Origin of the sequence: Alicyclobacillus hesperidum subsp. aegles (assembly GCF_027923525.1) — a bacterium.
GTDB lineage: Bacteria > Bacillota > Bacilli > Alicyclobacillales > Alicyclobacillaceae > Alicyclobacillus > Alicyclobacillus aegles.
The window spans coordinates 1-115,343 of sequence record NZ_BSBJ01000001.1 but is presented as its reverse complement, the minus strand read 5'-3'; the positions used below and the strand labels follow the sequence as shown (position 1 = coordinate 115,343).

Here is a 115,343-nt window from a genome sequence, read left to right as displayed (position 1 = left end):
CTTTTTTCGATACCAGACAAGCGTACCATGTCTCACGTATAGTATAATCCACAGTGATGTTGAAAGCGGTGCCTAGACCATCTCGGCCCGCATAAGAAAGGACGATCCGCCTCATGCTCGCCATCTGGGTAGGCAAGCTGGTCGCTTGGCTTTTGCGCCTACGTGGTCATGACGCCACCAGTTTCCCGGGAAAAATTGCGTTGCGCTTCTCCCCCAACCTATTGCGGCGTTTTGGACGCCAGTTAGAGCGAGTCATCATCGTGACCGGAACAAACGGGAAGACGACAACCACATCGCTACTTGCGGCCATGATCAGCCAACAAGAGAACATTATCACCAATCACAAGGGAGCCAACCTCATCCAGGGCATTGTGAGCGCGTGTTTACGCGAATCGTCGTGGACAGGGCGTATACGCGCCAAAACAGCCGTCCTGGAAGTGGATGAAGCCACATTTCCGTTGATTGCGGATAGCTTGCCAATCGTCGTGATCGTCGTCACCAACGTGTTCCGTGACCAGCTCGATCGGTACGGTGAGCTTGATACGACTGTCGAAAAACTGTTTTCCGCCATTCGCAAGACTCAAGCATGCCTCGTTCTCAACGGGGATGATCCGCTTTGCCGTCACCTTGGCCTGCGTGCCAGCCGCAAAACGTTCTATTATGGCATGGATCGCGCAACTGCGAAGGTATCGGCGCGTAAACAGATGCGCGACGGTCAATTTTGCTTGCAGTGTGGGCATGAGCTGAGCTATGAAGGATTCTGGTATGGCCAACTCGGTCTGTACCGGTGTCCTGCCTGCGATTTTGTTCGACCACATCCTGAGTTTTTGGGGACGTACCGAGGACATACCCTGACACTTGCGGAAGATCTTGTGCCTGAACTCGAACTGACGTTGCCTGTTCAGGGCCTGTACAATGCATATAACGTGCTTGCGGCGGCAAGCGCGGCCCGCGTTCTCGGGCTTTGGGCCGATCCGATTCATGCGGGTCTTGCATCGTACTCGCCTCCAGCCGGACGCATGCAGTCATTTGACGTAGGTGCACCTGTGACACTGAACTTGATCAAGAACCCAACAGGTTGTGACAGCGTGATCGAAACAGTGACAAGCGATCCGCGGCGCAAATGGGTCGTCATCGGCATTAACGATCTCGCCGCTGACGGGCGCGATGTTTCGTGGCTGTGGGACGCTGACTTTGAACAACTGGCAGAGGATGAACACGTGGAGCGAATTATTACAAGCGGTCTGCGAGCACACGACATGGCGCTGCGTTTGAAATATGCGGGTATTGACACAAATAAAATTGGCGTGATTGAGCAGATGGACGATGCCATGGATAAAGCCGTTGCGGAGGCAGCTGCGGCACAGGCGGCTGTCTATGTCCTATCGACGTATACGTTATTGCACCCGGCGGTGCACACGTTAAGTGAGAAGGTGAGAAACGATGAGTCACAGACCCTTGCGTATCGGACATCTGTTTCCTGATTTGTTGAATTTATATGCGGATCGGGGTAATATCCTCACGCTCACACAGCGATTGCAGTGGCGTGGCCACGACGTGATCGTCGATGAAATCACGCATGCGGACACACCTCGCTTCGGGGCATATGATCTCGTTTTGCTCGGGGGCGGATCGGATAGAGAACAGATGCTGGTCGCAGGCTACTTGGCAAACCATCGTACAGAGTTGCGCCATGCTGTCGAGGATGGCCTTCCTTTACTCGCCATTTGTGGAGGGTATCAATTGCTGGGTGCCTACTACCAGGTCCCCAGTGGTGAAAAGATACCTGGGCTTGAATTGATTGATATGGTGACCAATTACAGCGCGGGCCAGCCCCGCTTAATCGGCAATGTTGCAATCCTCACGGAGGAAGCAGGCGTCGTGATGGGCTTTGAAAATCACGGTGGCCGGACCATTCACCAAGGTTCCCCTCTTGGCAAGGTTATTCACGGCCACGGCAACGACGGCGTGAGTGGCCTCGAGGGAATCCGTTACCGCAACGTATGGGGTACGTATATCCACGGTCCATTGCTGCCCAAGAACCCGCGTCTGGCGGATGCCATTTTACGGACCATGCTCCAATACGCTGGCATTGACGATACACTCGATCCCCTCGATGACCGTATGGAGGAAGAAGCAAGGCGTTCATTTGTGAAACTTCGCATGCCGGAGGTGGAGGCCGCGTTGGGATAACGATTATGCGTGTGCGGCCTCCCCTTGTGTTGCCAAAGCCTGTGCCCGTACAGCCAATTCCGCGGCCTTCAGTGCATGTTCCTGTGTCATGGCGTACTCTGTGCGATTTAGACAATCAAGGATGAGTTCACCGAAGAACGGATAGCCCACTTTGCCGTGAGTAGCAATGTGATACTCACCGCTATGATTGACAAGATAGACGTGATCTCCCTCATGGTCACGGGCAACATCCGTATACTTGCGCATCTCGATGTAGCCATCGGTGCCAAGGATAAACATGCGACCATCGCCCCAGGTTCCTAAGCCATCAGGTGTGAACCAGTCGACGCGAAAGTAGCCACACGCCCCATTATCCCCGACGACATTCACATCTCCAAAGTCTTCGAAATCGGGATACTCTGTATGCGCGTAATTCGCCACCCTGCTTGCGGTAATCGTCGCATCGTTCGCGCCAGTGTAATATAAAAACTGTTCTAGCTGATGGCTGCCAATATCGCAAAGAATACCTCCATAGAGATTTCGATGAAAGAACCATTCCGGCCTGGAAGGAGCATTTAATCGATGCGGCCCCATCCCCATCACTTGAACTACCTTGCCAATTTCACCTGCCTGAATCAACCTACCCGCGTATACGGCGCTTTCCACGTGAAGGCGTTCACTGTAATACACGGCATATTTTTGTCCAGTTTGTTCAACTGCCTTGCGAACCTGTTCCAGTTGCTCAAGTGTCGTGAGCGGAGCCTTATCCACAAAATAATCTTTTTGATGTTGCATGACCTGAATGCCAAATGCCGCACGTTCCGCTGGAATCCGTGAACTTACAATGAGCTGGATGTTCGGATCGTTTAACACCTGTTCCTCAGACGAAGCAGGACGGGAACCCGGAAACGCATCGAGAAGGCTTTTCATTTTCGCGGGATCCGGATCATACACCCATGTAAGCTCTGCGCCGGCCTCAACGAGGCCTCGACACATGCCAAATATATGTCCGTGATCGAGCCCGACGGCTGCGATGCGAAAGTCTCCTGGTTTGCATACGGGTTCTGGACGCCCCTCTGGTGCGTAGTTACTTCCATCCGCTCGATTTGTCATTCGTAATCACCTCATGATTGTCCTGTCGTAATGTCGTTGCTGGCAAATCGCTCGACAAACGTGGTTTTTTTGTTAAATCGGGGAACACCCTGCAAGAGGGACTCCTTGTTATAAAAGGAATCGACTGCGTCTAACGGCAGTTTCACTGTCTGCCCAGTACTCGCAGACTTGTAGATGGCCATTATGAGTTCTAAGGTACGTCTACCATCGTAGCCGTTGACGAGAACTGGGGTGCCTAACTCAATGGCTCTCAATACATCGTCAATTTGCCCTACATGTTCCTGATACCTTAAGTCTGGAAGTTGGTCATAAAGGCGTTGAATTGCCTCTTCGCGCTCTACATCACGTTCAGGAAAACCATTCAACATCGATCGAGAAGCGTACAAACTCCAGGGAGCGGACAACCTGGCATGTTCACATTGGAAGATAAGTTGCTGTTCTTGCCCATGATGGACGACAGAGCTGGTAATTTGACCGACACCACCAGAAGGGAACCTCAGTATAGCCATTGAAATGTCTTCAACTTCGGCGTTATCGTGCGCAACATTACTCATTAACGCATGTACCTCCGACGGCATACCCATCATCCACTGCAATGCATCGATATGATGAACGGCGTGATTTAATGTACAACCGCCGCCCTCACTCTCCCATGTCCCTCTCCAAGACAAATCGTAATAACAATGCCCTCGCCACCAATACGAATTGATTTGAGTGTGAAGAATTTCTCCTGCCACCTTCATGTCCAGCAGCGCCTTTAGTTTCATCCAGGGTGTGCGGAATCGGTTCTGGGCAACGACCGAGAGAATTTTCCCACTCTTGTGCGCTGCTTCGAGCATCGCATCGCACTCGGTTAAAGAAGATGCCATTGGCTTTTCAACGAGGACATGTTTACCATGTGTAAGAAAGTCTATTGCGATCTGAGCATGTGTGGAAGGCGGAGTGCATATAGACACCAAATCAATGTCTGATTTAGTTAAAAGCTCATGATAATCTCTAACCACTTCTGCACGTAACTTGAATCGATTTGCTAGCGATGATGCCTTGTCCAGAGCACCGTCGCATACATAAGTAATTTTGCATCGATTGGCAAACTCCAAATAAGCTTCAACGTGTTTGGGAGCGATAGCCCCAGCGCCAACAATTGCAATTCGATTCATTTGCACCCTCCTCAAGTATTAACAGTCACATCCACTTGATGACGTATGGAGCACGGGCACCTCAATTCTTTAGTCCTTGTGTAGCAATACCCTCTACGAGGTACCGCTGAAAAATTACAAAGATGATGACTACCGGTATGATCGATACAATGGACATAGCAAATAGATCACCCCATTGCGAGTTACCCATGTTGTCCATGAACATATTGAGACCAATTGGTACTGTAAAGAGATTCGGGTTATTGAGGTAAATTGCTTGACCAAAAAAGTCGTTCCACGTCCAATAAAATGAAAATATGGATATTGTTATTAAAGCCGGGCGAGTAAGTGGGAGAATTACGTATAAAAACAATCTAAAAGGATTACACCCATCAATTTCAGCGGCTTCGTCCAGGTCTTTGGGTATTCCCCTGACGAACTGCACCATCAGGTAGATAAAAAACGGTGTTGTCCCCAGAAAACTAGGAAGCATCAGTGGCACGAATGTATTGATTAAATTTAGCTTATGAAAGATGATATACTGAGGAATGAGCACAACTTGTGCGGGTAGCATCATCGTTGCAAGCATAAAGCCGAATAGAAAACGCCTTGCGGTAAACTCTAGTCTCCCAAACGCGAATCCAGTAATGGTAGAACTAAACAAAGATCCAATAACGACAACACACGCGATTTCAAATGAATGCACGAACATTGGCCCGAAATTTGTGCCTGACCTGCCGGTTAATCCATCAATGTAGTGCTGAAAAGTCCATTTATCGGGAATTAGGCTACTTGTCGAAAATATCTGATCGTCAGGTTTAAAGGAAGCAAAGAACATCCAAAGAATTGGGTAAATCATAAGAAAAGAAACGATAATTAGCGCTGCGTGGCGTATGAACGTTTTCCATCTTGCTCGCCAAGTTCTGGTCACTCTCATTTCCCCCTAGACGTCATAGCTAACCCAGAATTTTGATGTCAAGAATAGAAACCCTGTACATATTGCTACAATGATCAGCAGAACTACCGCCATGGCAGCCGCATAGCCCATGTGGAAATACTGGAATCCTTGTTGATATAGATATAAAACATAAAACAGTGTCGAATTCATGGGACCGCCGTCGGTAATCACATATACTTGAGTGAATACCATAAAAGACGAAATTGTACCCATTAATAGATTAAAAAATATAATTGGCGATAACATGGGAAGAGTGATTCGCCTATACCTTTGCCACAGAGTTGCTCCATCAATGGTTGCAGCTTCATACAAATACGTCGGTATTTGCTTAAGTCCAGCCAAAAAAATCACCATCTCTGACCCAAACTGCCAGGCACTCAGCAAAACCAACACAATCAAGGCTGTCGCAGGGTTACCGAGCCAAACTGGGCCTTGAATACCGAAAATACGAAGCACAGCATTGATTGGGCCATTTTGATCGAACAAGACTCTCCACCCTATGGATGCACCTACACTTCCCCCAACTAGAGACGGCAGGTAGATGAGGGCACGGTAAATTCCCATTCCACGGACATGTTTATTGACAAGTGTAGCCACAAAGAGCGCCGCCACTAACCGAACTGGTACTGAAACAAGAACATAAATCAAGGTAACACGTATCGAGGTCCAAAAATTAGGATCCGATATAAGTTGTCTGAAATTTTGTAACCCCCCCCATCTTGGTTGGCTCAGAAGATCATAGTTCGTAAAGGCAAGGTAAATCGTGAATAGCATCGAACCTGCGGTCAAAAGAATCATGCCTAAAAGCCAAGGTGTCATAAAAACGTAGGCTGGTCCGTTATGTTTTCTCTCCAGTCGAATTAATTTCTGGCCAGAGGTTCTGGCCGTTCTGACCGCATCTCCGACGGACAATCCCATTCAATTCCCTCCCGAAGGGCGGAAACTCACTCCGCCCTCGTTTTCCTACCAACAAGCAAATCCTTTAGCCCTGTTGTAGTATGGCATTTGCCTGTTGGATGAACTCTTGAGCTGCTTGATCCGGGGTAAGTTTCTTAAACGTTACCTCTTGACCTATGTTCTCTAACAGATTTCCTAGTTGACTAGCGTTAGGTGGATCAAGCGGCACAACACTTGAGACCTTTTGAACCTTATCCATGAAATCGTCCTGTGTCTTAACCAACCCTCCGAACGCCTTTTCATCGGCAGCTCGGTTCTTTTGATTTGCCGTTACGCCACGATCGTTCTTGAAAATCTTTGAAACCTGTGGATCGTTCTCCAAGAAGTTAACCAATTTTTCAGCTGCAGCCGGATACTTTGTCTTCGACCAAATTGTCCAGTACATCGAAGGATGAAGAATGTTTGGCTTACTGGGTTGATTCCAATCAGGGAATATTGCTCGTTCAATCGGTTTCCCTAACAACTGCTCCATGTTGCCGTCTTGCCCAATGGATGCGTAAGTGAAGGCAACCTGTCCTTTTACAAACGGATTTGCTGTTGGATCGGTATGGTCCCACGCAGCATTGGCTTGCGCCGGTTCAACCCCACCTTTGTTCTGTAGATTAAGCCAATATGCAAACCAACCTGCGAGCGTTTTCTCAGACATTCCAATAGACTTGCCGTTTGAACTGTACATTGACTGACCGTGGGATCGTGCCCAATAGGCCAGCGGAGCACCTTGCCAAATGTCGTCCGTGGACCCGTATACATTGGGTAATTTCTTGTGTACCTCGATCAAAATATTTGCAAACTGATCCCACGTATAACTCTTATTTGGATCAAAACTGATACCAGCCTTCTTTAAAATCGCCGGATTCACAATTTCGCAAAAAGTGTTCACCCCAACCGGTATTGCGTACAGCTTTCCTCCAACCTTACCCATATTTACGGTTTCTGTGGACAATTGGGAAGTGTCTATCCCTGCCTTTGTTAAATTCATCAATGAACCGTTTGATACATACTGGTTCAAATACGACGCGTCCATCTGCATGACGTCTGGTAACGTTCCACTTGCGGCCTGTGTCGCAAGTTTTGTCCAGTAGCTACTCCACGGTTCGTACTCGAGTGTCACATGGATATAGGGATACTTTTTTTCAAACAACTGTATGGCTTGTTCAGTTAGTTGTGTTCTGAGTGGAGTAGTCCACCATGCAAAGGTGATATCCTCCTGTTGTACAGAAGCGGCGGATGGCGAAGTCTTCGATGAGGCATACGTATCTTGGGAACCATGATTGGACTTTGCAGCGGAAGCAACACCACAACCAGATAAGGCTGCGGTGGAGACCAAGCTCACGCTTGCAATTAAAGTAAACGCCTTCATTTTCCCTCTCACAATAATCCCCCCTACATACTGTGCAAGACAATAATGGCTTTCCTCAGATATCTTGTATACTAGCATTCAAATATACAAGTTGCAATAGCGCATTTACTTGATGAACGTGCCCCGCATTCCTTCAAAACAAAAAAACACCCTGCACTTCAAACCATGGTTTACCCCAAGGCCGAAGACAGGGACGCTTTTTGAACAAAAAACTTGGTCCTTCGTTCAAAATCCGAAAATCGTCATGCCACCGTCCACAAATAACGTCTGCCCTGTGACATAAGTCGATGCATCGGATGCAAAGAACACGACAGGGCCGACCAATTCGTGCAGTTCTCCGACCCTGCCTAAGGGCGTGCGCGCCAAAATGTCAGCCAAGTATTCGGGCTGATCGAGCAACTTGGCGGTTAGCGGCGTGCGAAAATACCAAGGACCGACGGCATTGACACGCACCTGATACTTTCCCCATTCCATTGCGAGCACCTTGGTCATTTGCTGCAATCCGGCCTTCGCCGCAGCGTATACGACACCGGTACGCAAAGCCACGTGTCCCCCAACCGAGGAGATATTGACGATACTTCCGATGCGCCGCTCGACCATGTGTTTACCAAACGCCTGGGCAGTAAAAAATGCACCTCGTAGGTCCGTGTCAATGATGGTTTGCCAGGACTCCGGTGTCACGTCAAACGCGGACTCGCGAATGTTGACACCAGCGTTGTTGATTAGCACATCCACCGCCCCATCGGCAAGAACAGCCTCTGTCATGGCCCCAATGCTATCCACGTTGCGCAGATCGCACGCATAGGACGCCACACGCCCATCGGAGAACCGCGCAATGACCTCCTGCACTTCCGCCAACGCTTGTCGATCTCGTCCGACCAAAGCCACATCGGCGCCGCAAGCCGCAAGACCGATAGCCAAGGCACGCCCGATGCCACGGCTCGCTCCTGTTACAACTACGCGCTTGCCACCGAGTGCAAACTGTGCTGTTCCCTGTAACAAACGCTGATCCTCTTGTAAGATGCCAGCAAGATGCCCGTCCATGAATGAAGCCTCCCAATCAGTCCTTGCCACTTACTCCTGCGGCTTCCCGTCTTCCTGTCGTAAACGATTCTGCACAACCGCAACCGTGCAGCGAGAAATACAGACAAGCCGATTCCGCTCATCGACGATCCGCACGTCCCACACCATCGATGTGGCACCACGATGCAAAGGTGTTGCAGTTGCCGTGACTGTCCCTTCACGAACGGAACGGATATGATTCGCATTGATTTCCATACCGACAGCTGCCTTGTCTGGGGAGTTCAGATTCAACGCAGCAGCAAGACTTGCAGCAGACTCCGCCAGTGCTACACTGGCACCGCCGTGCAATAGACCCATCGGCTGATGCGTGCGTGCGTCCACAGGCATCGTCATAACAACGCGATCCGGCGATGCCTCCACAACCTCCATTCCCAGATGCGCCATTAATGTGTTTGGCAATGCGTCGCGTATATCCATACTTACACCTCATTCACTGGGATTGCATCATTTTCTTCCATACCCCACTGCGGCAATGTTTCTCCATACACGGGTTTCAAGACCAATGCGCGGCACGGTATTCCGACATTCCGCCAAGCCAAAGTCATCTCGTCTGCAACCGCTGTTGCGACTTCAGGTTTGCACCAAGCCAACAAGGTAGGACCTGCGCCACTGAGTGTCACGGCATAGGCCCCCGCGGCAACCGCCGCCCGTTCGACTTCGTCGGCTCCCGGTACTAGCCGTTTGCGGTACGGCTCGTGAAACGTATCGACAATGCCTCCTCGCAACAAGTCGAGATCCGGCTTGGCGAGTGCAAGCATGAGCCGCGCACACTGTGCGACATTTTCGATCGCGTCGGCACGCCGATACGCGTCTGGCAAGACGCGCCTTGCCATCTCAGTGCTCAGTGCAAAGTCGGGCGTCGCCGCGACGAAACGTAGATTGTCTGGAATCGGCACCGCCGTCGTCCGTAGCCCAGCGCGATCGTGGAACGCAAGCACACCACCGCCACACAGCGCCGGAGCCACGTTATCTGGGTGGCCTTCCATTTCCGTCGCCAACTCGAGAAGCCGTTCCCGCGTCAAAACGCTCTTCGGCACAAACCGAGCAAGTAATCCGTTGGCTAGTACAAGTCCACCCACGATGGCCGACGCGCTTGATCCTAAGCCAGACGACACGGGAATCTGATTATCGAGATGAAGTGCAAATGACGGCAGGTCATCAAGCGCGACACCGGCAGCCGCCAGGGCGCCACGCAAGGATCGCATCACGACGTTGTCCGCCGTTTTGGGAAGCGAATCGGCAGACTCTCCGGTCACATGGATGGCAAAGGGACGGTCAAGTGCGATCGTAAACGAATTATACAGCTGTAAAGCAAGCCCAAGGCAATCAAACCCCGGACCGAGGTTTGCCGAGGTCGCGGGTACGCGCACAGATAGCGTCAGGCTCATGGATGACGAGCTCATCGTGTGCCTCCGAGAGCTGCCATGACAGACTGGAGATCGCCATCCACCACTTCTGCCGTGTCACCGGCCAAGCGGATTGCGCTATCGGGATCTTTAAGGCCATTTCCGGTCAGCACGCAGACGATGGTTTCTCCTGGCGTGAGTGCACCTTGCCGATGCCGCTTCATCAGTCCAGCGACACTGGCGGCCGACGCCGGCTCAGCGAAGACGCCTTCCCTCGCGATCAGGCGATACGCACTCGCGATTTCGTCATCTGTGACAAAGTCGATCGCGCCACCTGACGTGTCGGCCGCATGCACCGCCTTGTCCCAGGAGGCTGGATTGCCAATGCGAATGGCCGTCGCGAACGTCTCAGGGCTGGTAATTGGCTCGCCGCGAACAATGGCTGCCGCACCTTCCGCCTCAAAACCGAACATGCGCGGCTTCGATTGCACGTGACCAGCGTTGTAATAGGCCTCAAAGCCCATCCAGTAGGCGCTGATGTTGCCCGCATTGCCAACGGGAATGTACAACGCATCTGGAGCGCGTCCAAGCACGTCGCATATTTCAAAAGCAGCCGTTTGTTGGCCCAGCAAGCGATAGGGGTTGATGGAGTTCACAATTTCCATGCCGAGCGGTTCTGCCACCTCGCGGACGATTTCGAGAGCGCGATCAAAATTGCCGCGAATCGCCACAATCCTCGCACCATACTGCACCGCCTGCGCCAATTTGCCGAGCGCCACATAACCGTGTGGAATGAGGATGACAGCCTGCATGCCTGCGCGAGCAGCATAGGCAGCCGCAGAAGCCGATGTATTGCCTGTGCTAGCGCAGATCACCGTCTGCTTACCGGCTTCTTTTGCCTTTGCTACAGCCATCACCATTCCCCTATCTTTAAACGATCCGGTTGGGTTGGCCCCTTCAAATTTCAAATAGACATGGCAGTCGAGCTGCTCGCTCAAAACCTCGGCGTAAATCAAGGGTGTATTGCCTTCGTGCAAAGTTAAACGCGGCGTCGACTCAGTCACCGGTAGAAACGACCGATACTGTGCCAGTAACCCTGGCCACCCGCGATATGTTTGTCCATCCATGATCAATGTTCTCCTTTAGCAAAACAAATTCCTATTCCAGCCATCGACGTGATTGGTTGAGTCCTACGCACGGTTCAACCGAATTTTCATAGAAAACAGACTTCCCGTCAATTGATTGTTTGATTTTCTTGAATATCGATAGGCCGTCGTGCATAATAGGTCGTCCCATGCGGGCCATCCCATACCTGTTCGCGCGAAGATGCGATGGCCAACAGCCGCCGCATGGGCTCGTCCACCGGCTCCTGCGATAGGACAAACGTGTCATGGTGAATCGGCAGCAACCGTTGCGCTTGCGTCTCGACGAACATGTCCCACGCTTGCTCCGGTGTACAATGAGCATTTTCAAACGGATACGGCGCATATGCGCCGATTGGAATGAGCGCCAATTGCGGTTCGAACTTGCGAACACTCGTGAAGTCGGTGCGCGCCGTATCGCCAGCAAAAAATACCGACCACGCATGGCGCCGAATCACGTAGCCTTGATATCCCATGTGCTGATTCCAAGGATAACGACTTCCCCAGTGTCTCACCGCTTGCGCTGTGATCTCAAGGCCACACTCGAGCGTCACCGACTCCGATGGAGCCAATTCGTGAATGCGCAACGGATGGTGGCGACGAACCAACCACCCAGTCCCCTCGGCCGTAACAACGACCGTCTTCGGCGATATAACTTTCCGCAAACTCGGGTGATCCAAATGATCCATATGCGCATGGGAGAGTAGCACCACGTCAACAGGTGTACAGGCGCTCGGCTCAAGAGCCGGATCGACATGGCGTTTCGGACCGAAGGTCAGCCCGAGGATACGCACGCCAACTCGTCGGGAAAACACCGGATCGGTCAAAATGCGGATGCCGTCAATTTGCATCAACACCGTGGAATGGCCAATCCAAGTTACGTACAGCCCTTCTGCTCCCCAATGCTCTGGCTGTGGACGCCTTCCTGCCGGACGTCTTTCTGGTTTTGGCCATGAGGACGTCGTTCGCCGATAGAGTATATAGAACACACATGCTATGAACAAAATAAAACAAACGATCCCGATGATGATCCACACGATGTCCGTTCCTCCGACCTCCTACGGCACCTCCAACCAGGCGACTTAACCCGCCGCCTGGTTGGGGAGAATGAGGCTTACGACGCGACTTTCCTCACGCAAATGTTCGTCGAGCCGCCGGTTGGCGTCGGCTAAGGACAAACTCGTCAATGCGTCTACCGTATCTAAAAATGAAGCGCCGCGCAGGCGATAGGTGAGGTACGTCTTTGCCAAGTACGCGTTTTGATCAAGACTCATAATAAATCGACCAATCGCCTTTTTGCGTGCGCGTTCAAAAGCATCCGCGTCGATGCCCCTGTTGCGGGTATCAGCCACGTAGCGAGCGATCCGATCCGCCAAAGCATACGGATCGGGTGAATTCCCTCCCACCACCGTATAGCCGTAATGCTCGGTCAGTTCATATTCCCACGAAAACCCTTTGTCGATGAGCCCTGCATCCAGTAGCTCTGTGTAAATGGAACTCGTCTTCCCAAATAAAACATCGAGCAACACACCCGTCAACATCTCTTGATGCAGCAAATCTCGCCCGTTGGAAGTCCCATGTGGCTCTTTCCAGCCGATCAGGCAACGGGGCTGCGTGACGCTTAGATGAACTTCTTGTCGAGGCGACCCTGGCTTTTCCGGCTCCGATGGATAAACCCGTTCGATGACTGGTGCCTTACCAAACGTCTTCCGCGATTGATTCTGCTCGATCCACTCCAGCATTTCCTTCGCATCGAAGCCACCGACAACGACGAGAACCATGTTCGACGGATGATAAAACGTGCTATAGCAATCGAGCAAATCAGACTTTGTAATTTCATAAATCGACTCTACGCTGCCTGCGATGTCAATCCTGACGGGATGTTTCTGATACATGGCGGCCAATAATTCCATAAACGCACGCCGATCCGGGTTATCATCCCCCATACGGATTTCCTGCGCGATAATGCCTTTTTCTTTTTCGACGTTCTCGTCCGTTAGATAAATTCGCTGAACAAAATCAAGCAGGATGTTCAGATTGTCCTTGACGTCGGAGGTACAGGAGAAGTAATACGCCGTCTCATCAAACGTCGTAAACGCATTGACGGAGGCGCCATGCGCGGCGAACTGGGCAAAGACGTCGACATGCTCGTCCTCAAACATCTTGTGTTCCAGAAAATGAGCGATACCGTCCGGCACCCGGCGCCTTTTGCCATCTATGACAAACTCATTGTCTATGGAGCCGTATTTGGTCGCAAACATGGCAAACGTCTGGTGAAAGTTTGGCTTTGGCATGAGGCAGACCTCAAGGCCGTTGGCGAGCTTGTGTTCTGTAACCGTAAGCTTAAGGAGATCGGCCTGCTTGCTCATCATGCCTCATCCTTTCGCGTGAGGAAGTACAACGTACTCATTTCAATAGCCTGTGCTACTTTTGTAATATCATCGCGTGTGACGCGTTCGAGATCGGTCAAAAGCTCATCGATGTCACGCTGGCGTCCACACATAATCCCCTGATGATGCCAATTCGCAAGTGCCGCTGGTTGATCCAACAAGACGGTATATTGATTGCGCAGACTTCGGTATGTGTATTCCAACTCCTCGTCGGCAATTTTCCCGTCGCGCAGATCGTTCAGCTGTTGTTCGATGATGGTCAACGCCTGTTCACGCTTTTCTGGGCTAATGCCTGTCATCACGGCGAGCATTCCTGTTGCCTGATCTACGTGCGACCAGACAGTGTAGGCTAAAGAATGACGCTCGCGAACATGAATGAACAGTTTGGAGTGTGCAAAACCGCCGAACACACCATTCATCATCAATAGCGCTGGATACTCTGGGTCTGCGTAGCCAACACCGGTTATATATGCGAGATCGAGTTGACTTTGATGGATGTCATCATACTCGGTGACCTCGCGAACAGAACGGCTCTCCGGTCGTGGAAGCACTTCCCGTTCGACAGGAACTGCCGATCCACCTATCATCTTTTCGGTCAACCGTTGTAACAGTGCCGCTCCAACCGACTGAAGGTCGTCGAACGGACCCACAATATAAGCATGCGCTTCGGCATTTTGTAAGAGTTCTTCATAGGCTCTGAACAATTGACTGGCGTTTAGTTTTGGTAAATCCTCCACAAAGCCGAGGCGCGGCAATGCCGCCGGTGTACCTTCACAGGCGATGGCAAAGCATCGTTGCAAGGCGAAGCTCATTTTTTCATCGCGCGCCGCCTCGATTCGCCGACGGTGCAAGTCGAGTTCCCGACGTACGAGAGCATCATCAAAGCAGCCATGTCCCTCAGTGTGATCAAAGAGCACATCGCAAAGCAGGTCGAGCGCTCGTTCGACCAACGAGTCTTCCGCGACAAACGAAACGTCCGGAATACTTGCACTAACCTCAAGGATATGATAACCTCCACGTTTGCCTAGCGAGGTTCGTACGCTGGCTCCGTAAAGATTATCGCATGCAGTCGTCAAGCTGCGGGTCGAAGGCAACTTATCGGTGCCATTCATCCACATATGTGGCAATAAAGCATAAGGGGTCACGTGCTGTCTATCCATGCGAACATGTAGACGTATGCTTACTTCTTTGGTACGAAATCCGGCATGAGGCAGTATGTGTACGTGGCAACGCCCAGCGGATAGCGTTTGAAACGACTCCACACAATCACTCCCATCGCCCGCTCATCTTCCGTATTATACCCCACTGGAACGTCTTGCATGACGAAAACAGCGGACGTCTATGCCTATAAGCAACTAGGAAGTCGGCCGCGCCCGTCGTTTCGCCAGCGATTCACTCTGTTCATCTTCGCCAAGCGAGGCCGCAAACGTGCCAGAACGCCGCCGGAACACGCGTCGTTCTACCTGCCAGACCAGGGCCACCGTCGCCAATTGAACCAAGCCAAGACCAAACGATAAGATGCTTAACCCTCGAACAGCCTGTGGTGATGAATGGCGGCAAATGGCAATAAACAAAATGGTCCCAACGATCCGTCCGGCATTTTCAAACCACTCGCGTACAACGATGTGCGTCGTGCTTGGCACATCGTGTCCCGCGATATCATCCATCGCATCATAAACGTATCCCTGCAGCGGCACGAGGAAAAACGGCAACGTTGCCGAAGTGACGCAACCGTACAAAATGATGGTCCAAGGGCGGATCGGCAATAAAAACAGACAAGCGGCACAAGCCATACCAATGGCACCGGAAACAAGCAATCGCCAACGAAAACGCCCCGAGAAGCGACCAGCAAAGAAAAATGCGGCAAACGATAAAGCCCCCTGTAACAGCAAAAACTCACCTAACTTCATTTCACTGCCTGTCGCAACATAGACAAGCAGTCCAATCAAGAACATAAACACGCCTTCACGGATACCATACAGCGACGAGGCAATTAAAATTCTGCGCCAAGGCCGCCGTTGTAAAGCGCGAAAACCTGACAACAATCGCAGGTTTGGAAGGGCCTGGCTATGTAGGCGGAAGCTTAGCAAAGTTGCCGCGATGAATAAGACGAACGAAATGCCAAACACCACGTGATATCCCGTAAGACCGCCAAAAAATGCGTCCTCACGGCTGATTAAAAGGCCGGCAACAGGCGGCGCAACGACGTTGGCAACCGACGTCAGCACGCCGAAAATCCCAAAAAACGGTTCGTGCCCCTTTTTATCGGTATACTCAATACTCAAAACGTCAAAGGCGAGCCAGTAGAAACCCTCCGCGACACCTGTCAAAAGACCAAGCAATTCGGGCACATGCGCGGCTTGCTCACCAACCATCAAGGTAACGGCGTAAAAGACGGCATGTAGAATGATACCGATCCGCAATGCCATCGCCGTCGAGGTCTTGCGCGACATCCATGCAGCGAGCACAAATGTAAATGGCAAAGATATGAAAACCAATAAGTTATACCATGCAATGGCGGAAAACGAGTGGTCGACCTTAAAGAGAAAGATGTTGACGAAAGTGTTGGACAAGCCGATGGACAAATGAAAGAAGCCGCTGACGACGAGCAGCCACCAAGCCATGGTCGGCAGTGTAAACGGCTGGCGATGCATGGCAATCCCCCTTGCTGCGGCACATCTGCGTCTTCCGGACGCCCGCGACACGGACTTGGCACGAGTTGTGGTCTACGCGAATTTGTTAACGACAGCAACACGCTGCCTGCGGAGTTGTAGTATGAGTCAAACCCAGTGGAATGATGTGAGGCACCTCGCATGGAGATGAGCGATCGCCTGTGTTACGATGGATGCGACACAGGCACAATGCGGAGGGACACAGGATCAGATGAACTACGACGATATCCTGCTCGGTGCGAACGTATCCATCGCAAAAACAGGATTACTGGCTGCGGTCGAGGAGACCATTTCGTACGGGGCGAATACATTTATGATTTACACGCGTAGCAACCGCGGTGGAAAAGCCCGTCCAATCGAACAGTTTCATCGCGATGAAGCCGTTCTGCTGATGCAACAACATGGTATTGTCGATCCGGTCGTACACCTGTCGTATTTGGTAAATCTCGCAAGTCCAAAAGCTGAAACACGAAGCTACGGCATCGACGTACTGCGCGAGGAAATCCAACGCGTTGAATATCTGAGCCTGCGCTACATCGTCATGCACCCCGGTTCACATGTGGGAGAAGGAAAAGATTTTGCGATTCAACAGATTGCCGACGCTCTTAATGAAATTCTCACGGGGAATGAAAAACTGTGGATCTGCCTTGAAACGATGGCGGGCGACGGATCGAAAGTCGGGAACAGCCTCGAGGAGATTGCTTCCATCATCGATCGCGTTCAACACCAGGACAAACTCGCCGTCTGTATCGATACCTGTCACAACTATTCCTACGGTTATGATGTGGTGAATGACTTCGACGGCTTTCTTGAGGCATTTGACCGCGTGATCGGACTCGACCGTTTAAAAGTGGTCCACATTAACGACTCGAAGAATCCATTTGGTTCCCGTAAGGACCGGCATGCCAATGTGGGTGAAGGAACACTAGGCGCAGAAGCCATTAAGCGCATTGTCCACCACCCACAACTGCGCGGCATCCCGCAAATTCTGGAGACCCCAAACGGAAAATACAAAGAAGAAATTGATTTTTTACTAGACCGGATCTGAGCACCAAAGGCCGCTTGAAAGCCGCCGAGCGGCCTTTACCTACAAATAGCCTTTCTGCTTCAGCTTCTCGATGTGTTTTTCCATCTCAGCTTCCATGTCAATTCCGTATAAGTCCTCGATCACGAACATCATGGAAGTTGCCGTCTGTGCAACATCCAGCAGTTCGCTGACTATGGCTCGTACGACTTCTTCGTTCGGCTTAATATCCTGCTCACCTGACAGGCCCCGAAACTTACCGATGGCCTGGGCAAGCTCCCCGACCTCTTCTGTGATTTTCAACATTGTCGATTCGAGTGTCGGGGTTAACCTACCCAATCTTGGCAGTGAAATAGTCTTTCGTTCCAAACAACTCGTCTCCCAGTCCGTCACACATCTCATTTTGAAAATGTCGCAATGGCATCGGCAAAAGCAGATTGCAAACGCCCGACGAGCGAAAGATCACGTGCCTCCCACGCCACTTGACACATATCAGCAGCAAGCGGCTCTGATCCCTTGACTGCCGGTAATGACGCATAAGGCAAGTTAGGGTGCGTGACCACGCGCTGAATCGGAAACACTTCGGTCAGCGTACCAGTAATAAATATAGCGTCGACCGCAGACAATTCTTCGACAGGCAATTTGCTCTCGTGCACAGCAATTCCCAACTGGTTGGCAAGCTGCATCACAAAACGGCGGGTGATACCATTCAAGATGTAGCGATCTGCAGGTGCCGTTATCAGCTGGTTGTCACGAACAAACCAAAGGTTAGAACTTGCCGACTCGATCATGGCTCCGTCGCGTACCAGCAAAGCTTCATCTGCACCCATATCGTGTGCCGTCTGCTTCGCCAAGATATTGGGCAACAAGTTAATGGTCTTGATCCAAGCGTTCGCCCACCGTTCATCGGCCATCATCAGGAGGGTTCCCGGTGCCTTGGATGTTTGCGGTGTAACCGGTCGTACCGTGGCACTCACGTTAGCCTTGACTGTCGGTTCCGGAAACAGGTGGTTGCGAACAGCCGAACCGCGCGTAACCTGAAGGTAAATGGAGGACTCTGGCTCCCTGCTCTCGGCGATAAGTCTTTCAATCAATGACGCGCATTCGTTTTTTGTAAACGGAGGGACAATGCGAATGGCTTGCAGGCTCATCCAGAGGCGATCCAGATGCCAATCAAGCAAGAACGGACGACCGTTATAGCAGCGAATGACTTCATACACGCCATCGCCAAACTGATGTCCACGTTCGTCCAATGGTACGATCCCGCTGTCCGGTGTCACAAACTCGCCGTTGTAGTAGCCAACAATAGGCACGCAACATCCCTCTTCCAACGCAGATTTTCATCATTATACCATCGCATGATCGTGATGACGAAAGATTCGATGTATAATTCATATGTGACGATGATGAAAGGGGGTGGCCATTTTGGAGAAGTGCTTGTTTTGCCAGATTGTCGCCGGGGAAATTCCATCCCAAAAAGTGTATGAGGACGATTTCGTCTACGCATTTCAGGACATTCGTCCACAGGCGCCGATACATATTTTAATTATCCCTAAGCGCCATATTTCGTCCGCACAATCTGTGACGGACTCGGATACGGAAATCCTTGGTCATCTACATGCCGTCATTCCTCAAATCGCTGCCGACGCAGGGATTGCAGAAGCAGGATACCGCGTTGTAACGAATGTCGGCCGTCACGGTCAACAAACTGTACCGCACCTACATTACCATGTTCTGGGCGGACGACAATTGGGATGGCCGCCAGGTTAATCTGGCTGGCCGTCCGCCTGTCCAATCACATCAAGAGGTGGAATATCTGAATCGTTCAACACGAGATGGGGAATCACTTCAGCGCGTACGGATGCAATCGCGGAGCAGTACTTCTCTTCACTGAGGCGAATGGCTCGCCAAGCCTTAGCTGCAGGCACTTCTCCTGTCATGCGATATGTTAGATGAATGCGCGTAAAGGCCTGAGGATATTCTTCGCGCCGTTCGCCCACAGCCTCAATTTCCAGCCCTTCGAGGGGGACGCGCATCCGCTCTAAAATCATTGCAATATCGATACCTGTGCACCCCACCAATCCCATCAACAATAGTTCCATGGGTCGATTGCCCTGGCCCGTACCGCCTTCTTCCTTGCGAGCGTCCATATAAATGGTGTTGCCGGATGGCCCATCAGCTTGAAAGTGGCGTTGCCCAAGCCACTTGCTTGTGACCTTCATCTCCATGCTTTCGTCCCCTCCCTCACCCTATTGTAACAGCGGTACAGTTGCCTCGTCACGGTTCTCCATCGACAGTCATCGTGCCTTGCATGCCTGGTTCCGGTATGCCTTGACGATCTGAGTAATATCGGAAATGTCCTGTTTTGTCGGGAACAAATGATACGTCGACAGATTCACCAGGATTGAGGTTCTGTGTGAAGATGTAGAAATCAGGTATGACAAAATTGTGAACCTGTGTTCCTTCATTCCGAACCGTAATTTGTACGGTGGTTCCCTTATCGACATCAATTTCATTCGGTACGATTTGTCCATCGCGCAAGGTGACGTGAATGGGACTCGCTGACATGACATTTAGCCAACCCATAAGCCCTAATGTAGCCGCCGTCATAAGTATGGTTCGATAAAATACCTGCATCGTCTTCCTCCAACTTTTGATATGTCAAAAGTAGGTTGACGAATCACAGACCAAATTATTCCCTTTTATGCGAATTGCGGATGGGTTCTCGACAGGCCTCCTCTGCTTCGATATCAACAACCGATGATTGTGCTGTTTCAGACGAACTCTCGGCGTAAATGTGATACTCGTTGAGGTGGCTTGGAGTTACTGGTGGCTTGGAGTTACGGTAAGTGAAATAATGCGCATTGCAGATATGCACATGCGATTCCTGCCGTGGATCCACCAACTGCCCCGACGACAACATCACTGATATGGTGCAATCCGCAATAAACTCGGGCGAAAGCCAACCAAATTGCCAAACCGAGCAATAGTGGAAAATAGGGACCAAGGTGATACGCGCCAATGGCAAGTGCGAAACCTCCGGCCGCATGATTGCTAGGAAACGAATCACCCGGTTCATGCCATAACAATGGCTGCCATGGTTCCTTGTCGAAAGGTCGTGGGCGACTAACAAGTCGACTCACTGGCTCATGCAAGGCTCGCACCGTGACGGCAGCTACAATCGCACTAGCGACACTCAATACAGCGGTGATTCGCAGACCAGGAAAAGCGAAACCCGTGGAAGCAACGACAAGAATCATAAGAATAATTAACGGTGTGTATTTGGCACTTGCCATCATCGTGGAGTCAAACGCATGAGAACGGCCCCATTTGGCTTCGATCCACACCATGACCTTCGTGTCAATTTGCTCAATGTACCCCCATAAGGTCATGACTCGTCCCATTGTCTCTCCTTCTCTGCCATCGGATAGTCAGTTCCTCGAGCAAGCTGGACATGCAGATCCTCTGTAAGCGCGTGTGAAAACGTTGGCACGTTCGTCAACCAAAGATCTGCTTCATGGTTGTACGTGTAAGCCTGATGACTAAAGTTGGCACTCCCAATCATAAAAATTCGCCCACTGTCGATGTCGAGGATCTTCGCGTGCATCAATTCTCCCTGGTAGGGACGGTAATATCGTATCAAAGCGCCGGCGCTCTGCAACTCCGATACGGCTTTGCGGTTATAAGTTTGGGAAGGATCGACAAGCACCGACACCTGTACTCCGCGCGCAAGGGCACTATGTAAAGCGGAAATAACGTCGGTATCCGATAAATCGAATGCTTCGAGATCAATTTCGCTATGCGCTTGCCCAATAGCATCGACCACCGCCTCGCCGATACGGCTATCGACGAGTAGGGGCTGTGGAAAACTCGGCGTCTCTACGACCTGACCGCCTGCACGTGCGAAGTCCCACGCGAAAAGCTCCTCAAATTTTTGACTCTGGCCTGGAAGGTATACGGATGCGTCATTGTTATTCCAACTGTCCTTTCCGTAGTTCATACCACCGATCAGCACATCTTGATCCGCAATTAACATTTTGACGTGATCAATCCCCTGCTTGATCTGGATCTGCTCGACCGGAATGCCGGCCTTTTGAAGCGTGGGTACGGCTATAGTGGTTGAATGCGATTCGGTGCTGTCGACGACAGCACGGACGTCTACACCTCGGCGATGCGCATCTGCGAGAGCTTGTAGAATATCTGGATCTGATAACTCGTAGATGTCGAGATGAACCTCACGTCGACTGGCCCGAATCATCTGCAGAGCTTTCTGCTTGATGTCCGGCCCCCACAGTAGTTCCATTCCGTTGCGAGCGTATGCAGGCTTCGGAAGCGTTTCTTGTAAGATTTGGTTGTTTCCGAACGGTAGGATGCCACAGCCACTTAAGCCGAGGCTGATGAAAGTCAAACCTAGTGCCAACCAATGTCGTTTTGTCGGGATACGTCGAGTATGCCAAGTTTCTGAGCGACATCCTTCACTAAGTTCGCAATATGCGGGCTGTAGAAATTCATTCATGGACAATCCCTCCATCCAAAACGGATGGATGATGAATTCCCCTGAAAAAGGCCAACACCTGTTTTCGATAGGATATACATACAAAATAAGAAATCCACTATCATGTAGTGAATATTACGCCAAATGGACTCTCGCAGGACCTGGCCCTTGACTCCATTACGAGAGTCCCCAGATGTGGTCAACTAAAAGTTGTCCTCGTGCTCCCCCTCGCCGTTGCATAACACCTGAAGCGCCAAGCAACCGCCCATATGGCGTGAATACTACCGCACCCTCCGTACGATAGACAGATTCAAACATTGTCGCATCCAACATACCGGTTTCGTCTTCCAACGTAAAAAAGACAACCGTGCGCCCGCTTTTGGTCGGCGGGCGATGAGGGCGGATCGCCAAACCAGCGACTGTCACACGCTCACCATCTGGCATGGAAAGTGCTTCTGCTATGGTGTTGTAATGAAGCTGCTGCAAATCACAGCGATATAAATCGAGCCAATGCCCGCTCATGCCAACGCCGACAAGTGCGTATTCATCGGCAAGGCGTTGCGCGAGCGAAGCTGGCCGCATAGCCGTACGTGGCTGTTTCGCTGGATGCGCGGACGAATGGATCAAGGGTAGCGATCCCGACTGACGTTGAGCAAACCATTGTGGCAGCTGCCAAATCAATTCGTTTCGATCCGCCTCCTCGACGCGATCCAACGCACCGACGCGCACCAGATGTTCAATATGCAATCGATCCGCCTGCGGCACACGGAGAATCAAATCGACGGCGGATCGAAAAGGTCCCCCGCGGGTTCGCTCCTCGTTGACAGCGGTTGCCACTGTTTCAGGAAATCTTGAGATTAAGCGCATCCCGAGCCGAATTTCGGACTCTGAGGGCACCGTGCAATCCCACGTACTTTCATTGATGTCGATGGGCAAAATGCGGATACCACGCCGCTTCGCTTCAGCACAGATGACGTGCACTGGATAATACCCCATGGGCAATTGGTTTAAGATGGATGCATAAAACAGTGCCGGATAATGCTGGACAAGATACGCTGTCTTGTACGCAGTGGTCGCAAATGCAGCCGCATGCGCTTCACAAAAACCATAACTAGCGTAACTTTGGATGTAAGAGAAAATCGTGGCGGCCACCGATTCCGCAATACCATTTTGCAGCGCCTTTTCCATAAACAATTCGCCGATTTTTTTCATCTCAGTATAATTGCGCGCATGACTCATAACACGCCGTAACTCATCTGCTTCCCCTGGCGTAAATCCGGCAATTGCGGTGGCAATCTCAATCACCTGCTCTTGAAACAGCACGACGCCGTACGTCTTGCCCAAAATGGGCTCCAGTTTTGGATGAAGATAAGTCACGGGTTCACGTCCCTGGCGTCGTGCAATGAACGGATCGACCATATTGCCGAGAATGGGGCCGGGACGAATCAACGCGACGCTCGCCACGATGTCCTCGAGCCCCGTTGCACCTAAGCGGGCCTGTAGCGCGCGCTGTGCCGGACTTTCGAGTTGGAACACACCAATGGTATCCCCGCGTTGAATCATTGAAAAGGTGGCTTCATCTTCGAGTGGAATGGCGTCATAATCGATCCGCCCGAATTTAGAACTCTCGCGAATGGCCCCTTCTATAGCGGACATGGTGCGCAGCGATAGCAAATCCAGTTTCACAAGACCTACATCTTCCAACATCCGCTTATCGTATGGTGTAATCCAATGGCCTGAAGCCGAGGGTTGTAAACTCGTTACTTCGAATAAAGGACTGCTACTGATGGCAATTCCACCACTGTGCATGCCAAAATGGCGAGGAAATCCGGCAATGTGACGGGCAATCGCAAACAACCAGGAGAGCCTCTCACGATATTCTTGAAACATCCGTAGCTCCGGGACGCGCCCCAATGCGTCTTCTAATTGATCGGCATGTGTCGACCAAGGAACGCGCTTGGCCAATGCGTCAAGCAGATCCTCTGGCAACGCGAGTGCAGCCCCAATTTCCCGCACTGCCGACCTCCCACGAAACGTCTGATACGTTGCAACGCGAGCCACTCGCTCCCGCCCATACTTGTGGTATACATAGTCGATTACCTCATCGCGCCGATCGCTGGCAAAGTCGATATCGATATCTGGGCGCTCCGCCCGCTCAAGCGACATAAATCGTTCGAACAACAACCCCCTGCCCACCGCGTCAACATCTGTAATATACAAGCAATACGCGACGGCAGAGTCGGCCGCGGAACCGCGTCCAGCACAGCGAATCCCACGGCTTCTCGCGAAGCGAACAATATCCCAGACAACAAGAAAGTAATCGACATAACCCAGTTCGCGAATGATCTCTAACTCATGCTGCAATCGCGCCGTCGTGGCACCATCGAGACATCCATAACGTTCTCTCGCCCCCGCAAATACGAGTTGTTCTAAGAATGGATACCCGCCACGCCCATCTTCCGTTCTATATGTTGGAAAAAGCGTTTTGTCTATGGGAAAAACAGCCGTGCAGCGATCCGCAATTTCTATCGTCCGTGCAATCGCCTCTGGAAACTCGGCAAATCGCAAGATGGCTTCGTCGACGTCATGCAACCATCCCATTCGGTTGAGGGGGCGCCCTGGATGCGGTGTATAAACATCACAGCCGAGTGCCATGCAACACAGCACATCGTAAACAGGGAATAATTGTTTATTAGCAGCATGAACATCACTTGTAGCCACCAACGGCACTCCTGTACACCTCGATAACTCGGAAAGTAGCCGCATGCGCGATGCATAACCGGGATAGCCGTCAGCAACAAGCTCCAAATACAACCGATCTCTGAATATCTCGCGATAGCGCTCGACCCAATGGCGCGCCCGCGCATATTCCTGTTTGGACAAGGCTTGTTGTAATTGTCCATGGCGGCAACCGGATAGCACAATCAACCCTTCGGATAATCGAAACAAATCCGCCTCTGCCAACCGCGGTTGCGTACGACCGCCTTCTTGAGCATGCATGATGGTAAGCAATTCACATAAATGGCGAAAACCTTGCCTAGTTTCCACAAGAACGGTGAGATGTGATCCATCTTCCATGGTCAACTCGGCTCCAGAGATCGGTTTGATGCCATAAATACCCGCCCACCTATGAAACTCCGGCAAACCGGCGATAGTATTGTGATCTGTGAGCGCGAGAGCTGGCATGCGGTACAGTGCAGCCTGTGCCACAAGTGATTCAATTGAAGAGGCGCCACTTAGAAATGAATACGGCGAATGGCAGTGCAGATGAATAAACACCACAGGTACCTACCTTCTTTAATCCCACACTTTGTAGATGAACCACTGTCCCGCATCTTCTTCTAAATCCATTAAGCCTCCATCCTCCGTCCAAACGCGCATCATTTTTCGCTCACCCTCACCCAGCCACCAACACCCCATCTCAAACCATCGATCGATCACGTCGACAATCACGCGCACAGCTTCTTGATCCTGAAACGCAAGTGGCTCCCCGTCGCACCAGCGAGAGACTGCGATGGGTCTGCGGACAATTCGACTCACCCAGGCATTCCCCGCAATACAGCAGCCAAACGAAGCTCGCGAAAGTCTGGAACCAAGCCAATTTGAATTTTCGGGAATTTGTGGACCAATTGCTCTCGCACGGATTGCAACTTGGTTTTTGCAACGACGCGCACAGGTTCGTCTCCCTCACCAAACAGCAAAAATCCTGACTGTACCGTAGGCAACAACTGTACATCGACGGCTTCGAGTTCCATCTCCTCAAGCCAACACCCTAAGGCATGATCACGCCAGCCCTGTAACTGGACCACGACGGTATGCGCCTGATATACAGGTCGTTTGAACGTTTTAATCCACTCCCCACTCCCTGCATTCGTCTGCCACCGAAGCGCAATCCGCCTGATGCCTGAATCAGAACGAACGACCCTTTGACAAAGCTGTGCAGCAAGCAATTCTAAAACGCTGTCCCATCCGCTTTCGGGCATCGGTTCGCCAAGTGGAGAACGCCATATCGCCAAGTGCTCACCAGGTGGTGCATCGGCAACAATCAGGCCATAACGGATCCTTTTGCCGATCCGCCGCCAAGATAATGCCTCTGTGCCAAAGCGAGAAACGAGCATTTCATCCGTAATCTCATCCAGATCTTGCAAACGATGCACACCAAGATGGATAAGTTCGTTGCGGCAGGGCTCTGGAATTGCCGAGACAACGGCAATCGGCAAACCGCGCGTCCAGTCGAAGATAGGCTCACTGCCCTCTAACATGCGTGCAATCGCTGGTGAAATCAAAAGCTGTTGACGACCAACTCGGTAGTACAAAGCGTTGGGTACACGTTCAATTCGGCTCCAGCACACCAAAGCCTCTGCGGCAAACGGATGCTCTGCCAAGCCAACTCGCACTCGCTGCTCACAGCTCAACACGTCGTCAAACCGGCGGCAGATGGAGCGAACTTCGGTAAGCGGTGGATGCCCGGACGGCAATTGGACAAAAAATGCGAATTGCTGAGGGAGTGTTCTGACAAATGGCGAAGCGTCCCAAAGCACTTGGTAAACGGATGTCAGCGCTCGTGATTCGCCGACTGACCCAACCACATGTACGCCTGGTATCAGTGCCTTCGCCTGCGCCACAGAACATCCGATTTGCACGCCTGCTTTTTTAGCTGAAATCGATACATCCGCAACACGATTTTGGGTAACCGTCACAAACGGCCTATCCAAATCGACCGAAAGCCCTTGTCCTTCACCGTAGAGCGTAAATTTCACGGCCTCACCACCAGAACATATGTTCTGGTTAGATTATATGCAAAGGCAACAAGATATACAAACACACGTTCGCTCCAAATGAAGGAATATCAGTTTGCAACAAAAATGTCTTTATGATCGTCTAATCGTTTGAGATGTCCGCCTGAAACGGCGGCCAAGGAGGTTGGCTGAACATGGGGATCGGTTTCGTCATGACATTCGTTTTATTCGCATTTCTAATAGGGTTGTTGTCGCGCCAAGTCGTCACCACAAACAGCGAACAGACGCAAAGTGACGAGGTACAACATGCGCCTGAATCGCCCAAGGAAATATGGGCGAATGCTGAAGACACAACCGAACAGTCGATGCCTTCCAATCAGGCGCAGGCACAGTAACTGCCACATGTCGACGACCTACCTACTCCATCCTGTCACCAGTTCGAAAATGCGGCACGAGTCGCCCCACCGGATTTGTGCCGGCTCCCTTCAACCAAATGGCAACATTCCACGCACTCACCGCGTCCGTCACTTGTTCAATTTGATCCGTAGTTTGATTCGTAGCCCCCGCCTCGCGCGAATCTGCTTTCGTACTCCGAACCCAATGGGCCGTCCAGCCATGAGCGGCGTCGAGCAACGGCTCTTCGTCCAACCCAACAAATCGAAATACCCGTAAGGGATGCTCGTCTGCCTCCCAAATGAGATGAAGCAAAGCTGTCAGGACATGTACACACAGCGGATCGGAATCATCACATGTGCACTTGGCACCCCACCGCAACTTATCCACAACGGAATCATCAGGCAGCACATCAAGTCGATTCGACTTGAGAAACGCCTCATATTCCGGATCCCACTCCCCGGCAAAGTGGGCAGCCATCCAGTCAGGCCGCATGGCCAGCCATTTCGCAACAGCCTCAATATGTTCCTCATAATGAGCCAAAAGCGGCAGTGCCACTTGGCAACTGCGCCGTGGGCCACTGGCGCGCACCTGAGCCCAAATTTCGCCGCGCACCAACTCGACGTGGACGACAGCACCGGATTTAGCCTCCTGCCTTGCCTTGCGCACGCGCGCCTTGTCCACCGCATTCCACACTGGGCGCCAAAACGGCTCCAACACGCTTTTTTTCACACATCGTCCTCCTCAAAGACGGTCTGCGGTGTCAGCTCAAACAACTCGCGCAACGAATCGTCGTCCAGTTCGGTCACCCACTCCTGCGATGACGAGACAATTGCTTCTGACAGCTCGCGTTTACTCAAAATCATCTGATCGATCCGCTCTTCCAACGTGCCTGCACAGATCATTTTGTGTACCTGAACGTCTTTGGTTTGGCCGATCCGATATGCCCTGTCAGTAGCCTGATCCTCAACTGCAGGATTCCACCAGCGATCGTAGTGAAATACGTGATTGGCCCGCGTCAAATTGAGACCAACGCCGCCGGCGCGCAACGATAGAACCAAAATCGGCGACGGATCGCGCCCATTTTGAAACGATTCGACGATTTCGCCACGGCTGCGGGCAGTTAACCCCCCATGCAAAAACTGCGGGCGCACGCCAAACTCCGCTTCCATCGTGTCGCACAAAATCTCGCCCATATCGCGAAACTGCGTAAAGACCAAGGCACATTCGCCATCCTCGACGACAATCCGCAACAGATCCATAAGCTGTCGCAGTTTTCCGCTACGCCGCAGCGAAGGTGCACCACCGGAGATGAGACAGGGATGATCACATACCTGCTTCAACCGCACCAATGTCGAAAGGATCATACCGCGTCGCGACATGGCCTTAGCCCCCGCGCCGATCCCGGTGAATAGCTGATCGACAAACGCTTGATACATAGCCGCTTGCTCGGCCGTCAAGTACGCACGTTCGTCGACTTCCCATTTCTCGGGCAATTCGGTTTGAATATCTGGATCGGTCTTTCGCCGCCGCAACAAAACAGGGCGCAACAAAGCCTGCAGGCGTGCGATATCGGACGCGCTGTCCTTGTCACCGGAAGCGAGATCGGCAAACGTTCGGCGGAACCAAGCCAAAGTTCCTAGGTAACCTGGATTTAAAAAATCCATCAAGGCCCACAGTTCTTCCAGCCGATTTTCCACTGGCGTACCTGTCAACGCAACTTTGTGCCGCCCTTTAAGCATTCGCAAGGCCTGCGCCTGCTTGGTACCCGCATTTTTGATGTTCTGTGCCTCGTCGATTGCGATCACGTCAAACAGCCGAGTCAAAAATGAGTCAAGATCGCGCACCAAGGTCGCGTACGTCGTCATGACCACATCGACCTTGCCGGCCGCTAAAGCCGCATCCAAATCGCGCAGTGCGCCATGATGCACATATACCCGTAAACCGGGTGTGAATCGCTCCAACTCGGCGCGCCAATTGGCCAGAAGCGAAGTAGGACACACTAACAAATGCACGCCTTGTGCCGCTTTTTCCTCCTTGAGCTTGAGTAGATATGCAAGCAGCTGTACCGTTTTACCCAATCCCATGTCATCCGCCAAGCAGGCACCACAGCCGATCTCGCGCAAATGCATCAACCAGGAAAACCCATGCGCCTGATAGTGACGCAATTGCCCACGCAGTCCATACGGCGGTTCGACCGCAGGGATGTGCAGGGCATGCGTAAACACGTCAACCACACGCTTGACCTCAGCTGCCTCTGTTGCGAATTCGACATCAAGCACAAGATCCTGCGATTCCTGCGCAAGCGCAATCGTGCGCGACAAATCAAGGACGGTCGCCTTATGGTCCGACCGCAGACCGAGCTTCTCCAATTCCCGCAAAATATCCGCAATTGGCACCAACCGCCACGATCCTTCGACGCGGATGAACGGCGTCTGTTCAGCGACCATCTGTGCAAAATCTTGCTGCGACAACTCGCGATCCTGGACGACGATTGACCAATCAAAATCCACCAATTGCTGTGCATCGAGCCACTGCTGACCAGCTGATGCAACAGCTCGCTTGTCGCGTCCACCGCGCCCCTGCCGAACCAGGACACGTACGCGAATATCTCCCGCCTGTTCCACCTTTGGCGTCTCGACATAAAAACCTGCCGCCACAAGCGATGGGATAGACTGAACAAGCAGTGGATAGACGTCATCGACAGGAATCTCGACATACGAGGGCGCCGGGCGCCCTAAAGCGTCTGCAATCTGCGGACAGTGACGCCCAGCCTCCCGCAGTTTTGGCAGAATCCACGCATCCGGAGCCACTAATACGTCGCCTTCAATCCGCCATCTGCGCGCCGTCTGTCGCCACCAATCTGACAGCGGTACAAGCTTCCCGGAAAATCGGTGGCGCACGCAAAACTCCAATACCCAATCGGCAATCGGGGCGTCAGGCGGCGGCGCTTGCAGCGCAAAGGCCACTTCATAAAACGGCCTACCGCTGCGATCCGCCCATTCCATCGCCGCCCACCCCGACTGTGCAAGCCCGCCACGCACAGTCTTCGCAACAAGCCAACCGTCTGCGACAAACGTCGATTCCTTCGCAATCAGCGCACGAAGCCAAGCCGCCATGACCTCTGACTCGCCTCGATACATCACTCGATAGGGGCGATCAGGCGCCGCCGCCGAATCCTCGACCCGCTCAAGGCGGGTACGGGCAATGGCATCCACAAGCTCGACAAACAGCCAATCGATCTCATCAATTTCGCTGAACATATTGCATATCTTCGGCTCGCTCTCCGCCACCGACAAAAGGCGAAAGCGCGCCGCTAAGAGCGGCTCCAACGACCAAGCCGGTGCCCACTTGGCCACAAATGTTCCATCGCCTGCGGCCACCATCACATCGGCCGCGGCGAGCGCCCACTGGCGCAAAAGGCGCACATTTGCCGCCGGCCCGTTTTCGACAGGCACTGCAATCGCCAACACGTCGCCCGAACCAACAATGTGTGAAGCCAACTCGCGTACAGCGATCAACCAACGGTCTGCGGGGCTCTCACCCGATGTGCCACCGGCAAGGGCAGCCTCTACCGCCGCCGGAAGCCCGAGTTTCGCATTGACGCCTTCACCCTGCATCTTCTCACCGCTTCCCAGACTTCAAAACCCTGTTCCACCATCATAACACCTGCCGGAGGATGGCGAAAACAGCGCATCACAGGGCGACTACGCTACCCTGAAAGGCACAATTACACAGGGTCGCCTTCGAAGTCGAAGTCATCTGGGTTGTCACTTGCAGCAAGCGTCGCGTCATCTCCAGGAACCGACGGCCCCATACGATGCGGCGAAACGTTTTCTGCCTCTTCCAATACGTCGTCCGGCCCGCGCTCAGACTGCACCGAATTGTAGATGGGGCGCGGGTGAGCAGCCAACGTCTTTTTTTGCTCTTGTGAATCGGTCATGACAATGCCTCCTCAAGGACGAACTCAGCTCCGCCAATAGCGGATCCGTTACAAAGGTTCCCCAATCGAGCCCAGCATATCGGTCGCCGGCCATCCGTACATTGAAATAGGCCGTTGGACATGCGCAAAAACCAACTCGCCGCAAGGAGGGATCGCGTTGTTCAACAGTATTGCCGCCAACTGTCTTTTGGATTTTTTCGTATCGATGGGGCTCGTAATTGGGGGCTCGCTTCTCGGAGGCGTTGCCGCACTTTTGACGCATCACGATCCGAATACGACGATGAGCACGCTTGCCTCTGATCTGAAGGTATGGGCGATTGTCGCGGCATTAGGAGGATCGATGGACGTGCTGCGCGTGATCGACCGCGGTGTGTTTGGCCTTCATCCAGGGCCTATGGTGCGCCAATTCATCTATTTGGTCGCGGCCTTTCTTGGTTGTCACGTGGGATACATGTTAATTCATTGGCTCACAGCGGGGCGTGAGCAACCGTGAAACGCATACTTGCAGCGCTCGCGATCGGTGCACTCGCCGGCATGGCAGCCGCTATGGCCTATACTAGCCGCGATTTGCATCACATGCACGTCGAGGTCAAAGCGCTTCGCCAAGCCAATGATCAACTGGAAAATGAAAATCAATTTTTGATTGCAGAACGGACCGATCCATCTCGCTATACGTTGCGCAAAATTCAAATTGACTGCCCTCAGGGCACAGATATTCTTTTACAGACGGCGATCAAAAGACAAGTTCTGCAAAGCCTTTCCTTCTTAATCGGGAAATCAATGCAGATATTGGTGGATCACCCTTACATGCCTTCTGCCATCGTCGATGTTCAAACTATCACACTCGACAAGCGGCGCTACCGCCTTCACGTCACAGTCGTTATAATGACGAATGACACATTGCACCTGAATGTCCGTGGACAACTTCAGGCTGACCTGTGAAAGGCGGAATTCAACCATGCTCTATAGCGACATGACCAAGGAACAATTGCGAGCAGAGATGAAGGAACTACAGCAAAAGGGGCAACGGGCCTACGACGCACAAAATTGGACAGAGTACGAAGTCTACATGACCAAGTGGTATTTAGCTAAAAGTTATGAGATTCGAGACGAGGTTGAGATCGAAATCGGTCGTACTTACCGTATCGCGGAGGAATATGATCGCCTCACGGTAACAGCCATCGAAGGTGTCATGGTCTGGGGTGTCCGGCAAATGACTGGAGAGACAGCCGCCGTCCCCATCGCGCAACTCGAATTGCACGATGAAGACGGCGAATAACCCGCATTCGCCAAAAGAACTTGCCCCTCACAGTTCAATGACGACATCACCAAGTGCTTTGGGCGCCTGATTCAGCACTTCCACACCTGTTTCGGTCACCGCTACCAAATCTTCAATCCGAACGCCAAATTGCCCGGGCAAATAAATGCCCGGCTCGATGCTCATCACCATGCCCGGCTCGAGTACCTGATCATTACCACCGACGACAAATGGCGCTTCATGAATGTCGAGTCCCACTCCATGTCCTGTTCGATGCGTGAAATATGATCCATATCCTGCACGCTCGATCTCGCTGCGTACAACATGGTCAACTTCCCCAAGAGTCACGCCTGGTTTCACTGCTGCAATGCCCGCCAGGTTTGCGGCCAACACACACTCATAAACTTCCTTCAGTAGCGACGATGGTTCACCGAGAATGAACGTACGCGTGATATCACTACAGTAGCGACGATATATGCCACCTGTATCGACAATGACAGCATGCCCACGTTCGATCGCGGCAAGACTCGGCTCATGGTGAGGCTCTGCGGCATGTGCACCTGTTGCGACAATGGCTGGAAACGACATGCCCTCTGCGCCAACGGACTGCCAGAGTGATTCGAGCATCCTTGCTATATCACGCTCACTCACACCAGGCCGAATGTGTTGTTTCACGGCACCCACCACATCATCCGCTTGCCTAGAAGCAGTGCGCAAAAGATCGAGTTCCGTAACGTCTTTGTTGACACGTAACTTTTCCACCATCGCGTCTCCCAAATGGAACGCAAGCCCTTGCGACACGCGCATCCACGAAAGCAAGTGTCTTGCTGGCAACGTTCCATCGACGCCAATCGTACGATGTACGTCGGCCATCAACGAGATCAGCAACACATATGGGTCTTCCCCATCCCGCCACGTGTGCACAGGCACGCCCATGGCCGCAGCCGGATCAGCAAACATTTCATGTACCAGCGCAAAACAACGACCATCCGCAAACACGCCGAGAGCCGATAATCGCTCGCCGCTTTCCAACCACACACCTGTAAAGTAATAGAAGTTTGCAGGATGAGAAAGTACAACCGCTTCCATGTCGCTGTGCCTCAAGCCTTCAGCAAGTTTCCGTCGACGCTCACCGCACACCAGATCCATGTCCATGCACCGAACCTCCAAACTGCTTTCAACAAGAAAAGGGACGCCACAAAGGGCATCCCTTTTGCCGTATTCCTATGGTAACTCAGAAGTTGCCAAGCGTCGACTCTTCTGCCTCATCGGCATCCGTGATGCGCGGCACGCGCAACGCACTTGCCACACCCCAGTAATAGAAAATTAAGCTCCCGACACCGACAACAATCGTATCCCATGGGGCGGGAATCACGATGGAGTAAACCTTCGTATTTGTGAAGCTTCCCAAAAAGGACATGACACCAATAAACACATAGTAAACAATGAGCCAAAGCCCGTTTTTCCAGTCGGATCGCAATTGGCTGCGCGTCTGTGCATCGCGATCCATAAACGCAAAGTACAAAATGAGCGATGCCAACGTGAAACCAATGAGCAACGAATCGGTCTGCCATCCTGCCCAGTAGATAATCCATGACGCCGCCAAAAATGCGAGAGGTGCAATAATGTGGACACCCTTCAAACGGTAGGGACGCACGAGATCTGGCAGGGTTTTGCGCAATGCGGTTACTGAGACAGGGCCAATCATATACGTCATGACGGTCGCTGACGTAACCGCGTCAACCAAACCACTCCATGCGCTGAAGCGAAATGGAAGCGTCCAGATAATCTATAGGATCAAGGTCATCCAGAGACCGCCGCGAGGAATACCGGTGCGCGCATCGACTTTGCCAATCACCGAATAGAAGTATCCGTTTTTCGCCCAAGCGAACAGCGTGCGAGCCGTACCTGACAGATAGATATTGCCAGTTCCCGATGGCGATAAAATTGCGTCTGCATAAATGATGACCGCCGCCCAACCAAGCCCTAGGGTTTCCAAAAGATTAGCAAACGGCGATTTAAAATTGACACCGCCCCACCCCTGTGTCAAGTGGCTCGCGGGTACAGCCCCGATAAATGAAATCTGCAGCAAAATATAAATCGCAGAGGCACCGATCACGGCAATGATGATGGCACGCGGGATATCGCGCTGTGGATTGCGAGCTTCCGCGCCAAAATCGACCGCTTGTCGGAAACCAAGGAACGCAAAGACCAGTCCCCCGGCTGTTAAAGCCTGCATCGCACCGTGCACACCACCGGGAGAAGCTCCACCAACCGCAAAATTATGCGGATGAAAGTGCACAAGCAACAAAATGATGGTCAACAATGGAACAATAAACTTTAAGAGTGTAACGATAGTATTGATTTTTCCGAATACATTAACACTCCAATAGTTGATAAGAAAGAAGATGACCAAAAGTGCGATTTGCAGTAGATAACCCCAGGCCGTCACGTTTTGCGCGGCATCTTCAAGACCTGGTATATAACTGGACATATACCCACGTACGGCCTCTGCCTCAACGCCAGCGACGGATGAATAAGCCATCATGGAGGCAAAGCCAATGAGAAAGCCTACAAGCGAACCATGCGTGTAGTCGGGATAGCGAACGAAGCCTCCTGCGCGCGGAATGGCAGCCGCTAGTTCACCATATACAAGACCAATCAACAAGACGGCGATGGCACCAAAAATCCAAGCCATCCAAGCGTCGCCACCCGCAAACCCTGCCGCCTTTTGCGATGCAAAGAGCCACCCAGATCCAACCATTGAACCTATACCTAATAAGGATAGGTCTAGAAGACTGAGCCTTCGTTTAAATTTACCTTGATCCATATACGCTCCCCTTACATGTCAGGATATCTGCCAAGGGCGTCAAACCCTTTGGCCTATTATATCATCGCGCAGTAACATTTCGAACAATTCTGTTACGCGGACTACAAAAAATTTTTCGGTTTTTCTCGAATCGGCGCAAAATACCGCGAATTGCAGATAACAAATTCGCAGGTCGCGAAACCAACCTGCGCAAACAAATCTTCAAACTCCATTGCCAAAACGTGCTTTTACAGAGCCCAAACATCCGTACATGCTATCTCTCATCTGGAAATATGCAATAAAGAGAGAACGCTAAACCCTTGATTGCCGGCATTGTATCCTATAAGAAATCCACAATAGGCAATCCAGATAAACCACACAAAAACTGCGGCGCTTGTCAGCCAGCCGCGCCCTTTATGTCCGCGTGTGACGCGCGAACGCCACACAAAAAGCGCAATGGCCAAGATGCCTAAAGCTACCCCTACGATATATGCGGAGTTCATGGATCAAGACCGCCCGCCGGCCCCGTGTGTCGCCGTGCTGCGTAGCGTAGGCAGGATTTTATCCGGTCGCAACGTGCGAACCGGTGTATGCGTCGACTCATCTGCAGGATCAAATCGTTCCAAAAAGTCGACGACCTCCTTCGTCACAGCTGTCGGTGTGCTTGCACCCGAGGTGACAGCCACCCTTTTCGCTTGCATAAGCCACTCTGGGCGAATTTCCGTGACATCCGCTACACGATACGCCTTGACCCCAGCAATCTCCTCGGCCACTTGCGCCAGCCGATTGGAGTTATTGCTGCGTGGATCGCCGACGACGATACAAACGTCCGCCGACCCAGCCTGTTCTGCCACAGCTTGCTGCCGGGTTTGCGTCGCCAGACAGATCTCGTTATGGACCTCCGCTGTTGGGTACTTCTGTACGACCAGTTCTGTCAGTTCACGCGTATCCCACTGGCTCATCGTCGTCTGATTGGTCACGACAATCTTGTCAGTCGCAAGTTGTAGGCCATCGACATCTGCCGCACTTTCGACTAAATGAACATGGCCTGGTGCAACCCCCATGGCTCCCTCGGGTTCAGGATGGCCGCGCCGGCCAATATATACGATCTCATATCCAAGCGCCGTCTTTTCGCGGATCAACTCGTGCGTGCGATTGACATCCGGACACGTCGCATCGATCACGCGCAGGCCTTTTTCCTGTGCACGTCGCTTAACCTCCGGCGATACACCATGTGCCGTAAAAATCACTGTACCGGAATCGACCTTCTCCAGCAGCTGTAGCCGATCCTCGCCATCGACCGTAATCACGCCTTCGCGTGCAAACGCATCGACCACGTGCTGGTTATGCACAATCATGCCCAAAATATAAATAGGCCGAGGAAGCCGCTTGTCTTCTGCGGCTCGTTTCGCAATCACCATAGCATCTACCACGCCATAACAATACCCGCGCGGTGTGATTTTGAGGACCTCCATCGTCATGCCCTCCTTTGCTGACTTTATCATACACCAAAGTGGACTCACGGAGTGGCACAGCCGACACCACCATGCTGATCAGCTCTGCGCTGAACGGCGCCACTGGTGCAACAACCTTTGTTTCAAATCCCACAGTGGTTGTGAGAGATCGACATGGTACTCATGCGGATTTAAATGGCGCCGAATTTCCGATGAAAACGCGCTGAGCTGATGTTCGACGCGCGCCTGAATCGAACGTAGAGACGGCAATTCATAGACCAAATCGCCCCCGATAAACACAGGAACGAGCAGTTCTTCGATCTCGTAGTTTTGTACCACTTTGCGCTTGTACGTGTGGATGGGATGGAACAACTCCAACGGCTCTGACGGGTCGTACTGTTCGTCAGCCAGCGCAATCAAATCGGCCACCGCAGCGCCATCGACATACAAGCGAAGCACCTTTTTCTTCCCCGGATTTGTAACCTTGTTCGGATTCTCCGAGATTTTAATACGTGGCTCCAGTCGATCCTCAAACTGCTGCGCAACGAGCTTGTACACGCACCCTAGAGCGGGACAATCCGTACTTGTAATAAGCCGCGTACCAACACCCCAGGAATCAATCTCGGCGCCTTGCGTGAGAAGATCGCGGATCGTATATTCGTCGAGATCAGAGGAGGCAATAATTTGCACATCCGCAAGGCCTGCGGCATTCAACATCTGGCGGGAACGCTTCGACAAATACGCGAGATCGCCACTGTCGATGCGAATACCCTTTAGCGATTGCCCGGCTTCTTTCATCGCCAGACCAACGCGGATAGCATTGGGCACTCCACTGCGCAATACGTCATACGTGTCGACGAGTAGCACTGTGTTCTCCGGAAACGCTGCACGATAGGCCTCAAACGCCTCTAATTCGGTCGGGAAACTCTGTATCCAGCTGTGCCCTTGCGTACCCGCTACCGGGATGTCATATGACTTTGCCGCCAAGACATTACTCGTGGCTACACAGCCACCAATAAATGCTGCACGCGTTCCGAACACAGCTGCATCCGCGTTCTGAGCCCTCCTTAAGCCCATTTCGATCACGGCGCTACCAGGATGTTTGACATTCGTCTGCGCGGCCTCGACAATACGCCGCGATTTTGTGGCAATCAAACTCTGGTGGTTAATAAACGCCAGTAGCGCGGATTCAATCAATTGCACCTCCGCAATGGCGCCCTCAATGCGCAGCAGTGGTTCGTTTGGAAAGACGACCGTGCCCTCGGGCACAGCATACACGTCCCCGCGAAAGCGAAAATCTCGCAAATACTCAAGAAAGTCCTCGGAAAACATGTCGAGCGAGCGCAGATAGGCGAGATCGTCCACTGAGAACTGCAACTGGTGCAGGTACCAAACAACCTGTTCCAAGCCCGCCGCAATGACATAGCCGTTGCCACATGGATTTTTACGATAAAACAAATCAAAGACAACCCGCTGCTCGTGTCTGCCTGCCTTAAAGTGGCCATACATCATGGTCAATTGGTATAAATCAGTCAATAAAGCCAGGTTTCGATCGCGATACACAGGCAAAGCTGCAATCTCCTCAACTCGTTGCTGTGCTCGCTCCCGTTCATTTGACACTTCGTTCATCTCCAGTACTGTGTTCCAAGTTCTCACTGCTGCATAATACGCGCCACTTCGCGCAGCACCGCTGCATCAGACCCAGCCGCCACATCCCGGGCCGCGAGTGTGTACGACTCGCCGGCGAGCGTTTGCATGACCCCACCAGCCTCAGTTACCAACAAGGCCCCAGCCGCAATGTCCCATGCGTTTAGGTCGAACTCCCAGAAGATATCGATGCGGCCAGCGGCCACGTACGCCAAATGCAACGCCGCTGCGCCAAGCGTGCGCAAGCTTTTGACGCGGCTGATCAACTCTGCCGCGAGTTGCATCACGCGCTTGCGATCCGCATGGCGAACAGGCATACCGGTAGCCATGACCGCTCGGCGAAGTTCCCCGACGCCGGAAACCGCTATTTGCCGTCCTGGAAGTTTGGCGTCAGGCTGTGTCAGCCACGCTTGCGCGTCGGACTTTGTACATACATGTGCGCCACCTCCGCGCACGGCAAAAAACAACTCATCTCGGTATGGATCAAACACGACACCCGTCTCAAGCTGTCCGCCAACGGCGTACGCGATCGACACGACCGACAGCGGAAGCCCATGGACAAAGTTTGTCGTTCCATCGAGTGGATCGACAATCCATAAATGCTCATGCTCTGCGCAAGCGGCAAGCGCCGCTACAGCCGCCTCGCGGCCCGGTGCAACTCCCTCCTCACCCAGTACATCGTGCCCCGGGAAGGATTTGTGGATTTCATCGCGGATAGCCGCTTCACAAGCGCGATCAACATCTGTCACAACGTCTGCCAAAGACGATTTCGTCTCAACAACGAGTTCTGTCAAATAACGTGCAGACATCCGTTCACCGGCAGCCAGCGCCGCGCGCATCGCCGTACCGAGAGTTGTTGATTGTGGCACATCTGCCATCCAAGTTACAATCCCTTCTGCAACATCGCGAACTTTATTCGTCTTTAAAGCTTCTCCAATCGAGCTTGGAATCGGCCAACATTTCTTCAAACGAAACATCGTCATCATCCGCCGGATCGAACAGTTCTGCGAACGATAAGTCTGGATTCTCCGCCAACCGTTCTGCAGCCGGCCGGCGCTTCGCAGCCTTTTCCTTCTTTTGCTGCTGCTGTGTCACTGGACGCGCCTGTGCCTCTTCGACCAAAGCGCTCTTTAACGCCGCCAAGCGCGCCGCGACATCGGCATTCATCGCATCGCGCAACAAAAATGACTCGGTCTCATCGCCGCGTTTCGCGAACTCGGGCTTGGGTTTTACATCCATCCGATCCGCCGCGTATGCGGGCTTATCGTCCGCAAACGAATCATTCTGTTGCTTGCGCCTATGCCCTTGCTTCCCCATCACGCCTCACCTTCAGCCTTCCCGTGACCTTGTAACCAGTCGGCAAGATACGCCTTCTCATCGTCGACAACCGTCGGGTGTTCCGCCAAGTAATTGCGTAATACCTCATCCTCGTAAGCCGGATGGTGAGGATCAAGTCCTACCTGACTGATGTCCGATGTCAAACGCCGATCATAAAGCACAGACCATATCTCGGCTCCATCAACCAATTCCCTCTGCAACATTTGCATGTAAATCCCATCTGCCGCAGTGCCATCCTGCCGAAGATACATGTACATCTCGTAATCGTCAAACGCGTGCACCCAATCCAGGGGATCAAACGTCCGCACAGCCCCCACCTCTTATATGCCGGCCCCATGGCAACAAGCATGGTGCCGGCGTCTGCTTATACACGTGAACTTGTGCATCCGATTTGCTACAATACCGATAGTTGTGCTGTAAAACAACCAGCAACACTTGGGAGGCATTGTCAGTGCGTCGGTTTTTTTGGGTACTCTTCTTTGTCGCGGTGGTCGTCGTCGCGGTCGAAACCTTTATACCACGCAGCGCGTGAAATCCAACCGAGAAGGCGAACCGAACGTCCTCAAGAGCTGGCAAGTCCGAGCGCTTCACGGACCTTCGGTTCGACCTTTGCAAAGCCCTTGTCACCTGCGGCTCGAAATGTCAGTGTTCCATCTTTCCCAAAAACAAAGAAGGCGGGCGTGTACTCGTTGCTGAACGCATTCGCCAGCTTATGCTCGTTGTCAATGGCACACGGTTGCGTAATATGATACCGTTCGATATCGGCTTGTACACGCGAAATCTCCGTGTCCTCCTCCATTCGTGGCATGTGAACCGCAACGGTACATAGACCTTGATCCGCATATTCATCGCGCAAACGCAATACTTCTGGCATGGTTTCGTGGCAAATGTGACAAGAAACGGCCCAAAAATGAACTAAAACTACCTTCCCCGGTTCAATGTTTGGCTCGCCGTTGATCCACTCCGTTGCACCTACCAACTGTGGCATTTCAGTTCCTAACCGCATCGGCATACAGAATCCCTCCTAACTTGAAGCATCCAGCCAGTTTGTTGCGCAATCGTTACATATGCAAAGGGAAGTTCTGACGTCGTCAGAACTCCCCATCGTAGATCAGAGCCACATTATACGGACAGCGTCTTGTCGCCGGGTTTCCAGTTAGCCGCACACATGCCACCAGCCTGCAGTGCCTCTAGCACGCGCAATGTCTCATCGACGCTGCGCCCGACGTCGTTGTTGTGGAGAACTTGGTACATGACGGTGCCGTCTGGATCGATAATGAACAGACCGCGCATGGCTGTACCTGTCTCTTCGTCAAGTACTTCATAACTACGCGAAACGCGCTTCGTAAAATCAGACGCAAGGGGGTAATTCAAACCGCCAAGGCCATTCTGTGTCCGCGGCAATTGAATCCAAGCCTTATGACTATGTACACTGTCCGTACTGACACCCAACACCTCAGCATCGAGATCATGAAATTCCTGGATGCGTTCGTTAAACGCCATGACTTCCGTGGGGCAGACAAACGTAAAATCTCCAGGATAGAAAAAGAGAATGAGCCACTTACCACGATAATCGGACAACTGTACGTGTTCAGCTAGGGTCTCCATGTTTTTCGTTGAAAGCATGTCAAAATTAGGAGCTGGACGACCAACCAATGGCATTCGAGAAACCTCCTTTTGCTTATTCGCGAAACAAAGGAGACTCGCGCTGGAAAAACTGGCGAAAGGCCTCCGTGCTGATTATACTAAGCATAAGATGGCCTTTCAAACTGGAGACAGCAAAGAAGGGAGCAACTCATATTATGGAAACTTACCGCTCAGATTCGTGGTCAAACGCCCACTTTCGGGTGAAAGACGCACTGGCGGCGTTGCTCAACGAAATGCGCGATTGCGGCTACAATCCAAGCCTGCATATCTCATACGACGCAAATGAACACCACTTGCTCGTCGATCCGGTCATCCTGCACAAACACCCATCCATCAAGCGGGTATACCTCGAATACTTGGACGCTTGCCACGCCCGAGACACAGCCGTCGAAGACATTCAATCGCTCCCCAAACTGGACCTCGGATTTACCAACTGAGGATGAAGATGATATGCGACGAGGTGCCGCTTCTCAAGTATGAAGCGGCACCTCGTCGTGCATAACATCAGCTAAAGTCAGGGCGTCAAGCGCCCGAGTGATGGCATTTGTCACTCTTACCCAAACATTGCGCGCATGGCAACCGACAAATAAATCACAAGCCGACTCGGAGCTATCTGCCTCGCCGACACATGCGACAGGCGCCAATGAACCTTCTAAAACGCGCACCAACTCCCCAACGGAAATTTCATCCGCCGGACGGCTTAAATGGTACCCACCATTGGCCCCACGCACGCTGGTGACTAAATTTGCCCTGCGCAGCTTTGCCATGATTTGATCTAAAAATGGTTCAGGTATCGATTCGGATTCGGCAACCGCCCGCAAGGGAACAGGCCGATCGACGCCAGCCATCATCGCCAAGGCCACCATCGCGCGCAAACCATACTCGGTTCTGCTCGAAATTTTCACCGAATCTCCCCTATCTCATGGCCGAGCGAATCGACGCTGAATCGACAGGAGGCCATTAGGCCTCGTAGTCGATCCACACCTCGTCTCCTCGAACCTCAACCGCGTATGTTGCAAGTGGAATCACGCACGGAAAAGCAGTGGGCTGTCCCGTGCGAACGTCAAACTTACCACCGTGTCGCGGACACGCGACAATATGCCCTTCGAGTTTGCCCGCAGACAACGATTGTGCAGCGTGTGTACAGACGTCGGACGTCGCAAAAAATCCATCTTCCGTGTGATACAAAGCGACATCCTCGTCGTCAAACGCAACTTGCATCATCTCGCCAACGGCGAGATCGGACACTTTTGCTGCCTTGACCCAAGCCATTAACCAATCGAACCTTCCATTTCAAACTTGATGAGACGGTTCATCTCGACGGCGTACTCCATGGGCAACTCACGAGTGAACGGTTCGATGAAGCCCATCACAATCATGCGAGTCGCATCCTCCTCAGAAATACCGCGGCTCATCAAATAGAACAACTGCTCCTCGCTCACCTTCGACACAGACGCTTCGTGTTCCAGTGTGACGTCGTCGTTCATAATCTCGTTGTACGGAATCGTGTCCGACGTCGAATTGTCATCCAGGATCAGCGTATCACACTTGATGTTGGCCTTGGCACCCACAGCGCTTGGCGAAAAGCTTGCAAGACCGCGATAGGTGGTCTTCCCACCATGCTTGCTGATGGACTTGGAAACGATGGTGGACGTTGTATTCGGCGCATTATGCACCACTTTTGCGCCCGCGTCCTGATGCTGCCCACGACCAGCCACCGCGATGGAAAGGACCATGGCCTTTGCACCCTCGCCCTGCATATACACCGATGGATATTTCATGGTCAGCTTCGACCCGATGTTGCCGTCGACCCATTCCATCGTCGCATCGCGGTATGCAACCGCGCGCTTGGTGACCAGATTGTAAATGTTTGGAGCCCAGTTCTGAATCGTCGTGTAGCGGCAACGCCCGCGATCTTTGACAATGATTTCGACGACGGCACTGTGCAACGAGTTGGTGCTGTACACAGGTGCCGTGCAACCTTCGACGTAATGCACAAAGCTGTCTTCATCGGCAATGATCAAGGTGCGTTCGAACTGCCCCATGTTCTCCGAGTTGATGCGGAAGTACGCCTGCAGCGGCACTTCACAACGCACGCCCTTCGGCACATAGATGAAGCTGCCCCCACTCCATACAGCGCTATTCAACGCGGCAAACTTGTTGTCTTCCGGCGGCACGACCGTCCCGAAATACTCCTTGAAGATCTCGGGATACTCGCGCAACGCCGTATCTGTATCGGTGAACAAGACACCCATCTTTTCCAGGTCTTCGCGCATCGAGTGGTAGACGACCTCAGACTCGTACTGTGCGGAGACACCGGCCAAGAACTTCTGCTCGGCCTCGGGAATACCAAGTCGATCAAACGTATTTTTGATCTCCTCAGGAACCTCTTCCCACGTCTTCCCTTTTTTCTCCGATGGCTTCACGTAGTAGGTAATGTCGTCAAAATCGAGTTCGCTGAGATCTCCGCCCCATTTCGGCATACCCTTTTCCAAGAAAATCTCGAGCGAGCGAAGGCGAAAATCTGTCATCCACCCCGGCTCGTTTTTCATCATCGAAATCTCTTCGACCGTCTTGCGCGTCAGTCCCTTTTCAAACTTAACGACCGAAACGTCCTTGTCTCGGAAGCCATACTGGTACTCTTCCATATCCGGCAAAGGTTTCGCCATCTGGACGTCCTCCTTTTACATCACGAATGCAGATTTTAGGAAATCGGACATGTGTGAATCACGCCTTGGCTTCGCCATCGACTTCACTTGATCCTGCCGCCCGTTCAAGCGCCTGCCACGCGAGCGTCGCGCACTTGATGCGAGCTGGGAACTTGGATACACCTTGCAACGACTCTAATTCGCCCAACTCATCGAGATCGGCCGGCTCGCCCTTCATCATGCCGCGGAACGTCTGAGCCAGATGCAAGGCTTCCGAAATCGTCTTACCTTTGATGGCATCCGTCATCATTGAGGCCGAAGCCATCGAGATGGAGCATCCGCTGCCGCGAAAACGCACGTCTTTCACGACGCCGTCCTCCACCAGCATCTGCAAGCGAATTTCATCACCACAGCTCGGGTTGCGCAGATCGACGGCGATCGCGTCGTCAGCAAGCTGGCCTTGGTTGCGCGGATGCTGATAGTGGTCCATGATCACCTGACGATACAAATCATCCAATTGCATGGCCAAAGAACTCCTTCGCCTGTTTCAACGCTGCCACAAAGGCATCGACATCGTCTTCTGTGTTATATAAATAAAAGCTCGCACGGGCGGTAGCTCCAACATGTAAGATGCGCATCAACGGCTGAGCGCAGTGATGGCCGGCGCGAACAGCAACGCCCGCAGCATCCAGCACTGTTGCCACGTCATGCGGATGCACACCGTCCAGATTAAATGTCACAAGCCCCGCTCGGGGTTTACCTGGACCTGGCCCGTATACCGTGACGCCCTCGATTTCCGCCAAACGCTGAACGGTGAGATCAGCAAGGTGCGCGTCGTGCTTCGCAATTTCCTCCATGCCGATGTTGCTCAAGTAGTCGATCGCGGCGCCCAGACCGATGGCACCTGCGATGATGGGAGTGCCGCCTTCGAACTTCCACGGCGCCTCTTTCCAAGTCGACTCGTGTAGCTCGACGATGTCAATCATCTCTCCACCAAAGTACGTCGGCTCCATTTCCGCGAGCAACGACGGTTTCCCATAAAGGACGCCGATGCCTGTCGGTCCCAGCATCTTGTGACCGGAAAACGCCAGAAAATCACAATCCAAATCCTGTACATCAGTAGGCATATGCGGCACGCTTTGCGCGCCATCGACGACGATCACGGCGCCATGGCGATGCGCGATCGCAGCCATTTCACGCACCGGATTGACCGTTCCTAGTACGTTTGACACATGCGCAATTGCGACGACTTTCGTTCGGTCCGTCACGGCCGCCTCTACATCATCCAAACGGATGCTTCCATCTTCCTGTAACGGCAGGTAGCGAAGCGTCGCTCCAGTCGCACGCGCCGCCTGTTGCCACGGGATCAAATTGCTGTGGTGCTCGCTCGGCGGCAGTACGATTTCGTCACCAGGCTGCAGGTGAGCACGTGCGTAGCCGTGGGCCACCATGTTGATGGATTCTGTCGTCCCGCGGGTGAACACGACTTGGTACGGCGACGGAGCATTGATGAAGCGCGCGACCTTCTCGCGGGCTCCTTCATACGCCTCTGTGGCTCGCGTGCCAAGGGTGTGTACCCCCCGGTGGACATTCGAATTCTCGCTCTCGTAATAACGCCGGAGTACATCAAGGACCTGGCGCGGCTTTTGCGACGTCGCCGCATTATCCAGATAAACCAGCGGATGGCCGTTAATTTTCTCTTGAAAAATCGGGAAGTCCTCCCGAATCGCAAGCGGGTTCATCGGCTAAGCTCCCTTTCTATACGCGCCACAACCAACTCCCGCATCGGGTCGCTCGCGAGTGCCTCGACCGTATCGTGCAGATAGCCCCAGATGATCATTTGCACCGCGATGGACTTGGGAATACCACGTGACATCAGGTAATAGACCTGTGTCGGATCGATTTTGCCGACGCTCGCAGCATGCCCGCAGCGCTGCACGTCGTTTTCATCAATGAGTAACATCGGAATGGCGTCCGCACGCGCCGTACCGTCAATCATGATCATCCGATCATGCTGCTCACTGCCTGCACCGACAGCGCCCTTGACGATTTCCGTGCGGCTACGGAAAATCGTGTTCGCCTTGTCGCGCAAAGCTCCGTGCATGACGATCTCGCTCTCCGTATGCCGTCCCACATGCCGCATGCTCGCCGTCAATTCGACGTGTGCACGCCCGTGTCCAAGCCCAACGACGCGAGCGAGACCTTTCGCCCCCGCCCCGGTCAACTCGTTTTCCACCAGCTCCACGCAGAGGCCGTCACTTGTGTCCGCGACTGTCCATAAGACGTGCGCATCCTTGCCAACGCGTGCACGACGGGTTACAAAGTGTGTGGGCCCGCGATGAAATGCGTCCGCCGTGGAAACCCGTACTCGACTATCCGCCAGCGCGACAATCTCCAGCACATGGCTGTTGACCACCTTTGCACCTGTCGTTGCGGCAAATACCGTCTCCGCATACTGGATATCGGCCAATTCTGCTGCAACCACGAGGCTGCGCGAATAAGCCCCAGATTCGCCGCCAGTCCATACATAAATCGTCTCAAACGGCGCATCAATGTGCGTCCCTTTAGGGGCGTACAAGAAAACGCCACCGGCAAACAACGCCTGATTAAGCGCCGTCCACTTGTTTTCATTTGCTGTCACGACGGTTCCGAAATTCGCCTTCCAAAGTGCTTCCGCCTTTTCGGGTGCCTCGTGAATGGTGCAATATGTTACGCCTGCCGCCTTCGCTTCCTCAGTCAAGCGAAGGTCGATAGGCAATCCGTCGACAAACAGGGCATACGAATGTTGCAGACGGTCGATGTACGCTTGCACTTCAGCGGGAACTTTGCCGACTTGTTCCGAGAATGTCCCGGTCTCCCACGTCAATTTGCGCAGGTCTGTTTTTTCAACATAGGGCTGCGGCAGTTCCTGAAACGTCCGCCAAGCCGCTTCCCTTAGCGCCAGCAGCGACGAAGGTTCGCCCAATGCTTGAGCGACGCGGTGAACATGGCTGACAGCCGTATTGACTTCGCTCATCCCGCGTCCCCCCTTACGCTTCGACCTCGACGGTCTCGTCTTCGATACCAAGTTCTTTTTTCAGCCAATCATAACCCTTCGCTTCAAGCTCTTCAGCCAACTTGGCATCTCCTGAACGGACGATACGCCCTTGCATCATGACGTGCACATGATCCGGAACAATATAGTTCAGCAAACGCTGATAGTGCGTGATGATCAAAAAGCCGATGTTGTCCGAGCGCAGTTGATTGACGCCATTGGCCACAATCTTCAGTGCGTCAATGTCCAGGCCGGAGTCAATCTCGTCCAAAATGGCGATCCGCGGCTCGAGCATGGACATCTGCAAAATTTCGTTGCGCTTCTTCTCGCCACCGGAAAAGCCTTCGTTTAGATAGCGCTCTGCAAACGACGCGTCAATATTTAAAGCCTTCATCTTTTCTTGAAGCTTCCGATGGAACTGGAGTACCGGCAATTCATTGCCCTCTCCGCGGCGCGCATTCAATGCTTGGCGAATAAAATTTGCATTCGAAACACCAGGCACTTCCGCTGGATACTGCATGGCCAAAAACAGACCTGCACGAGCCCTTTCATCCGTCGACATCGCGAGCACATCTTCGCCGTCGAGCACGACTTCGCCAGCCGTCACTTCATAGTGCGGATGCCCCATCAAAGATGATGCCAACGTGCTTTTGCCCGTTCCGTTTGGCCCCATAATCGCGTGGATTTCACCGCCGCGAATATGTAGATTCAGGCCCTTGAGAATCTCTTTGCCTTCGACACTGACATGCAGGTTCTGTACGCGAAAATCAGGCTTCCCCACCTAGACCAACCTCACTGTTCATCTATAGAATGATGCGCGAATGTTGACTGTAAAAGTCATCTTTCTCTCACAAGGGTAGCACAAAGGCGTGAAAATGCAAGGGAACACGAAAACTTCCCATGGAAAAGCCGGGCGGCAACAAGCCCCTACCGTCCGGCTTTTTGATCCTCCAAAACCAAACTTGCACAGAGTCAATCAAAACAGGTACTTAAAAACCAATTTGGCCTCTTCCGACATCATTTCCTTGTCCCAAGGCGGATCAAACGTCAATTCGACTTCCACCTGTTCAACACCTTCAAGAAGCGAGAGTTTCTCTATAATCTCTTCCTTGATATCGTCAAACAGTGGGCAACCCATTGTCGTCAATGTTACTGTCACCTTGATTTTTTTGCCGCCTTCCAGGATGTCGATGCCATATACCATGCCGAGATTGACAATATCAATCTGGATTTCCGGATCCAGAACATCCATTAACATGTTGCGAACAACTTCCTCAGTGACCATGCTGCCCCTCCTCTCGTCTTCCGTCGCCTCTAGAGCGCGACTTTACAGCAAACTATCGATTGGCGTGTACGAGAGCTGTAGAGCGTCTGCGACCGCCTGATATGTCACACGGCCCTTATACACATTCACGCCGCGCGCCAAGGCCGGGTCCATCCGCAAGGCGGCCTCTGTACCTGCGGCCAAGCGCAACGCGTACGGAGCCGTCGCATTCGTCAGGGCGAGCGTCGACGTCCGCGGTACCGCTCCCGGAATGTTGGCGACCGCATAATGCAACACACCATACTTTTCGAAGACCGGATTGCTATGCGTCGTGATGCGATCAATCGTCGCGATCGATCCGCCCTGGTCGATGGCGACGTCTACGACAACACCACCGCGATTCATCTGTTGCACCATTTCGTCTGTGACGATCTTTGGCGCCCGAGCACCGGGAATCAGCACTGCACCTACAAGTAAATCCGCACCCGCGATGTGTTCACGCAAATTGTAGGGGTTGGACATCACCGTGCGCACGCGCCCCGCGAACAAGTCATCCAACTCGCGCAAACGGGCCGGATTGTTGTCGAACAACGTCACGTCCGCACCCATCCCAACTGCTACGCGCGCCGCATTGGTGCCGACAATGCCACCACCGACGATCACGACGCGGGCAGGCGGTACCCCGGGCACACCGCCGAGCAATACGCCACGTCCGCCATGAGCCTTCTCCAGAAAATGCGCACCAATTTGAATCGACATCCGGCCGGCGACTTCCGACATCGGCGTGAGCAAAGGCAGCGAGCGATCCGCCAATTGAACCGTTTCGTAGGCGATAGCCGTGACACCGGCATCCATCAATGCCTTCGTCAACTCCGGTTCGGGCGCCAGGTGCAAGTACGTGAACAGCACCAAGTCGGACCGGAAGTATGCATATTCAACCGGTTGCGGTTCTTTCACCTTCATGATCATTTGCGAGGTCTTCCACACGGTCTCTGCGTCGGGTACTATCGTTACGCCCGCAGCTACATAATCCGCGTCTTCAAACCCACTGCCAAGGCCAGCTCCCGCCTCGATCCGAACATCGTGCCCGGCCGCCACGAGAGCATGTCCCGCAGCTGGCGTAATGGCAACGCGGTTTTCGTTGTCCTTGATTTCTTTCGGTATGCCAATAATCACGTGCGTTTCTCCCCTTGGCCGCGAACAGCCTGTACAACAAGCAGCCGAGCCTGATTCTCCTCGTCTTACGATCCCAGTGTACTGACCTCCATCGACAAACGCAACGAAGGTAGGCTTAGTCGTCCTGATCAGAGGTGGCGACCCGGCGCGATCGGACCCTGCGGTGGCGCGGTCGCGACGCTTCTGCCAACTCGTCCTGATGCTCGACAATCCACTCTTGGATGCGCTTGACGTCACTTGGGCCAATGCGCCAGTTGCGATCCTGAAACACAAACGATTCACCGGTCAGATCGTTTGCCAAGGCATCGACAGCCTGACGAATGTACGAGACCGGCACATGCAACATCTCCGCCAGCTCGGAGATCGAAAAACGCGTAGTCACAGAGAGTCACCTCAACTAGGACTGTACAAGCGGCGCTTCAACCGCCAAGACGTGTGGTGTGCGGCTGAAAAAGTCAGACTGATTGGTCGACAACACGCGAAAAGCGACCTGAATATGTTGACCCGGCTCAACGACCGAAGGCCAGCTTTCCCCTGGAATCTCAGGTGTCATGTGGAACAAGAAGCGAATGCTATCTGCCGCCAAAAAGCTCTCGTCGGCCTTCTTCGAAAACCAGATGACAGCGCGCGTTTGGCGCAAGTTAATCGGCACATTCGTAGAATTCCACAAGGTTGCATTCACCTGCACAGACTGCCAGTTGGCGCCCGGAACCGTCGGGCGCGGCGTCAACTGCACGTTGGTCACAGTGAGCGAGCTTTTCTGCCAAATGGTATCTGCCTGATTCGGCGCCACCGTGTGAGCTAAATAGAACACCAAGTGAGGCGTTTCCGCAAGTGCCGCTGAACCGTTGGCATGCGGCCCTGACGGGTGAAATCCCCACTCCACGGTCTGCCCAGGCATCATCGCCGCACTGGGTGCGTTGACGAATGTCAGCCAGTTTTCGGTACGCGTCCCTTGCGGCGTAAACGAAAGCACGCCAAATACTTGTGGTTCGAGTATCGGATGTTCCGATACATTTTTCAACGTCGCGATCACGCAAGAATTTTTCGGCTCCCCAGGCAGCGTTCCAATGTGGACATCGGTAATTGCAATCGGCGCTTTGGCGAGAGGGTATGCGGCGGCCGCAGTAGCGTGCATAAGCGTTTGCTGATGCGCTGGTTGTGCCTTTTTCGACATAGGTGCCGTCAAGGTGAACGTCAGCGCGATGGCAACGCATGCGGCAAGAGCGCCGACTGTGCCGAAAACTGCCCATTGCGGCCTGCGCGTTCTCCTGCTTGACTGTTGTGCCCTGACAGCGGCCAGAATGCTGTCCTTGAGCTCGGGACGAAACGGCACATCAGCGCGTCCCTTCATTCTTTCGCGCAACTCGTTGTCATCCTCGTTCATCGCCCTTCTCCCTCCCCTATGAGCGCCTTTTGTAACAGAAGGCGACCGCGGTGCAACCGGGTACGCACTGTTTGGTCCGTAATTCCAAGCACGGAAGCGATCTCGGCACTCGACAGGTCGTTTCCGTAGTACAGTTCGACGACTTCGCGGTACATCTCCGGCAAGCTACGTACCGCCCGCCAAACCTCGTCGCGCTCCAATCGCTGCTCGACGATGCGCGCCGTGTCATGAGTAACGGGTAGGCTCGTCAACAATTCGCCATCGTCCATCAATTCATGGCGAACGCTCCACGAACGCAACACGTCCTTGGCTCGATTTGCTGTAATGGCCAGCAACCACGTTTTGATGGAACTTTGCCCTTGAAAACTTGCACAATTCTGCCAAGCGCGCAAAAACACGTCCTGCGCGATGTCTTCCGCCTTGTGATAGTTGTGAACATAGGAATATGCAAGGCGAACAACGTCTTGACCGTATGCGTCCATCCACTGCTCGAGCAACGCCGCAGCGGGCAGTTCCGCCGAGCTCCGTTGACGCATCTTTCTCATGTTCATACCCCTTCAACGCCACTTCCCTACCTCATTTGACGAGGCAACGGTGCAGGATGTGACACGCGGTTGATTGTTCGGTAAAACGTGCTACACTTGCCAACAGACTCGACTATGATCGGAGGACGTTATGTACCCGCTTGCGCGTTTCCTTTTGTTTCGGCTGACAGCGGAACAGGCCCATCACCTTGTGCTCGACCAACTCGCCAAGCACCCTGCGCTTGCGAAGCTGGCCGCATCTCACTGGCTACCTTCGCCGCGCCTTGCTCAGGAAGTGCTGGGCCTTTCCTTCGCCCACCCGATTGGGCTTGCAGCAGGCCTGGACAAAGACGCCATTGCCGTGGACGGCCTGTTTCAATGCGGCTTTTCTTTTCTCGAAGTAGGAACGGTGACACCCCTGCCCCAACCCGGCAACGAAAAACCTAGGTTATTTCGTTTAAAATCAGACGAAGCGTTGATCAACCGCATGGGATTTAATAATCAGGGTGCAGCGAACCTTGCCAATCGCTTGCGTGCCAACCAAGTGCGGCGCGGTCCGATTGGCGTGAATATCGGCAAGAACAAAATCACGCCTAACGACGAGGCCATTTCCGATTACGTGAAAGCACTAAAGGCCGTCGCGGACGTCGCGGACTATATCGCCGTCAACATCAGTTCGCCAAATACCCCCGGATTGCGCGACTTACAAAGCGTTTCATTCTTGCTCGATTTGCTTGCGGCCATTGAGCCTGTCCGGGCAAGCCACAATCTGCCTGTCTTTGTGAAAATTTCACCCGATCTCGCCGATGAAAGCGTGATCGCGATTGGACAGGCCTTGGCCAGTTCGCCATATGCGTCAAACCTCGGCCTCATTGCCACAAACACCACTATCGAACGAACGGGCCTCAGGAGCAAGGAGCGGAGCGAAGGAGGCGGCCTCAGTGGCAAACCTCTTGCGGATCGCTCGACCGCCGTCGTTCGCTTGCTCGCTGGAGCTGTCGCACGAAAACTACCAATTATAGGTTGCGGCGGCGTTTTCACAGCCGCCGATGCCTACGCCAAGATTCGAGCTGGCGCCAGCCTTGTGCAAATTTACACCTCATTTATTTATCGCGGTCCGCAAGTCGTTCGGGAAATCGCAGAAGGACTGGACAAGTTGTTGGAGGCGGACGGCTTTCAGCACATTCAGGAGGCCATTGGTGCAGATCTTTGATTGTAGAGCAAGTGCAAGCCATAGGCCGCAGCGAAGCGCTGCGGCCAGAAAACATGTATGGCAGGCCCGAACCGATTAAAAGCCCACCGTGTGGTATCCTCCATCGACATGAATGACTTCCCCGGTGATGCCTTTGCTTAAATCGCTCACGAGAAACGCCGTTGCGTCGCCGACCTCTTCGGCGGTCACGTTGCGCTTAAGCGGCGAACGCTCTTCGACGGCGTGGAGAACGTCGTTAAAGCCGCGCACGCCTTTGGCCGCAAGTGTGCGAATGGGACCTGCGGAAATGGCGTTTACGCGAATGCCAAGAGGACCAAGATCCGCAGCCAGGTAACGCACCGCGGACTCGAGCGCCGCTTTGGCCACACCCATCACGTTATAGTTGGGAACTGCCCGCTCCGCCCCGAGGTAGCTCATCGTCACGATGCTGCTGCCTTCTTTAAGCAAGGGGCGGGCTGCGCGGCTGACCGCGACCAGCGAATACGCACTAGTGCTGTGCGCAAACCAAAAACCGTCGCGCGACGTCTGTACAAACTCGCCTTGCAAATCTTCAACGCGCGCATGCGCAATGGAGTGCACCAAGCCGTCGATGCGATCCGTGTAGCGCCCGATCTCGGTGAACGCCTGCTCGATGGACACATCGTCGTTGACATCGCATTGGACAATATGCGGCTCCATATCTGGGAACGCGTCGGCACACAGTTTTTGCAACTGTTCGCCAGCCCTTTCGCTACGATATGTAAATATCAGATGCGCGCCCAGGCGTCGCGCGGACTCCGCCACCGCCCAAGCAATGCTACGGCGATTGGCAACGCCCATGATCACGACTGTCTTTCCTGCCAACAAAGTCAAACGGATCTTCCTTTCACTACAAATCTTCCTCCATGTATACCATCTACGAGGACAACGGTAAACAGCCGAACACGGATTTTCTCGCTCGGCTCACTGGAAATTTGGAAATTGCCAAGCTTCTGCGCTACAATACTAGTGGATTTTGATCTGACTTTTAAGGAGGTTTGCGCAATGGCATATCAACTCCCACCTTTGCCGTACGCTTTCGATGCGCTTGAACCGCACATCGATGCTCTGACGATGGAGATCCACCATGACCGTCACCATGGTACGTATGTGACAAACGTCAACAAGGCTATCGAAGGTCACGCGGATCTGGAATCGAAAACGGTTGAGCAACTCATTAGCAATCTCGACGCTGTGCCAGAAGATATTCGCACGGCTGTCCGCAACAACGGCGGTGGCCATGCGAATCACAGCATGTTCTGGCAACTTCTTTCCCCCAATGGCGGCGGCGAACCAACCGGCAAACTCGGCGATGCCATCCGCCAAACGTTTGGCAGCTTTGACGCGTTCAAGCAACAGTTCGCGGCTGCAGCGGCTGGCCGTTTCGGCAGCGGTTGGGCTTGGTTGGTGGTCGACAATGGCAAATTGGCCATCATGAGCACAGCGAACCAGGACAACCCGCTCATGGAAGGCAAGAAGCCGGTTCTCGGCCTCGATGTTTGGGAGCATGCGTACTACCTCAAGTACCAAAACAAGCGCCCAGACTATATCGCTGCATTCTGGAACGTCGTCAACTGGGATCAAGCCAACAAGAATTACGAAGCCGCACTTTCTTAATTGCCTTGCCATATACATTGTGACAACAGCCACTGCCCTTAGCGGACAGTGGCTGTTGTTGCATAAACATGGACATTTGGTGGCTCATGGGACATTCGGAAACGGGAACACTATCTGCGGTATGGGGTTCGTAACCCTGGTCTTCAAAAGTCAGACAGTTCCCCCCGTAGGAGGATTCATCCATGAGCGTATTGACCATTCTTCGCAATGCACGCATTTTCGCTCCCAAGGAATTAGGCGTACAGGACATTTTGCTTGGCGATCGCCACATCCTCGCCATTGGCCGCGACATTTCGCTACATGGGAGCGTCGATGTCGACGTGATCGATCTCGATGGAAAATACGTCTTTCCTGGCCTTATCGATCAGCACGTGCACATGGCAGGAGGTGGCGGGGAAGGCGGGTTTCACTATCGCACGCCAGAGATTTCCCTCTCCCACTTGACCGTTGCCGGCGTAACCACGGCCGTAGGCGTCCTTGGCACCGACGGCGTGACTAGGAGTACGAAAGAACTTCTTGCGAAAGCGAATGGCCTTGATTTTGAGGGTATTACAACGTACATCTACTGTGGAGCCTATCAAGTTCCGACACGCACCATCACGGGCACACCCCGTTCAGACATCGTACTCATCGATAAAGTCGTAGGAGTCGGCGAGATCGCCATCTCGGACTCCAGATCGAGTCACCCTGACGAACACGAGATCGCTGAGTTGGTATCTGAGGCTCATGTCGGTGGCCTGCTTTCCGGCAAAGCTGGCGTCGTACATTTCCACCTGGGCGACGACAACGACCACCTGGATCTCCTGCACCGCGTTGCAAAGCGTACGCAACTGCCACGTACGGTCTTCGTTCCGACGCACCTCAACCGCAATCCCGGCCTTTTAGAGGCAGCCATCGAATGGGGCAAAGCTGGCGGCCTTTGCGACGTCACGTCGGGCATTCGTCCGGACGATCACGACCATATCTCCGTCAAGCCGTCGAAGGCCATTGTCAAGTTGCTCGATGCCGGTATTCACGAGGCCTATATCACGATGAGTTCGGACAGCAACGGCTCGTCCCCTATTTTCGATGAACAAGGACGACTTGTGGCGATGGGCATTGGTAGTGTGGCAACGCTCTGGGAAGAGACGGCGGACTTGATTCGCGAGGAAGGAATGCCGGTGGCGCAAGCCATTTCGTTCGTCACGCGCAACGTCGCACGCGTCCTCAAACTCCGCCATAAAGGGAAGATCCAGTCGGGTTGTGACGCGGATTTAATCATCTGCGATGACAAGTTGCAGATTGAGCGGGTGTTTGCAAAAGGAAAATCCGTCGTCGAGGACGGCAAACCAACGGTCTTTGGCACATTCGAAGACGCGTCGCGCGTACCTGGATCACCTGACTCGCGCAAGCAAGCGGGTACACGGGACGACCGGCGCGATCGCCCGATGATTGACCCATCTCGCGAAGACGATGACGCGTTCCCTGATCGCGATGAACGGCAACAGCAATCCCGTCGCCGCCATTACTGCTGCTGAGGCTCGCGCTCAGCCATGGTAGCGAATCATTTGTAAAACCTCTTCACGCATACGCACATCTTCCTCATAGCGACCGCGGGCGGCCAACGTCATGGTACGGCTGCCCGGTTTGCGTATACCGCGCATGTTCATGCACAGGTGTTCTGCATCGACGACGACCAACACGCCTTCGGCCTGTAACTCGGATACCAATACATCCGCAATCTCATTTGTCATCCGCTCTTGCACCTGTGGCCGTTTCGCGACGACGTCGACAAGGCGGGCCAGCTTCGATAGACCCGTCACGACGTTTGCATGCGGCAAATAAGCGACGTGTGCCGTTCCGAAAAACGGGAGAAGATGATGTTCGCACATCGAGTAGAACGGAATGTCCCGCACCAATACCATTTCTCCGTGTTCCACATGAAAGCGCGCACTCAACTCTTCTCTCGGATCCTGGTGCAACCCTGCGAAAATTTCCGCGTACATGCGTGCGACGCGGGCTGGCGTATCGATCAGGCCTTCCCGATCCGGATCTTCTCCGACCGCTTCCAAGATGGTGCGTACGGCCTGTTCGATGCGAGCCATATCGATCCTAGGCTTGTCCAACGCGAAAACCGCCTCCTGCTTGTCATTGGTGTCAACATGAGACGTTGCCACTACGTTACCTCCCTGTCCGATCCCTGCATCTGCGGCCGCAGCTTCGTCGAGGACATGCCGAACGGCCGCAGCTTCGTTACGATTAGACTGGCGAACAGTCTACACCACTGTCCGGAAATTGAACAGTGTTATACAATCCGCCCCACAGCTTAACCTGTGCGATATAGGAAGCTGCCGGACAACTTGCGTAATATGCAATGTAGCCTTTAATATTCGCTCCCGACACCTCCGGCTTATTGCCAGCGATTGGCGCAATTGCAATAAATGCCGGAAGATCCAGCTTGGCGAGTTGATAGGTCGAATACTGCCACTGGTTGGCATAGAATGCGGCCTGCAATTCGCTATTGACGCTGTGGACACCCGCCGCAAAACCATTGATGAACGATTGAAAATCGGCGGCCGTTGTCGCAGGACTATTGTATCCTTCCGGATCCAAAATCACAAAGTTAGGTCGTCGCGAACCTGGATATTTTGCGATTTGCTGCGCAGCGTACACGCCGCCATCGTACCCTGCCTGATAGTACGTCGTGCCGGATTGCGGCCAACTCACCGTCCAAAACGACAACCACCACGCATTTGAAGCGGATGCCTCTAAAGCCTTCGCGACAAGCACATCCGGCTCGTTTGCCACGACGTGTGTATAGGGACTTGCCTGCGTGCCCAGGGCTGCCGTCACCGCGATGCCTGGCCACGCCTGTTGCAAGGCGGTCATGACTTCGGCTTCCGTCGTAAACGACGCATAAACCCCCACCGATGGAGCCGTCACCTTGGAGGTAGGGTCAACGGACGTCGTCTTCACAGAAACCGTTGCAACGCTCGGCGAGGCCCCCCGCACGCAGACGCTCTGTGGCACCTCTTGCTGCGGCATCGCCTTGTAACCGCGCGGAAACGTGCCGTGAACCGCGTAGTATGCCAACATAACCGCGAGCGTCAGACTGTCAAGACTTGTATAACCAGCCGCATTCACCACGTAGTTAGCCCGCGCCTCGGCAATGCCCCGGCCGCTTGGTTCAAGTTCAAACGGCGTGTGCCCCCCGGCCATGGCCGCCGGGTTCGACCAATCACAAGGATTATAGTAAAGAGAATAAAGAGCAGCCCCTCCTACCGCAATGACCAAGGTCGAGGCGTTGGCTGCCATCTTCCATGCCGTTTGAAAGTTGCCCGTGCAGTTCGCATACGGAATGCCCGCAATGTCTGCGGCCGCATAGCACTTCACTAAATCCCCTGTCGTTGCGGCATATAGGTAAACGTGACTCGCGCTCACTGTCATGACGCAATCCCCTCTCCCACTTGCGTTGGATATACACCCACTCGTCCGCGCTGCATTTTGCATTTCTTATCGATATGCACACACTTCGCTCCATTCTATGCGGCAGGGGTGTGGGCTTGTGGCTTGTCATAAAGAGGTGATGAACAATGCATTTGGTTAGTCTCGGCGACTCCATCACATATGGCGAAGGCGCATCGACTCCATCCCGCGCGTACCCCAGCGTGTTGACGGCACTGCTTCAATCACATCTCCGATCGCGCTCGTGTTGCGACGCCATTCTCGCAGAACCAGGTTGGACAAGTACAGATTTGCTCTCTGCACTCGGTGCCGCAGGTAACCTGCCACTGACCCATGCCCGCGCGGTCACGGTTTGGATTGGTGGAGACGATCTCGCACAAGCGGCCTTGACCACGTTGGCAAGCGGTCGCAAATCGTTGCCCATCGCTCCGCTCGTCTTGCGTTACAAACGGAATTTGACAGACATTGTGCGCTTCGCACGGGCGGATAGGAGGCACGTCGTGATCGTCTGCACACAATACAACCCCTTTCCAAACAGTCCATTGGCGGGCGAGGCGGTTGCCACTTTGAATGAAGCCATCCGCTCTGTCACGGCCGCGACCGGAGCTACGCTCGCGCCGGTTGCGGACTGGTTTGCCGGCCGCCAAAGCGAATTGATTCGCAACTACCGCACAGGCACGATCGCGGATGCCCTGCGGGGCCCCGCCCCGGTTCACCCGAACGACAGGGGGCATCGAGTGGTGGCAGAGGGCCTTTATCGCATGCTGGCACCAATCGTTGCGCACTGACATAGGCTAGGGCGCACTGCCCTTTCCACAGTCGGAGGTGAACGCCGCTTGCTGTCATTCGCCTTGGCCGCTGCTCTGATGCGAGACATCGTGCTCGCCACCGGATTTGTCAACCAATCGTTTCCGCAACCGCTCAGTAAAGACGATGAACAGAAATATTTCGACTTATGGCGCAAACACGGCGACAAGCGGGCACATGACCTGCTTGTCGAACACAATTTGCGCCTGGTTGCACATGTCGCCAACGTGTCATCGACACAATCACCGATTTGTTACAGTTCGAACCGCGAACGAACGGTGATGTGCACGGATTCGCCCCTGGCGTCCAATTCAACGCGATCGATCACGGCCTCGACCCACGCCCGACGCTCCTCGGGGTCGATGTCCCTGTCGGCGAGTAGCCATGCCTCTATCCTCTCGCGCTCGGCCTTGCGCTCCATCGCCTCCGTGCGCTTCGCGATGCAGCGTCTACACACTTGCTCGCGCAATGCATGCCAGCGGATCTCGGCCTCGCGCTTGCGCACCGTGTACGTGTTCACATCGAGATCGCCATAGGCATAAAGGGTGGCAAGTCTTCCCTTGGCCGCCTCAATCGTGGCCAATTGCGCTGCCATAAGCCGCAAATCGTCTGCTGCGCCTGAATCGTCGCCGTGGATTGCGGAACCAGAGAGATGATCCCACACGTCGTCCCAAACCTGGCTCTTCATAACCCGGTGCACGAACTCGCGCCAGACGACTTGCTCGATAGCCGCGGCTGGTACCCGTTTGCATCGATAGGGGCAGCGGGGCGTCTGTTTGACAGCTTCCGGTGGACGCCGATACCACCGCTGTGTGATTCCCTTCCCGTTGTCAGATGCTGCACTATACCACGTCTGGTGACATATTGAGCAGATGAGGTAACCTCCGAGCAAGTGCCGTTTGGCTTTCGCCGTACGCCCGCGCGCCCGCGACCTGCGGCGAGCGTTCACGGCCTTTGCAAGAGCTGAATCAACGATCCGTGGGACAGGGATGCAAATCCAGTCACTAGGTTGTCGCCAACCCACCACGATGCGCCGATTCGAGCGCTTTAGTCCAGGCACCCTGCGGGCGAGCCGCAGGGCCTTGCGGGTTGTCCTGCGGTTAAAGTACCAAGTACCCGTGTACATGGGATTGGCCAAAATGTGTCCGACGGTTGCGTGTGACCAGTTCGTGGATAAACGCGTCTTCGTGGGCACACCTAACGCATCGAGGCGTTTGGCAATCGCACGCAGACTGAGTTGTTCGTACGCATACCATCGATATATCATGCGGACGACGGCGGCCTCACTGTCGACGATGACGAGCTTGCCGTTTTCATAGCGGTAACCATAGGGGTCAATACCCGTTGGCATGTACTGTCCGCCCTTGGCAGCCCTCAATTTTCCGGAGAGTGTTCGACGACGTATCTGCCGCAGCTCATATTCTGCAATACTAGAGATAATATGGAATAGAAGTACCGCCTCGTCGGACTGATCCCAGTTGGGCACATCGACAAAATGAAGTTCCACGCCGCATTGTTGCAATTCGCGGACAATAATCGCCTTGTCAGCAACGTTGCGCGAAAGCCTGTCGGGATGTTTGATGACGACCCTTGCAATTGCGCCGCGCCTGGCGTCATCGAGCAATGCCAACAAGGCCGGTCGATCCATGTCTTCCCCGGATGCCCCAGCTTCTTCGTACACGCGGATGTCCGCTTGGGAAGCGCCTAAAGCCAGTGCGTAGTGAATACACTGCTCACGCTGGACCGCGAGACTATGCCCTTCAGCGGCCTGCACGCCTGTTGACACGCGCGTGTACACGGCTGTCAGCATCGGCATTCCCCGCTTTCTCACGACGATCGTGACGCCCTTGCGAACCTTGCCAAATGAGCCTAGCGAAAACGTCCTTTGCTTGTGCTGGCGACATCGGTGTGGTCGAAGTCTGCCAGTCAACATAAAACAGCCGATCCATGATGACACCCCCTTCCCGGTTGTATGCGAAAGAGGAGATGTCCTAACACGGATCGGCTATTGATGCACAGAAATGAACCCGCTTATTTAGTTGGTATCATCGTGTTTCGATCCTTTACTTCGCCGATGCTCCCAGATGCGAAACCACACAAATAGTGCAATCAGGAGGATGACAACGACAATCAAGAGTACGATGTGATGTTTGAAAAACGGCCAGTACTTCGTGACGAATTCGCCAATATAACGACCAGCGATAATGAATAGGCCCGACCAGACGATGGCGGCAATGGTATTAAACACAAAAAACAACCAAGGCTTCATGCGGTTGATGCCGGCGAGGTACGGAATCAGGATGCGCACACCAGCGATAAATTTGGCGATGAACACCACCCAGAGCTCATAACGCTGAAATCGTTCATTTGCGGCGTCGAGTTTTGCTGGTGTGATACCAATGAATTTGCCAAAAAAGAGGACGATTGGACGGCCAAGATACCACCCAATGAGGTACGCAACGGCCGACCCAATCAAGTTGCCAAGGCAGCCAGCAAGCCAAAGTGGTACAAGGTGAAAGACGCCTTTTGACCACTCAATACCGGAGAGCGTGAGCGTGGTTTCCGCAGGAAACGGGAAGCCGATGGCTTCAACCAGGATGATGAGAAACACACCAAAATATCCGTATTGATGGATGATCTCCTGAAAGTGCACAGAGTCGCCTCCTTGGGCTACCGCAAGTGACATTGTCGACGACACTAAGAAGTTTGATACGTCCGGGATTGATCAGGACGATTTGATTTCAATTGGCACGGTCGGCCTGATCAAAGCGGTGGACACATACCAGCCTGCAAAAGGCACGAAGTTTGCGACATACGCCGCGCGCTGCATTCAAAATGAGATTCTTATGCAGCTGAGGGCGCAGCGCAAAACGCGTAAGGATGTCTCACTGTACAGCCCCATTGGCACAGATAAAGAAGGCAACGAAATCACCATCTCCGACATTTTGTTTTCTGAGAGCGATTCCACTGAAGATGAGGTCAGTCGGAAGATGGAAATCGACGGCATGAAGAAACTACTCGATGTCCTAGACGAACGGGAACGTCGCGTGATCGAGTTGCGTTTTGGACTCGTAGACGGTCATGAGTGGACGCAAAACGAAGTGGCGGATCTGCTGGAGATATCCAGATCTTACGTTTCCCGATTGGAGAAGCGTGCCTTACTGAAAATGTTCCACCAGTCCTACGCAGGCCAAGAACGCAAACGTGCTTACCGACATTCGCGCGCGCAATCGTAATCCTGAAATGCCGTCCGGATCAATGTCCGGACGGCCAAGTTCCCAATGTAACTTCGATTGTAATCTTCTTCCCATGGCGCAGCACCGTCAGCGTTACCTTCTGACCGGGATTGTCCTGATTGATATACTGGGTCAACTGTTCAATGCTGTTTACTGGCTCGCCATCGATGCCCACGATAATGTCCCCATTGCCTTTCAAGATGGTATAGGGATCAGCTGTATCGTTGGCACTATTCAGCTTATTCGCATTGCTGTCGCCTTGCAAACCAGCTTTCGCAGCGGGGCCGCCCTTGGTCGTCTCCGTGACGTAGACGCCGGACGAGACAGGCAGGTGCATGGCTTCCTGCATGAGGTTATCGATATCCATTCCCTCAATGCCAAGCCATGCATGCGCGATGGGCTGACCGGACAAGAGCTTTGGTTCAAGCTGAATTAACCTATCAATCGGAATGGCAAAACCGATGCCAATCGAGCCTTCGATTGGACTTTCAATCAAGGTGTTAATGCCGACGACCTGACCTGCAGCGTTGAGCAAAGGGCCACCGGAGTTGCCCGGATTAAGCGGCGCGTCCGTCTGGATCATGCCGTTCATGACATGACCGCTCGATTCAGACATGGAGCGATTCAAGCCGCTGACGATCCCGGAGCTGACACTCGACGTGAGTTCAAACGGGTTGCCAATGGCAATGACCAGGCTACCTGGCTGTAGCGATTTCACCGACCCGAGTGGCAACGGCTGCAACGAAGAGGGAGCGGGGATGCGAACGATGGCGAGATCGTCCAATTTGTCAGCATTGAGTACGCGTCCGACATACTGACGGTTCCCGCTGGATACCTCGACGGTCTTGGCACTGCCGACAACGTGCGCATTTGTCGCAATATCCCCGTTATGGTCGATGAGAAAGCCTGTGCCGATATCCTCTTCGGCCCCGCTGTCCGAAGCTGACTTGCCCCCAGATACCGCCGTGATCGTGAAGATACTATTTTTCACGCGGTTGTATATATCCGTAACCAAGGTTGTATTGTCAACGCCAGGAATCGCGGTGGTCGAGCTACCCGATCCCGAACCGTTACTCGCAACCGAAGGTACGTATTCCACCGTCGTTTGGTGTCCGGAGTGGCTGATGGCTGCTCCCGTCCAAATGCCCAGCACATAAAACACCGCGAGACCTGCGACGATGCTTGGTAGCAACACCGTTCGCCTACGCCGGCCGTCGCCCGGCCAATCGTCAAACTCATCGAAACGCCGCCCCATCGTGCCTCCCCCTTTTGCCACCACGTGTTGTTGCCTTCATTCTAACCATCCGCCTCTACATGCACAAACAAAAGGCACGTTACAACATGCGAGGTGGCTGTTACGCGTCGACCAGTGTGGCGATGATGTGTTGTAACCGATTCACCAATTCCGGATCAGGCTTTTGATCCGCCATCCTACGCCCGTTTAGAACGCGTTTTGCGGCGCTACCATAATACGCAGCCACAGCCGTCTCCAACTGCGCACTGCAGCGCTGCACGAGAAGATCGCCCCGCTGTGCGAGTATTTCCTTCGCAGCGGCCATCGCAACTGGTTCCGTCGCCTCCATCATGGCGCTTTGCCCACCGCCTTCAAAAAACTGCTTGGCAGAGGAGAAGTGGCGGAAAAATGGTTCAAACAGACCTCCGTCGAGATGTGCAGGCGCGGCATGAAGAACGTCGTCGACCACTTGAAAATCCCCTGCGGTCGAATCGTCATGCGTCGCACCAGCGAGCGACAACCTCGTCATTTCTTCTTCCCAATGTGTCTTTTCGCCGGTCAGTACCTCGCTCGCCAAGCGTTCCGCGCGAAGCGCAAACGTACGCAGTTCAATGTCGATCCGCCGTCCAATGGCCCCTGCCAGCTCCGTCGCCGCCTCCCGCAACTTGTCCGTTGGCTTACCAAGGCGAAACCTTCCTGGGTGGAATGCCTCGCGGAACAAGTCCCGATAAGCAAAACGCAGCCGTTCCCCCGCGTGAAATAGGAGTTCGTGCAGTTCCTGCGCCAGTGGCCGCACCAAGCGCGCTTCACTATCCACACGCGCAGCCTCCATACGCTGGTTTAGTTCATCGAGTTCCCTAAGGCGCGACGTGCGCTCCGCGTCGTCCGCCGCGATGCGCAATTGTTCCTCTCGCTGCCGTGCAACCAGTTGTTCGCGCAAAGCAGCCAACGTGCGCCTTGCCAAGTCTGCGGCCAAGCCGTCTGCGGACGACTCGACATATTGGATGAGATCGGCCTGTAGGCGATCGACGCCAGCATACTCGCGAAGCGCGGTGAGCGAAGCCGCATCCGGCTGCCATGTCTCATCGCGCAAGCGCGATCGCGCAAGTGCCAACGCGTCGGCATCGGTCATGTCAACTGCCAGGCGCCGCCCCGCTTCGGCCAATTGCGCCGAAACCTCGTAGACGCGTGGTTGCCGGATACCGAGGCGTTTGAGTTCGGATATGACGCGCGCTCGAACCTGTTCGCGTTCCTCGTCACTCGTGGCGAGATCGACAGCGTTGATGGCTGCGAACAGCTTATTCTGCTCAGATACGTCCTGAACCCCGGCAAGCTGTAAGAGGAACTCGCGATCCGCCTGGCTGAATGCATGCGTGTAGTACATGACGAACAGAACGGCATCCGCTTCGCGCATGTACGAGAAGGCAACATTCGTATGGCGCTGATGGATGGAATCGACGCCCGGCGTATCGACGAAAACGAAGCCTCGTTGCAAAAGCGGATCGTCCACCTCGACGTCGACACGGCCGACATATGCCGCGTATCGTTCGTCGGCTGAAAATGCTCGCAAATCTTCGACACTGGCTACCCAAGTGGTCCCAAGCCTAGCGCGCATGTCTTCATAACCGTCACGCAGCGCCTTCAGAAAACGTACGTGGCGCCGATAGGCGACCGGGAATTGCGTGACGGTTAGGCGATCGATCTCGGTCATCGCCGCAGAGAGGTCGCTCGCATGCCGATTCAAGGCTTGTAAAGTCGACTCGACGTCGCGCCACAGTTCCTCTTCCGTCTTCGCCGCAATCTGAACCTTCGCGTCGTCCTTCGTCGCACCGCGCAGTTCCGTGACGGCTGCGGTCGTCGGGCTTGGGGAGACGACGAGCAATGGCCTTCCCAAAATGGCGTTCAACACAGAGGATTTACCCGCTGAAAACGCGCCGAACACAGCGATGACCATCTGCCTTTGCGAAAGTCGCCCGATGGCCGTGTCCATGAATCGAGTGTCGATTCCGCTGATGTCGCGCACGGATTCCTGCAACTTCACCAGTCGTTCGATATAAAGCTCGCGGTCCTGCGTCATACCGATGGCACCTCCCCCGCTGCTACCAAATCGAGTGCACGCTGCTCGCGAGCGCAGATGTCCAGATAAGCCTGCAATGCTGCACAGCGATCACTTGCCAACTCCATATCTGCACGGGTGGTCGCCTGCTCATCCTCACACTTTGCGAGACAAGCGGCGACAAACTGTTCGGCCAAGTTGGCCGCGGTTGCCAAAGCATCCCGTTTAACGCGCGCGACAACATCTTTGACATACTGGTATGGATACTGTGATGAAACCAAGGCACCAGGCTTCACGAGACGCGAAACATAGTCAACATCGACGTCGATATGAATGGCAGCCGCACCATCGGCCAGTCGGGCGCTCGTGGCGGGATCGATTCCAGCCTGCCGCACATCGCTCGCGATTTGGTTGGCCAGTGGCGTCAAAAGATAGTTGTGGACGCGCTCTGCAATGTCTTGGGCAAACGCCTCTGCGCGCCGCAGCCGTTCCGCGTCGGTCTTCTGTGCGGATCGAAACAACCCGACCTTAAATTCGGGTCGCAAGCTTTCGACATAGATACGCCCCTTTTCGGTGGTATCATAGGGGGCAATTTGGGCGAGTTCAATCAAGCGCAACCAGCTTTCACGCGTCGCCTGAGCCTGATCGCGCGCGGCTTGCATACCTGTGTCGTACTGCTCCCGTAGATGGCGTAGCTTTTCCGCTTCGCGATCCAGCCAACTTACCGCCTCGTCTGCAGAAAGCGGCGCACTCCCACAAGCCTTGGCGACAGCCTCGCCAGCAGCCTGGACAAGTGGATCAAAATAGGCTGCAACACCTTCTTTGGCTACATCGACAAGGCGGCGGCGCACATTCTCGACGCCTCCGTCCGCCATCTCGGATTCGGCTTGTGCGACTAACCAACTCCGCAATGCAGGCAGTTGATTGTGCGGAGATTGGCCAACCGTAGTGAAGAAGATGGTATCCTCCGCAATGCCGTAATCCGCAAGAACGCTATACACGCTGTCAGCAAACTGGACAAATGGCAATTCGGACTCCAGATGCTTGTCAATTTGATGCACAACAAACGCCAGTCGTTTTCCCTCGTCGACAAAGGCGTGTAGCAATTCAAGATTTTCCTCGGCTTCGACGTGCTGATAGTCAGCGACAATCACGACGCAATCCGCCTGATACAAGGCGTTCATGGTGGCCTCTTTATGCCGCTCGTCCGTCGAGTCGATGCCAGGGGTGTCGAGCAACTGTAGCTGCCCAGTGCTCCCTGGCAGACTCATGAGCACGCCCTCGACGTCCGCCGTCGTCGGATTCGCTCCCGTTTTGAGGCGAGTGCCTGACAAAGCGCTCACCAAGCTCGACTTGCCAGCCGAGAACAAGCCGCAAAATGCCACCGTAAACGTCGATTCGGCAGCCGGATCGGCCAATATATCAAGCAGTCGGCGCGCATACACGCCGCCGCCAACGCTCTCCAACCACGCTGCGATCCGCTCGTATTGGCGCCCCATCTCCAACGTGGATTCCATCGTTTTTGACATCTTTGACCAAAATCTCCTCTCCTAGCTCCTTGCTCTTTGTTCATGATACGTGAAAACTGCATTTCGCGCACGAGCTGTCTTAGATACATGCCGCAGCGCGTGGTTGCCAAATCAGCATACGATATCAGAGAACCGACGTGCAGGAGGTGAGGGGTGTGCGACTGCAATCCATCATCAAATTCGGCGGGCTTGCGTTCGATATCGCAAACGATGAGAAGGTGCAACAACTCGCCGGTATGGTGCACAGCGGGGCCAAGCGCAGGGGTCTTTTGCAACCGTGGACGCCGCCGGCGCAAGGGCACCCACATACACCTTATCCGCCCGCCCACTGGCCCACGAGCAGCCAGCCTATACCGTTTGCACCGTCGCATGGAGCGCCGTCCCCGGCATCCCATTCGCCCGCTAAGGCAGAACCAGCCCCCGAGGAAGCAAAACCATCCGGGGCGGATGGCTGGAACCTCGAAAAATGGGTTAACATGGATAATGCCAAAAAAGTCATCGGGTGGATGGGGACTCTTAATCAAATGCTGAACAAACAGTGACGTCCCCAAAAGCCGCGAAAGGGCCGGGAGGTCATTGTATTGGAAATTGGCACACCATCGCGACCAAGTCTCTTCCTCTACCGCCTCTTTCGCCATGTGATGCCGCTCGCACGCGCCGAACTTGCGCATTGGCGCGGGCGGGCTGCAGCCATTCCAGATCCCACATTGCGCCAACAGGCGTTAGCCAGCCTTGCAGACAAGCAATTTCACGCGGACGGTGGCACGGTCTATGCTGCTGGCAATCGACGCTACGCGCAAACACTGGTCAAAGTCATTGTTGCATTGCAAACGATCAGCGATTACCTGGACAACCTTTGCGATCGCGCCAATGTCCTGGATGGCCCGACATTTCGCCAGCTACATTGGAGTATGCTCGATGCGGTGCGTCCCCATTTTCCCTTGCGCGAGTACTATGGGCGCTGGGGCAGGGTCGACGACGGAGGTTATCTCGCTGAGTTGGTACAAACGTGCCAGCAAGGACTTACGCAATTGCCCTATTACTCCGTTGTACAGCCGCAGGTCAGCTGGTACGTCGAACGCTATAGCGAATTGCAGGAGCACAAACACATTCAGCACGCAATGCGCGAACAACGACTCATCGACTGGAGCAAACCCTATCTGCACGACTATCCGGATACGAAATGGTATGAATTTGCCGCCGCAACTGGCTCCACCTTGGGGATGTTTTCACTGTTTTTGGCTGCCACGGAACCCATTGAACAGGAAACGGTACAGCTCATCCACAAACACTACTTTCCCTGGATTTGCGGCCTACACATCTTGCTCGACTATTTCATCGATCTTTCTGAAGATCAACAGGCTGGCGACTTTAACTTCGTAGCATGTTATGGGGATCCATCGCTCGCTTTCCACCGTCTCCGCCACTTTGCGCAGCAAAGTCGGCAGAGCGCCGAACACATTCCCATCGGCGGCCGTATTCACAGGTACGTCGTACAGGGGTTACTCGGTATGTATCTATCCGATCCGAAAGTGGAGCAACAAGCGGACGTTCGCAAAGCCCGACGGCTGGTCTACGCCTTTGGCCCTACCTCCATCATGTTCTATTTGGCGACACACCTGTACCGTAGAATCGCCTGATCAAATCACCTGATCAAATTGCCTGATCAATCAGAAGGCGCCTTGCGGTGAATGCGCACGCGCACCGTATCTAAAACACCGGGAATAGGCGCCCCCGGTTTTTCCACTTCCACCACAACAGCACGAATAAGCGGAAACTCGCCCAGAACCGTTTGCGCAATCCGCTCGGCCAATGCCTCCAAAAGACGCTTAGGTTCCCCCTCTACGATCTTTTGCACGGCAGCATAGACATCGGCATAATTTACGGTCAAGCCGAGATCATCGGCTTCACCCGCTCGACGCAAGTCGATAGACAACCAAAGGTTGACGATGAAACGTTGCCCAAGTTGCCGCTCTGCGTCGTACGCACCGTGATAACCGTAAAAACGCATACCGAGCAGTGCGATTTCATCCAGCAACCCATCCGTTCCCCCTGTCTTATTCACTTTCATCCGCCCCCTCGCGTTCATTCCCCATCTTCTCGACGAGCGCCGCCACTTCGGCACCAAACAGCAGGATGATGAGTGCGATATACATCCACAATACGAGTAAAATAACGACGGTCAAGCTGCCATAGATGAAGTGGTAGGTCACAAGGTGACTCGCATAGACGACAAACAAGGTGCGAGCGAGATCGAGCAAGATGGTGGACGCCAATGCACCCAAAATGACGCTGTTGACATCCACGCGGCGCGACGGCAGGTAACGATAAACGACGAAACTGGTCACAAATAAAGATAAGGGGTAAAGGATGCGAGTGATCCCGCGCAGGCGAGAGACCCAAGCGGCAAGAAAAGAACTTGCGGGTACATGCAGATGAACCATCGGAAAGATAGCCAACGCAATCGAACAGATCACAGCAAGCGCGATGAGCAGGCACAACATGATGGCCGCGACAATACGTCGAGCCAAAAATGAGCGTTGCGCCGTCACTTCGAAGATGCTATCCAGGGCCTGCTGCACAGCGATAAACGCACTGGTCGCCGACCACGCGAGCGTAATCAAACTGACGAAACCAGCTCGTGCTCCGACGGTGCCCAGCTTTTCTATGTTATCTTGGAGAAAGTGATTGGCATTCGACACATCTGGGTAATAGGGCTTGAGTGCTTCGACCAAGAGCTTGACCACAGGCTGGTGCGGCACGGCCAAACTGGCTCCGAAGATCATCAGAATGAGGAGCGGAAACAGCGAAAAAATGGCGTAAAACGAAATCTGCGCGGCGAGCGATGCAATGTCGTGGCGAAAGACGTTGACCAACAGTTGTGTCAAAAAGTCCCCGAAGACTCGAACACGCGTGCGTACGCCCATCGCACTCACTCCCGCAAGATAAATTCACCCGCAAGGCCGAACTTGTCCAATAGTGTGTCGCACCATCCCGCATCGAATGGCGCATGGATGTCGATCCACCGCTCGTCGTACGGGTGCCAGAAGCGCAAACTGGCCGCATGCAACGCAATTTGTCCTGGCGCTGGCCAATTGCCAAGCGTAGTTCCACCATACCATGCATCCCCGACGATGGGCGCTCCTTGTGCCGATAAGTGAACCCGTATCTGATGTGTACGGCCCGTGGCCAGTTGCAATTGCACCAGCGACAGCTCCATGCCCGACTGTTCGCGCACGGCAAGCACCGTTACATGTGTACGCGCTGGCTTGCCCGTAGATGCCACGCGAAATTTACCACGCTGATGGCGATCGCGACCAATGGGTTGATCGATCACGCCATTGGATAAACGTCGACCCCATGTGATAGCAACGTATGAACGCTGGATGGCCTTGTTGACAAGCTGAGCGTCGAGCGCTCTCAGCATAAAGGTGTGCTTGGCATAGAGCACTGCACCGGTCGTCGGGCCATCCAGTCGGTGCACGTGCAGACCCTGCCCATCGCGTTGCGCCAGGTAACCCGCGACGATGTCATCGAGGGCGGTGACAGTCGGATCCTCCGTATGAATAATGAGTCCTGCCGGTTTGTTGACGACAAGAACGTGATCGTCCTCGTACAAAACGGCAAGCTCTGGGGCGTTTGAAGAGGTAATCTCGCGCGTCGTCGGCCTCCCCCATGTTGGATCCGCGAGCAAGAGACGGCCCCCCGCTGCAAGTTCATCGGCAGGTTTCGCGCGATCCCGATTGTAGGTGACGCAGGCGCGATGAAAAAGCTGGTTGATAAAGCCATGTGGAAGCCCTAACCGCTCGCTTAGAAACCGCTCGACGGGCCATCCGGCTGACGCTTTATCCAGGCGTATGCTTAACACACCAGATCGAAATTGAACCTCCACCGCAACTCTCCCCATCTCCACGCAGACATTGTCATTATGTACCAGACCGTAGTCAATTCAATCCGTACCCCATCTTAACGGACAAAAAAGGCGCCACTGGACGGTGGACACCGCTCCGGCGACGCCTGCGATGAACTTGGGCAGGAAGGGAAACCCTTGAGATTCCCCACAATCCCTACCTACTTGGTACATTACACAGCTTCCACGTATTCCACGTCGGGTGCGACCTTCTTGATGGCTCGCTCAATGCCCATTTTCAACGTCATGACGCTGGCCGGGCAACCGACACACGCCCCTTGTAAGGAGACAAATACCGTCTTTGACAATTCGTCATACGACACAAACTCTACATCGCCGCCGTCCATTTGGATGGCGTCGCGAATCGAGTCGAGTGCCTCGCGAACCCGCGCTTCCGTGGAGGTAGCTTCATGTTCTGACATCGGTTCATCCCCTCCAAATATGTATTTAGCATACGCGCTACGGCGATCCGCATGCAAGAGGCGATTGCGCACACGTGAACTGGACGTCACGATCTACAGACAAAGCACACGCGCGACACCCATTCCAACTGGCGTCGCGCGACTCGACGATAGCCTTCAAAATTGAGGCATGCCCATGGGTGGCATCCCTGTTCCAAAGCCTGGTGCGACTGACTGAGCAATCACCTTGTGAAACGCAATGGTATGGGGTTCGAAGCGAAAAACCTCCTGGAATCCCAAACTGCGCGTAAATGCAAGGCTTTGTTCGTTGTTGTCCTGCACGAACACTTCGAGCGTATGAATGCCCATCCGCCGCGCATCTTCTTCAATTTTGGCGATGGCCGCCTTGCCGATACCAGCACGTTGATACCGTGGCTGGATCACCATCGCGCTGATGTGCATCTTCCCATCATAACTCGTCAGATACGAATAGTATCCAATTGGCTTGCCGTTTCGTTCGATTATGAATGTCGGCGCACCTGACTGGATGTACGTGCGAAATTGTTCCTCCGGGAACGGCTGTCCAAACGCCTTTTGATGCACATCGCCGAGTTCCGACTTCGTCAATGAAACGATAAAGTCGTCGTCTGCCGCAGTGCGCGGCCGATACGTGATTGTGACTGGGTCCTTTGTAACTGCCGGCTTTTTCGCCATTCGCTTCGCCTTTACAGCTGGCTTGCGAACCGCGGCCGGCTTTGCCTGGCGCGTTGAGCCAGGCACCATCAAATGGAGCGCATGCGTCTGCATATGATGTCCGACCTCCCTGAACAATTGCCCACCGTCGACACCACACACTATGCAGACGCCCATCCATTTGCGATTCCTTCAAAACGAAGGAATGAGTTTACCGCTTGCGGCCAAACCACCGACGCGGCGTTTTCGGTGCGCTGGTTTCCTCACGCTGGCGCCGCTGTTGCGCGTTTTTCAGACGCTTGCTGCTCACTTCGGTGACGACACTACCAATGTAGTTGCCCATAATATCCATCTTGTATTTGCGATTGACTTCAATCTTGTCGTATTCCTCTTTTGTCGTCCGGAAGGTCACAGTCGTGACGCGGTTGACGTTCACCCCGCGCATGGTCTGCCCGACGCTCACTCGCCCCGTCACTTGGTAAGTCGGCAGTGGGACATACTTGCTGACCCCAGAGGGGCCGCGTTCACGCACGCGTTTTTTTGCCAGCACAAATACTTCATGACGCTCTTTATTCGCGAGGTACTGCTCGTCAAACTTGCGCTGACGACGGCGCGCCCATAAATAGAAGAGCGTATAGACAATGATGAGAAATACCAAAACGCTCAATAAGATCAGCCAATATCTCAACGACAGATCCCCCTGCATCATCTATGCGATTGTGTTCCAACATGTTGTTGACTGGTCTATTGTACCACGGAATCTTGGACGGGCCGCAATCCTTTCTTCGCAACCCACTTCATGCCAACCGACGGATGAAACATGATTTGCACCTGTTCATCGCCACCGTCTTTTCCTGCCGCGATGTGCAACACAATACCTTCTCCGTATTGCGCATGGCGCACGTGCTGACCAGGGACAGGCGAAAACGTGTTTTGGATGGAAAGATCGAGTTTCGCGACAAGCTCGTCCGGCACTTCCGCGAGAAACCGCGACGGATCGCGCTGTACGGTTTGACCATAAATGGTCCGTTCCACCGCGTACGTCATATACAACTGATTCATCGCGCGCGTCATGCCGACATAGCACAAATTGCGTTCCTCTTCAACGGCGCGATCGTCATCCATCGAACGGGGATGTGGAAACAGGCCTTCCTCCATGCCGATGAGAAAGACGACCGGAAACTCAAGACCTTTACTCGCATGCATGGTCATCAAGCGCACGGTGCCTTGCCCTTTATCTCGCTCCTTATCGACGTCGCTGAGCAGGCTCACTTCAGCGAGAAACTCGGCCACAGAACCACCTCGGCGCCGGTCAAACGATTTGGTCACGCTGAACAGTTCATCGATGTTCTCCGCACGCGCTTGATCTTCTTTCTTGCCGCTTTCCAAATACATTTCGCGGTACTTTGTCGCATGTAGCACCTCGGCGAGATATTCGCTGACCGACATGCCCTCCATCCAAAGCATGAGTTCTTCCAACTGATCGTGAAATATGCGCGCAGCCTCACTGGCCTTTGCCGACAACCCCGCACTTTCGCCGCAGACCAAAGCCTCAAACAGGGTCATGCCCTCGCTGTGCGCGTAGTCAAACAAGCGACCGACAGTCGAATCGCCGAGTCCCCGTCGCGGTGTGTTGATGATGCGTAGAAGCGAAATCTCGTCCCGAGGATTCACCAAAACGCGCAAGTATGCAAACACGTCCTTAATCTCTCGCCGATCATAGAATGTCAAGCCGCCGACAATGGTGTAGGGGATAGCGCGACTGAGCAAAGCTTCTTCGACGGCGCGCGATTGTGCATTGGCCCGGTAGAGCACGGCACAATCGCCATACGATCCGCCGTTCAGAACGTGCTCAGCAATCTTTTCGGCAACAAACGCCGCCTCTGCCTCGCTGTCGGTTAAGCAGCATACAAGCGGCTTGTCCCCCGCGCCCCGCGTCGACCGCAGTGCCTTCTCCCTACGGCGCGTATTGTTGGCGATGAGCGCGTTTGAGGCTTTCAGAATCGCTTCGGTGGACCGATAGTTGCGCACGAGCATAACCACTTTCGCATCCGGGTAATCGCGTTCAAACCGCAACATGTTTTCGCTATCGGCACCCCGCCACGCGTAAATCGCCTGATCTGAGTCACCGACCGCGCAGAGATTGCGGTGCCCATCTGCCAATAGCTGCAAAAGACGGTATTGCGCGTGGTTGGTATCCTGGTACTCGTCCACTAAGATATGCCGAAACTTCGCCTGATATCGCTCGCGAATAGCCGAATCGCGCTCAAATAGTTTCACCGCGTTGCCAATTAAATCGTCGAAGTCCATCGCATTTGCGGCAAATAAGCGTTGCTGATACAACTCGTACACATCTGCGGCCACCAAATCGGTGATCACCGACTCGTCGATCACGGGCCCCTTGTCGCGCAACTGATTTTTCCAAAAGGAAATACGGCTGCCGATCGCGCGCGGGTCGTAGGTTTTGAGGTCGCAATTTAAGTCGAGCAAACATTGGGCGATGAGGGCCTGCTGGTCATCGCTGTCGAGGATGCTGAAGTTGGGCGTATAGCCAATCGCCTCGGCTTCGCGCCGAAGGATGCGCACACAGATGCTGTGAAACGTACCCATCCACAAATCATCCGCACGCTGGCCGATGAGCGAGCGAACGCGCTCTTTCATCTCACGCGCCGCCTTGTTGGTGAACGTGATCGCAAGAATTTCCGGCACAGGCACGCCGTGTTCCGCAATCAAATAGGCAATCCGGCGCGTCAGCACACTGGTCTTACCGCTGCCAGCGCCAGCGACGACAAGCAACGGCCCTGAGGCTGTGAGAACTGCCTCGCGTTGCTCAGGATTGAGCCCTGCCAGGAAGTCTTCTTGGGGTTTTGCCATGATGCACCTCCTCACTGGCCCGTGCACAGTTCTGCAAGATTACAGGCTACCACGGAACACGTTCGGAAAAAAGGCCTGTATACGGAACAGAAACTTCATCGGACAGATTTCGCACGCTTTCAACTTTTGCTACGATTACTCTCGATCCCGATTTGGAAAAGGAGCCTCACTGCATGCCCAAAGCTGCATTCATCGCACTACCCAAGTGCCGCCTGCACGACGTCTCACCGCTCCTTGAAACGCTTGCCTTACAGGACTGGCGCTTGCGAACGCTGACGCTAGACGGCGCTCCGTGCACGACTGCGGAAGGGCTTGCCGTTTGTAGCGATGGCTCCGTCGAAGAGGCGGTTCCGCTCGATCTCACCCTTTGCGTGCTACCAGGTGGCTTGTACTCAGCACAGGTGTGGAACGATATTCGCTTGCACCGCTACGTGCGGCAGTTTGCAGGGCGCAAGGGCTGGTTTGCCGTCTCCGGCGAAGGTAGTGCCTGTCTCGCTGGGGCAGGACTTCTCGGCGGACTACGCTTCAGTGCACCTCTGTCGTTTGTCGAATCCCAAGCTCCGCTATTTCGCTACAGCATCCATACCACAACCCCCATATCCATAGATGGCGGCGTAGTCTCCTCGGATGGGAGCGATCCCGCTGGATTCTGTCAGGCTGTTTTTGGCAGACTAAACATAGGTGTCTGATGGTGTCCCTGCCAAACAGCGTGTGTCGACGACCGGTACTAGGCATGTGCTATGATGGGACAAGCAGATATCAGCAAGGAGGCATGGCATGAAAGCACGAATTGTACATACGCTGATCGCCGCTCTGGCCACGTGCGCATTCGCAGCAGGGTGTGGCACCCCGACCAACAACACGACGAACGTGACAAACCTGACGAACGGGGTGAACTCGTCGGCTGGGACGGTGAACAGCGCAGCGAGCAACACGGCCAACACGACCAGCGATGCGGCGAATCCACCAAGCCTTCATACCACGACCGAGCAATGGTCAAGTGCGCCCAAAATGACCATTGATACGGCGAAGACGTACGACGCCGTCGTTCACACCAATTATGGTGACTTCACGATTCAACTCGACGCGAAAGATAGTCCAATTACGGTCAACAACTTTGTATTTTTGGCGAAGCACAACTTTTATCACGACTGCACGTTCTTCCGGATTATCAAAAACTTCATGGTGCAAACCGGCGACCCGAATAACAATGGAACAGGCGGCCCTGGCTATACCATTCCGGACGAATTGACGCATCAATACCCGTTTACGAAGGGCGTCGTCGCCATGGCAAATACCGGTCAACCGCATACGGGAGGCAGCCAGTTTTTCATCTGTACCGTAGACGATACCAAGGTATTCCAGCCACCGAACAATAAATACACCGAATTCGGACGCGTTGTCTCGGGCATGAACGTCGTGGAGAAAATTGCATCCATTCCAGTCACCAACAACCCACAGACGGGTGAACTGAGTTATCCGCTCGCGACCGCATACATCAAATCGATTGATATCGAGGTCAAGTAGGGAGCGAACCCGATGCGCTACAACCGTGGACGGCAATTTATTTGGTTGATTATTCTGGTCGTCGTCGTCGCACTTGCGAAGATCCGCATCGGCGGTAGCGTGCCCCTGCCAGCCAGCTATGAAAAGCTGGCTGGTGGACAAATTCGCATTCAGGTTCAAGCAAAACCGGTTCCTTCGACGTCAACCGGAGAAGCGTGGAACTTGGAGAAGCATGTTCAAAACGGGCAAACGATTTACACCGCAAACCTGTATATGAACGGGCATGAACAGCTATTGTTCCCAGGCCTTAAAAGCCAGTCGAAGAGTGCAGCAGGCACGTTGTATGAGAGCAACGGAAAAATTCGATTTGGCAGCCAGGACTATCACGCCGTCAATCTGTTTGTCGCGGCCGACGGAAAAAGCGGTTACATCGACTTTGCAAAATCGTGAGACGTCACGCGGTTACACCGGTCGGGGTCTGTCACAACCAAAGGAGCGCACGAACCCCGACCATTGTCCGCGCTTAGGATGGATTCGTCTGCCGATACGGCGCGGTTCCTTCTTTAGCGAGCATGCGGTAGACGGCGTCATCCATCGGCGGATTATGTAGTCCTGCGCGCACGTCGCGGTAATAACGTTCCAGTGGAAGCGACTTCGATAGGCTGCGGCCCCCAACGACCCGCATGGCGAGATCGACGACCTCATTTGCGGCATTGGTTGCGAGTGTTTTCGCTGCGCCAAACTGGGCCCGTAACCGCGGGCGATCCGCAGGATCCAGCCGATCCCACCGCGCAGCGAGATCGTACAATAGCGTGCGCGCAGCGAGCAGCTTCAACTCCATTTCGCCAAGTTTCTGCTCGACGTGGGGAACGTCCGCAATCGGATGCGGCAGAGAGTTTGGTTGATAAGTCGCGGCATAATGCATGGCAAAGTCCCGTGCAGCAAGCCCGACACCTAGGTAGCACGCCGGGATGTGCAAGAGCCAGCCACCACCATCGTTGTTCCGCTCGGTCTTCGCACCTGGGCGGGCGATGGATACCACGTGATGCGATGGCACAAATACATCGCGCAACACGATGTCATGGCTACCCGTTGCGCGCATGCCCAGGACGTTCCACGTCTCGACGATCTCGACATCCTCGCCGCGCACGAGAAATTGTCCGACCACATCCTCTCCCGCGACGGTCGCAGTCACCACAATCCACGTCAACGCCGGCGATAGCGTGCTAAACGTCTTGCGGCCAGAAATGCGATAGCCACCGTCGACAGGAACCGCAGTCGTCTCCGGCTTGCCGCCGCGGCTCGGACTGCCGGTTGCAGGTTCGCTGGCACAACTGTTGATTAAGGCACCATCGCGTACGACTGTCTCGCAAACTTGTGCAAACAGTTCGTCTGGAAACGCTCCGGTCGATCGAAGATTAAGGATCATGCCGACGTGCCAACCGATGGCTAACGCCGTCGAACCGTCGCCGCGAGCCAGTTGTTCTTGATGCATCAGCATTTCCGACAAACCGATTTCTAAGCCACCATATTTGCGTGGCACCGTCCAGGACACATAACCCGCGGCCTGCAAATCGCGAATGTTGTCATGCGGAAACGCTCCGCTCTCGTCGTACGCGGCAGCCCGTGCGCTGAATTTGTTCGCCAATTCACGCGTGATGGCAAGCCTTTCTCTCACGTCTGAGGACAATTCCCGTTCGTCGTACATATAGCCACCTCCGTCGTTTGTCATTCGTCCAGTAGCGAAGTCGGCCGCGCCAAACGGGGCCCCATCGTGTGTACAAAGTACTCTCGATTTCCCATACGCTCCACACCCCGACGTTCGCTCCCCCAGAGTGCCCGATCAAGTTGCGACTGTGTTCGATGTGCCCGGAACGCACGCAACTTCTCTACCTGATATCCACTCACATCCACTTGTACAGTCGCCAGCACTGGCTGCGGAAAACGGCGAAACTCTGCGGTATCGGCGCCAAAGGACACGTAAAACAATCGCGCGCCGTTTCCGGACGTTGTGGTTTGGTAACGGCTGAATGCTTTCGTAGCTATGCGCCCGATGGCACAGTGATCAGGGTGTCCACCTAATGGGTCGTGAAAGGTAATCACCGCACTAGGATTTTCGTGTAAAAACACTTGCAGAACGCGATCCGCCACTTCATCTTGCGGCTGTATCTCGAGCGTCTTGTCGCGTAACCCGAGCAATTCAAGCCGTTCGATGCCGAGCGCTTCGCATGCCGCACGAAGTTCTCGCTCGCGCACCTGACCAATCGATTCACGCGTCGCGATTGGCGGGATGCCAAGCCTACGCCCCATTTCGCCAAGCGTCGCACAGACGAGGATGACACGGTGACCCGTGCCAGCAAGCTTAGCCAAGGTTCCTCCACAGATAAACGTCTCGTCGTCCGGGTGCGCAAAAACAGCTACAACGGTCGCCATCGTGCTCCTCCTTCCCCGCTTGCCACAAGCCATCACATGGCGAGAAGTCTGCGACTAACGGTCAGCGTCTGCCGAATTCGCGACTGTGTATCAAATCCGGTAATCACGATGGCATCTCCGTCATCTACAAAATCCGTGACACCCGAAATTGACAAAAGACCGTCTGGATCTGTCAATACAAGGTGCACGCGATATGCGTGATCGCCCATAACTGCGACATCCTTGAGCTTACAGGGGACGTTGCGGATGTACGCCTCTGGATTGACTTCCAGGTGCACGTACACCGTTTCACCGACCATGGATAATAGCCTATTCCTTGCCTCGTCGATACCAAGCGGCGTCATGCCTTGGCCTCCTCATCCCCATCGCCCACTGCAACCGGGTTCTGTGCATACGAAATCCAGTCACTCCAACTGCCTGGATAAAGTCGGACGCCTCGTATGCCCGCAAGCTCCATTGCAAAAAGTGTCGAACACGCCGTCACACCAGATCCGCAGTAGACGACGATAGGCTTGCCCGCAGTCGCAAGGTCGTGAAAGCGATTGCGTAGCACACTCGCAGGCAGCCATTTCCCGTCGGAACCAATCCCCTCCTCCCATGGTCGGTTGACGGCCCCTGGAATGTGGCCAGCCACCTTATCCATGGGTTCGATCTCGCCGCGATAACGTGCAGGTTGACGCGCATCGACAAGAAGTGCAGAACCGGACTGTACCATGTCACGGACCTCATCCACGTCAACCGTGTCTCCCAATGTGATGCACGGCGTAAAGGTAACCGGCTTATCTTGCGGCGGATCGGCGACGACGGGCAATCCTGCTGTCGTCCAAGCCGACCATCCGCCATCGAGCATGCGCACATCTTGCGCGCCAATGTGGCGAAGGAGCCACCAAGCGCGCGCCGCCATGCCTTCGCCGCCATCGTAGACGACGATGACGGAGTCTCGCCCTGCACCGCACTCGCCAACCCGCTTTGCAAGGCGTTCCATATCGGGGAGTGGATGACGACCGCCGTGAGCCTGGGGTGCACCGGACAGATCGCGCTCAAGGTCCAGGTAGTGAGCACCGGGAATGTGCCCTTCGTCGTACGCCGCTTTTCCCCAATTCGGATCGGTCAGGCGAAATCGGCAGTCAAACACCGTCCAATTCGGGTCTGTCACATGAGCCGCTAATTCGGCAGCTGAAATCAGCACGTAAACCGGCCTCCTTACTGCCCGTCCCGGCGTGCGACGCGCGTGGCTCCAGCCTGGTCGATGGACGTGATGATCATGTCGTCGATGTTGACATGCACCGGTCGTGTGACGGCAAAGGCAATGCAGTCGGCGATATCTGCCGCAGTCAGCGGCCGCATGCCTGCATAGACAGCATCCGCACGCGCCTTGTCGCCGTGAAAGCGGACGATGCTGAACTCGGTCTCGACCATTCCCGGATCGATTGACGTCACCCGCACTGGCTTGCCAAGCAACTCCTGCCGCAAAGCTCCGGTTATGGCACGTACTGCAAACTTCGTGCCACAGTACACACCTCCGCCAGCATACGCCTCGTGTCCCGCGGTCGATCCGATGTTGACAATATGTCCTTCACCGCTTGCTATCAAGTGTGGCACCAAGCGCCGCGTCATGCGCAAAAGCCCCATGACATTGGTGTCGAGCATTTCTTGCCAATCTGCCTCGTTTGCCACTTCGTCAATCGGATCCCGGCCCAAGGCCTTGCCAGCGTTGTTCACCAGCACGTGAACCTTGCCGAACCGTTCCAAAACAGCTGCAATAAATGCGTCTACGCTTTGAGTGTCTGTGACGTCAAGGGCTGAGGCAAGGGGTTTGCTACCAGAGATACGCTCAATTTCCGTTGCCACTGCGCTCAGTTTCTCCACTCGGCGCGCACCGACGGCGAGTTGAAATCCTGCCTCGGCCAGCGCGATCGCAGTGGCCTCGCCAATGCCTGAGCTTGCACCTGTGACAATCGCAACTTTCCCACGCCCAGAAATACCCATCCACGTTACCTCCCGCAAAAGTCTTAAATGTGGGCGGATGTCGTATCCGAACCCGCCCGCTTCCCATACAGTGTGGCATATCGTTTGCCCGCAAAGGAGGAATCTCCACCATGCCATGCCCGGAAGTGGTCACCGGCCACGTCGCCATTCCCGGCGAGGACTTTGAGCGCATCCAACGCAGCGTCGATCGCGGCCAGAATATGTGGCGCCTGAGCCCTGTCCGCACGGCCCAAGAGGTAGGCATCGTCCACCTAGGCTTGCGCATGAACGACGTGTACACCTTTGTCGAACAGTACCGCGATGCAGATAGTGGGCTCATGCATGCGGTCGTACGCGTCAAGCATCGCAATTGCACCTATCTGGTCAACCTGTACCAACCGGAAAAACAAGGGCCAGGCGGCATTTGGGTGGTTGAGTCGGTCACTGAAATCTGATGGTAAAACGACTAGCGCTGCTTCTCCCACATCGACGGGGGTAGTTTGCCAACCGTCTCTATCAACATCTCATAAAGATTTCGATCCAGCGCTTCGTCGAGCGAGACGCCCAAACGTTCAGCGATATCGCGGATTGTCAATCCGTCTTTGCGCAGCGTCCGCATCGCTTTCTCCCACTGTTGCAAATGCGGGCCATGGTAATCGATTAAAAACTTCCATTTCTCTTCGTCGATCGCGATGCACGCATTCAACATGTCGGAGACGACATCGACCGTCGCCCCTTGCGCGCCCTTTTCGAACAGGCGCTGCCGGAAAACCGTTTTGATCAAGGCCTCCTCGGAAAACTCGAGCAGAAAGGGCGGCATGATATATCCGACCGGCAGTTTCGCCCGGGCCGCCTGCAACTGCTCTGCCCGCTCTTGTTTCGCCAATCGGATCACATGGCGAATCCGTTCCAACTCTTCTTCATATTCATCCGGGTTTTTCGCCTCGACAGGAAGCTCGAATCCCCATGGCACATTGGCGCGCTGCCCGCCCGCGATGCGTGTGGGACGCCCGACTGTATATGTAACAAGGTGATCATAAACCGATTTTCCGACGCCTATCGCGAGGAACAGGACGGTTTCGCCGCGGATAGGCTCGTAAGAGTGCCCTGCCGCGACCATGCTGCGCAAAAACCGTTGCGTATTTGCCATATCGTTGTATTTGCCCAGGTACAAGCTCGCCTTAAAGGCGCTCGACAGCCTATCCTCGTCCGTCGCGCGCAAGGCGACGATGCGCCCTGCCTGTGCGACATGCCAGCCTTGCTCTTCGTAGCAGATGCGAATAAACTTTTCAATGTTGTCCAGATGTTCATGGATCGGGACGAGATCTGTCAGGAAGCGCAAGCGCGGATGTTCGAGGATGGCGGATCGGTCCAACGTAAACACAGGTGAACACCCGCCTTTCACATACGGCTCTAAATTCTGTTGCCAGCTTACATTGTACCAAATCCGCCAAAAGGCAAAAAAGGAGGGAACCATATGGCGACCCGCGTAGTTGTCGGCATGTCCGGAGGCGTCGACTCGTCCGTCAGCGCGCTTTTATTGAAACAAGCAGGTTATGACGTCGTCGGCGTGTTTATGAAAAATTGGGACGACACAGACGAAAACGGGCACTGCACGGCGACCGAAGACTTTGAGGACGTCGCTCGCGTCTGCGAGCATATTGGCATCCCATATTACGGCGTCAATTTCGAACGCGAGTACGAGCAACGCGTATTTCAATATTTCCTTGAAGAGTATGAACGTGGACGCACCCCAAATCCAGACGTCCTTTGCAATAAGGAGATTAAGTTTAAAGAATTGCTGGAACGAGCGCTGGACCTTGGTGCAGATTACTTGGCGACGGGCCACTATGCCCAACTGCACACCCGTGCGGACGGGTCCGTGGAATTGCTGCGAGGGGCAGATCCAAACAAGGACCAGACGTACTTCCTGCATACACTGGATCAAGAGCCCTTGCGACGCGCCATGTTCCCCATCGGTCACCTGCAGAAAGCGGAAGTACGGCAGATAGCGCGTGATCACGGATTGCCAACGGCAGCGAAAAAGGACAGTACAGGTATCTGCTTCATCGGTGAACGCAACTTCCACCAGTTCCTAAGCACCTACTTACCAGCCCAGCCCGGTATCATCGAGGATGTGGATGGCAACCGGATCGGCCAACACGAGGGCTTGATGTACTATACCATTGGACAACGCCGCGGCATTGGCATCGGTGGTTTACAGGAAGGCAGCGGTGAAGCCTGGTACGTTGTCGACAAAGACCTTGAACGCAACGTGTTAATTGTAGCGCAGGGTCAGGATCACCCACGGCTGTTTGCGACGCGCCTGAGCGCGTCGAGGCTATCGTTTGTGGAAGGTCGCCCACCGCAGCCGGACGCGTTCCGCTGTACCGCCAAATTTCGCTATCGACAATCGGATCAAGGTGTGACGGTGCATATGCGCGGCCCGGATACGTGTGACGTTGTCTTTGACGAACCCCAGCGTGCGATCACGCCAGGACAGTCGGTCGTCTTTTACGATGGCAACGTGTGTCTTGGCGGTGGCATCATCGAAACACGCGAGTTGCTGAACGCCTGATACCCGGCGTGAAATGCCTTGTTTACGAGGACGCTTTTGAGGGCGAAATACCCCCTGTGGGAGGCGACCCATCTGGAGACGAAAGATCTGCAACTGTTTCTTGCGGTGGCTCGCAACAAATCGATTTCACGAACAGCTGATCAACTCTACATGTCGCAATCTACGGTCACCAACCGCTTGCAAAGACTTGAGCGCGATCTCGGCTGCCAACTGTTCACGCGCACACCTGGGGGCGTCCAGCTCACGGCAGAAGGAACGCGTTTATTCCCGCTCGCGGAACAAATGATGCAGATTGAACACCGCATGCTTGAACCGGCGGCCCGTCCCATTCACACTCTGCGTGTGATGTCCGGACGAGCATTTGTCTCGACCGACGTGCCACGCTGCTTGCACCACATGCTACAAGTCGAAGAAGTACGCCTGCAGGTTCGCATGGGCATGTACGAAGACATGGTGGAAGCACTCGTGGGAAACCAAGTCGACTTCTGTTTTCTCGGCGAGCCCATTCACCACCCCCGCGTTCGCCTGGTGGAATATCCAGCGGACGCGATCGATCTCGTCGTGCCTATTGGCCACCGCTTTGTCCACGACCTTCCGAGCATCGGCGCGCTCGCGGACGAGCCATTTATCGCCTTTGCCGACACCACAGCGCCATTTCGACGACGCATTTCGATGTTGCTCGCAAAATACGACGTCTATCCAGACGTGCGCATGGAACTGGACAGCATTGATGGTATCAAAGCGATGGTCGCACAAGGACTCGGGATCTCGCTCCTACCGCGGCGCACCCTGCACGATGCCGCCGCCAAGGGCGTCATTGGTATCGCACTGCCAGATCCTCAGTTCTGCCGGCCGACGTTTCTCGCGTACCCAGACGCGATCGAACACGAGCCCCTCACAAAACGATTCATCGAGATCGTCACGGAACACTACGAGCGAGAGGTTCGTTTTAAGGGCTGAAGCCACCCGATAAACCGTAAAGACCACAATAAAACACCCCTCGTTCCAGACAGCGCTGGTTGGAGGGGTGTTTGCCGTTTGCGAAACGTATTGGATGGTTCGCTTAGCGTGACAACACGCGCTTTGCAGCCGCATATACGTTGTCGACCGTAAAGCCGTACTCTTTGACGACGATGTCGCCAGGGGCGGATGCACCAAACCGCTCAATGCCCAGCACTTCACCGTCGAAACCGACAAATTCGTACCAGCTCATTGGATGAGCCATCTCGACCGCAACGCGCTTGCGCAGAGTTGGCGGCAGAACGTCATCGCGATAAGCCTTTTCTTGTGCACGGAACACTTCAAGGGACGGGAACGAAATGACGCGTACTTTGACGCCTTCGGCGGCCAACTTTTTACCTGCTTCGAGCACAAGCTGAACCTCGGAGCCGGATGCGAGCAAGGCCAGGTCAGAACCATCGCCGTGCTTGTAAATGACATAGCCACCCTTTTCGAATTGACCCTTGTTTTCCTTGATCTCCGCCAAGGTCGGGAGCTTTTGCCGCGACAATGCAAGCGCCACCGGCGCATCGCGATGCGTCAAAGCATACTTGACGGCGAGCCCCGTTTCCGTGCCGTCAGCTGGACGGAACACGCGCAAGCCTGGAATCACGCGCAGCGACGCCAACTGTTCGATCGGCTCGTGCGTCGGACCGTCTTCGCCCACCGCGATGGAGTCGTGCGTCAAAACAAACAATGACGGTTGCTTCATAAGCGCAGCCAAGCGCACAGCCGGGCGCAGGTAGTCGACAAATACGAGGAACGTGCCGGCATAAGGGAAAATTCCGCCATGCAACGCAAGGCCGTTCATCATCGCGCCCATCGCATGCTCGCGAACGCCATAAAAGACATTCTTACCCGCATAATCTGGGGCTTTGAAGTGATCTTCATCCTTGAGCAACGTGTTGTTTGACTTTGACAAGTCGGCCGATCCGCCGAGTAGCGTTGGCATATGCGGGCCAACTGCATTGATCACCTTGCCGAACGCTTCGCGCGTCGCGATGGCATCCGTGAATTCCGGCAAGACAGCGTCGAAGTCGACGTTTGCCTTACCAGCCAAGGCGTCTTCCAACGTCTTCGCTTCCTCAGGATGCGCTTTGGCGTAATCCGCATATGCCGCCTTCCACGCAGCTTCCGCATCAATGCCGCGCTTTTTCACATCAGCGAAGAGGGCACGCACTTCGTCAGGAACAAAGAAGTCCTCTGCGTACTTCCAGCCGTACGTCTCTTTTGCCAGCTTCGTCTCCTCTTTGCCGAGCGGGCTGCCGTGCACTCCCGACGTACCTTGCTTGTTTGGCGCACCATAGCCGATGATGGTTCGCACCTCAATCAAGGTCGGCGCATCGGTAAATGTCTTCGCCTTTGCGATAGCCGCCTCAATCTCGTCAAGATTGTTGCCATCCTCAACACGGAGCACATTCCAACCGTATGAACGGTAACGCATTTTGACATCTTCCGTGAACGACCAACTTGTGGGTCCGTCCAGCGAAATGTCGTTTGAATCGTACAACACAATCAACTTGTTCAGCTTCAGATGACCCGCCAGCGAACTCGCTTCGCCGCTAATGCCTTCCATCAAGTCCCCGTCGCCGCAAATCACGTATGTATAGTGGTCAATCGGGGTATGGCCGTCGCGATTAAACTTGGCCGCCAAGAAACGCTCTGCCATTGCAAAACCGACTGCAGTCGCGATGCCTTGACCGAGCGGTCCTGTGGTCGTGTCGACACCCGGCGTATGACCGTATTCCGGATGGCCTGGTGTCTTGGAGCCCCATTGACGGAACTGTTTTAAATCGTCGATCGTCACGTCATACCCAGTCAAATGGAGCAAGCTGTACAATAGCATCGAACCATGTCCGGCCGACAACACGAAGCGGTCGCGATCGATCCAACTCGGGTTTTCCGGGTTGAACTTCATGAAGCGCGACCACAGCACGTACGCCATCGGTGCGGCGCCCATCGGCAAACCAGGGTGACCCGAGTTGGCCTTTTCGATGGCGTCGATCGACAGCGTCCGAATCGTCTTGACAGCCAATTGATCTTGTTCTGTGTAGGGCATATGTCCACTCCCAGTGCAAAAATATTTTGGCCGACACACTTATCATACCACATCTGCGGCGATTCCCTGCGCGGGACGTGTCGAAATGTGGTGCAAGGCTTTGTACTCGCATGGAATCCAAAACTAGGGTAGCATATTGAATGATTTGAAAGGAGCCGTCGTATTCATGAAGCAGTTTTCCATGCAAGGCCGTGAAAAGACGGCCATCTTCGTCGTCCTGGCAGCGAATATCATCGTGCGCTTCATTTGGATAGGGCTGATGCATCCAGTTCAAGAAGCGGACTTTCAATGGTATTACGATCACGCTGTCGAACTGGCAAGCAATCAGGGCTACAACTGGTTCGGTCAACCCACCGCCTACTGGCCCATCGGCTGGCCCTTGTTTTTATCGCTCATCTTCCGACTCACAGGGCCCTCTGTGGCGGTCGGCCTTGCCGTGAATGCACTCTTGTCAACACTCATAGTTTGGTTCATTTACCTGTTGACATGCCGCTTGTTTCAAAGCCACGCGTACGCGCTCGCGGCATCCATCTGCTATACGCTGTTGCCAAGTCAAATTGTCTGGAATAGCGTTCTTGGTTCCGAGGAACTGTTTACAACGTTGTTGCTCATCTCGCTCTACCTCTACCTTCGTGCAGATCGTACACGGGCACTGTCCCTTGGCGTTGCCATAGCGGGAATCGCACTTGGCTTTGCGGTCGACGTTCGCCCAATCCCGCTCGCCTTTCCACTGTTTGTCTTTTTGTACGAACTTGTCAGCGGCCAGTCTGGAACGTTGACCAAACGAATTTGGCCCGCGATTGCCCGCGCTGTTACGCTCTTTGTCGGCATGCTCATCAGCGTGCTGCCCGTGACCATTCGCAACCGTATCACCATGCACCATTGGGTACTTGTGTCGACAAACGGCGGGACAAACCTGTTTCAGGGGATACATACGAATGGGGGGTATTGGTGGTCGTACAACCCATACGTCAACCCATTGCTCAACATTCACAATGAGGTGCAAAAGAACGCCGTCGGCGAACATGTGGCACTTCACTATATTGAACACCATATCGGCCGAACCATCGTCAACGGGTTTATAAAAATATGGGATTTGTACAAAGACGATCTCAATGCGAATTGGTACACGTTCCGTGTTTCACCGCGCGTCGCAGGCTGGCTGCATCCGATGGATGCTGTTCTGACGACCGCTTATTTTCTCTTTATGGTGCCTGCCGGTATTGGCCTCATCTACTTTTGGGTGCGCCGTATCCCGGGGTGGCGCCAGGCTTGGCTACCCTTCGCCTTCTTGTTGTATAACACGTGTTTCTTTTTCTTTTTCCCGGCATGGGATAGATTCCGATACCCTCTGATGCCACTGTTTGCGGTCTTTGCGGGCGTAGGCCTGGTTAGCATCTTTCGGGAAGTGAAATCAGGCTCCTTGCATAAAGAATGAACTAGACCACGGCGACCATGAGGCTGCGCCCAAATCACTTGGGGTGGCCTCTTTTCTATAGCTCTATAGCGTAACGCCTACAGGCCCGCAGCAACCAGAGACGGAAATCAGCAATACGTCACCTTAGGCAAAGACTTTCCTCTTTACCGCACAAATTTATCATATTATAAGATTATGTTGATAACGCTTTCATATTCGCGTGTAGGAGGAGATTGACTTGCCTAGCCACGAAGCCATGGCCATCCGGCAAATGCTCAGTCAGTATCGCAGTGGTGAACATGAAGGCCCCCCACCCTCCATCGAAATGCAACGGGCTGCCCTGGACGAAATGGGCAGAACCATTCCCCAACCGGACGACGTGATCGTCACGCAAACAAACATAGCGGGTGTGCATGGAGAATGGATAGAGGTGAAAGGCGTTTCGAGCAGCCGTGTCATCCTCTACCTTCACGGTGGCGCCTATTATATGGGTAGCTGTGAATCCCACCGAAGTTTGTGCTGGCGACTTGCACGTGCTGCCAAGGCTCGCGTTCTGTTGATCGAATATCGATTGGCACCAGAGCATAAATTCCCAGCTGCCGTCGAAGATGCAGTTGACGTGTACAAGGAACTCATACGCGACGGTGGGATCACTCCCGCATGCATCGCCATCGCCGGCGACTCTGCTGGAGGTGGTCTGACCGCCGCGATACTTCTGTCGCTACGCGACGCTAACGTGGATCTCCCGGCGTGTGCCATCCTCTTGTCACCATGGACCGATCTCGCAGGTACGGGCGAGTCGATGACTACGCGCGCCAAATACGACCCGTGGCTTGAGCCCAACAGCATTCGCAAGGCGCCCGCGCTGTACACGGCAGAAGAAACCCTCACACACCCACTCGCGTCGCCACTGTACGCCGATTTACAAGGCCTGCCCCCGCTTCTTATTCACGTGGGCGATCACGAATGTTTACTCGACGACTCGGTCCGCTACGCCGACAAGGCGCGCGCCGCCGGAGTCAGTGTCACCTTGCATATCTGGGAAGAGATGTGGCATGTGTTCCAAAGCTTCCCCATGCCAGAAGCCGACGCTGCCATCGCGGAAATCGGACGGTTTGTTCAGCAGCAAATCCCGGATTGAGCGCCGCTTCGAGACGGACCTAGCCGCATAAACCGTGTCGCCAATCCATGTAAATGGGGCAACGTGTCGTCCACGCTGCCCCATCCTTGCTCGGAGATAAAAAACGTTACGTCAACCATAACACCAACGCCAACGCGATGGTCAAAGCGCCGGCGACCATGTCGCGGGCTCGCAAAGACACTTGCCGATAATACGTACGCCCGTTCCACGCGTTGGCAGGATCTCCATAAAACCCTCGTGCCTCCATCGCGATCGCGAGTCGCTCGCTGATACGAACGGACTGGCTGAGCAATGGCAACGCGTAGGTGACAGGACGCAAAATCCACCAACCCTCGCGACCTCGTAAGCGCCGTGCCATGCGGAACGTCTCTAAGTCGTGCCCAAAACGGCCCAGAAACCCCATTCCGGCCATCATACCATAGGACATCTTCGGTACAATCCTGAACGATTGGCTCAACCCGACCATAAAATCGGTGCCATCCGTCGTCACAAGCAGGACGTAGGCCAAGATGACCGTCGCAAAAGTTCGCAATACGACAAGCAACCCTTGGTTCAAACCATACCAACTGATGTGAAACCACAGCCAGTGCACGTAGCGATATCCCGGTGGTGTAGCTGCGTTTGCCGCGAATGCCCAAAGGTAGATCACGTAGACGAGGACAAGTGGTAACAGGCGTTTGACCATCTTCCCTGGATGGCACCACCCGAACGCAAACGCCAGGACGAGGACCAAGGCCCAGAGTCTCCCCGCTTCACCGAACGACCAACAGCACATGCAAACGACGGCAGTGATCAGAAGCGTCAACGCCTTCACATCTGGATGCCATTTGCCAACAGGCGATCTTCTTGGCCAGGAAGGCTGCTTCGGTGCATGTTGCAGTGCTGTGGTCACATCCTCCGGCGCAATGCCCGCGGATGGATCAGGCCCGTCGTCTGAAAGCGGCACTATATCGTCGAATAAGTGCGCACGCTCGAGGATGTCTTGGCGCTCAAGGAGTTCGGACACCGCCCCATCGTATAACAGCGTGCCCTCAGCGAGTACCCAAACGCGTGTAGCGTACGTCTGGACCAAGTTCATATCGTGTGTGACCGTGACAATGCTCTTGCCATCAGCTTGCAACTGCAATAGCCTATTTAAGATTTGGGCTTCGGACGCCGGGTCCTGACCATACGTGGGTTCGTCAAACAACCAGATGTCCGCATGAGTTCGCATCATCACTGCGACGGACAAACGGCGCTTCTGTCCTTGACTCAAGGCATAAGGGGAGGCATGCGCGTGTTCGGCCAGCCCAAACTCGTCAAGGGCATGGAGTACGTCCTCTGGAATGTCATCGCCAAGCACCCGGCTCGCCATCTCGTCCGCTACCTGCTCATACAGGAACTGATATTCTGGGTTTTGAAAGCCATATGCGATATGCGAGTAGCGTTCACGCGCTGACATGCCCGTGATGGCCCGACCAGCGAACTTCACGATCCCCTTCGACGGACGGCGCAAACCCGCCATCGTCTCAAGCAACGACGACTTGCCTGCGCCGTTAGGTCCAACGATGGCAATCCATTCTCCGCGCCCAACCTGTGCATCAATCCCTTGCCAGACCTGCTCCCCGCCGTACGTCAAGGCCAAATCGCAAAGCGCTAATACCGGGTCAGGAGACGAGGTGGGGAAGACCGGTAAAGGATTGGGATGCAGGCAGGTGCCTGACTCTCCTTGGCTAAGCCTGCGCCATTCGTCGGCAGCAAAAACACCGACCTGCTCGCCTGCATTGTTCAGTGCAATGACGCGATCGACCACAGGCAACAAAGCTTCATACTTATGCTCAATGATGAGAAGTGTCTTGCCTTGTTTGCGCAATTCTGCAATCATGGCGAACACCATGCGCGTGGAAGTCGGGTCGAGATTTGCCGTTGGTTCGTCGAAGATGAACAGTTCGCTCTCCATCGCAAGTGCACAGGCGATGGCAAGCTTTTGCTTCATTCCGCCAGAAAAGCGCGCATGCGCCGCGTGCGGGTGAACGTGCAGATGCACAGCGGCAAGGGCCTGTTTAGTCCGTTGTGCCATTTCGTCGCGCGGAACCTGCAAATTCTCAAGCCCGAACGCAATCTCGTCGTCGACGTGGTGCATGCAGAACTGAGATTCTGGATCTTGAAATACATAGCCAATTTTCCCCGGTTTTGATACCGATGGAGCTATCCAACATTCGCCCGTGACTACGCCCTCGACAGACCGGGGAATAATGCCAGCCAAGGCCATGGCAAGCGTACTTTTTCCACTGCCGCTCGGCCCCGCGAGCAACACGCATTCGCCCGGGTGAATGGAAAATGTGCACCCGCGCACGCTTGGTTTCGCTTCCCCATCGTATGTCACGGCGAGATCGCGTACCGATACAAGCGGCGACTCGCCATGGATAGGCAGCGGCCGGCTCATTGTGGGATCGCCCGCCCATCCTTCGCAATGGCGTAATTTCGAACGGCACCCGTACGCTTTAGCGCATCACCCATCAACTTCGGCAACCAACCACCGAGAATGGCGCCGCTGACGAGAGAAATCATAATGGATAAAAGCATGGTACCAAGATCCAACGACTTGCCTCCATACTGGAAGTACCATTGAACCAAGTAGGCTAGCGAGGCGAGTGTTCCGGAAAGCATACAAGAGGACAGGTTAAACATCCGATACGCGAAAATAAGAAACGCGATTTCCGAGCCAATCCCTTGAATAAGACCCGACTCCATGGTTCCAAGGCCGAATTGTCCACCAAGCAAAAGTTCCACAGCGGCTGCGACCAACTCGGCGATCAACGCGGCAAGCGGGCGTCGAATAATATAGGGAACGAGAACACCTGCAATCATCCAAAACCCTGTCATCGCCGCCTGCAACGCATAGGCGGTCGTTGGCACCAGCGCATTGATTACGTCCCACACACGATACAATCCGCCGCAGACAATCGCAAGCACAACCATTAAAATGACTTCACGTAACTTCCATTTCGCAAGCACAACTTGCATCTCCCTTCGCTTCCGTGACAGGACGACCTTTGGGAGAACCTGTTCGCACGCAAAACAGCGCCCTTTCCACGACGGGTGAAAAGGGCGCTGATAGCGTAGCGACGGTGGGCACTTCCTCACGCTGGTATTATCCAGGTCGAGTCCGAAAGGGTTGGTGACTATGTCACCTCTCAGCCAACGTCGGCACCCCTAGTCCCCTATTCACGGTATTCCTTTTTTCATAGGCTAGTGTAGCATGCTCCCCATCAACCGACAAGCCAAAAACAAGCCTGTGTCTATCCGAAAGCCAATGATGATGCCGTGGTCATCGGTACAGGTCAGCCACCCGTCCAAGTTTCTTCTCACTTCGACCAGTTCTCTATGGGAACGGGATCAATCGGATCAGCCGGCGTAAAGTTCAAGATAGCTCCAAAAAAGAACAACTGCGCTTCCAAGGCACGCTTCGCGTTTTCCGCCTTCCGAAACCCATGGCCTTCGCCCGGAAACAAAAGATAGGCGACGGGCACACCCTTCCTTTTTAGTGCCTCGACCATCAATTCCGCTTGATTGGGCGGTACTACTTTGTCGTCTTCACCCTGGAAGAAAATCACCGGGCACGCAAACTGATCCACGTGCTGTAAGGGCGATCTCGCGACAAATCGCTCCCGTTCCTCCGGATACCGACCAACGAGTTGCTCAATATAACGCGATTCAAACTTGTGTGTCTCCTTGGCGAGCAGAGCGAGATCGCTCACACCGTAGTGACTTGCACCAACGCGGAACAGATCGCGAAACGCAAGCACGGCCAGCGTGGTGTAGCCGCCGGCACTGCCACCCGTGATACACAGCCGATCGCGATCGACATCGCCACGCTCGACAAGATATAAGGCACCTTGGCAACAATCGTCGAGGTCGACGATGCCCCATTGCCCGGCCAGGCGCTCGCGGTACTTCCGCCCATACCCAGTGCTGCCGCCATAGTTGACATCGAGAACGCCAAAGCCGCGCGTCGTCCAGTACTGAATCGACAATTTGTAAACCGGCCGGGCTGCGCTGGTCGGACCGCCGTGCGACATCACCAATAGCGGTGGCCGCTCGGAAGCAGGTGCAACATACTGTGGATTGGTGGGCGGATAGTAAAAGCCGTAGGCCACCTCACCGCCCGTAGTCGGAAACACAATGGCCTCCGGCTCTGCAATCCAGTCGTCGCTAAGAGCGGCACTTGGTCCAAACTTGACGGTGTCGACGCTCTTGCCATACACCTTCGCGATGACAGCAGGACGCCGCGTCGACATGGCGACACAGAACACACCACCCGCACCATCTGCGAACAAATCGTCAAAGCCCGTGAACGCCGTCTCTATATCGGTCAAAGTACCTGTATCTACATCGATCTCACACAATCGCCCGAAGCCGTTCTCCACGTATGTAGCTACGATGTGCGAATGGTCAATAAACGCATACGTCGAGCTACCCAGTTGCCAAAGCGGACGTCCAAATTCCACGTCGCGCGGTGCGACGGCGCGCGTACCGCCGGCATCCCAAGCGTACAGATTCCACCAGTTTGTCTTGTCTGACACGTAGAACAATTGCCCACGCGGGCTCCATTCGGGTTGGAAGATAGATTCTTCCCGTCCACCTGCGATCCGCTGTGCATTCGCGAGCTTCTCTCCATCCCAATCGGCTACATACAGGTAGGTCCCATTCCATGGCATATTTGGATGATCCCACGCGATGTAAGCCAACCGCCTGCCGTCTGCCGATAGGCGCGGATACGCGTAAAAATCGTGTCCACTGGCGACGATGTCGACCCGACCGTCAGCAAGGCGCACGACCGCCAAGCTGTTGACCGGTTCGCCGCTCGTCCCGTGATCTTCCACAACGCCGAAAATGACATCCTCCGCGATAAACAAGTCGCCAAAGCGGAGCGCAGACGGCTGTGTCACAGACTCAGGCGGCAAAGGTTCTTCGCCAGCAAAGCGCACGCGATAGATACATTGATCCGAGAAGTTTACAAAATAGACGACGTCATTTTTGACCGCATATGCTCCACCGCCATATTCGTGTACGCGGGATCGAGCATTGAATGGGATCGGCAAACAGTCGATCTCGCGTCCGTCCGGCAACCGTTTCACAATCGCAATGCGCCCCGCTTCGTGCGGTCGGCTCTCGAGCCAATACAGACTTTCGCCGTCCCACTTCGGACTGCCAAGCCCCGTCGCCGCCTGTACCACCTTATCCGCAGAGAGCGGTGACGCCCAAGCGCCGTAGCTCGCAAGCTGCTGTTTTGCCATCACGCCATCCCCCATCCATCAACCTTGTAACATCCGCCGCAGATTCGCCATTTCAATAGCGCTGACAGCCGCATCCCAGCCTTTGTTTCCCGCCTTCGTGCCTGCGCGCTCAATCGCCTGTTCGATGGTATCTGTTGTCAGAACTCCAAAAATTACCGGCGTGTCCGTGTTCATCGAAAGCTGAGCGACGCCCTTCGCCACTTCCGCTGAGACATAGTCGAAGTGCGGCGTTGAGCCCCGAATCACGGCTCCTAGGGCGATTACGACATCAAAGCGACCACTCGTCGCCATCCACTTCGCGGCGGAAGGAATCTCGAACGCACCAGGCACCCAGGCGACCTCGACGTTGTCCTCTGGCAGGCCGTGCCGATTGAGCGCGTCCAGCGCACCGGACAACAGCTTGCTCGTGATGAACTCGTTAAACCTTGCAACGACAATGCCCACACGTTGATTTGACGCCACCAATTGTGCTTCGTAAGTACGCAAATTCGTCCACTCCTCTTGGCAATCCTGCTTGTCATAAGGTTTTACAATAGCCCACTCCACGTACGATCACGGCAAGTCCAGCAGATGTCCCAACTTGTCTCGTTTCGTTCGCAGGTATAGTTCGTTGTGCGGGTTGCGATCCACCTGTAACGGCACGCGCTCGACGACTTCAAGTCCATGTCCAGCAATGCCGCGCAACTTGCGCACGTTGTTGGTCAACAGCCGCATTTTGCGCACGCCGAGATCGCGCAAAATCTGCGCACCGATGCCGTAATCGCGAAGATCGTCAGGAAAGCCGAGACGGTGATTGGCTTCCACCGTATCCGCTCCCTCATCCTGGAGGGCGTAGGCACGAATCTTGTTGAGAAGCCCAATCCCGCGCCCCTCCTGCCGCAGATACAGCAATACACCTTTGCCCGCTTCAGAAATTTGCCGCAATGCGGCGTGCAACTGGGGCCCACAGTCACAACGAAGCGAACCAAATGCATCGCCGGTCAGACATTCCGAGTGCACCCTGACAAGCGTCGGTTCGCCGTCTGTCACATCGCCACAAACAAGCGCAATGTGCTCTTTGTCATCGACCTCATTGGTATACACAACGGCCCGAAAATCGCCGTATGCGGTCGGCAAGTTCGCCTCCGCTTGGCGACTCACCAGTTTTTCCGAGCGCTTGCGGTAGGCAATGAGGTCAGCGACGCTGATTAGCTTAAGGCCAAATCTCTGTGCCACTTCTTCCAGCTGTGGAAGACGCGCCATCGTGCCATCTTCATTCAAAATTTCACAGATGACGCCAACCTCTGGTTCACCGGCAAGACGAGCGAGATCGACAGCCGCCTCGGTATGCCCGGCTCGCCGCAGGACACCGCCAGACTTTGCAATGAGCGGGAAGATGTGACCTGGCCTGCGAAAGTGCTCCGGTTTCGACGTCTCGGAGACAATCGCCGCGATCGTCTCCGCGCGCTCATAGGCCGAAATTCCTGTATGTGTGCTTGCAGCATCGACCGAAACGGTAAAGGCCGTGCCAAAGTGGTCGGTATTGCGTTCAATCATCTGCGCGAAACCAAGGCGCGCCGCCCGCTCCGAGGTGACCGGCACACAAAGAAGGCCGCGGCCGTGCGTGATCATGAAGTTGACAACCTCTGGTGTGGCTTTCGCACCAAGGGCAATAAAATCGCCTTCGTTTTCCCGATCCTCGTCATCGACGACGATCACGATGCGCCCCTCGCGCAGATCGGCAATAGCTGCTTCAATCGAATCCATACCTTCACCCCCGCGATCTACAATTCACGCAAAACCATGCCGCGCCAGCATGTCTAACGTAATTCCACCTGTTGTTGAGCCTGGGGCTCCTTCATGCTCGACGGCAGCCCCTCCCATCAAGAGTCGTTCAACGTATTTGGCGACGATATCACACTCAATGTTCACGATTTCCCCAGGCCGTACGCCGCCAAATCGCGTTGCACCGCGCGTGTGAGGGATGATGGAAACGGAAAATGCCTGGCCGACAACGCGCATAATGGTGAGACTCACACCATCGACACAAACGGAACCTTTGTCGACCATGTATCGGATGAGTGCAGGATCGACCTCAATCACCAACACGCGTGCAATGCCGTCTTGGCGCACCTCGCGCACGCGGCCTGTCCCGTCGATATGCCCGGAGACGATATGCCCACCAAAGCGCCCGCTGGCAGACATGGCGCGCTCGACGTGAACCGCGTCTCCAGCCTGCAGGCGACCAAGGTTGGATCGGCGCAGGGTCTCAGGCACAGCCGAGACAAAGAAATGATCTCCCTGCATGCGCTCGACCGTGAGACAGACGCCATTGACGGCAATGCTATCCCCCAACTGCATGTCTTCCATAATTTTGTCCGCTGCCAGTTCAAACGCGGCGCCATGTGGGCTCGCATCGACGCGAACGACGTGCGCCAACTCCTCGACCAACCCTGTGAACATGTTCTCACCTCCTCACGGCGCGTACTTCACGCGACCTGTGATGCAAAGATCATCGCCAACTTGACGCACCGCAACATGATGAAGGGCAATCGCTTCGGCCATAGACTGCGTGGCTGCCCCCAGAAACGGCGGCAAGCCATTTAACAACAGCTTCGGTGCCACGTAGAAACACACGTCATCGATGAGCCTATCCTGCAAAAACGCCGCCGCGAGCGTCGGGCCGCCTTCAAGCAGAATCGAGTTCAGCCCAAGCGCAGCTAATTTGGGCAATGCCGCCGCGAGCGAAATGCGGCCTGCTTCCCCGGCAACCGGGAGCCAAACAACCTGCCCTGCCGCCTCGATCTCCTGCACCCGCCTTTCGTTGGCAAATGCGGATGTGGTCGTCACAATCACAGTTTGCCCGGGTTCGGCGAGCATGCGTGCCGAAGCTGGCAGCCGCAGCCCAGAATCAAAAATCACGCGAAGCGGCTGCCAATCGCCAGCCTGCTCGGCGTCTGAATTGCGCACGGTCAATCGCGGATCGTCCGCCAAGACGGTTCCAATACCGACGGCAATACCGGGGTGCTCCATGCGCAAACGCTGCACGTCCGCGCGTGCAAGTGGACCTGTGACGTACTGGCTGTGGCCTGTGTTGGCGGCCACATGGCCGCTTAAGGTCAGCGCTGCCTTGTAGACGACAAGCGGCCTGCCCGATTGCAGCCGGTGAAAGAAAGCGCGGTTGAGTGCGCGAGCTTCGTCTTCTAGCACGCCGACCGTCACGTCGATCCCGCGATCGCGAAGACGTGCAACGCCACCCCCGGCCGTGCGGGGATCCGTGTCGAGCACGGCGACCACGACGCGTTTGATGCCGCTTGCCAAAATCGCCTCGCTGCACGGCGGTGTGCGCCCATGATGATTACAGGGTTCGAGCGTTACATAAATCGTCGCACCTTGCGCTTTTTCCCCTGCCATCCGCAAAGCATAGACCTCCGCGTGCGGGTCGCCTGGTTTTAGATGCGCCCCTTGCCCGACGATCTCGCCGTCTCGCACGACAACCGCGCCGACGCGGGGATTTGGCGAGGTTTGCGCGCCGCCAAGACTTGCCACCGCAAGCGCATAACGCATAAAATGCTCGTCCACGTGCAGTGAAAACACCCCCACAAACAACAACAAGCGCCCCTGCATCGACAGGGGCGCTCACAAACCACGATGAAATAACCGAACGACCAAGCCAAGGCGAGATAGACACGCCAAATCCACTTGGTTCGATTCCTTCTTTCATCCGGACTGTACCGTCGGTACTGGATTCTCACCAGTTCCTGCCTATCTGGCTCGTGGACTCGCCGAACCTGTGTCGGATCACCACCGATCGGGAATTGGCCGCGTGGCCTCACCCTGCCCCGAAGGATTGATTCACTTGAACATCCTTTATCATGACGAATTGCGGCAAGTTTCGCAAGCAAGTGCTTACCTATAGTTGGACCTCATCCGGTCTTTCTGTGTCATGACCGGCTTTCCGGCGTGCCGCATCTCGTTCTCTGTACTGCCCAAGAAAGAGGGCAAGTAGAATCATGACGCCACCAATGTAAAAATACAAGGATGGGCGCTCATGAACGATCGCGATCGCCAATAGCACGCCAAATACCGGCTGCAGATAAAGCGTAATCGCCGCGCTGGCGACATCGTGATCTTGCAGGACGACAATCCACACGAGGTATGCGCCTGCGGTTGCAAGTACAGCCAGGAAAACGAGGCTCCAAAAGCTCGCAGGCGAAACATGATGTGGCCAGGGGTGGCCACTGGCCCAAAACAGCGGGACACACCCGACGCCGCCCGCTAAGAGCATGATGGACGTCGCACCCGTCGCCGGCACGTCGGCAGTCAGACGCCCAGACACCGCATTATACACGGCATAACATACAACCGCACATAGCATGAGTAAATCGCCCGCGAGATACCCCGATACGCCCGGCCGAGGACAACCCGCAACGACCCACGCGCCGACTGCAGCAAGGCCCATCGCGAACCACCTGCGCGGACCAAGGCGCGTATGGAAGATAACGGACGACACCAAAAGAGTGAGCAGGGGCTCAAGCGCGATTGAAACCGCGCCCAGTGCGGGTGAGGATATGTGGATCCCGATGGTTTCCATCGTCACAGGAAGCGTAAAGCCGAGCAAGCCAAGAAGGGCGATGCGGATGGCCTTTGCCAAGCTCCATGAATTGCTATTTCGCCGATGAGCGAATAACGCCGGCGAAAGCAACAATCCCCCGACCAGCATGCGCGCCATGACGATGAGGGTGGGCGCAATCGACTCGGCGGCAATACTGGTTGCCGTAAAGCTGCCAGACCAGATGAGGTTCGCAAGGATTAACAACGTAAACAAAAACCATTTTGGCATACGCAACGACCGGCCTCCATCTCTCCGTAGCCTATGCTACGACTTCGGCCGGCCGTTGCCAACTGGAAATCTTAATAGAGATTTGAGGAAAAGGTGGCATGCGGAAGTCCGGTTATGAAATCGGAAATAGCGTCGGTTTGGCATAACGCGCTTTTCGCTCGCGGCGCGCTTGCTTTTGCAGTACCAGGTAGTGCTCCGTGACGAACGTCAGCGCATAACCTTTACGTTCCAGCTTGCGGATTACATCGCCAACGGTCATTCCGAGATAGTCCGCAATGACCACCTGTTCATCCGAACTGCTTCCCGCTGTGACGACAATTTCCGCACTCCCGGTCGCCATTTGGCGCAAGATGACAACCACGGCATTCACCTCCATGGTACATCGAATGCGCAAACGGAACGTCCAAGGTAGGGCGTGTGCCCTGATGTAGGTGTGGCGATGTCCGATTTGTTTTCGTCCAACATGGCCATTGACAGGGTTCGGAGGACTGGCTGAATGACTGTGTGACCATTATGTGGACCTCATCATTACGGAATGCTTGCACAGGAGTGGGAAGTTTAAAGTTTAATGTAAACAATTAGACCGAGAGGAACCACCTCTCGGCCCTTCAAGCGTATATTCAAAAACAACATTTTCTGCGAGCAGAGCGCAATTTAAAATGTAACGACATCCTTCCCAGGTACGGTCTATAAATGGAACGTTCGTGCCGTGATTCCCACACTCGAGAAAACCTTAACGGTATGCAGGCAACCAGTCGCCATGTGCTTCAATTAAATCGTCACAAAGCGATACAATGTCGTCGATCGACAACTCTGATGAAGTATGAGGATCTAACATTGCGGCATGGTAAATCGCGTCCCTGCGCTTCGTTATAGCGGCTTCTATAGTTAATAACTGTGTGTTGATATTGGTTCGATTAAGTGCGGCGCACTGTTCAGGTAATCGGCCTACATATGTGGGAGTTACTCCACTCGCATCGACCAAGCAAGGGACTTCCACGCAGGCTTCCCTTGGCAAATTTTCAATGAGGCTAGTGTTCATCACGTTTCCTCCAATTTTAAACGGAACGTTTGTCTCCATAGCCTCCATAATGTATGATGCGTACTCATGACTTCGAGTGTGTGTAATGTTGTTGTTCTCAACCAAACTTTCCCTCATCTGTACCCACTGGTTAATCTGAGAAACGCATCGACGAGGATATTCATCTAGTGGTATATTGTACCTATCAATCAATTCCGGATATCTATGCTTGATAAAATAAGGATGATACTCAGCATTGTGTTCCGAGGACTCTGTCACATAGTACCCGAATTTATCCATAATCTCGAATCGAACCATGTCGGAATGCTTTTGTTTTTGCTTTGCCCGCGCACGACGTTTAATCTCAGGATACAAGTCCTCCGCTCCACGCTTAATTTCTAAGAGCCACGCCATGTGGTTAATACCAGCAATTTTGTATTCGACACCGGCTGGATCCATTTCGAGAGCTTCAAATAAATGCGGAACACATACTTGCACACTGTGACATAATCCAACAGTACGTATTCCTCCATAAGTAATCATTACATTCGTCAGTACTGCCATTGGATTCGTGTAATTAAGGAACCATGCATCGGGACAAACCTCGTGCATATCCTCCGCTATTGACAGCATCACCGGGATGGTTCGAAGGGCCCGAAACAGGCCGCCTATCCCAACTGTGTCACCAATGGTTTGTCGCAATCCATATTTCTTCGGAATTTCAAAGTCTGTTACAGTACATGGCTGATAACCACCCACCTGAATGGCATTAATAACGTACTTGGCATTCCTCAATGCCTCTTTGCGATCTTGATATGCACGAATGACCACATCCGATCCTGTTTGCACCTTTAGGTTATTCAGCATTCTCTCAGAATCTTTTAATCGTTGATCGTCAATATCGTATAGTGCGAACTCAAAGCCATTCAGCGCGGGCGTTAGCATACTATCACCGAGGACATTCTTTGCAAACACCGTGCTACCTGCACCGATAAATGTGATCTTATTCACGCAAATCACTCCTAATCAGTTAATCAATGAGGTTTATTTGAACCATTAGAGAGCACCCTAAATGCTAGCCCAGATCATACGTTGTACGCTTACCTACGAAGCGCATTTGAAATAAGGTTACTAATAGAATCACCACGAAAAGTATTACAGAGAGAGCTGCTGCATATCCCATGTGGAAGAATTGAAACCCTTGTTGGAAGATATAGAAATTGTATACGTTTGTTGAGGTTCCAGGCCCCCCTTGCGTCATTACATATACCGTGTCGAACACTTGAAATGAGCCGATTACACTCGTAACAAGAACGAATAGAAGGGTGGGTCTTAATAAAGGTAACGTAATCGAGAAGAACTGCCTTACTTTTCCTGCACCGTCCAGCTCAGATGCTTCATACAGGTACTTTGGAATACCTTGTAGACCGGCTAGAAAAAATAACATGTTATAACCAGTCCATTGCCATATATTAACCAAAGCAACGGCTGGCAATGCTTCTGTTGGTGATGCAAGCCACTGCAGGCGTGGTAAGCCTATACTTGACAATAGCGCATCGAAAACACCTGATGTCGGATCAAAAACCCATTGCCATACGACAGAGATTGCTACGGGCGCAGCCAGCCATGGCAATACGAATAGTGCCCGAAATATCCCCATCCCTGGCAACCTGCGATTTAACAACAACGCAAGCATGATAGCTACCACAGTTTGTAGCGGAATATTAAGCAATACGTAGTACGCTGTAGTCACAATTGAGTGCAAGGCAATCGGGTCATGCAAGATATCAACATAATTGTGTAATCCGACGTAGTTCGGAGGCGATAGCATATTCCATTTAAAAAAGCTGATTACAATGACAGCCAATGCCGGGACCAGCATAAATGCCATTACGCCTACGAAACTAGGAAACACTAAAAGGTAAGGCGCTAAGGAACGAGACATTTTTTCACGCATAAGTGATTTATCGCTATGGACTGTACGAGTAGATATAGTTGTACTCATTCCACCATCTCCGTACTTGAGATCTACGTGAGCGCGGGAGGAGACTCCTCCCACCTCACTACTGGCCCCCTGCCAATGCTCCATCGGCTTGCTGAACAGCCTGTTGCAAAGCCTGTTGGGGAGATACCTTGTTCAGCCACATCAAGTCAAACTCCTTATCGATTGCATTTTCCGCCTGTCCCCAGTTTTGCGTAATTGGAAAACTGATTGTTTTCCCCTTCGACTCGGTTAGAAATGGCGTCACGTCTACGCCTTTCTTGGCCCAAGCTTTTGCGAACAGAGGAGCCTCCGAGGGTATTCCAGGCCAAACATACCCTCCGCCAGCTAGAATTTTCTCAGATTGTGGACTTGCCAGCCATTCCTCCAATTCCCACGCTTGTTTTGGGAACTTTGTTTTTGCATAAATAGCATCTGACAAGCCATTCATAACCGAAACACGTCCTTTAGGACCAACCGGCAACAAAGCAATGCCAACATGAAATTTGCATGAACTGACAACAGGTGTTAAGTCCCAATCTCCATCCGTGTACATGGCTAACTTCCCTTGCTCGAAAAGGCGTTGAGCATTTGCCCCCCCATTTGCAAGTGTTCCTTCCGATCCCGGTGGCGACACATGATACTTATAGATGAGGTTCATAAGGCTTTGCATTGTCTGCACACCCTGAGGTGTGTCCATCAATACCTGCGTGCCAAACTGCTTATTTAAAACCTGCACACCGTTCTCCGCCAAAAAGTTATAATAAAAAGACTGATTGGAATTGTATGACATAAAACCGTATTGTACAATCTGGTTAGGGTTAAATCCCGGCTGTCCTGGGTGTTTCCCGTTTTTATCCACAGTCATCTGCTCAGCTGTTTTTACAAGCGTTCCGCCCGTAGATGGATTCCAAGTCAGGTTGGTGGGTGGAGCAACATGGTCCTTTGCAAACAAATCTTTGTTATAGAAAATCGCGATAGTATCCCAATCCTTCGGCAACCCGTAGATATTGCCTTGATACTCATATTGCTTGACGAGATTTGGGTAATACTGTTTGAGATCTACATGCGATTGCTTAATATACGGTGTAAGATTCAGCAACTGTCCATTCGTTACGAAGGTCGGAAAGTACGTAACGTGGTCCCAAAACAAATCTGGAGCAGTTCCTGCGGCCATCTCCGTCTGAAGCTTCTGCCAATATTGAGACCAAGGATACTGCTCAATTTGTACCTTAATGTTGGGATGAAGCTTTTCAAAAACGGCAATCGACTTTTTGTAACCGATTTCTTCATTTGGATCCCACAACATGTAACGCAACGTGACTACGTGAGACGTTGATGCATTTTCCTGTGACTTTAATGGACTGGTCGAAGTATCATTACTTACTCCACAACCAGCTAAGGTTAATAAACTGACAGCAGGAATCACAGAGAGTATTTTCTTTTTCAATTTCATAGCTTAGATCCCCCGTTTCTAACGTGTTTAGTGAAAGCAAATGCGCACTGGGTAGAACGTCTCAATAAATACTAACCCCCATCACCTCCCAACTGTTATTTAAGACCTGTGAGTTGAATCGATTCGATCACATATCGTTGGAAGAATAGGAACAAAATCACCAAAGGTAAGAGAGCAACTGTCGCGGCGGCCATCATATAATTCCATTCAGTCCCATACTGCATCTGGAACGATGCAATACCGACACTTATCAATTTCATCTGATCGCTATTTGTTACAATGAGTGGCCACAGGAAGTTATTCCAAGACGATACAAAGGTTATAATGGCTAGGGTCGAAAGTATTGGTCGACTAAGCGGGATTATAATTTGGACAAATGTACGCAAAATCCCCGCTCCATCCAAACGCGCAGCCTCCTCTAACTCAGCGGGTATCGTAAGAAAAAACTGTCTTAGCAGAAAAATACCAACCGGCGTCCCTAGAACCGTTGGAGCAATAAGGGCATAATACGTGTTAATCCATCCCAAATACTTCATCATGATGAATAAAGGTATTAGTGTCACGATGTTGGGCACCATTAACGTGCTCAAATAAGCTAGAAAAATGGCGTTTTTCCCTCGGAAATCAAGTCGGGCAAACGCGTACGCAGCCAGTGATCCGAACACAACTTGCCCAGCCACGCTAACCACAGCAACAAATAGCGTATTTAACAGATATCTACCCAAATCCACGCTTTGAAATATGTGTACATAGTTACCCCAGTCAGGATGCGTCGGTAAGCTGAAGAAATGAGAACTAAATACTTGATTCTCAGGCTTTAACGATGTTAGGATTGACCATAGATAGGGGAAAACTGATATAAAGGCACCTATAATTAGCACAATATACGTTACAACGTTCCCCACAAACCGTCTTCCTCTTCTAGACGAACTTCTCATTTGACACGATCACCTCCACCTAGTCTATACAGGTAGCGACGACGCCTGCCTGTGTGTTTCAGACCCACAACTTTCCCGCACGATTAACTGAAACGGCATGACTACTTGCAACGGAGTAGATTGCTCCAGCGGATTCACCAGCATGCGCACACCCAATCTCCCCATCAGTTCCGGATTCACGCGAATTGTCGTCAGAGAGGGTGTAACATAGGGGGCCATCTCGATATCATCAAACCCCACAACAGCCACATCCTCAGGAACGCGAAGTCCGACCTCCGACATAGCTCGAATGGCACCAATCGCCATCGGATCACTAGCTACAAACACAGCTTGTGGTACCTGCCTTTTTTCCAATAACGCACACATTGCCTCGTAGCCACCCGCCGTTGACCAGTCCCCGTGAAAAATTGAATCAGCTGCATAATTTGTGTGCTGTTGCATGTACTCTGTAAACGCTGCCTCTCGGTAATCAATGCCAAAGTGTCGAGTGCCCCCAATATAGGCAATATCAGCGCATCCAAGAGATTGAAGGTGACGAAGTGCAGCAAATACGGCTCCACGAAAGTCAACAGATACGGAAGGAAATTTCGATGTATCAGGACAATAATCAAGAAAGACGAGTTTTTGTGGATGATTATTCCAATTTCGCGTGGCTTCCCCGCCGATTACCAGTACCCCGTCATATTCCTCCAAGGTTTCATTGTCTAGACACGTCCCCGGACTAAGGTAGCGTTTAGTCGGCGGTTCGATCCCCATCACCTGGCACTCCATTTCGATTCCTCGAATCATCGGCCAGAAATACGGATCATCACGTTCTTCTTCCTCGCAATGATAATCAGCCAGCAGAATTTTAGTCACATTCTGCTTGGTTTTTAACCTGCGATGTTTTAGTGTGTAATTTAGTTTCTTCGCGGTCTCAATCACCCTCTGACGCGTGGAATCAGGCACCGACAGCGTACTATCGCCATTAAGGACCCTTGAGACAACAGCAATTGACACGTGGGCAGCGTTCGCAACATCCTTCATCGTGGCCATTCCTAGCTCATCCCCTACTACCTACATCTATATTTTTACTAAAATGTGCTACAACCTGAGTAAAATATATCACTTAAAGAATGCGCTTTCAACATTTTTTTATCGACTCGTTTCGATAAAATTAATCTCTTTTTTTACTCAGGATTGGTTCGCGAATTTTCCACAAAGCTTACGCAGCATCGTTTTGCCTTTTTCCGCAGGATGATTGAAAATGGCCTTTAAGGCACAAACCCTTGGCAGTTTTCGTCCACAGTTTTCATACTTGAGATGGGAGACATGCAACATGCAAATGCGCAAGCTGGGCTCACGGGGTCTTACGGTTTCAGCCATCGGCCTTGGCTGTATGGGAATGTCGGACTTTTACAGCCACCGTGATGATGAAGAATCGATCCGCACGATAGAACGCGCCATTGAACTTGGCATCAACTTTTTCGATACCGCCGACATGTACGGCGTCGGAGAAAACGAGCGACTCGTCGGAAAGGCACTGCGGCCCTATCGGGACAAGGTTGTGATCGCGACGAAATTTGGCAATGTACGCGCAGCGGACGGAACGTTCCTCGGCATCAACGGGCGACCGGAATACGTGAAAGAGGCATGCGACAACAGCTTACAACGTCTCGGCGTCGATCACATCGACCTGTACTATCAACACCGCGTCGATCCTTCTGTCCCCATCGAAGAAACGGTGGGCGCGATGGCCGAACTCGTGCAAGCCGGCAAAGTGCGCTATCTCGGTTTGTCAGAAGCGGGCGCGGAAACGATCCGGCGCGCGCATCAAGTACACCCGATTGCGGCTTTGCAAACGGAGTATTCGTTATGGAGCCGAGATGTGGAAGACGATATCCTTCCTGTAGTACGCGAATTAGGAATCGGATTTGTGGCCTATAGCCCGCTTGGGCGCGGCTTCTTGACAGGCGAAATCACGCGCTATGAAGATCTGCCCGAAGACGACTACCGCCGCAACTCGCCACGTTTCCAAGGAGATAACTTTGCAAAAAACTTGCAACTCGTGGCTAAAATCCGCCGTATGGCAGAGGAAAAAGGATGTACACCTGCCCAATTGGCTATCGCGTGGCTGCTGGCACGAGGAGAGGACATCGTCCCCATTCCTGGGACGAAGCGGCGCAGGTATCTGGAGGACAACTTCGGAGCCTTACGCGTGCAAGTTACCGCCGACGATCTCGCAACCATCGACGAAATCGCGCCGAAAGGGGTAGCCGCAGGCACTCGCTATCCGGAAGCCAACATGAAAACGCTCGGGCTTTAAGCCCGAGCAGCCAAGACGGCAAGCACGTCGGTCGGCGATAACCCCGCATTGCGCCACAGCACCATCAAGTGATACAACAAATCGGCCGACTCCGCTGCCAACTCCCCCTGATCCCCGCCACGGCATTCATAAGCCACCGCAGCGAGTGCCGCCTCCGTCGCCTCTTCGCCTACCTTTTTACCGATCCGCAAGGCACCATGCTCGAACAAGTAAGTCGTGTAACTCCCTTGCGGCCGATTGCGATAGCGTTCGTCAATCGTCTGCCAAAGGTTATCAAGCACCCGCCAATCCATCTGCAGTGGTGCACCACGGTCCGCCTCAGCCATCGCCGACTGTGCCATCGCCGAGTTGACCCAACCCTTTGCAGTTACAATCGCGTCATCGCCTGATCTTGCGTCTTCCTGTTCCTGAACAACACCGCGAGGAATCGCCCCTTCGACGCTACCATGTGTCAGTCGCCGGTAAAAACACGTGTCCTCGCCCGTGTGACAAGCTGGCCCATGTGGACGGACGAGATACAAAACGGTATCGCCATCGCAGTCGAGGCGCAGTTCGACGACCTCTTGCACGTTGCCGGATGTGGCACCTTTTCGCCAATATTCCTGGCGCGATCTGCTCCAAAACCACGCATATCCTGTCGCAAGCGTCCGTTTCAGCGCCTCGCGGTTCGCATAGGCAAGCATGAGCACGGTGCCCGTCTCTGCATCCTGCACAACGACCGGAACCAGCCCAGTTGCCGTATCGTAGCGCACAGCGGCAAGGTCGATCTCGCCTTTTACTCCACCCATCGCACAGGCACCCCTTTCTCGCGGAGATACGACTTCACATCGCGAACACTCGTCTCAGCGAAGTGAAACACACTCGCCGCCAATGCCGCATCTGCCATCCCTTCGGTTAATACATCGAAGAAGTGTTCCTTTGCCCCCGCACCGCCGCTGGCGATGATCGGAATGTTGACAGCACGCGCCATTGCACTCGTCAGCTCAAGATCATATCCAGCTCGCGTACCGTCCTGGCGAAAGCTCGTCAATAATATTTCGCCCGCTCCCAATTCGGCGGCGCGCTTTGCCCACGCGATCGCGTCGCTACCCGTGCTAACTTTGCCCCCTTGCAGCATGACTTCATAGGTGCCGGTTTGCGCATGAAGGTTAGCATCGATGGCGACGACAACGCACTGTTCTCCGAAGCGGTGCGCCGATTCTTCGATGAGGTGCGGATTGCGGAACGCACCTGTGTTCATCGACACCTTGTCTGCGCCAGACAAGAGCAACGAACGCACATCTTCCACGGTCGATACACCGCCGCCAACCGTCAGTGGAATATTGACCTTCGCGGCGACTTCTTCCACGACCTTGCGCGTCGCCAACCGGCCTTCGCTCGACGCGGAAATGTCGAGCAACACCAGTTCGTCGGCTCCGGCGTCGCAATAAATCTGAGCCAGTTCGACCGGATCGCCCGCATCACGGCGGTTGTTGAGGAAACCAACGTGTTTGACCACGCGCCCATCGAGCACGTCAAAACAGGGGATGATGCGTTTGGTCAACATCAAACCCCATCTCCTTTCAGCGCAAGCTCCTGCATAATGCTGCGCAGGTCGAGCTTGCCGTCGTATAACGCCTTGCCGACGACAGCGCCGGCGAGCCCTGCTGCCTTCGCCGCCAAGATGTCGTCGCGTCCGCTGATGCCACCGCTTGCAATACTCCACAACCCCGCCTCTTGCACCGATCGCGCCAGTTGGAGATTCGCGCCTTTCCCGGTTCCGTCGCGATCGACATCAGTGACTAAGGCGTGTAAAACACCGACTTTGGCGAGTTCATGCGCGAGATCGACGATGGGGGTATTGGTTTGTTCAAGCCAACCTGTAACCGCCAATTTGCCTCCCCGGCCATCAAGGCCTGCGACGATGCGGCGACCGCCAAATTCGGAGGCGAACTGGGCCATTTGTTCGATGTCCCGCGAAACGGTGCCAAGCACGACACGTTCGACCCCAAGATCTAGCCAACGAGCGATGGCGTCGCGGTTGCGAATGCCACCACCGACCTGGACGGATGCTCCGTAAGACCTGGCCGTTCGCACGATGTCTTCGACGGTCGACGCGTTGACACTTGCGCCATCTTTCGCGCCATCGAGATCGACAACATGCAAAAAGCGCGCACCTGCTTCGCACCATTGCTGCGCCACGGCAGCGGGATGTTGGTTGTACTCGGTGCGCTGTTCATAGTCGCCTTGGTACAGCCGCACACAGCGACCACCGAGCACGTCAATGGCCGGAAACAGAATAAAGTCCTGGCTCACCATGGCGACGACACCTCCGCCCTCTCGAGTTCGGTCAACCGCACAAAATTGCGGAGGATGGTTTCGCCGACCTTGCCGCTCTTCTCTGGGTGAAATTGAGTTCCGTAGACGAGGCCGCGCCCAACGACGGCCGGCACTTCGATGCCGCCGTAGGAGGCCGCCGCTATGACGTCGCTTGCCTCATCAGCCTGCACATAATACGAGTGGACGAAATAGACAAAATCCCCGATGGCAACGTCTTGTAGCAACGGATGATGGCTTTGCACACTGGTCAAATCGTTCCATCCCATGTGCGGCACTTTCGCCGTTGCCGGGAACCGCACAACCTGCCCAGGCAAAAGCGCCAAACCGGGATGCTCGCCGTGTTCAAACGACACTTTGAACAAGAGTTGCATGCCAACACAAATACCAAGGAGCGGGATGCGCGAAGCGACAACCTGTTCCACAACGGAGACCAGCCCGGAAAGGCGCAACTGTGTCATAGCGTCGCCAAACGCACCGACCCCCGGTAAAATGACGCCCTGCACGGACCCGTCTGCATCTTTGCGGAGATTGTCCCACGCCTCTTTATCTGAAATGACGACGGCTTCGCGTCCCACTCTTCGAAGCCCGCCAAGGACACTGTGCAAATTGCCGATCCCCGGATCAAGGACGACGATCATTCAAGCACCCCCTTGGTGCTATTGACGCCTCCACCCGTCAGCGTGACAGCTTCGCGCAGCGCTGCGCCGAACGCCTTAAACAGGGCTTCCACCATGTGATGATTGTTTTCGCCATAGAGGACGGCCAGATGCAAAGCCATGCGCCCCTCGTTGGCGACAGACTTAAAAAACTCAGCCACCAATTCGGTAGGAAATGTCCCAATGCGCGTATCGCTAAACGACGCCTGAAGTACAAACGCCGGCCTTCCCGACAGGTCGATCACGGCGCGCGCCAATGTCTCGTCCATTGGCGTGTGCCGCTCGCCGTAACGGCGAATGCCTCGCTTGTCGCCAAGCGCGATCGCGATTGCACGACCGAGACAGAGGCCGATGTCCTCGACGAGATGATGATCGTCGACGTCAACATCGCCATCGGCTGTGATGTCGAGATCGAACGAGCCGTGCACGGCAAACAGATGTAACATATGGCGCAAAAAGGGTACGGGAAAAGCGAGCGATACGCGACCTGTTCCGTGCAAATGAAGCGCAAGATCGATCTTTGTCTCGCCCGTCTCACGCTCGACATGTGCACTATAGGTGCGTTGAGCATCAGCGGTCATTGTGGTCAGCCCCCTGTCGGACGAGGATGGAACGCGCGTGAGCCGTCAAGCCTTCCGCCTCGGCCAACGCGACGATATGGCGGGCATGTTTGGCAAGCGTTTTTTGACTATAGGCAACCACGCTCATGCGCCGCAAAAAGTCGTGGGTGCCAAGCCCGCTGGCGTAGCGCGCACTACCGTGGGTTGGCAAAACGTGATTGCTGCCCGCAAAATAGTCACCCACAGGCTCTGGCGTCGCTTCGCCAAGGAAGACAGCCCCCGCAAAGTGAATCGACGACAGCAGTTCTTCGGGGTGGTCCACCAACAATTCCACATGCTCCGGCGCCAATTGGTTACAGAGATTGGCTGCTTCGGCCAACGATTCAACATGTACCAACGCCCCCCACCTCGCCAAAGCCTGCTGGGCGATCTCGGCGCGCGGGAGATCCACAAGCTGGCGCTCGAGTTCGTCGGCCACTTGCTCCAACAGCACGATCGACGGGCTTACGCATAAGGCGCCAGCCTCGGGGTCGTGCTCCGCCTGCGCCAGCATGTCGGCCGCAATGTAGCGAGGATTCGCCGCCTCGTCGGCGATAATCAACACTTCACTGGGACCTGCAATGGAATCGATACCGACGTCTCCCATAACGAGTCGCTTTGCGAGTGCCACGTAAAGGTTGCCTGGGCCGACAATTTTGTCGACGCGTGCAATCGTCTTGGTCCCGTATGCCAAAGCCGCCACCGCTTGCGCCCCGCCCACGGCATAGACTTCATCGATACCAAGCAGATGAGCCGCCGCTAACACTTGCGGATGCGGCAGCCCCGTCGGCCCCGGCGGCGACACAAGCGCAATCTCCGCGACACCTGCGACCTGTGCCGGAATCACGTCCATCAGCACGGTCGATGGGTACGCCCCGCGCCCCCCAGGTGCGTATACGCCGACACGGCGAAGCGGTCGCCAAACAAGACCGAGTTGCTCGCCGTCGTCTCCGTATAGTGTGAAATCTTCCGGCCACTGCGCCTCGTGATAACGCCGAATCCGATCCGCCGCCAACGCGAGTGCCTCCCGCAATTCAGGCGCCAATGCCTCAAACGCGGCCTGTAGCGCTGCTTGCGGTACGCGCAACGAAGCCCCCGGTTGCTTGTCCAACTTGGCGGTCCAGTCGTCCACCGCCGCATCGCCGCGCTCGCGCACATCGGCCACGATAGCCGCCACCTGCCGGAGTGCCTCTTCGTTTTCCGTCGCCCGTCGCTCCCACGTAAAGTCGCTGCGTTCAACCACGTTTAAGCGCATGTGCCTGTCCTCCTCGCTGTTCGATTGCCGCTTGCAAGCGGTTTGCCATGGCCAAAATATCATCGTGCTTCATGCGGTAGCTGGAGCGATTGGCGACAAGTCGCGCCGAGATGTCGGCAACTTCGTCAAACACCACCAGGCCGTTGGCCGCGAGCGTCGCACCCGTTTGTACGAGATCGAAAATGCGATCCGTCAAGCCGATCACGCTCGCCAATTCAATGGAACCGGAAAGCGGTACAATCTCGACCGAGTGCCCAAGTGCGCGGAAATAGCGATCCGCAAGCTTCGGATACTTCGTCGCCACGCGGCGCGGTTGAGTTGCGCGATCGCCCTCTAGCCCGGCGACACACAGCCGACAGCGAGCGACACCGAGATCAAGCAACTCGTACATCTCCCTATCCTGCTCAAGCAACACGTCCTTGCCGACGATCCCGACATCGGCGACGCCATAAGCAACATAGGTTGGTACATCGGCAGGCTTCGCGAGTAGATAACGCAGCGGAGGATGGCCATCCCAGGGCACTTCGAAGACGAGTGCGCGGCTTTCGTCCATATCTTCTGGCAGCGGGATGCCAGCTGCACGCCATAATGGCAACGCATCTTCTGCCGTTCTTCCCTTGGCGAGTGCGACTGTCAGCATCAGGCATCCCTCCCACTCTTGGCTGTTGCCTCAAGCACGGCAAGCACGCGTTCGACCTCAAACGTGAAGCCAATAGCCGCCGCAGGTGCGCCAAACTGGGCAAGCAGTTCATCATAGCGACCGCCAAGCGCAATGGGTGCACCAACGCCGTGTGCAAATGCCTCAAAGACAATGCCTGTGTAGTAATCCATATCGCGATGGAGTGTGAGGTCAAATGTCGTGCAGTGTGGAGCTAAGCCAGCCGCGGCGAGCGCGTCCGCCAATTCGCACAAATACCCCCACGCATGTACCACTTCAGCCGCCGCTTCGCGATCAGGTGCGGCGTGGAGCAAATCGTTTAATTCCCTCGCCGACTGCTCGCGATTGACGGCGCCTCTTTGCAGCCCCTTGCGTTCCGGCGACCAGCGCAGCAGCCTTGTCAAAATGTCACCGCACGCTGTAGCAGCGCGATCGACCGTCTGGCGAAATAGAACGTAGTCGCCCGTTGTCAGGCACTGCAAGAGCTGAAGGCTCACGTCGTGCGGAAAGCCAAGCGCCTGCAACAGTTTCGGCACAAAACGAGCATGACTGACGACAATTTTGTGCTCGGCGATGCCCGCGCGCGTTGCGGCATCGTGCAACCACGTGAGCAATGCCGCGTCTGTCGTCACGCTGCCCGGTTCGCCAATCCATTCGACGCCGACCTGTGTCGACTCGGCCGCTTTGCCACTGGCCCACGAAAGTGAAGCGGGATCGCTCGTTCGACGGTACACGCGTTCACAGTAGCACCAGCGAATAGGCACGCGCCCACTCGCAACACGCGGTGCTGCCATACGTGCGATGGAAGGCGTCATTTCGGGGCGCAAAGCGATAGCATTCCCGCCGCCGTCAAACAATTGAATCCAGTCTCGCGCCGCCTCACTCGATCTCGCCCGCAACAGCGTGTCGACATATTCAAATAGGCCACTGGTCACCGGCTGGCAACCTGCTTCCTCAAAAAACGAAAGGAGCCGGGACTCGACATCCCGCCGCCTTTTTGCAAAATCAGGGTAACCATCCTGCATGCCTGGTGGCCTCTCGGCAAAACCTTGCGCCGCCGCAAAGGCTACAGAGCCTGCTCCTCCGATGAACAAATCGTTTGCCACGCTAACTCACCACGCCATCTCTATCTATCCTGGGTCACTGCCACGGATATGGGTGCACCCATATGCATTGTTCAATCACTTTACTTCGCTAATGTGCTAAAGCAAGCATATATGAAGATCCGCGTATTTGCAACCCGTGAGATTGGGCAAGCATCCGCTGCGATCGCGACACAGGCCGCATACAGTATTGCACCGGACAGTACAAGGAGGGATTGGATCAGTGGTCAAATACATCGTGCAACGCGGAGACACGCTTGGCAACATCGCGGTGAAATACGATACAACGGTCTCTGACATCATCCGGGCCAACGGCATCAAAAACCCAAACATGATTTATCCGGGCCAGGTGCTGCGCATTCCGTCGAAACATTACGAGGATGCCAAAGAGCACAAACACATGATGCATCATCACATGGATAAGTCAAAGTATTGGTAATCGTTCTCGTCAGCATCGAGCAACAGAACGGTTGAACAGGGATTTGCATGATGACGAGAGTTGAGGCGTAAGCGTCAATTCAACCCCACATGGCGTTGGCCCTCCCGTTGCTTGAAAATGTCCTCATCAAGCCACGGGAGGGTTCTTGTATGCGAGATCACATGTCTCACCAAGGGCGCCGTGAACTTTGGCGCGAGCGCATCGCCGACTTCACCCAGGAATATCACGTCACCTCGCCTGTGGGCCCACGGATATGCACAAGTCCATCGACAGACTTGCGGCCTTGGTCCAGGCGTCGTTTCAGCTCGACCCGTTTTCGTCTTGCCCGTTTGTCTTCTGTAACCGGCAGTGGGACAAGCTCAAAATCCTGCACTGGTTTCACAACGGGTTTTGGCTCTACTACCGACGCTTAGAGCGCGGCCGGTTCGCTTGGCCGGAAGTCAAGGACGCGAAAACGCTCATCATCACGCGCCGGGAGTTGAACTGCTTATTAGACGGCCTGCCCCTCGAACAACCGAAAGTGCATCGAGCCGTTCACGCGCGCTCCGCCATCTGAGGGCACAACAGAGGATTCCGATCCGCGGTATCGAATGCGTAAGGCATGTCCATCACAAACGGAACCGTCACGATCCAACAACAAGAATATGACGTCCTCAAGGCTTTGGAGGTTCAAAATGCGCAACTACGCCAGCATGTGGGGTACCTGGAGGAGCAGGTGCGTTTGCTGCGCCACCGTTTATTTGGTGCATCGAGCGAGTGCCGGACGAAAGTGTCCTTCGACGCGGACGGTGTGCAGCTTTCGCTCTTTAACGAAGCTGAGGTAGAGGTCGACTCCTCCCCTGTCGATGCTTTGGAAGAGGAGCCCGAGGCCGAGACGGAAGTCATCACGTATGAGCAGAAGAAGCCCCAAGCTAGGGCACGGGAGGTTTGGCTGTGGGCGCGTCCAGCGGATGAAGTGGTGGAATACCCCCTGCCAGAGGATGAGCAAGTGTGCCCGACGTGTGCGGGCAAACTGCGCGAGATGAGCCGGGACGTGTCGCGGCGAGTGAAGATCATCCCGGCGCAGATGCGGACGGTCGAGTACGTGAGGTATGTGTACGCGTGTCGGCACTGCGAAACCCATGATACGGAGACACCTGTGTTGCGCGCGCCGATGCCTAAGCCGGTTCAGGCGAAGAGCATGGCGACGCCGGAGGCCGTGGCGTACGTGATGACGAAGAAATTCGTGGTCGGGATGCCCCTGTACCGGAAGAAGTGGCAATTTGCGCGGCACGGATACCCGCTGTCTCGTTAAACGCTCGCGAATTTGGTGGTGCATGCCGCCGAGACGTGGTTGAGACCCGTGTACGAGCGCCTACATCGCGAGCTTCTTCGACGCCGCTATCTCCATGCGGATGAAACGACACTGCAAGTGCTGCAGGAAGATGGATGCCCCGCTCAAACGCAGTCGTACATGTGGCTGTATCGCAGTGGGCAGTGGGCAGGACGGCCCACCAATCGTGTTGTATGAGGACCAGGAGACACGAGAGGTGGGGCATCCGAAGCGATTCCTACAAGGTTTTCATGGCTATCTGCATGTGGATGGCCACGTGGGGTACGAGGGTATCCCGGATGTGGAACTCGTGGGATGTTGGGCGCATGCCAGGCGAAAGTTGGACGAAGTCTTGAAAGCTGTGCCCGTGAAGGAGCGAAAGGGAAAGACGGCCGCCGAAGAGGCCCTGTCGTACTGCAACGCGCTGTATGCGATAGAAAAGAAACTGAAGGGCGCATCGCCCGAAGAGAGATGTCGTGTGCGGATGGCGCAAAGCAAGCCGATCCTGGACGCGTTCTTGGCATAGCTGGAAAGACAGGAACGACAGGTGTTGCCGAAAAGCGCGTTGGGCCAAGCGGTGAGCTACTGTCTGAAGCAGTGGACGAAGCTTGTGCGGTATGTGGGAGACGGGCATCTCGAGATCGACAATCGAAGCGAACGGTCGATTTGCCCGACAAGGATGCCCTAGATGCGCTGTTGCCCTGGTCGAAGACACTACCGGCTGAAGTTCGACGCGGAACGTGAACGAAACACAGAAAAGGCCCTGCCAGATCGATGGCGGGGCTTTCTCATGATGGCGATGCCACAAGCAAAGGTAGAGTAAAGGGGCTGTCCCAAAAGTGCCAAGCGCACTTAGGGGGAGCCCCTTATTTATGAAAATCTGTTTGAATGTTGCCCTACATGTCCACAAAAAGAATCGCCCTTCCGGTAAAATGTAAGTGCGAACAAACATCAA

120 protein-coding genes, 2 pseudogenes and 2 riboswitches are annotated in these 115,343 nt (G+C 54.1%); of the genes and pseudogenes, 30 read left to right on the top strand and 92 right to left on the bottom strand.

What is annotated here, in order from left to right; genetic code table 11:
• Nucleotides 1-113 precede the first annotated feature (113 nt).
• Entirely contained in the window at nt 114-1,484 is a 1,371-nt protein-coding gene (locus tag QMF38_RS00610) for a Mur ligase family protein (protein ID WP_058094113.1), read from the top strand.
• On the top strand, nt 1,444-2,193 hold the full coding sequence (locus tag QMF38_RS00605) for a type 1 glutamine amidotransferase (RefSeq protein ID WP_058094114.1): 750 nt from the start codon (nt 1,444-1,446) through the stop codon (nt 2,191-2,193). Before QMF38_RS00610 ends, QMF38_RS00605 begins: the two co-directional genes overlap by 41 nt.
• Nucleotides 2,194-2,196: 3 nt before the next feature.
• On the opposite strand, the gene QMF38_RS00600 is transcribed toward QMF38_RS00605, so the two are convergent.
• The 13 genes from QMF38_RS00600 to QMF38_RS00540 form a co-directional block, all read right to left on the bottom strand.
• Nucleotides 2,197-3,285, bottom strand: coding sequence for a Gfo/Idh/MocA family protein (locus tag QMF38_RS00600; protein WP_058094115.1), 1,089 nt, complete (start codon nt 3,283-3,285; stop codon nt 2,197-2,199).
• Nucleotides 3,286-3,296: 11 nt separating this feature from the next.
• Nucleotides 3,297-4,445 (bottom strand): Gfo/Idh/MocA family protein, encoded by a 1,149-nt coding sequence (locus QMF38_RS00595; RefSeq protein ID WP_281758257.1) that lies wholly within the window; start codon nt 4,443-4,445, stop codon nt 3,297-3,299.
• A 61-nt stretch (nt 4,446-4,506) separates the two neighbouring features.
• Entirely contained in the window at nt 4,507-5,361 is an 855-nt protein-coding gene (locus QMF38_RS00590) for a carbohydrate ABC transporter permease (protein ID WP_058094116.1), read from the bottom strand.
• A gap of 6 nt (nt 5,362-5,367) precedes the next feature.
• Nucleotides 5,368-6,300, bottom strand: coding sequence for a carbohydrate ABC transporter permease (locus QMF38_RS00585; RefSeq protein ID WP_083495998.1), 933 nt, complete (start codon nt 6,298-6,300; stop codon nt 5,368-5,370).
• Nucleotides 6,301-6,364: 64 nt separating this feature from the next.
• A complete protein-coding gene (locus tag QMF38_RS00580; protein WP_058094117.1) occupies nt 6,365-7,711 on the bottom strand; it encodes an ABC transporter substrate-binding protein in 1,347 nt (448 codons plus the stop codon).
• A gap of 213 nt (nt 7,712-7,924) precedes the next feature.
• Nucleotides 7,925-8,743, bottom strand: coding sequence for an SDR family NAD(P)-dependent oxidoreductase (locus tag QMF38_RS00575; RefSeq protein WP_232302159.1), 819 nt, complete (start codon nt 8,741-8,743; stop codon nt 7,925-7,927).
• 30 nt (nt 8,744-8,773) lie between these two features.
• Entirely contained in the window at nt 8,774-9,199 is a 426-nt protein-coding gene (locus QMF38_RS00570) for a hotdog fold thioesterase (RefSeq protein WP_058094118.1), read from the bottom strand.
• Nucleotides 9,200-9,201: 2 nt separating this feature from the next.
• Nucleotides 9,202-10,185: a homoserine kinase gene (thrB, locus tag QMF38_RS00565; RefSeq protein ID WP_058094119.1), complete on the bottom strand. Its 984-nt coding sequence runs from the start codon at nt 10,183-10,185 to the stop codon at nt 9,202-9,204.
• Nucleotides 10,182-11,255, bottom strand: coding sequence for a threonine synthase (gene thrC / locus QMF38_RS00560; RefSeq protein WP_058094120.1), 1,074 nt, complete (start codon nt 11,253-11,255; stop codon nt 10,182-10,184). Before thrC ends, thrB begins: the two co-directional genes overlap by 4 nt.
• A 107-nt stretch (nt 11,256-11,362) precedes the next feature.
• Nucleotides 11,363-12,307, bottom strand: a complete 945-nt coding sequence (locus QMF38_RS00555; RefSeq protein WP_058094121.1) for an MBL fold metallo-hydrolase — start codon at nt 12,305-12,307, stop codon at nt 11,363-11,365.
• A gap of 45 nt (nt 12,308-12,352) precedes the next feature.
• On the bottom strand, nt 12,353-13,639 hold the full coding sequence (yfmH, locus tag QMF38_RS00550; protein WP_281758254.1) for an EF-P 5-aminopentanol modification-associated protein YfmH: 1,287 nt from the start codon (nt 13,637-13,639) through the stop codon (nt 12,353-12,355).
• Complete coding sequence (gene yfmF, locus QMF38_RS00545; protein ID WP_052012341.1) at nt 13,639-14,922, bottom strand: EF-P 5-aminopentanol modification-associated protein YfmF; 1,284 nt, start codon at nt 14,920-14,922, stop codon at nt 13,639-13,641. The genes yfmH and yfmF overlap by 1 nt, the downstream gene beginning before the upstream one ends.
• A gap of 93 nt (nt 14,923-15,015) precedes the next feature.
• Entirely contained in the window at nt 15,016-16,314 is a 1,299-nt protein-coding gene (locus QMF38_RS00540) for an MFS transporter (protein ID WP_040289777.1), read from the bottom strand.
• 229 nt (nt 16,315-16,543) lie between these two features.
• Between QMF38_RS00540 and QMF38_RS00535 the strand changes: the two genes are divergently transcribed.
• Entirely contained in the window at nt 16,544-17,380 is an 837-nt protein-coding gene (locus QMF38_RS00535; protein WP_040289897.1) for a deoxyribonuclease IV, read from the top strand.
• 39 nt (nt 17,381-17,419) lie between these two features.
• Here QMF38_RS00535 and QMF38_RS00530 read toward each other — a convergent pair whose 3' ends face one another.
• Together QMF38_RS00530 and QMF38_RS00525 are read right to left on the bottom strand one after the other, a co-directional pair.
• Nucleotides 17,420-17,725: a MazG-like family protein gene (locus QMF38_RS00530; RefSeq protein WP_040289779.1), complete on the bottom strand. Its 306-nt coding sequence runs from the start codon at nt 17,723-17,725 to the stop codon at nt 17,420-17,422.
• Between the two features lie 29 nt (nt 17,726-17,754).
• Nucleotides 17,755-18,669: an aminotransferase class IV gene (locus QMF38_RS00525; RefSeq protein ID WP_100218652.1), complete on the bottom strand. Its 915-nt coding sequence runs from the start codon at nt 18,667-18,669 to the stop codon at nt 17,755-17,757.
• Between the two features lie 112 nt (nt 18,670-18,781).
• Here QMF38_RS00525 and QMF38_RS00520 point away from each other — a divergent pair, with 112 nt between their 5' ends.
• Nucleotides 18,782-19,126, top strand: coding sequence for a histidine triad nucleotide-binding protein (locus tag QMF38_RS00520; RefSeq protein WP_040289781.1), 345 nt, complete (start codon nt 18,782-18,784; stop codon nt 19,124-19,126).
• Here QMF38_RS00520 and QMF38_RS00515 read toward each other — a convergent pair.
• The 7 genes from QMF38_RS00515 to QMF38_RS00485 all read right to left on the bottom strand — a co-directional run bounded on the left by QMF38_RS00515 (nt 19,123) and on the right by QMF38_RS00485 (nt 26,611).
• The gene (locus tag QMF38_RS00515; protein WP_006447352.1) at nt 19,123-19,584 is read right to left on the bottom strand and encodes an OsmC family protein; all 462 of its coding nucleotides are present in this window, start codon (nt 19,582-19,584) and stop codon (nt 19,123-19,125) included. The genes QMF38_RS00520 and QMF38_RS00515 overlap by 4 nt on opposite strands.
• 49 nt (nt 19,585-19,633) lie before the next feature.
• Complete coding sequence (locus tag QMF38_RS00510) at nt 19,634-19,993, bottom strand: cupredoxin domain-containing protein (protein WP_040289783.1); 360 nt, start codon at nt 19,991-19,993, stop codon at nt 19,634-19,636.
• Between the two features lie 203 nt (nt 19,994-20,196).
• Nucleotides 20,197-20,760 (bottom strand): phosphatase PAP2 family protein, encoded by a 564-nt coding sequence (locus tag QMF38_RS00505; RefSeq protein WP_052012342.1) that lies wholly within the window; start codon nt 20,758-20,760, stop codon nt 20,197-20,199.
• Complete coding sequence (locus QMF38_RS00500; RefSeq protein WP_232302161.1) at nt 20,745-21,764, bottom strand: phospholipase D-like domain-containing protein; 1,020 nt, start codon at nt 21,762-21,764, stop codon at nt 20,745-20,747. Before QMF38_RS00500 ends, QMF38_RS00505 begins: the two co-directional genes overlap by 16 nt.
• 264 nt (nt 21,765-22,028) lie before the next feature.
• A complete protein-coding gene (locus QMF38_RS00495) occupies nt 22,029-25,133 on the bottom strand; it encodes a DNA polymerase III subunit alpha (RefSeq protein ID WP_232302162.1) in 3,105 nt (1,034 codons plus the stop codon).
• Between the two features lie 15 nt (nt 25,134-25,148).
• Nucleotides 25,149-25,391, bottom strand: coding sequence for a hypothetical protein (locus tag QMF38_RS00490; RefSeq protein ID WP_058094123.1), 243 nt, complete (start codon nt 25,389-25,391; stop codon nt 25,149-25,151).
• Complete coding sequence (locus QMF38_RS00485; RefSeq protein WP_058094124.1) at nt 25,388-26,611, bottom strand: hypothetical protein; 1,224 nt, start codon at nt 26,609-26,611, stop codon at nt 25,388-25,390. The genes QMF38_RS00490 and QMF38_RS00485 overlap by 4 nt, the downstream gene beginning before the upstream one ends.
• Nucleotides 26,612-26,784: 173 nt before the next feature.
• Between QMF38_RS00485 and QMF38_RS00480 the strand changes: the two genes are divergently transcribed.
• Nucleotides 26,785-26,985 (top strand): hypothetical protein, encoded by a 201-nt coding sequence (locus QMF38_RS00480; protein WP_058094125.1) that lies wholly within the window; start codon nt 26,785-26,787, stop codon nt 26,983-26,985.
• 22 nt (nt 26,986-27,007) lie between these two features.
• Here the strand turns inward: QMF38_RS00480 and QMF38_RS00475 are convergent, their stop codons facing one another.
• The 3 genes from QMF38_RS00475 to QMF38_RS00465 all read right to left on the bottom strand — a co-directional run bounded on the left by QMF38_RS00475 (nt 27,008) and on the right by QMF38_RS00465 (nt 30,926).
• The gene (locus QMF38_RS00475) at nt 27,008-27,715 is read right to left on the bottom strand and encodes a hypothetical protein (protein ID WP_058094126.1); all 708 of its coding nucleotides are present in this window, start codon (nt 27,713-27,715) and stop codon (nt 27,008-27,010) included.
• Nucleotides 27,712-30,603 carry a DEAD/DEAH box helicase gene (locus tag QMF38_RS00470; RefSeq protein ID WP_058094127.1) on the bottom strand — a complete coding sequence of 964 codons (2,892 nt, stop codon included), beginning with the start codon at nt 30,601-30,603 and terminating at the stop codon, nt 27,712-27,714. Before QMF38_RS00470 ends, QMF38_RS00475 begins: the two co-directional genes overlap by 4 nt.
• Nucleotides 30,604-30,713: 110 nt before the next feature.
• Complete coding sequence (locus QMF38_RS00465) at nt 30,714-30,926, bottom strand: hypothetical protein (protein ID WP_058094128.1); 213 nt, start codon at nt 30,924-30,926, stop codon at nt 30,714-30,716.
• 157 nt (nt 30,927-31,083) lie between these two features.
• Here QMF38_RS00465 and QMF38_RS00460 point away from each other — a divergent pair, with 157 nt between their 5' ends.
• The 3 genes from QMF38_RS00460 to QMF38_RS00450 are packed head-to-tail and all read left to right on the top strand — an operon-like array spanning nt 31,084 to nt 32,205.
• The gene (locus tag QMF38_RS00460) at nt 31,084-31,419 is read left to right on the top strand and encodes a YtrH family sporulation protein (protein ID WP_058094129.1); all 336 of its coding nucleotides are present in this window, start codon (nt 31,084-31,086) and stop codon (nt 31,417-31,419) included.
• A complete protein-coding gene (locus QMF38_RS00455; protein WP_058094130.1) occupies nt 31,416-31,868 on the top strand; it encodes a hypothetical protein in 453 nt (150 codons plus the stop codon). The genes QMF38_RS00460 and QMF38_RS00455 overlap by 4 nt, the downstream gene beginning before the upstream one ends.
• Before the next feature lie 16 nt (nt 31,869-31,884).
• Nucleotides 31,885-32,205 carry a DUF1811 family protein gene (locus QMF38_RS00450; protein ID WP_058094131.1) on the top strand — a complete coding sequence of 107 codons (321 nt, stop codon included), beginning with the start codon at nt 31,885-31,887 and terminating at the stop codon, nt 32,203-32,205.
• A 27-nt stretch (nt 32,206-32,232) separates the two neighbouring features.
• Here the strand turns inward: QMF38_RS00450 and QMF38_RS00445 are convergent, their stop codons facing one another.
• The 10 genes from QMF38_RS00445 to QMF38_RS00400 form a co-directional block, all read right to left on the bottom strand.
• Nucleotides 32,233-33,339 carry a M24 family metallopeptidase gene (locus QMF38_RS00445; RefSeq protein ID WP_232302163.1) on the bottom strand — a complete coding sequence of 369 codons (1,107 nt, stop codon included), beginning with the start codon at nt 33,337-33,339 and terminating at the stop codon, nt 32,233-32,235.
• A 79-nt stretch (nt 33,340-33,418) separates the two neighbouring features.
• Nucleotides 33,419-33,931 carry an APC family permease gene (locus QMF38_RS00440; protein WP_281758244.1) on the bottom strand — a complete coding sequence of 171 codons (513 nt, stop codon included), beginning with the start codon at nt 33,929-33,931 and terminating at the stop codon, nt 33,419-33,421.
• Between the two features lie 42 nt (nt 33,932-33,973).
• Nucleotides 33,974-35,014, bottom strand: a complete 1,041-nt coding sequence (locus tag QMF38_RS00435) for an APC family permease (RefSeq protein WP_281758243.1) — start codon at nt 35,012-35,014, stop codon at nt 33,974-33,976.
• 485 nt (nt 35,015-35,499) lie between these two features.
• Nucleotides 35,500-36,468 (bottom strand): 4-hydroxy-3-methylbut-2-enyl diphosphate reductase, encoded by a 969-nt coding sequence (locus QMF38_RS00430; RefSeq protein WP_058094134.1) that lies wholly within the window; start codon nt 36,466-36,468, stop codon nt 35,500-35,502.
• 78 nt (nt 36,469-36,546) lie between these two features.
• Nucleotides 36,547-38,076: a nicotinate phosphoribosyltransferase gene (locus QMF38_RS00425; protein ID WP_083496000.1), complete on the bottom strand. Its 1,530-nt coding sequence runs from the start codon at nt 38,074-38,076 to the stop codon at nt 36,547-36,549.
• A gap of 23 nt (nt 38,077-38,099) precedes the next feature.
• Nucleotides 38,100-39,071 carry an inositol monophosphatase family protein gene (locus QMF38_RS00420; RefSeq protein WP_232302165.1) on the bottom strand — a complete coding sequence of 324 codons (972 nt, stop codon included), beginning with the start codon at nt 39,069-39,071 and terminating at the stop codon, nt 38,100-38,102.
• The gene (locus QMF38_RS00415; protein WP_058094136.1) at nt 39,007-39,411 is read right to left on the bottom strand and encodes a hypothetical protein; all 405 of its coding nucleotides are present in this window, start codon (nt 39,409-39,411) and stop codon (nt 39,007-39,009) included. The genes QMF38_RS00420 and QMF38_RS00415 overlap by 65 nt, the downstream gene beginning before the upstream one ends.
• On the bottom strand, nt 39,411-39,740 hold the full coding sequence (locus QMF38_RS00410) for a hypothetical protein (protein ID WP_058094137.1): 330 nt from the start codon (nt 39,738-39,740) through the stop codon (nt 39,411-39,413). The genes QMF38_RS00415 and QMF38_RS00410 overlap by 1 nt, the downstream gene beginning before the upstream one ends.
• A 254-nt stretch (nt 39,741-39,994) precedes the next feature.
• Nucleotides 39,995-40,444 carry a redoxin family protein gene (locus QMF38_RS00405; RefSeq protein ID WP_058094138.1) on the bottom strand — a complete coding sequence of 150 codons (450 nt, stop codon included), beginning with the start codon at nt 40,442-40,444 and terminating at the stop codon, nt 39,995-39,997.
• 110 nt (nt 40,445-40,554) lie between these two features.
• Complete coding sequence (locus tag QMF38_RS00400; protein ID WP_058094139.1) at nt 40,555-41,094, bottom strand: peroxiredoxin; 540 nt, start codon at nt 41,092-41,094, stop codon at nt 40,555-40,557.
• Between the two features lie 140 nt (nt 41,095-41,234).
• Here QMF38_RS00400 and QMF38_RS00395 point away from each other — a divergent pair, with 140 nt between their 5' ends.
• Nucleotides 41,235-41,516 (top strand): hypothetical protein, encoded by a 282-nt coding sequence (locus tag QMF38_RS00395; protein WP_040289799.1) that lies wholly within the window; start codon nt 41,235-41,237, stop codon nt 41,514-41,516.
• Between the two features lie 33 nt (nt 41,517-41,549).
• Here QMF38_RS00395 and QMF38_RS00390 read toward each other — a convergent pair whose 3' ends face one another.
• The 12 genes from QMF38_RS00390 to QMF38_RS00335 form a co-directional block, all read right to left on the bottom strand.
• Nucleotides 41,550-41,984, bottom strand: a complete 435-nt coding sequence (locus QMF38_RS00390; protein ID WP_040289800.1) for an RrF2 family transcriptional regulator — start codon at nt 41,982-41,984, stop codon at nt 41,550-41,552.
• Nucleotides 41,985-42,039: 55 nt separating this feature from the next.
• On the bottom strand, nt 42,040-42,351 hold the full coding sequence (locus QMF38_RS00385) for a non-heme iron oxygenase ferredoxin subunit (RefSeq protein WP_040289801.1): 312 nt from the start codon (nt 42,349-42,351) through the stop codon (nt 42,040-42,042).
• On the bottom strand, nt 42,351-43,748 hold the full coding sequence (gene sufB, locus QMF38_RS00380; RefSeq protein ID WP_006447378.1) for a Fe-S cluster assembly protein SufB: 1,398 nt from the start codon (nt 43,746-43,748) through the stop codon (nt 42,351-42,353). Before sufB ends, QMF38_RS00385 begins: the two co-directional genes overlap by 1 nt.
• A 58-nt stretch (nt 43,749-43,806) precedes the next feature.
• Nucleotides 43,807-44,250: a Fe-S cluster assembly sulfur transfer protein SufU gene (gene sufU, locus QMF38_RS00375; protein ID WP_281758234.1), complete on the bottom strand. Its 444-nt coding sequence runs from the start codon at nt 44,248-44,250 to the stop codon at nt 43,807-43,809.
• Nucleotides 44,237-45,469: a cysteine desulfurase gene (locus QMF38_RS00370; RefSeq protein ID WP_281758233.1), complete on the bottom strand. Its 1,233-nt coding sequence runs from the start codon at nt 45,467-45,469 to the stop codon at nt 44,237-44,239. Before QMF38_RS00370 ends, sufU begins: the two co-directional genes overlap by 14 nt.
• On the bottom strand, nt 45,466-46,743 hold the full coding sequence (locus tag QMF38_RS00365; protein WP_281758231.1) for a SufB/SufD family protein: 1,278 nt from the start codon (nt 46,741-46,743) through the stop codon (nt 45,466-45,468). The genes QMF38_RS00370 and QMF38_RS00365 overlap by 4 nt, the downstream gene beginning before the upstream one ends.
• A gap of 13 nt (nt 46,744-46,756) precedes the next feature.
• Nucleotides 46,757-47,542 (bottom strand): Fe-S cluster assembly ATPase SufC, encoded by a 786-nt coding sequence (sufC, locus tag QMF38_RS00360; protein WP_058094143.1) that lies wholly within the window; start codon nt 47,540-47,542, stop codon nt 46,757-46,759.
• 195 nt (nt 47,543-47,737) lie between these two features.
• Nucleotides 47,738-48,046 (bottom strand): metal-sulfur cluster assembly factor, encoded by a 309-nt coding sequence (locus QMF38_RS00355; protein WP_006447383.1) that lies wholly within the window; start codon nt 48,044-48,046, stop codon nt 47,738-47,740.
• Nucleotides 48,047-48,088: 42 nt separating this feature from the next.
• Nucleotides 48,089-49,201, bottom strand: coding sequence for an alanine dehydrogenase (gene ald / locus QMF38_RS00350; RefSeq protein ID WP_281758227.1), 1,113 nt, complete (start codon nt 49,199-49,201; stop codon nt 48,089-48,091).
• A 115-nt stretch (nt 49,202-49,316) separates the two neighbouring features.
• On the bottom strand, nt 49,317-49,583 hold the full coding sequence (locus tag QMF38_RS00345; RefSeq protein ID WP_058094146.1) for a hypothetical protein: 267 nt from the start codon (nt 49,581-49,583) through the stop codon (nt 49,317-49,319).
• A gap of 15 nt (nt 49,584-49,598) precedes the next feature.
• On the bottom strand, nt 49,599-50,588 hold the full coding sequence (locus QMF38_RS00340) for a hypothetical protein (RefSeq protein WP_281758225.1): 990 nt from the start codon (nt 50,586-50,588) through the stop codon (nt 49,599-49,601).
• Nucleotides 50,585-51,133 (bottom strand): sigma-70 family RNA polymerase sigma factor, encoded by a 549-nt coding sequence (locus QMF38_RS00335; RefSeq protein ID WP_281758223.1) that lies wholly within the window; start codon nt 51,131-51,133, stop codon nt 50,585-50,587. The genes QMF38_RS00340 and QMF38_RS00335 overlap by 4 nt, the downstream gene beginning before the upstream one ends.
• A gap of 130 nt (nt 51,134-51,263) precedes the next feature.
• Between QMF38_RS00335 and QMF38_RS00330 the strand changes: the two genes are divergently transcribed.
• Complete coding sequence (locus QMF38_RS00330; RefSeq protein WP_281758221.1) at nt 51,264-52,325, top strand: quinone-dependent dihydroorotate dehydrogenase; 1,062 nt, start codon at nt 51,264-51,266, stop codon at nt 52,323-52,325.
• Between the two features lie 75 nt (nt 52,326-52,400).
• Here QMF38_RS00330 and fabI read toward each other — a convergent pair whose 3' ends face one another.
• A complete protein-coding gene (gene fabI, locus QMF38_RS00325; protein WP_281758219.1) occupies nt 52,401-53,177 on the bottom strand; it encodes an enoyl-ACP reductase FabI in 777 nt (258 codons plus the stop codon).
• Between the two features lie 171 nt (nt 53,178-53,348).
• Here fabI and QMF38_RS00320 point away from each other — a divergent pair, with 171 nt between their 5' ends.
• Nucleotides 53,349-53,960: a superoxide dismutase gene (locus QMF38_RS00320; protein ID WP_006447391.1), complete on the top strand. Its 612-nt coding sequence runs from the start codon at nt 53,349-53,351 to the stop codon at nt 53,958-53,960.
• 182 nt (nt 53,961-54,142) lie between these two features.
• On the top strand, nt 54,143-55,477 hold the full coding sequence (iadA, locus tag QMF38_RS00315; RefSeq protein ID WP_281758216.1) for a beta-aspartyl-peptidase: 1,335 nt from the start codon (nt 54,143-54,145) through the stop codon (nt 55,475-55,477).
• A 9-nt stretch (nt 55,478-55,486) separates the two neighbouring features.
• Here the strand turns inward: iadA and folE are convergent, their stop codons facing one another.
• Both folE and QMF38_RS00305 read right to left on the bottom strand, forming a co-directional pair.
• Nucleotides 55,487-56,044 (bottom strand): GTP cyclohydrolase I FolE, encoded by a 558-nt coding sequence (folE, locus tag QMF38_RS00310; RefSeq protein ID WP_218129480.1) that lies wholly within the window; start codon nt 56,042-56,044, stop codon nt 55,487-55,489.
• A 154-nt stretch (nt 56,045-56,198) separates the two neighbouring features.
• Nucleotides 56,199-57,386, bottom strand: coding sequence for a hypothetical protein (locus tag QMF38_RS00305; protein ID WP_058094151.1), 1,188 nt, complete (start codon nt 57,384-57,386; stop codon nt 56,199-56,201).
• Between the two features lie 146 nt (nt 57,387-57,532).
• Between QMF38_RS00305 and QMF38_RS00300 the strand changes: the two genes are divergently transcribed.
• Nucleotides 57,533-58,192: an SGNH/GDSL hydrolase family protein gene (locus QMF38_RS00300; protein ID WP_281758214.1), complete on the top strand. Its 660-nt coding sequence runs from the start codon at nt 57,533-57,535 to the stop codon at nt 58,190-58,192.
• A 272-nt stretch (nt 58,193-58,464) separates the two neighbouring features.
• Here QMF38_RS00300 and QMF38_RS00295 read toward each other — a convergent pair whose 3' ends face one another.
• The 3 genes from QMF38_RS00295 to QMF38_RS00285 form a co-directional block, all read right to left on the bottom strand.
• Nucleotides 58,465-60,021, bottom strand: a complete 1,557-nt coding sequence (locus QMF38_RS00295) for a recombinase family protein (RefSeq protein ID WP_281758212.1) — start codon at nt 60,019-60,021, stop codon at nt 58,465-58,467.
• Nucleotides 59,972-60,160 carry a hypothetical protein gene (locus QMF38_RS00290; protein ID WP_281758211.1) on the bottom strand — a complete coding sequence of 63 codons (189 nt, stop codon included), beginning with the start codon at nt 60,158-60,160 and terminating at the stop codon, nt 59,972-59,974. The genes QMF38_RS00295 and QMF38_RS00290 overlap by 50 nt, the downstream gene beginning before the upstream one ends.
• Nucleotides 60,161-60,246: 86 nt before the next feature.
• Nucleotides 60,247-60,864 (bottom strand): DedA family protein, encoded by a 618-nt coding sequence (locus tag QMF38_RS00285; protein WP_281758209.1) that lies wholly within the window; start codon nt 60,862-60,864, stop codon nt 60,247-60,249.
• 46 nt (nt 60,865-60,910) lie between these two features.
• On the opposite strand from QMF38_RS00285, the pseudogene QMF38_RS00280 reads away from it, so the two are divergent.
• Nucleotides 60,911-61,447: pseudogene (locus QMF38_RS00280) on the top strand (sigma-70 family RNA polymerase sigma factor); the annotation flags it as partial.
• A 19-nt stretch (nt 61,448-61,466) separates the two neighbouring features.
• On the opposite strand, the gene QMF38_RS00275 reads toward QMF38_RS00280, so the two are convergent.
• The 3 genes from QMF38_RS00275 to QMF38_RS00265 all read right to left on the bottom strand — a co-directional run bounded on the left by QMF38_RS00275 (nt 61,467) and on the right by QMF38_RS00265 (nt 66,266).
• Entirely contained in the window at nt 61,467-62,702 is a 1,236-nt protein-coding gene (locus QMF38_RS00275) for a S1C family serine protease (protein ID WP_281758207.1), read from the bottom strand.
• 100 nt (nt 62,703-62,802) lie between these two features.
• Nucleotides 62,803-64,758, bottom strand: a complete 1,956-nt coding sequence (locus QMF38_RS00270) for a dynamin family protein (RefSeq protein WP_281758205.1) — start codon at nt 64,756-64,758, stop codon at nt 62,803-62,805.
• On the bottom strand, nt 64,755-66,266 hold the full coding sequence (locus QMF38_RS00265; RefSeq protein WP_281758203.1) for a dynamin family protein: 1,512 nt from the start codon (nt 66,264-66,266) through the stop codon (nt 64,755-64,757). Before QMF38_RS00265 ends, QMF38_RS00270 begins: the two co-directional genes overlap by 4 nt.
• 155 nt (nt 66,267-66,421) lie before the next feature.
• On the opposite strand from QMF38_RS00265, the gene QMF38_RS00260 reads away from it, so the two are divergent.
• Together QMF38_RS00260 and QMF38_RS00255 are read left to right on the top strand one after the other, a co-directional pair.
• Nucleotides 66,422-66,808, top strand: a complete 387-nt coding sequence (locus QMF38_RS00260; RefSeq protein ID WP_281758202.1) for a hypothetical protein — start codon at nt 66,422-66,424, stop codon at nt 66,806-66,808.
• 39 nt (nt 66,809-66,847) lie between these two features.
• Nucleotides 66,848-67,906, top strand: a complete 1,059-nt coding sequence (locus QMF38_RS00255) for a tetraprenyl-beta-curcumene synthase family protein (RefSeq protein ID WP_281758200.1) — start codon at nt 66,848-66,850, stop codon at nt 67,904-67,906.
• A 26-nt stretch (nt 67,907-67,932) separates the two neighbouring features.
• Here QMF38_RS00255 and folB read toward each other — a convergent pair whose 3' ends face one another.
• The 7 genes from folB to QMF38_RS00220 form a co-directional block, all read right to left on the bottom strand.
• Entirely contained in the window at nt 67,933-68,331 is a 399-nt protein-coding gene (folB, locus tag QMF38_RS00250) for a dihydroneopterin aldolase (RefSeq protein ID WP_390853696.1), read from the bottom strand.
• Nucleotides 68,324-69,193 carry a YihY/virulence factor BrkB family protein gene (locus tag QMF38_RS00245; protein ID WP_281758199.1) on the bottom strand — a complete coding sequence of 290 codons (870 nt, stop codon included), beginning with the start codon at nt 69,191-69,193 and terminating at the stop codon, nt 68,324-68,326. Before QMF38_RS00245 ends, folB begins: the two co-directional genes overlap by 8 nt.
• Before the next feature lie 5 nt (nt 69,194-69,198).
• Nucleotides 69,199-70,158, bottom strand: coding sequence for an RluA family pseudouridine synthase (locus QMF38_RS00240; protein WP_281758198.1), 960 nt, complete (start codon nt 70,156-70,158; stop codon nt 69,199-69,201).
• 191 nt (nt 70,159-70,349) lie between these two features.
• Nucleotides 70,350-70,598 (bottom strand): NifU family protein, encoded by a 249-nt coding sequence (locus QMF38_RS00235; protein ID WP_052012347.1) that lies wholly within the window; start codon nt 70,596-70,598, stop codon nt 70,350-70,352.
• A 156-nt stretch (nt 70,599-70,754) separates the two neighbouring features.
• Nucleotides 70,755-71,384: a GNAT family N-acetyltransferase gene (locus QMF38_RS00230; protein WP_281758196.1), complete on the bottom strand. Its 630-nt coding sequence runs from the start codon at nt 71,382-71,384 to the stop codon at nt 70,755-70,757.
• Between the two features lie 97 nt (nt 71,385-71,481).
• Nucleotides 71,482-71,958 carry a hypothetical protein gene (locus tag QMF38_RS00225; RefSeq protein ID WP_281758194.1) on the bottom strand — a complete coding sequence of 159 codons (477 nt, stop codon included), beginning with the start codon at nt 71,956-71,958 and terminating at the stop codon, nt 71,482-71,484.
• Between the two features lie 56 nt (nt 71,959-72,014).
• On the bottom strand, nt 72,015-74,144 hold the full coding sequence (locus QMF38_RS00220) for an ATP-dependent helicase (protein ID WP_281758192.1): 2,130 nt from the start codon (nt 74,142-74,144) through the stop codon (nt 72,015-72,017).
• A gap of 173 nt (nt 74,145-74,317) precedes the next feature.
• Here QMF38_RS00220 and QMF38_RS00215 point away from each other — a divergent pair, with 173 nt between their 5' ends.
• From QMF38_RS00215 to QMF38_RS00205, 3 genes are all read left to right on the top strand, one after another.
• Nucleotides 74,318-74,833 (top strand): DJ-1/PfpI family protein, encoded by a 516-nt coding sequence (locus QMF38_RS00215; RefSeq protein ID WP_058094164.1) that lies wholly within the window; start codon nt 74,318-74,320, stop codon nt 74,831-74,833.
• A gap of 88 nt (nt 74,834-74,921) precedes the next feature.
• Nucleotides 74,922-75,671: a peptidylprolyl isomerase gene (locus QMF38_RS00210; RefSeq protein ID WP_281758188.1), complete on the top strand. Its 750-nt coding sequence runs from the start codon at nt 74,922-74,924 to the stop codon at nt 75,669-75,671.
• A 12-nt stretch (nt 75,672-75,683) separates the two neighbouring features.
• Nucleotides 75,684-76,100, top strand: a complete 417-nt coding sequence (locus QMF38_RS00205; RefSeq protein WP_281758187.1) for a hypothetical protein — start codon at nt 75,684-75,686, stop codon at nt 76,098-76,100.
• Nucleotides 76,101-76,173: 73 nt separating this feature from the next.
• On the opposite strand, the gene QMF38_RS00200 is transcribed toward QMF38_RS00205, so the two are convergent.
• The 5 genes from QMF38_RS00200 to QMF38_RS00180 are packed head-to-tail and all read right to left on the bottom strand — an operon-like array spanning nt 76,174 to nt 80,072.
• Nucleotides 76,174-77,358, bottom strand: coding sequence for an acyl-CoA dehydrogenase family protein (locus QMF38_RS00200; RefSeq protein WP_281758185.1), 1,185 nt, complete (start codon nt 77,356-77,358; stop codon nt 76,174-76,176).
• A gap of 20 nt (nt 77,359-77,378) precedes the next feature.
• On the bottom strand, nt 77,379-78,083 hold the full coding sequence (locus QMF38_RS00195) for a PIG-L family deacetylase (RefSeq protein ID WP_281758184.1): 705 nt from the start codon (nt 78,081-78,083) through the stop codon (nt 77,379-77,381).
• A 32-nt stretch (nt 78,084-78,115) separates the two neighbouring features.
• Complete coding sequence (locus QMF38_RS00190) at nt 78,116-78,427, bottom strand: DUF1806 family protein (RefSeq protein ID WP_281758181.1); 312 nt, start codon at nt 78,425-78,427, stop codon at nt 78,116-78,118.
• Entirely contained in the window at nt 78,424-79,272 is an 849-nt protein-coding gene (locus QMF38_RS00185; RefSeq protein ID WP_281758179.1) for a sulfurtransferase, read from the bottom strand. The genes QMF38_RS00190 and QMF38_RS00185 overlap by 4 nt, the downstream gene beginning before the upstream one ends.
• 14 nt (nt 79,273-79,286) lie before the next feature.
• A complete protein-coding gene (locus tag QMF38_RS00180) occupies nt 79,287-80,072 on the bottom strand; it encodes an SDR family NAD(P)-dependent oxidoreductase (protein ID WP_281758177.1) in 786 nt (261 codons plus the stop codon).
• A 110-nt stretch (nt 80,073-80,182) separates the two neighbouring features.
• On the opposite strand from QMF38_RS00180, the gene QMF38_RS00175 reads away from it, so the two are divergent.
• Nucleotides 80,183-80,506: a hypothetical protein gene (locus tag QMF38_RS00175; protein WP_040289824.1), complete on the top strand. Its 324-nt coding sequence runs from the start codon at nt 80,183-80,185 to the stop codon at nt 80,504-80,506.
• A gap of 11 nt (nt 80,507-80,517) precedes the next feature.
• Here QMF38_RS00175 and QMF38_RS00170 read toward each other — a convergent pair whose 3' ends face one another.
• Nucleotides 80,518-81,435, bottom strand: coding sequence for a hypothetical protein (locus tag QMF38_RS00170; protein ID WP_281758175.1), 918 nt, complete (start codon nt 81,433-81,435; stop codon nt 80,518-80,520).
• 93 nt (nt 81,436-81,528) lie between these two features.
• Between QMF38_RS00170 and mnmA the strand changes: the two genes are divergently transcribed.
• Together mnmA and QMF38_RS00160 are read left to right on the top strand one after the other, a co-directional pair.
• A complete protein-coding gene (gene mnmA / locus QMF38_RS00165) occupies nt 81,529-82,629 on the top strand; it encodes a tRNA 2-thiouridine(34) synthase MnmA (protein ID WP_281758173.1) in 1,101 nt (366 codons plus the stop codon).
• A gap of 36 nt (nt 82,630-82,665) precedes the next feature.
• Nucleotides 82,666-83,589: a LysR family transcriptional regulator gene (locus tag QMF38_RS00160; RefSeq protein ID WP_237716479.1), complete on the top strand. Its 924-nt coding sequence runs from the start codon at nt 82,666-82,668 to the stop codon at nt 83,587-83,589.
• Nucleotides 83,590-83,692: 103 nt separating this feature from the next.
• Here the strand turns inward: QMF38_RS00160 and tkt are convergent, their stop codons facing one another.
• Complete coding sequence (tkt, locus tag QMF38_RS00155) at nt 83,693-85,687, bottom strand: transketolase (RefSeq protein WP_281758170.1); 1,995 nt, start codon at nt 85,685-85,687, stop codon at nt 83,693-83,695.
• Nucleotides 85,688-85,853: 166 nt separating this feature from the next.
• Here tkt and QMF38_RS00150 point away from each other — a divergent pair, with 166 nt between their 5' ends.
• Both QMF38_RS00150 and QMF38_RS00145 read left to right on the top strand, forming a co-directional pair.
• Nucleotides 85,854-87,125, top strand: coding sequence for a glycosyltransferase family 39 protein (locus QMF38_RS00150; RefSeq protein ID WP_281758168.1), 1,272 nt, complete (start codon nt 85,854-85,856; stop codon nt 87,123-87,125).
• Between the two features lie 217 nt (nt 87,126-87,342).
• Nucleotides 87,343-88,245: an alpha/beta hydrolase gene (locus QMF38_RS00145; protein ID WP_281758166.1), complete on the top strand. Its 903-nt coding sequence runs from the start codon at nt 87,343-87,345 to the stop codon at nt 88,243-88,245.
• Nucleotides 88,246-88,351: 106 nt separating this feature from the next.
• On the opposite strand, the gene QMF38_RS00140 is transcribed toward QMF38_RS00145, so the two are convergent.
• From QMF38_RS00140 to QMF38_RS00075, 14 genes are all read right to left on the bottom strand, one after another.
• Entirely contained in the window at nt 88,352-90,670 is a 2,319-nt protein-coding gene (locus QMF38_RS00140; RefSeq protein ID WP_281758164.1) for an ATP-binding cassette domain-containing protein, read from the bottom strand.
• Nucleotides 90,667-91,251 carry an ECF transporter S component gene (locus QMF38_RS00135; protein WP_006447428.1) on the bottom strand — a complete coding sequence of 195 codons (585 nt, stop codon included), beginning with the start codon at nt 91,249-91,251 and terminating at the stop codon, nt 90,667-90,669. Before QMF38_RS00135 ends, QMF38_RS00140 begins: the two co-directional genes overlap by 4 nt.
• Before the next feature lie 96 nt (nt 91,252-91,347).
• A riboswitch (TPP riboswitch) is annotated at nt 91,348-91,452 on the bottom strand.
• A gap of 140 nt (nt 91,453-91,592) precedes the next feature.
• Complete coding sequence (locus QMF38_RS00130) at nt 91,593-93,524, bottom strand: S9 family peptidase (RefSeq protein ID WP_074691860.1); 1,932 nt, start codon at nt 93,522-93,524, stop codon at nt 91,593-91,595.
• An 18-nt stretch (nt 93,525-93,542) separates the two neighbouring features.
• Nucleotides 93,543-94,010 (bottom strand): 6,7-dimethyl-8-ribityllumazine synthase, encoded by a 468-nt coding sequence (gene ribH, locus QMF38_RS00125; protein WP_040289836.1) that lies wholly within the window; start codon nt 94,008-94,010, stop codon nt 93,543-93,545.
• Between the two features lie 66 nt (nt 94,011-94,076).
• On the bottom strand, nt 94,077-95,270 hold the full coding sequence (locus QMF38_RS00120; protein WP_006447431.1) for a bifunctional 3,4-dihydroxy-2-butanone-4-phosphate synthase/GTP cyclohydrolase II: 1,194 nt from the start codon (nt 95,268-95,270) through the stop codon (nt 94,077-94,079).
• A gap of 24 nt (nt 95,271-95,294) precedes the next feature.
• Nucleotides 95,295-95,966, bottom strand: coding sequence for a riboflavin synthase (locus QMF38_RS00115; RefSeq protein ID WP_058094180.1), 672 nt, complete (start codon nt 95,964-95,966; stop codon nt 95,295-95,297).
• Between the two features lie 12 nt (nt 95,967-95,978).
• Nucleotides 95,979-97,130 carry a bifunctional diaminohydroxyphosphoribosylaminopyrimidine deaminase/5-amino-6-(5-phosphoribosylamino)uracil reductase RibD gene (ribD, locus tag QMF38_RS00110; RefSeq protein ID WP_281758154.1) on the bottom strand — a complete coding sequence of 384 codons (1,152 nt, stop codon included), beginning with the start codon at nt 97,128-97,130 and terminating at the stop codon, nt 95,979-95,981.
• An 81-nt stretch (nt 97,131-97,211) separates the two neighbouring features.
• A riboswitch (FMN riboswitch) is annotated at nt 97,212-97,357 on the bottom strand.
• A 59-nt stretch (nt 97,358-97,416) separates the two neighbouring features.
• Entirely contained in the window at nt 97,417-98,346 is a 930-nt protein-coding gene (locus QMF38_RS00105) for a DMT family transporter (RefSeq protein WP_083496012.1), read from the bottom strand.
• 112 nt (nt 98,347-98,458) lie between these two features.
• Nucleotides 98,459-98,707, bottom strand: a complete 249-nt coding sequence (locus QMF38_RS00100) for a hypothetical protein (RefSeq protein WP_232302170.1) — start codon at nt 98,705-98,707, stop codon at nt 98,459-98,461.
• 372 nt (nt 98,708-99,079) lie between these two features.
• Nucleotides 99,080-100,378 carry an alpha-glucosidase/alpha-galactosidase gene (melA, locus tag QMF38_RS00095; protein ID WP_281758152.1) on the bottom strand — a complete coding sequence of 433 codons (1,299 nt, stop codon included), beginning with the start codon at nt 100,376-100,378 and terminating at the stop codon, nt 99,080-99,082.
• A gap of 64 nt (nt 100,379-100,442) precedes the next feature.
• Nucleotides 100,443-101,372 carry a carbohydrate ABC transporter permease gene (locus QMF38_RS00090; RefSeq protein ID WP_281758150.1) on the bottom strand — a complete coding sequence of 310 codons (930 nt, stop codon included), beginning with the start codon at nt 101,370-101,372 and terminating at the stop codon, nt 100,443-100,445.
• Between the two features lie 58 nt (nt 101,373-101,430).
• Nucleotides 101,431-102,804 (bottom strand): ABC transporter substrate-binding protein, encoded by a 1,374-nt coding sequence (locus QMF38_RS00085; protein WP_281758148.1) that lies wholly within the window; start codon nt 102,802-102,804, stop codon nt 101,431-101,433.
• Nucleotides 102,805-102,899: 95 nt separating this feature from the next.
• The gene (locus QMF38_RS00080; protein ID WP_232302171.1) at nt 102,900-103,709 is read right to left on the bottom strand and encodes a carbohydrate ABC transporter permease; all 810 of its coding nucleotides are present in this window, start codon (nt 103,707-103,709) and stop codon (nt 102,900-102,902) included.
• A 57-nt stretch (nt 103,710-103,766) separates the two neighbouring features.
• The gene (locus tag QMF38_RS00075; protein ID WP_281758145.1) at nt 103,767-104,768 is read right to left on the bottom strand and encodes a LacI family DNA-binding transcriptional regulator; all 1,002 of its coding nucleotides are present in this window, start codon (nt 104,766-104,768) and stop codon (nt 103,767-103,769) included.
• A 292-nt stretch (nt 104,769-105,060) separates the two neighbouring features.
• On the opposite strand from QMF38_RS00075, the gene QMF38_RS00070 reads away from it, so the two are divergent.
• Nucleotides 105,061-106,047: an aldo/keto reductase gene (locus QMF38_RS00070; RefSeq protein ID WP_281758143.1), complete on the top strand. Its 987-nt coding sequence runs from the start codon at nt 105,061-105,063 to the stop codon at nt 106,045-106,047.
• Here QMF38_RS00070 and hisIE read toward each other — a convergent pair.
• The 8 genes from hisIE to QMF38_RS00030 are packed head-to-tail and all read right to left on the bottom strand — an operon-like array spanning nt 106,044 to nt 112,640.
• Nucleotides 106,044-106,835, bottom strand: coding sequence for a bifunctional phosphoribosyl-AMP cyclohydrolase/phosphoribosyl-ATP diphosphatase HisIE (hisIE, locus tag QMF38_RS00065; protein WP_281758141.1), 792 nt, complete (start codon nt 106,833-106,835; stop codon nt 106,044-106,046). The genes QMF38_RS00070 and hisIE overlap by 4 nt on opposite strands.
• Nucleotides 106,823-107,593: an imidazole glycerol phosphate synthase subunit HisF gene (gene hisF / locus QMF38_RS00060; RefSeq protein WP_281758139.1), complete on the bottom strand. Its 771-nt coding sequence runs from the start codon at nt 107,591-107,593 to the stop codon at nt 106,823-106,825. Before hisF ends, hisIE begins: the two co-directional genes overlap by 13 nt.
• Entirely contained in the window at nt 107,593-108,345 is a 753-nt protein-coding gene (hisA, locus tag QMF38_RS00055) for a 1-(5-phosphoribosyl)-5-[(5-phosphoribosylamino)methylideneamino]imidazole-4-carboxamide isomerase (protein WP_281758137.1), read from the bottom strand. Before hisA ends, hisF begins: the two co-directional genes overlap by 1 nt.
• Nucleotides 108,339-109,004 carry an imidazole glycerol phosphate synthase subunit HisH gene (hisH, locus tag QMF38_RS00050; protein ID WP_281758135.1) on the bottom strand — a complete coding sequence of 222 codons (666 nt, stop codon included), beginning with the start codon at nt 109,002-109,004 and terminating at the stop codon, nt 108,339-108,341. The genes hisA and hisH overlap by 7 nt, the downstream gene beginning before the upstream one ends.
• The gene (gene hisB, locus QMF38_RS00045) at nt 109,001-109,603 is read right to left on the bottom strand and encodes an imidazoleglycerol-phosphate dehydratase HisB (protein WP_281758133.1); all 603 of its coding nucleotides are present in this window, start codon (nt 109,601-109,603) and stop codon (nt 109,001-109,003) included. The genes hisH and hisB overlap by 4 nt, the downstream gene beginning before the upstream one ends.
• Nucleotides 109,593-110,876, bottom strand: coding sequence for a histidinol dehydrogenase (gene hisD, locus QMF38_RS00040; RefSeq protein ID WP_281758132.1), 1,284 nt, complete (start codon nt 110,874-110,876; stop codon nt 109,593-109,595). The genes hisB and hisD overlap by 11 nt, the downstream gene beginning before the upstream one ends.
• The gene (gene hisG / locus QMF38_RS00035) at nt 110,857-111,516 is read right to left on the bottom strand and encodes an ATP phosphoribosyltransferase (protein WP_281758130.1); all 660 of its coding nucleotides are present in this window, start codon (nt 111,514-111,516) and stop codon (nt 110,857-110,859) included. The genes hisD and hisG overlap by 20 nt, the downstream gene beginning before the upstream one ends.
• Nucleotides 111,516-112,640 carry an ATP phosphoribosyltransferase regulatory subunit gene (locus QMF38_RS00030; protein WP_281758128.1) on the bottom strand — a complete coding sequence of 375 codons (1,125 nt, stop codon included), beginning with the start codon at nt 112,638-112,640 and terminating at the stop codon, nt 111,516-111,518. Before QMF38_RS00030 ends, hisG begins: the two co-directional genes overlap by 1 nt.
• 220 nt (nt 112,641-112,860) lie before the next feature.
• Here QMF38_RS00030 and QMF38_RS00025 point away from each other — a divergent pair, with 220 nt between their 5' ends.
• The 5 genes and pseudogenes from QMF38_RS00025 (at nt 112,861) to QMF38_RS00005 (ending at nt 115,076) form a co-directional block, all read left to right on the top strand.
• A complete protein-coding gene (locus tag QMF38_RS00025) occupies nt 112,861-113,076 on the top strand; it encodes a LysM peptidoglycan-binding domain-containing protein (RefSeq protein ID WP_058094195.1) in 216 nt (71 codons plus the stop codon).
• A 187-nt stretch (nt 113,077-113,263) separates the two neighbouring features.
• On the top strand, nt 113,264-113,632 hold the full coding sequence (gene tnpB / locus QMF38_RS00020; protein ID WP_281758125.1) for an IS66 family insertion sequence element accessory protein TnpB: 369 nt from the start codon (nt 113,264-113,266) through the stop codon (nt 113,630-113,632).
• A 45-nt stretch (nt 113,633-113,677) separates the two neighbouring features.
• Nucleotides 113,678-114,370, top strand: coding sequence for an IS66 family transposase zinc-finger binding domain-containing protein (locus QMF38_RS00015; RefSeq protein ID WP_281758124.1), 693 nt, complete (start codon nt 113,678-113,680; stop codon nt 114,368-114,370).
• A 15-nt stretch (nt 114,371-114,385) separates the two neighbouring features.
• Nucleotides 114,386-114,586 (top strand): IS66 family transposase, encoded by a 201-nt coding sequence (locus QMF38_RS00010; protein WP_309298683.1) that lies wholly within the window; start codon nt 114,386-114,388, stop codon nt 114,584-114,586.
• Nucleotides 114,501-115,076 (top strand): annotated as a pseudogene (locus tag QMF38_RS00005) (IS66 family transposase). Before QMF38_RS00010 ends, QMF38_RS00005 begins: the two are co-directional and overlap by 86 nt.
• Nucleotides 115,077-115,343 lie beyond the last annotated feature (267 nt).

Bases quoted from the DNA above. Each gene is read 5' to 3' on its own strand.
- QMF38_RS00610 (WP_058094113.1), top strand. From the start codon at position 114: ATGCTCGCCATCTGGGTAGGCAAGCTGGTCGCTTGGCTTTTGCGCCTA.
- QMF38_RS00605 (WP_058094114.1), top strand. From the start codon at position 1,444: ATGAGTCACAGACCCTTGCGTATCGGACATCTGTTTCCTGATTTGTTG.
- QMF38_RS00600 (WP_058094115.1), bottom strand. From the start codon at position 3,285: ATGACAAATCGAGCGGATGGAAGTAACTACGCACCAGAGGGGCGTCCA.
- QMF38_RS00595 (WP_281758257.1), bottom strand. From the start codon at position 4,445: ATGAATCGAATTGCAATTGTTGGCGCTGGGGCTATCGCTCCCAAACAC.
- QMF38_RS00590 (WP_058094116.1), bottom strand. From the start codon at position 5,361: ATGAGAGTGACCAGAACTTGGCGAGCAAGATGGAAAACGTTCATACGC.
- QMF38_RS00585 (WP_083495998.1), bottom strand. From the start codon at position 6,300: ATGGGATTGTCCGTCGGAGATGCGGTCAGAACGGCCAGAACCTCTGGC.
- QMF38_RS00575 (WP_232302159.1), bottom strand. From the start codon at position 8,743: ATGGACGGGCATCTTGCTGGCATCTTACAAGAGGATCAGCGTTTGTTA.
- QMF38_RS00570 (WP_058094118.1), bottom strand. From the start codon at position 9,199: ATGGATATACGCGACGCATTGCCAAACACATTAATGGCGCATCTGGGA.
- thrB (WP_058094119.1), bottom strand. From the start codon at position 10,185: ATGAGCTCGTCATCCATGAGCCTGACGCTATCTGTGCGCGTACCCGCG.
- thrC (WP_058094120.1), bottom strand. From the start codon at position 11,255: ATGGATGGACAAACATATCGCGGGTGGCCAGGGTTACTGGCACAGTAT.
- yfmH (WP_281758254.1), bottom strand. From the start codon at position 13,639: ATGAGCAAGCAGGCCGATCTCCTTAAGCTTACGGTTACAGAACACAAG.
- QMF38_RS00540 (WP_040289777.1), bottom strand. From the start codon at position 16,314: ATGCATCGCCAGCCGTTTACACTGCCGACCATGGCTTGGTGGCTGCTC.
- QMF38_RS00535 (WP_040289897.1), top strand. From the start codon at position 16,544: ATGAACTACGACGATATCCTGCTCGGTGCGAACGTATCCATCGCAAAA.
- QMF38_RS00515 (WP_006447352.1), bottom strand. From the start codon at position 19,584: ATGGAGATGAAGGTCACAAGCAAGTGGCTTGGGCAACGCCACTTTCAA.
- QMF38_RS00510 (WP_040289783.1), bottom strand. From the start codon at position 19,993: ATGCAGGTATTTTATCGAACCATACTTATGACGGCGGCTACATTAGGG.
- QMF38_RS00505 (WP_052012342.1), bottom strand. From the start codon at position 20,760: ATGGGACGAGTCATGACCTTATGGGGGTACATTGAGCAAATTGACACG.
- QMF38_RS00480 (WP_058094125.1), top strand. From the start codon at position 26,785: ATGGGGATCGGTTTCGTCATGACATTCGTTTTATTCGCATTTCTAATA.
- QMF38_RS00470 (WP_058094127.1), bottom strand. From the start codon at position 30,603: ATGCAGGGTGAAGGCGTCAATGCGAAACTCGGGCTTCCGGCGGCGGTA.
- QMF38_RS00465 (WP_058094128.1), bottom strand. From the start codon at position 30,926: ATGACCGATTCACAAGAGCAAAAAAAGACGTTGGCTGCTCACCCGCGC.
- QMF38_RS00450 (WP_058094131.1), top strand. From the start codon at position 31,885: ATGCTCTATAGCGACATGACCAAGGAACAATTGCGAGCAGAGATGAAG.
- QMF38_RS00445 (WP_232302163.1), bottom strand. From the start codon at position 33,339: ATGGACATGGATCTGGTGTGCGGTGAGCGTCGACGGAAACTTGCTGAA.
- QMF38_RS00435 (WP_281758243.1), bottom strand. From the start codon at position 35,014: ATGGATCAAGGTAAATTTAAACGAAGGCTCAGTCTTCTAGACCTATCC.
- QMF38_RS00430 (WP_058094134.1), bottom strand. From the start codon at position 36,468: ATGGAGGTCCTCAAAATCACACCGCGCGGGTATTGTTATGGCGTGGTA.
- QMF38_RS00425 (WP_083496000.1), bottom strand. From the start codon at position 38,076: ATGAACGAAGTGTCAAATGAACGGGAGCGAGCACAGCAACGAGTTGAG.
- QMF38_RS00420 (WP_232302165.1), bottom strand. From the start codon at position 39,071: ATGTTTCGTTTGAAGAAATGTTGGCCGATTCCAAGCTCGATTGGAGAA.
- QMF38_RS00415 (WP_058094136.1), bottom strand. From the start codon at position 39,411: ATGGGGAAGCAAGGGCATAGGCGCAAGCAACAGAATGATTCGTTTGCG.
- QMF38_RS00405 (WP_058094138.1), bottom strand. From the start codon at position 40,444: ATGCCGATGCGGTTAGGAACTGAAATGCCACAGTTGGTAGGTGCAACG.
- QMF38_RS00400 (WP_058094139.1), bottom strand. From the start codon at position 41,094: ATGCCATTGGTTGGTCGTCCAGCTCCTAATTTTGACATGCTTTCAACG.
- QMF38_RS00395 (WP_040289799.1), top strand. From the start codon at position 41,235: ATGGAAACTTACCGCTCAGATTCGTGGTCAAACGCCCACTTTCGGGTG.
- QMF38_RS00385 (WP_040289801.1), bottom strand. From the start codon at position 42,351: ATGGCTTGGGTCAAGGCAGCAAAAGTGTCCGATCTCGCCGTTGGCGAG.
- sufB (WP_006447378.1), bottom strand. From the start codon at position 43,748: ATGGCGAAACCTTTGCCGGATATGGAAGAGTACCAGTATGGCTTCCGA.
- sufU (WP_281758234.1), bottom strand. From the start codon at position 44,250: ATGCAATTGGATGATTTGTATCGTCAGGTGATCATGGACCACTATCAG.
- QMF38_RS00370 (WP_281758233.1), bottom strand. From the start codon at position 45,469: ATGAACCCGCTTGCGATTCGGGAGGACTTCCCGATTTTTCAAGAGAAA.
- QMF38_RS00365 (WP_281758231.1), bottom strand. From the start codon at position 46,743: ATGAGCGAAGTCAATACGGCTGTCAGCCATGTTCACCGCGTCGCTCAA.
- QMF38_RS00355 (WP_006447383.1), bottom strand. From the start codon at position 48,046: ATGGTCACTGAGGAAGTTGTTCGCAACATGTTAATGGATGTTCTGGAT.
- QMF38_RS00340 (WP_281758225.1), bottom strand. From the start codon at position 50,588: ATGAACGAGGATGACAACGAGTTGCGCGAAAGAATGAAGGGACGCGCT.
- QMF38_RS00335 (WP_281758223.1), bottom strand. From the start codon at position 51,133: ATGAGAAAGATGCGTCAACGGAGCTCGGCGGAACTGCCCGCTGCGGCG.
- QMF38_RS00330 (WP_281758221.1), top strand. From the start codon at position 51,264: ATGTACCCGCTTGCGCGTTTCCTTTTGTTTCGGCTGACAGCGGAACAG.
- QMF38_RS00320 (WP_006447391.1), top strand. From the start codon at position 53,349: ATGGCATATCAACTCCCACCTTTGCCGTACGCTTTCGATGCGCTTGAA.
- iadA (WP_281758216.1), top strand. From the start codon at position 54,143: ATGAGCGTATTGACCATTCTTCGCAATGCACGCATTTTCGCTCCCAAG.
- folE (WP_218129480.1), bottom strand. From the start codon at position 56,044: ATGGCTCGCATCGAACAGGCCGTACGCACCATCTTGGAAGCGGTCGGA.
- QMF38_RS00305 (WP_058094151.1), bottom strand. From the start codon at position 57,386: ATGACAGTGAGCGCGAGTCACGTTTACCTATATGCCGCAACGACAGGG.
- QMF38_RS00300 (WP_281758214.1), top strand. From the start codon at position 57,533: ATGCATTTGGTTAGTCTCGGCGACTCCATCACATATGGCGAAGGCGCA.
- QMF38_RS00295 (WP_281758212.1), bottom strand. From the start codon at position 60,021: ATGCTGACAGCCGTGTACACGCGCGTGTCAACAGGCGTGCAGGCCGCT.
- QMF38_RS00290 (WP_281758211.1), bottom strand. From the start codon at position 60,160: ATGGATCGGCTGTTTTATGTTGACTGGCAGACTTCGACCACACCGATG.
- QMF38_RS00275 (WP_281758207.1), bottom strand. From the start codon at position 62,702: ATGGGGCGGCGTTTCGATGAGTTTGACGATTGGCCGGGCGACGGCCGG.
- QMF38_RS00270 (WP_281758205.1), bottom strand. From the start codon at position 64,758: ATGACGCAGGACCGCGAGCTTTATATCGAACGACTGGTGAAGTTGCAG.
- QMF38_RS00265 (WP_281758203.1), bottom strand. From the start codon at position 66,266: ATGTCAAAAACGATGGAATCCACGTTGGAGATGGGGCGCCAATACGAG.
- QMF38_RS00245 (WP_281758199.1), bottom strand. From the start codon at position 69,193: ATGGGCGTACGCACGCGTGTTCGAGTCTTCGGGGACTTTTTGACACAA.
- QMF38_RS00235 (WP_052012347.1), bottom strand. From the start codon at position 70,598: ATGTCAGAACATGAAGCTACCTCCACGGAAGCGCGGGTTCGCGAGGCA.
- QMF38_RS00230 (WP_281758196.1), bottom strand. From the start codon at position 71,384: ATGCAGACGCATGCGCTCCATTTGATGGTGCCTGGCTCAACGCGCCAG.
- QMF38_RS00220 (WP_281758192.1), bottom strand. From the start codon at position 74,144: ATGGCAAAACCCCAAGAAGACTTCCTGGCAGGGCTCAATCCTGAGCAA.
- QMF38_RS00215 (WP_058094164.1), top strand. From the start codon at position 74,318: ATGCCCAAAGCTGCATTCATCGCACTACCCAAGTGCCGCCTGCACGAC.
- QMF38_RS00210 (WP_281758188.1), top strand. From the start codon at position 74,922: ATGAAAGCACGAATTGTACATACGCTGATCGCCGCTCTGGCCACGTGC.
- QMF38_RS00205 (WP_281758187.1), top strand. From the start codon at position 75,684: ATGCGCTACAACCGTGGACGGCAATTTATTTGGTTGATTATTCTGGTC.
- QMF38_RS00200 (WP_281758185.1), bottom strand. From the start codon at position 77,358: ATGTACGACGAACGGGAATTGTCCTCAGACGTGAGAGAAAGGCTTGCC.
- QMF38_RS00195 (WP_281758184.1), bottom strand. From the start codon at position 78,083: ATGGCGACCGTTGTAGCTGTTTTTGCGCACCCGGACGACGAGACGTTT.
- QMF38_RS00190 (WP_281758181.1), bottom strand. From the start codon at position 78,427: ATGACGCCGCTTGGTATCGACGAGGCAAGGAATAGGCTATTATCCATG.
- QMF38_RS00180 (WP_281758177.1), bottom strand. From the start codon at position 80,072: ATGGGTATTTCTGGGCGTGGGAAAGTTGCGATTGTCACAGGTGCAAGC.
- QMF38_RS00175 (WP_040289824.1), top strand. From the start codon at position 80,183: ATGCCATGCCCGGAAGTGGTCACCGGCCACGTCGCCATTCCCGGCGAG.
- mnmA (WP_281758173.1), top strand. From the start codon at position 81,529: ATGGCGACCCGCGTAGTTGTCGGCATGTCCGGAGGCGTCGACTCGTCC.
- tkt (WP_281758170.1), bottom strand. From the start codon at position 85,687: ATGCCCTACACAGAACAAGATCAATTGGCTGTCAAGACGATTCGGACG.
- QMF38_RS00150 (WP_281758168.1), top strand. From the start codon at position 85,854: ATGAAGCAGTTTTCCATGCAAGGCCGTGAAAAGACGGCCATCTTCGTC.
- QMF38_RS00140 (WP_281758164.1), bottom strand. From the start codon at position 90,670: ATGAGCCGGCCGCTGCCTATCCATGGCGAGTCGCCGCTTGTATCGGTA.
- QMF38_RS00135 (WP_006447428.1), bottom strand. From the start codon at position 91,251: ATGCAAGTTGTGCTTGCGAAATGGAAGTTACGTGAAGTCATTTTAATG.
- QMF38_RS00130 (WP_074691860.1), bottom strand. From the start codon at position 93,524: ATGGCAAAACAGCAGCTTGCGAGCTACGGCGCTTGGGCGTCACCGCTC.
- QMF38_RS00120 (WP_006447431.1), bottom strand. From the start codon at position 95,270: ATGGATTCGATTGAAGCAGCTATTGCCGATCTGCGCGAGGGGCGCATC.
- QMF38_RS00115 (WP_058094180.1), bottom strand. From the start codon at position 95,966: ATGTTCACAGGGTTGGTCGAGGAGTTGGCGCACGTCGTTCGCGTCGAT.
- ribD (WP_281758154.1), bottom strand. From the start codon at position 97,130: ATGCAGGGGCGCTTGTTGTTGTTTGTGGGGGTGTTTTCACTGCACGTG.
- QMF38_RS00105 (WP_083496012.1), bottom strand. From the start codon at position 98,346: ATGCCAAAATGGTTTTTGTTTACGTTGTTAATCCTTGCGAACCTCATC.
- QMF38_RS00090 (WP_281758150.1), bottom strand. From the start codon at position 101,372: ATGAGTACAACTATATCTACTCGTACAGTCCATAGCGATAAATCACTT.
- QMF38_RS00085 (WP_281758148.1), bottom strand. From the start codon at position 102,804: ATGAAATTGAAAAAGAAAATACTCTCTGTGATTCCTGCTGTCAGTTTA.
- QMF38_RS00075 (WP_281758145.1), bottom strand. From the start codon at position 104,768: ATGAAGGATGTTGCGAACGCTGCCCACGTGTCAATTGCTGTTGTCTCA.
- QMF38_RS00070 (WP_281758143.1), top strand. From the start codon at position 105,061: ATGCAAATGCGCAAGCTGGGCTCACGGGGTCTTACGGTTTCAGCCATC.
- hisIE (WP_281758141.1), bottom strand. From the start codon at position 106,835: ATGGGTGGAGTAAAAGGCGAGATCGACCTTGCCGCTGTGCGCTACGAT.
- hisF (WP_281758139.1), bottom strand. From the start codon at position 107,593: ATGTTGACCAAACGCATCATCCCCTGTTTTGACGTGCTCGATGGGCGC.
- hisA (WP_281758137.1), bottom strand. From the start codon at position 108,345: ATGGTGAGCCAGGACTTTATTCTGTTTCCGGCCATTGACGTGCTCGGT.
- hisH (WP_281758135.1), bottom strand. From the start codon at position 109,004: ATGATCGTCGTCCTTGATCCGGGGATCGGCAATTTGCACAGTGTCCTT.
- hisB (WP_281758133.1), bottom strand. From the start codon at position 109,603: ATGACCGCTGATGCTCAACGCACCTATAGTGCACATGTCGAGCGTGAG.
- hisD (WP_281758132.1), bottom strand. From the start codon at position 110,876: ATGCGCTTAAACGTGGTTGAACGCAGCGACTTTACGTGGGAGCGACGG.
- hisG (WP_281758130.1), bottom strand. From the start codon at position 111,516: ATGCTGACAGTCGCACTCGCCAAGGGAAGAACGGCAGAAGATGCGTTG.
- QMF38_RS00015 (WP_281758124.1), top strand. From the start codon at position 113,678: ATGTCCATCACAAACGGAACCGTCACGATCCAACAACAAGAATATGAC.